Genomic DNA, 102,588 nt, shown 5'->3' with positions numbered 1-102,588 from the left:
TTAGAATTGGGCGAATTTGTCATTTTTTTATATCCCTGACAGTATATGGTCAGGCACTTGACAACAAGTCAAAGATAAAAAAAATAACGCCTCAGGTCATTTTTTAAATGAAATTGCCCTGGTGAAAAGGAAGGTTGTGGTACAATCTTCCTTTTTTTTGATTTGAGTTTTTGGAAATAAAATGATGAAAAAAGAAACAAGGAAAGGTTTGGGACAAAAAAATCCATAGTCGAAAATACGGCTATGGATTTTTTTTATGTTATTAAGGTGTATTTATGACTTGTTTTTTTCGGGTTTAAAGATGAAAGCGCCAGAAAATTCTTCTTGGATATCTCTTAGTGCTCTATCTGCTTCTATGCGTGTTCTATAGTTGCCAACCCATACCTTGTACTCTGGTGTTTCCCATTTGATAGAAGATTCCCATTTTGGAAAAAGATGGTTGAAAGATTTCATAATTTCATTGGCTTTGTTTAGGCTTCCGTTATATAATTGAATTTTATAACGATCACTAAACTCTCCGTCTTTTGACATTTTAGTTTTAATATCAAGAAGCATTTTTATTCTCGAATCTTGATGAATTGTGACAGATGCCTCTGGGGGAGTTGTAACAGCAGCGGCCACAAAATCAGACTGATTTGGGCTTTCGACTTGGGTATTTGTGCTATCTTGAGCATTTAAATTGGTAATAGTTACCAAGTAAAAGCCAAGTAGATAAAAGCAGTTTGTTTTATTTAACATTCTCATTACAAATTGATTTGATACAAAGGTATAGTTTAATAACTCATTATTATAAAAAAAAATTATTTAGAATTATTATAAATTAGTAGTTAACGGTTCTCTAACATTTCTAAAATCGACTTATTATAGTACTTTTGTCGTCGAATTAAAAGTGCCGGTTTTTATGTCTCTTTTTTATGAGTTAACCATAAAAACCATACCAAAAATAAGACGATAATTCTACTTGATAATATGAGACAGGTGAAACACCGAAATTCAGCCTCTAAAATCCTACTACTAGGAACTGTTTTTTTATTTACTTTTTTGAATCCTGTGTTTGCACAGGAAGAAGCAGCTGCTGTGGATAGCACTGCAGTAACCGAAGCTTCATCTGGAGGAGATGTGGCAAAAGGTGAAGAGTTGTTTAAGTCTCTTTGTGCTGCTTGTCATAAGCGATACAAAAAGATGACAGGTCCAGCTCTTTTTGGAGTAACAGATAAGCATAATAAAGAATGGCTGTATTCTTGGATTAAGAATAGTGCAGCAATGATTGAATCTGGAGATGCAAAAGCAGTTGCAATTTTTGAAGAGTACAACAAAACAGCAATGAACGCTTTCCCGCAGCTGTCTAATGCAGATATAGATAATATATTAGCATATGTGATGGTGCCTAAGGCAGAGCCGGTAAAGCCTGTGGTTACAGGTGGGGATGGAGCTTCTGGTAGCGGTTCTGGAGTTTCTAGTGATATTATTCTAGGGATACTGGCATTTGTGTTTTTGATGCTTGTGACGGTGTTGTACCTGGTGAATAAGACATTAAGAAGCTTTGCAGAAGCGAATAATGTTTCACTGCCAGAAGAAGAAAAAAGAACTCCATTATGGAGAGCATTTGTTCAAAATCAATTCCTGGTATTAGTAACTGCAATTTTATTGCTATTGGCAAGTGGATACTTTGTCTATGGTTACTTTATGCAAGTAGGAATTGATCAAGGGTATCAACCAATTCAACCAATTCATTTCTCTCATAAAATTCATGCAGGAGATAATAAGATAGAGTGTAAGTATTGTCATTCATCTGCTAGAGTAAGTAAGACTTCTGGTATTCCTTCTCTTAATGTATGTATGAATTGTCATAAGTCTATAAGTGAGGTAGCAGATGATACTGGTAATGCAGATTATTCTAAAGACTTTTATGATGGTGAAATACAAAAATTATATAAAGCGGCAGGATGGGATGCTAATTCGCAAGCATATACTGATAAAACAGAGCCAGTAAAATGGGTTCGTATACATAACCTTCCTGATTTTGCATATTTCAACCATTCTCAGCACGTAACAGTTGCAGGGGTAGAATGTCAAAAATGTCATGGTCCTGTAGAAGAAATGGAAATTATGTACCAGCATGCGCCACTTACTATGGGATGGTGTATCAATTGTCACAGAGAGACAAATGTTAATGTAGCTGATAATAAGTATTATGAGAAAATTCATGAAGAGCTTTCTAAAAAGTACGGAGTAGATCAGTTAACAGCAGCCCAAATGGGAGGGTTAGAATGTGGTAAGTGCCACTATTAATAATAAATTTTTGATTTCTGGAAACAGAAAAATAGTAAGAAGCTAATATCAATTATATATGTCATCAAACAAGAAATACTGGAAAAGTGTTGAAGAACTAGACCAAAATAGTTCTATTGTTGAGACGCTACAACAAAACGAATTCGTACAGGAGATTCCTACCGATGAGTTTTTAGGAGATAAGTCATCTTTAGAAAATTCTTCTACAACACGTCGTGATTTTCTTAAATATGTAGGTTTTAGTACTGCGGCAGCTACTATGGCTGCTTGTGAAGGGCCTGTGAAAAAAGCAATCCCTTATGTAGTGCAACCTGATAGAATTGTACCAGGAGTAGCGAATTATTATGCTACAACAATTGCAGATGGGTACGATTTTGCCAGTGTTTTGATAAAAACAAGAGAAGGTCGACCAATAAAAGTTGAAAATAACAATTTGGCAACTTCTAATGGAGACGCAAATGCACGTGTACATGCTTCCGTATTATCTTTATATGATAGCTCTCGATTACAAGGGCCTAAAAAAGGTGATGCGGCAATAACATGGGATGCTCTTGATAAAGAAGTGACTGCTAAACTAAATGGATTGGCAGGTAAGCAAATTGTGTTGCTAACACAAACATATGCAAGCCCTTCTACTTCAAAACTTATTTCAGAGTTTAAAGCAAAATATCAAAATGTAAAGCATGTAGTATATGATGCAGTTTCTAGTAGTGAAGCACTGGACGCTTATCAGATGATGTATGGAGAAAGAGCTCTTGCTGATTATGATTTTGAGAAAGTTAATACAATAGTAGGTATTGGTGCAGACTTTTTAGGAGATTGGCAAGGTGGAGGATATGATAGCGGTTATGCTAAAGGGCGTATTCCTAAAAAAGGAAAAATGTCAAAACACATTCAGTTCGAGGCAAATATGTCATTGACTGGAGCAAATGCAGATAAAAGAATACAGGCAACACCAACACAACAAAAGCAGGTGTTAGCTGCATTATATAAATATGTAACAGGTGCTGGGTCTAAAGGAGCATTAGATTCTAAGTTGGATGCCGAAGTTGTAAAAGCAGCCAAAGAAATCCAAAAGGCTGGAAGAAATGCTGTAGTTGTTACAGGATTACAAGACGTAGATGCGCAACTTGTCGTTTTAGAGATAAATAAGGCAATACGTAGTAAAGCATTTAGTGAGGATACACCACGTACTATTCGTAAAGGAAATGCCAAAGCTGTTGTGCAATTGGTTAAAGATATGAATGCAGGGCGTGTAGGAGGTCTTTTGATTGCAGGTGTGAACCCTATGTATTCACTACCTAATGCAAACGAATTTAAAACTGGTCTGGAGAAAGTGGACTTATCTGTTGCATTTACTATGCATGACGATGCCACTGCACAATTATGTAATTATGTAGCCACTACACCTCATTATTTAGAGTCATGGGGAGATGTAGAGCTTAAAAAAGGTAGTTATAGCTTAATGCAGCCAACAATTCGTCCATTGTTTGATACAAGACAGTTTCAAGAAACATTATTGAAATGGACGGGTAACACCAGTGAGTATAATGACTATATTAAAAGTGCATGGACTGGTATCTTAGGAGGTACTTCATGGAGCCAAGCTTTGCATGATGGTGTATTGGTAAAACCAGCTTTACCAAAACAAGAATTGGCAGCGGTACTAGAAGCAGGAGAAGGAGAAGAAGAAGCCACTGCATTAAACACACCTAATGTTGCTGCGGCGGCAAGAAGATTGTCTGTAGCAAAATCAAATGGATTAGAATTAACTTTATATACCAAAACTGCTTTAGGTGATGGTCAACAGGCTAATAACCCTTGGTTACAAGAGATGCCAGACCCTATTACCAGAGCTTCTTGGGATAACTATTTGACAGTTTCTAAAGCAGATGCAGAACAGTTGGGATTAACCAATGAAAATGTAGCTAATGGAGCATTAAATGGTAGTTATGCCAAAGTAAGTGCTAATGGAACAGATGTAGTTGTGCCAGTAATTATTCAACCTGGGCAAGCAAAAGGTTCTGTTGGGTTAGCGTTAGGATATGGTAAGTCTAAAGGACTTAGAGAAGACATGAATGTTGGAGTTAATGCGTATCCTTTATACAAAAACTTTAATGCAGTACAAGAAGTAACCATTAAACTTGCAGAAGGAACACATGAATTTGCATGTGTGCAGTTGCATAATACATTAATGGGACGTGGTGATATTGTAAAAGAAACCACCCTTGAGATATTCAATACCAAAGATAAACACGAATGGAATGCAATTCCTGAAGTAAGTAAGAATCATATCGAATATGAAGTTACTTCTCCAGAAGTTGATCTATGGGATGAGTTTGATCGTTCTGTAGGGCATCATTTTAATCTTTCTATAGATTTAAATGCATGTACAGGATGTGGTGCTTGTGTGATTGCTTGTCATGCAGAGAATAATGTTCCTGTGGTTGGTAAATCAGAAGTGCGTAGATCAAGAGATATGCACTGGTTGCGTATTGATCGTTATTATTCTTCTCAAGAAAGTTTTGAAGGTGATAATACTAAGAAAGATAATATTGCAGGGTTAGGGAGTTCTTTGTCAGAATTTGGAGAGATGGAAACCCCATCAGATAACCCGCAAGTAGTATTCCAGCCAGTAATGTGTCAGCACTGTAACCATGCACCTTGTGAAACTGTTTGTCCTGTTGCGGCAACATCACATGGTAGACAAGGGCAGAACCATATGGCATATAACAGATGTGTTGGTACGCGTTATTGTGCAAATAACTGTCCTTACAAAGTAAGAAGATTTAACTGGTTCTTGTATAATAACAATGATGAGTTTGATTATCATATGAACAATGATTTAGGTAGAATGGTACTTAATCCTGATGTAACTGTACGTTCTAGAGGGGTGATGGAGAAATGTTCTATGTGTATTCAAATGACGCAAAAAACTATACTTGATGCTAAACGCGACGGTAGAGCAATTAAGGATGGAGAATTCCAAACTGCTTGTTCAGCCGCTTGTTCATCAGGAGCAATGATATTTGGCGATGTAAATGATAAGGATAGTGAAGTAGCTAAACTTACAGAAGATGATCGTATGTATCATTTACTTGAACATGTAGGTACAAAACCAAATGTTATGTATCAAACTAAAGTAAGAAATACTACAGAAGCTTAATTAATTAAATAAAGAATCAATTCAATTATAAAGGATTATGTCTCATTACGAAGCACCTATAAGAAAGCCTTTAGTAACCGGCGATAAAACATATCACGATGTAACTGTGGATGTCGTTGCACCGGTTGAAGGAAAAGCAAATAAATCTTGGTGGATCGTGTTTTCGATCGCTCTTATTGCTTTCCTTTGGGGGATAGGTTGTATTATATATACAGTTTCAACAGGAATAGGAACCTGGGGTTTAAATAAAACGGTAGGATGGGCCTGGGATATCACCAACTTTGTTTGGTGGGTAGGTATCGGTCACGCAGGAACGTTAATTTCTGCAGTACTATTGCTATTCCGTCAGAAATGGAGAATGGCGATTAACAGATCTGCAGAAGCAATGACCATCTTTTCGGTTATTCAGGCAGGATTATTTCCAATTATACACATGGGACGTCCTTGGTTGGCATATTGGGTATTACCAATTCCAAACCAATTTGGATCACTTTGGGTAAACTTCAATTCACCATTACTTTGGGATGTATTTGCAATATCAACATATCTTTCTGTATCATTGGTTTTCTGGTGGACAGGATTGTTACCTGACTTTGCAATGATCAGAGATCGTGCAATAACACCTTTTAATAAAAAAATATACGGTATCCTTTCTTTTGGGTGGAGTGGTAGAGCAAAAGACTGGCAACGTTTCGAAGAAGTATCATTGGTACTTGCAGGTTTAGCAACACCATTGGTATTATCGGTACATACGATTGTATCGTTTGACTTTGCTACATCGGTGATACCGGGATGGCATACTACTATATTTCCGCCTTACTTTGTGGCAGGAGCTATTTTCTCTGGATTTGCAATGGTAAATACATTGTTGATTATTATGAGAAAAGTGTCTAGTCTAGAAGACTACATAACAATTCAACATATAGAATTAATGAACATAGTAATTATGATTACAGGTTCTATAGTTGGGGTGGCATATATTACCGAGCTTTTTGTGGCATGGTATTCTGGAGTAGAGTATGAACAATATGCATTCTTAAATAGAGCAACAGGACCTTACTGGTGGGCATATTGGGCGATGATGACATGTAATGTATTCTCACCACAATTTATGTGGTTCCCAAAACTAAGAAGAAGTATCATGTTCTCTTTTATAATATCGATTGTTGTAAACATAGGGATGTGGTTCGAACGTTTTGTAATTATTGTAACATCATTACATAGAGATTACTTACCATCATCATGGACAATGTTCTCTCCTACCTTTGTAGATATAGGAATATTTATAGGTACAATTGGATTCTTCTTTGTATTGTTCTTATTGTATGCCCGTACTTTCCCTGTAATAGCTCAGGCAGAGGTAAAAACAATTTTAAAGTCTTCAGGAGAGAAATATAAAAAACTAAGAGAAGCGGGTATAGATCATAGAGATCAACTTCCTAATGCAAAAGCAAAAATAACTTCAGAAGAAGTAAAGGAAACTGCAAAAGTAGAAGCGAGTGAAGAAGATATCAATAGCCTCTTAGGTAATCTAGGAACGTTTGATCCTGCTACTCAAAAGGCAGATGATCTTAAAAAAGTGAATGGAATCGGACCCGTGATGGAAAAGAAACTAAATGAGATCGGAATATTTACTTTTGATCAGGTTAGTAAAATGACTTCAAAAGAGTACGATTTATTAGATAGTATCACAGGATCTTTTCCAGGTAGAGCACAACGCGACGATTGGGCAGGTCAGGCAGAACAACTTAAAAATAACTAGAAGAGTATGGCATCAAAAGTTATACACGCATTATATATAGACGACGATATCCTAATGGATGCTGTTAAAAAGGTGCGATCAGAACATTATCATATCGAAGAGGTGTATACTCCTTTTCCTGTTCACGGATTAGATAAAGCTATGGGATTGCCTCATACAAGATTAGCAATTACAGCTTTTATGTATGGATGTGTAGGACTAACGGTAGCAATCACAATGATGAATTTCATTATGATCAAAGATTGGCCACAGGATATAGGTGGTAAACCAAGCTTTAGCTACTTAGAGAATTTGCCTGCTTTTGTTCCTATTATGTTTGAGCTTACCGTGTTTTTTGCGGCGCATTTAATGGTAATTACTTTTTATATGAGAAGTAAATTATGGCCCTTTAAAGAAGCAGAAAACCCTGATGTAAGAACTACAGATGATCATTTCTTGATGGAGGTAGATGCTACAAATAAAAATGTAGATCAACTTACAGAATTGTTAAGTGATACAGGAGCAGTAGAAATTAAAGTAATAGATAAGGAAGAAGATAACCATTAGTAATAATGAAGAATACTATAAAAATATTAGCAGCGGCAATAGTTCTAATTAGTGTTGTTTCTTGTCAAAAAGATACAAAACCTAATTACCAGTATATGCCTAATATGTATGAATCGGTAGGTTATGAAACTTATGGAGAGTATGAGGTTTTTCCTGGAAAACAGGAAGCTATGTTGCCTGTAGAAGGTTCGATCCCAAGAGGATGGATGCCGTATGATTTTGAAAACTCGACAGAGGGATATCAATTAGCAAAAGACACCTTAAAAAACCCTATTCGTTATACAAAAGAAAATGAAGAAGCTGGAAAAGCACTTTATGATATCTATTGTGCAATATGTCATGGTGGACAGGGTGACGGAAAAGGAACGTTGGTAAAAAGAGAAAAGATTTTAGGAGTACCTAGTTATGATGATATAGGAAGAGCCATTACAGAAGGTAGTATCTACCATGTAATGTACTACGGAATCAATTCTATGGGATCTTATGCTTCACAAACTACAGAACACGAACGTTGGCAAATAGTACAATATGTACAAAAGTTAAAGGCAGATCTAGAAGGGAAAACACCTAGAATAGATGCAGATGTAGTGGATGCAGTAGAGATTACCCCAGCAGTGGTAGCTGAAGAAGAAAAGCACGAAACAAAAGAAGATCATAGTAACGCACACTAGTGCATTAGTAAAAAAGTTAAGAATAACGATATTATAAAGATATGTATACGCTATCAAATAGATTAAGATTATTTTCTATCGTACTTATGGTTGTTGGTTTGGTAGGTCTAATTGTTGGATTTGGACAAAGACCAGGATCAATACAAGAGGTGAAAGAAATGATGGCAGCGCACGACGCTCATGGAGGAGGACATGGTGATTCACACGCTGTAAATGATGATCATGCAAAAAATACACATGGTACCGAAACGCATGGAGCGTCAGAAGATGCACATGGAGGCGATGCACATTACGAGCATGTGTTACACCAATTGCAGAACAAACCTTGGGCGGCTTTATACGTTGCAGCGTTTTTCTTCTTTATGATTGCTTTGGGTGTACTAGCGTTTTATGCAATACAATTTGCGGCTCAAGCAGGCTGGTCTCCAGTGTTGTTTAGAGTTATGGAAGCAATAACTGCCTATTTAGTGCCAGGAGGTATCATATTATTTGTAATTCTTGGATTATCAGGATTTCATATAAATCATTTGTTTGTATGGGCAGATCCAGAAGTTGTTGCTCATGATAAACTTATTCAGGGTAAAGCAGGATGGTTAAACGGTACTGGTTTTATTATCAGAGCAATCATCTTTTTAGGAGGATGGATGACGTATCGTCATTTTGCGGTTAAATATTCAAGATTACAAGATGAAGATGCAACTGGAAATAAATGGTACAAAAAGAGTTTTAAGATCTCAGCTGCCTTCCTAGTATTCTTTATTTATACCGAATCTATGGCATCTTGGGATTGGATCATGAGTTTTGACCCGCATTGGTTTAGTACATTGTTTGGATGGTATGTGTTTGCTAGTTTATTTGTATCTGGTATCACAACAATTGCATTGATAACGATATACTTAAAATCAAAAGGATATTTGGATTTTGTAAACAATAGTCATATTCATGATTTGGCAAAATTTATGTTCGGGATTAGTATTTTCTGGACGTATTTATGGTTCTCTCAGTTTATGTTAATATGGTATTCTAATATACCAGAAGAGGTAACCTATTTTATCACAAGAATAGAAGACTATAAACTTCCATTCTTTGGAATGTTAGCAATGAATTTCATATTCCCACTATTGGTTCTAATGAATAGTGATTTCAAAAGAGTAAATTGGTTTGTTGTGATGGCAGGAATTGTTATTCTTTGCGGTCATTATATTGATGTGTTTAATATGGTGATGCCTGCAACGGTAGGAACATCTTGGTTTATCGGGATTAGCGAGATAAGTGCGGTTTTATTATTCTTAGGATTGTTCTTGTTTGTTGTTTTTAGAGCATTAACCAAGGCACCTTTATTAGCAAAAGGAAACCCATATATAGAAGAAAGTAAACACTTTCATTATTAAATTTGAATTGTAAAAAAGAAGATAGATAAAAATGACTGTATTCTTAACCCTAGTAGTTATAGCACTTTTTGGAATCACATTGTGGCAAATGTCCAAGATTTTGAAATTGTCTCAATTAAAAAATGCTGATAATTCTCAAGTAGCCAATGATAAGGATAATGACTTACAAGGTAAGCTCATGCTTGGATTTGTAATATTTCTGTATGTATTAACAGTATACTGTTTTGTACAGTATAGAAGCTTTTTCTTACCAGAATCAGCGTCAGAACACGGTGTGGATTATGACCAATTGATGTTCATCTCTATGGTGCTAATTATGTTTGTTCAGATTATCACTCAAGGATTATTACATTACTTTGCTTATAAGTACAGAGGGAAAAAGGAAAACAAAGCATTGTTTTTTGCAGATAACGATAAGTTAGAATTTATCTGGACTATTATTCCGGTAATTGTATTAGCAGGATTAATCATTTACGGATTGTTTACTTGGACAGATATTATGAATATCGATGAAGAAGAAGGGGATCCTTTAATAGTTGAGTTATATGCATATCAATTTGATTGGAGAGCTAGATACGCTGGTGAGGATAATGAACTTGGAAAAGCAAATGTTAGATTCATAGAAGGACTAAATACATTGGGAATTGATGCTTCAGATACTTATGGTAACGATGATAAGATAACTACAGAATTGCATTTGCCTGTAAATCGAAAAGTGATTTTTAAAATGAGATCGCAAGATGTATTACACTCTGCATATATGCCTTTCTTTAGAGCACAAATGAATGTGGTACCAGGTATGATTACAGAATTTGCATATACACCTACACTGACTTCTGAAGAAATGAAGAATGACCCTTATATGATAGACAAAGTTGCTACCATAAATAAGATAAGGAGAGAGAAGAGTAAAAAATTAGTTGCAGCAGGAGAAGAACCACTAGATGTATATGAGTTTGAGTACTACTTGCTGTGTAATAAAATATGTGGAGTTTCACATTATAATATGCAGATGAAAATTGTTGTAGAATCAGAAGAAGATTATGAAGCTTGGTTAAAAACACAACCAACTTTTAAAGAACAATTATCAGCACAAGCAAGCAACTAAGAGAAAGAAAGAATTAATATAGTATATTAAAAAAGAAATAAGCGATATGTCAGCAATAGCACACGCAGAGGATCACGCTCACGATGATCACGGACATCATAAAGAGACTTTTATTACCAAATATATTTTTAGCCAAGATCATAAAATGATCTCTAAACAATATTTGATTACCGGTTTAATTATGGGGATCATTGGTATCGCAATGTCGATACTATTTAGAATGCAATTGGCATGGCCAGACCATAAATTTACTATTTATGAAGTGCTTTTAGGTAAGTTTGGAGAAGACGGAGTAATGGATCCTGGTATTTATCTTGCATTAGTTACAATCCATGGAACAATTATGGTATTCTTCGTACTTACTGCAGGATTAAGTGGTACATTTAGTAACCTTCTTATTCCGTTACAAATTGGAGCGCGTGATATGGCGTCAGGATTTCTAAATATGATATCATATTGGTTATTCTTTTTAAGTAGTATTATCATGGTGTTTTCTCTATTTGTTGAAGCTGGACCGGCATCTGCAGGATGGACTATCTATCCTCCGTTGAGTGCACTTCCACAAGCAATTGGAGGTTCTGGAGCAGGAATGACACTATGGTTGGTTTCTATGGCAATATTTATTGCTTCTTCATTACTAGGTTCATTAAACTATGTGGTTACAGTAATTAACCTTAGAACCAAAGGAATGTCAATGACAAGAATGCCATTAACTATTTGGGCATTTTTTGTAACAGCAATTATTGGTGTAGTTTCTTTCCCTGTATTATTATCAGCAGCATTACTACTGATTATGGATAGAAGTTTTGGAACCTCTTTCTATTTAAGTGATATCTATATTCAAGGAGAAGTATTACACAATCAAGGTGGTTCCCCTGTATTATTCGAACACTTATTTTGGTTCTTAGGACATCCAGAGGTATATATTGTATTATTACCTGCACTGGGGATAACCTCAGAAATTATAGCGACCAATGCTCGTAAACCGATATTTGGATATAGAGCGATGGTAGCCTCTATTTTAGCAATAGCATTTTTATCTACAATAGTTTGGGGTCACCATATGTTTATTTCAGGGATGAACCCATTCTTAGGATCTGTATTTACATTTACAACCTTATTAATTGCAATTCCATCTGCAGTAAAAGCGTTTAACTATATAACCACTTTGTGGAAAGGTAACTTACAGTTAAACCCTGCTATGTTGTTTTCTATTGGTTTGGTATCAACTTTTATTACAGGAGGACTTACAGGAATTATTTTAGGAGATAGTACATTAGATATTAACGTGCATGATACTTATTTTGTAGTAGCACACTTCCACTTGGTAATGGGTATTTCTGCTCTTTATGGATTGTTTGCAGGGGTATACCATTGGTTCCCTAAGATGTATGGTAAGATGATGAATAAAAACCTTGGATATATACATTTCTGGGTGACTGCAATAGGAGCATATGGAGTATTTTTCCCAATGCACTTTGTAGGAATGGCTGGACTACCACGTCGTTATTATACAAATTCTAATTTCCCATATTTCGATGACCTTGCAGATACCAATGTATTAATTACCGTGTTCGCACTTATTACTGCAGCAGCACAATTGGTGTTCTTGTATAACTTTATTAGTTCTATTTTCTACGGAAAAAAGGCTGTACAGAACCCATGGAAATCGAATACTTTAGAGTGGACAACACCTGTAGAACATATACATGGTAACTGGCCAGGAGAAATACCTAGTGTTCATAGATGGCCTTACGATTACAGTAAGACCAATGAGAATGGTGAATATGTGATTGCAGGACAAGATTATGTGTCACAAATTGTTCCTTTGCAAGAAGGAGAAGAAGAACTACATCACTAGAAGTTCTCTTATAAAAATATTAAAAAAGCCTCTTCATATCATGAAGAGGCTTTTTTGATTTTGAATGATTCTTTATAGGTTTTAACCAAGATCAAATAGACAATAAAATATCTATATAAGATATGTAAGTGTATTCTTTTAAAAGGTTTCATAATATTGAACCAAGATTAAAGAATAGAAAATCTACTATGTCTTCGATCTACTACAAACATAAATCATAGAATTGGTTTTTATTTAGCACAGCGATACTTTGCAAGAATAGATAAATAACGGTGATTACAGTGACTCAAAATCTGAGGGTAAAGTTTTTTACATAGTCTGAATTAAAGTCATTTTTTAAATAAAATGGTGTTGTTACTTGTTTGATATTGTGTATTTTATGAATAATTTAACATTGAAAAACGAATTCTATTTAAAATATTACGAATTCTAAATATAATATAGATATAGTGTATAAAAATATACTTTCGTCATAAAATGTAGCTTCTAATCATAAGTGAACCATTTGTTTTATCATATTACTCAAACCATTACTGTTATGACCACTAAAAAATATTTCAAGGGTTTTTCGATTAATAAAGGGATTACTTTATTAATGTGCTTATTATTTAACTCGTTGTTGATGGCACAAAATGATAATCAATATAAAATTGATGACGAAAAAAATTTTTCAGAAGCGTTATTCTTTTCCTCAAAAGGAGCTTCTCAGAACAAAGTAATAAAAATATCTTCAACAGAAGAGTTAGAGCTTAAAATACAAAAAAAAGAAGGCTCTACAGAAGAGTACTTTGTTTCTGGAACTGTTGTAAATACTAGTTTCAATATAATAAGACCGATTTTTACGATCCAAAAAAAGAATGGTAAGGTGTCAGGAAAAGTTGTTTTTAATGATGATAAACGAGCTCTTAAAATTTCTACGAATAGCTTAAATGAAGTGGTAATAAACGAATCAAGTATTCATGATTATATTTGCGTGATGCCAAAGATTCATAAAGATACCTCCTTAAAAAATGAAGCACCAGAAGAAAAGTTTTCTGGAAATATTATAGAACTACAAAGTCTGCCAGGTGCAGAGCATGTTATTTATTTGGATTTTGATGGAGAATATGTGGTGTTCGATGATCAAACTATAGACGCAAAATCATGGGGCTGGGATAATGATAAAATTGCCAAAATTTGGGAAACAGTAGCACAAGATTACGCTCCTTTCAAGATTAATGTAACCACTAGCAGAGCGGTTTATGATGCAACTCCTAAAAATAAAAGTACCATGGCTATTTTTACACCTACAGATACTATTGCTCCTGGTACAGGAGGATGGGCATGGTTAGGTTCATTTACCTACACAGATGCAATAAGTAATTGTTGGGTATTCAATTCGGATACTGCTGGTGCAGCAGCGAATGGTTCTCATGAAGTTGGCCACGTAATGGGATTAAAGCATGATGGTAAAGGATCATCTGTATATTATAATGGGCATAGTAATTGGGCTCCGATAATGGGGTTTAGTGGAACTAGAAATCGTATGGGACATTGGTCAAAAGGAGAATATGCCGATGCCAATAATCTAGAGGATGATTTGAAGATTATTACAAAACCAGAAAACGGTTTTGGATATAAAACAGATCAACATGGTGACGGTATGAATAATGCTACGCAAATCATATCCGATGCAGTTGGCAATGTAAGTGCTGATAAGAATAAAGGTCTTATAAGTACACCAACTGATAAAGATATGTTTTCTTTTACAACTACAGGAGGCGTTGTCGATCTTGATGTGAAACCTACATCAGAATATACCAACCTAAACATCAAAGCAAGACTTTTGAATGACAAGGGACAAGAAGTTCTTAATTTAAATACATCAGGAGAGATGAGTGCAAAAATCGACTTTCCACTTTATAAAGGGACGTATTACTTAGAGATTGATGGAGCAGGTGAAGGAGCGAATCCAAGTGTGGGATATTCGGATTACTCATCGCTAGGATACTTTACGATATCTGGAAAATATGCTAAGGGTAACGATATTAACGATACACAAGCGCCTTTACCACCAAAAGGACTTAGAGCTTTTAATATATCACAGACTACAATGTATCTTACATGGAATGCTGCACAAGATAATATCGGAGTTATTGGATATCAGCTTTATCAAGTTACTCCTAGTGGGGATAAATTACTTGCCAGGACTACAAGTTTATCATATTATTTATCAGATTTGAATCCTAATACTACGTATAGATATAAGATTAAGGCAATGGATACTCAAAATGTATCCGAGTTTAGTGATGTTTTATCAGTAAAAACATTAAGTGAAGATAGCCTTGATGGTTATTGTGATTCTAGAGGAGAGAGAAATTCAGATTTTAGTTTTATTAGCCGTGTACAACTGGGAGAAATAGACAATAAATCTGAAGGATCGTTGCCAGATACAGAGGATGGTTATTTTGATTATACTCCGTATCAGACTACCACATTGGTAATAGGAGAGACGAATACCATGAAGGTCTCTAGAAGAGGTTGGTCAGATGCGGGATATGGATTTATAGCTTGGATAGATTATAATCAGGATGGTGATTTTGAAGATAAAGGAGAAGAAATTTTTAGGTTGTGGAAAGAAGATTTTGAGATAAGTGCAAATTTTGTGGTGCCTGCTGATGCCAAAAAAGGAAATACGCGTATGCGAGTATCTGCGGATCAAGGTAGCTTTCCTGGACCTTGCTCTATTTTTGATGGAGGTGAGGTAGAGGATTATATGGTGGTTATTGGTACTAAAAATGATGTAGAGCCTACCTGTGATGATGGTATTCAAAATGGAGATGAAACAGGAATAGATTGTGGGGGATCTTGTAAACCTTGCGAGGTTGCAGTAGATGGCGGTGAAGTAACTACTAGTGATGATAAAACAGAAGTTACTACGATAACAGGAGATGGTATTGCAGATGTGATAGCGTTCAAAAATACCAGTACATCAAATGCTACATATCGTTATTTAATTACCGATGATACGGGTAAAATTTTGGCGACCGAAACAAGTTCACATGATTTTGAAGGTGCTTCGGCTGGAGTATGTAGGGTTTACGGAATTTCATTTAACGGAGAATTATCAGTTACGAATAAAAATATTTCAGATACCGCGCTTGCTACATCTGGTTTCGAGATTTCAAAGAATTACATTACAGTAATACGAGAAGAGGATACGCTAAACCCAACTTGTAATGATGGTATTCAAAATGGAGATGAAACAGGAATAGATTGTGGGGGATCTTGTAAACCTTGCGAGGTTGCACTAGATGGTGGTGAAGTAACTACTAGTGATGATAAAACAGAAGTTACTACGATAACAGGTGATGGCATTGCAGATGTGATAGCGTTCAAAAATACCAGTACATCAAATGCTACATATCGTTATTTAATTACCGATGATACGGGTAAAATTTTGGCGACCGAAACAAGTTCACATGATTTTGAAGGTGCTTCAGTTGGAATATGTAGGGTTTACGGAATTTCATTTAACGGAGAATTATCAGTTACGAATAAAAATATTTCAGATACAGGGCTTGCTACGTCTGGTTTTGAGATTTCAAAGAATTACATTACAGTAATACGAGAAGAGGATACGCCTGACCCTACCTGTGATGATGGTATTCAAAATGGAGATGAAACGGGTGTAGATTGTGGGGGATCTTGTAAACCTTGTACAACATTAGAATATTGCGAATCTGGAAGTGAAAATTCGGGAGAGGATTATATAAGTAACTTCTCTTTAGGAAGTATAAATAAAAATTCAGAAGGAAAGAGTTATAGTGATTTTACTTCAGAATCTACTAATCTTAACCTAGGAAGTAAAGCTTCTTTTATAATAACACCAACATGGTCGGGCACTATATATAATGAAGCATATGGGATATGGATCGATTACAATCAGGATGGGGATTTTGAAGATCCAGAAGAACAAGTGTTTAGTAAAGCGGCTTCTAGAGATACTTCTATTACAGGAGAATTTACAGTACCTTCTGATGCAAAAGATGGAGCAACAAGATTACGTGTGATTATGAGATATAATACAGTGCCATCTCCTTGTGGCAGTTTCAATTATGGAGAGGCAGAAGATTATACCGTAAATATTGGAGGAGTAGTTGATCCAGACCCAACTTGTGATGATGGTATTCAGAATGGAGATGAAACCGGTATAGATTGTGGTGGTTCATGTGCTCCTTGTGATACTAGTGGTACTATAGTATATGTTGATAATGATGATATCACGACATCTTCCTCTAGTACATGGAATTTCTTTAGGATAGAAAAGGGTGATGATAGAAGCTATGGGGCATGGTATAACGGAAATTCTATTTACTTGGTTACGTATAATAAAGGTATTGTAACGACCAATGGTAATGGTAATCAAATAGTATTATTAAGCGAAGGTGTAGAAGTTGGAGCTTCTAGTAATTTTAGTACTGACAGTAGTTCTAATGTAATAGCTTCAAACACTTATACCGATAATAAAGGTAAATCTGGATATATCGGAATCTCTTTCGAACTTGATGGAAATACCCACTACGGTTGGTTCTATATTGAAGTTTCAGAAGATGGTCTGTCATATACAATATTAGACTATGCTTACAATACAACTGCAGGCCAAGGTTTGATAACAACAAGAAATACTTCATTAAAGGGAGATGTAAATGCAATTAAAAAAGTTAAAATTTACCCTAATCCGTTTCAACAAGACACTACTCTTGATGTAAGTGATTTTGAACAAGAAACTTTTACCATAACCGTTTACAGTGTTTTAGGAAAAGAACTTTATAAAAAATATTACAATCAAAACCCTCAAAAGATTAAAATTGATCAAAGTATACTATCAGATGTAGGTTATTATTTAGTGAAATTCACATCTGAAAAGGCTACTCAAACGTACGCCATTATAAAAAAGTAGTTTAGAAGATACTTTTATCCAAATAGTTAAAATAGCTAACCACTCTTTACTTGGATTGGTTAGCTATTTTAATAAGACCGTATAACATATACAATGTAAGAGATGTGTATTCGTAATCCTATGATTAAAACGAACAACTTATTTTGTTGATTAAAAAGACTATGTTTTATGATTTTTTTTGACTAAAACGAATTCTAATTTAATGGTGGCGAATTCTAAATAAAATTTTCGAATAGTTTTTAAAAAGTTGTATTTTAGATGTTTAAAACTTAAAATTTGTAAAAAAGTTCTACTTTTTTATGATTAAATACTAACTCAACTTAAATACACATTATGACAACTAAAACCTCAGTACGTCATCTTAATACCCTATGTTGTAGCGGTATTAGCTTATTACAACTTTTAATGCTGTTTTTTAGCTTTAATAGTTATTCACAAAGTTCAAAGAATCCAAGAGATATTACCTCTATTCTTTCTAATCCTTTTTATAAAGAAGCTTCAGATTCTGAGAACTTGGCATCAAGGCAAACGAATCAGCGATTAACCTTTGCAGAAATTGTAGAAGAAGCAGATGCTTATTTCGAAAAAAAATACCCAGGTCTAAGTGCAAAAGAACTTACGTCTGGAGAATTTTATGATAGTAAATTTGTGAAATATCAAAGATGGAAAAGCTTTTGGAAAAACCATTTAAATGCCGATGGTACGTTAGCCGATTATACAAAACCGTGGGTTGCGCAATCCAGAAAATCGAAAAAAGGAAATGCTGCCAGTTGTTCCAATTCCGATTATGATGTAACTTGGTCAGGGGTTAATTATAATGGAAATTTTGGTTACCAAATAGATATGGGTAGGGTAAGCAGTTTAGGTTTTCACCCAACCGATCCAAATACTTTTCTTGTAGGGGCTGCATTTGGAGGACTATGGAAAACTACAGATGGTGGGCAGTCATACATAAACTTAAATGATGATTTGCCACATACAGCAGTAGCAGATATTATTATAGATGAAGCAAACCCAAACAGAATTTTTATTGCATTAAGTGATATTGTATGGTATGGTCCAGCAGGAATTGGGGTATATGAGTCCACCGATGGAGGGGTGAGTTTTAGTCCGACAAGTTTGACATTTAATATGTCTGATGGTGTTAGAATATTTGAGATGGATGTAAACCCTAATAACCCGGCAGAAATACTAGTAGCTACCTCAAATGGTCTTTATAAAACAACTAATCGTTTTGCAACCAATAGTAAGATTTTGAATCAAAGCGTAGCAGCCGTTAAGTATAATTTGAATAGGAATAATGTTGTACACGTAGGGGGTTCTAATGGGAGATATCATGTAAGTACCAATAATGGACAAAGTTTTAGTTCGCAAAACTTTGGTTCTGGACAATTGAGAATCGCTATCTCTAATAAAGCAAACTCTGGATATGTAGCAATAACCAATGGCAATAGATTAAATGTTTCTACCGATTTTGGACAAAATTTTAGTCAAAAAACATTACCAGAAAGTAATTGTGTAATTTCCTTTGCTAATAATTCTGATACAAATCTTGCTATAGGTAATTTTGAATGCTATCGTTCTACCAACTCAGGAAATAGTTTTAGGGCTACCACACAATGGTTAGGTCAAAGTGGTTTACCTTTTATTCATGTAGATCAGAGAAATATTTATACCAATCCATTACAAAATGACTATATCTACTATTGTAATGACGGAGGGGTTTTTAGATACTCGGTATCTGGAAGTAATTTCGCTAACTTATCATCTGATTTGCTGATTACCCAATATTATGATATAGCTGTTTCTCAAACCGATCCAAATATATTAGGAGCGGGATCACAAGATAATGGTAATGTTACTAGAAACTCGAATGGTCAGTGGCAAAGCTATATCCCTACCGCAGATGGGATGGGACAAGAAATTGACTTTAATGACCCAAGTACTAGATATTATTCTATTCAAAACGGAGGTTTAAACCGATGGGTAAATGGTAGTAAAAGAAATATATCTCCTCCTGGAGAAAACGGAAGGGGAGCTTGGGAAATGCCTTTTAAATTAGATCCAAATAACTCAAATAGAATAATAGCGGGTTATAATAGTGTGTATGCTTCTAATAACAAAGGAAATTCTTGGACTGTAATAGGTGATAATATTAGCCCATCAAGAGACTTGGAGCAAATTGCAATTGCCAAATCAAATTCAAATAAAATATATGCATCCCAATACAATAGGGTGTTTGCTAAAAATGCTTCCAATAATAATTGGACTACCTATACAACCCCGGTAAGTCAAACTATTACCGACCTCGAAGTACATCCAACCAACGAAAATATTGTATACATATCTTATGGAGGATTTACCAGCAATTCAAAAGTCTATAGATCTCTGGATGGTGGTAAAAACTGGCAGAATATCTCTTATAATTTACCCAACTTACCCATAATGTCTCTAGAAACATACGATAGTATTGCAGGTTCTATATTTGTGGGAAGCTATCGAGGTGTTTACTTTTTAGATGCTAATAGTAGTGAATGGAAAAAATATGGATGTTTACCTAATACCTCTGTAAATGATATAGAAATTCAATACCTTAACGGTGATAAAATATTCATAGGGACTCATGGTAGAGGGATTTATGAAGCTCCTCTTTCTCCGTTACAATGTAATACAGTGGTTACTCCTTATGTAAATGGAGGTAGTAATTGGGTGCAACAAAATACGTTGGAGACCTGTGCAGGAAAAGATATTTATTTAGGGATGCAAGGTGTAGGCACAGCAAATGTTAGAATACAATATCCTAATGGTACTGTTGATAACACTCCGGATATTGCCGATCCTTCAACTGCATGGCAGTTTAAAAATGTACAGGCTAGTGATGCAGGAGCATATACGGTATATTATAATAATGGAGGATGTGAAGGCAAGGCCGTGATTACCCTATCTGTTGAGCCTTGTGTAAGCACAGAGTATTGTGAAGCTAAAGCATCAAATTCTTCAGACGAATATATTAGTCGTTTTCAGTTAAGGTCTATCGATAATGCTTCTACTTCAGATGGAGGATATAGTGATTTTACCAGTTTATCTACTGGTCTTTCCAAGGATACTAGTCATAATTTTACGATCACCCCAACATGGTCAGGTACCGTATATAGTGAAGCATATGGTATATGGATAGATTATAACCAAGATGGAGATTTTGAAGATCCAGAAGAACAAGTGTTTAGTAAAGCGGCTTCTAGAGATACTTCTATTCCAGGAGAATTTACAGTGCCTTCTGATGCAAAAAATGGAGCTACAAGATTACGTGTGATTATGAGATATAATACAGTGCCATCTCCTTGTGGTACTTTTAATTATGGTGAGGCAGAAGATTATACCGTAAATATTGGAGGAGTAGTTGATCCAGACCCAACTTGTGATGATGGTATTCAGAATGGAGATGAAACTGGTATAGATTGTGGTGGTTCATGTGCTCCTTGTGATACTAGTGGTACTATAGTATATGTTGATAATGATGATATCACGACATCTTCCTCTAGTACATGGAATTTCTTTAGGATAGAAAAGGGTGATGATAGAAGTTATGGGGCATGGTATAACGGAAATTCTATTTACTTGGTTACGTATAATAAAGGTATTGTAACGACCAATGGTAATGGTAATCAAATAGTATTATTAAGCGAAGGTGTAGAAGTTGGAGCTTCTAGTAATTTTAGTACTGACAGTAGTTCTAATGTAATAGCTTCAAACACTTATACCGATAATAAAGGTAAATCTGGATATATTGGATTTTCTTTCGAACTTGATGGCAATACCCACTATGGATGGTTTTATGTAACAGTTGCTGCTGATGGAATGTCCTATAGCATTTTAGATTATGCATATAATACTACAGCAGGACAAAGTTTATTGACTACTAGAAACACGAATAAGTCACAAAGCGCTGGTAGAAAAACAAGCGTATCTCCTAATCCATTTAGTGATAACTTAACTGTTGATGTAAGTGGTTTGGGTAATGAGAATTTTACAATGACTATATATAGTGTTTTAGGAAAAGTAATATATCAAAAAGTATATACCGATAACCCTTATACAATTACACTTGGAGAAAAAGAGATTAGCCGTACCGGAAACTACTTTATTAAGTTTGTTTCTGGATCAAGGATAGAAGCTCATGCAGTTATAAAAGAGTAGTTGTAAGAAACTATTGAAAAAGAAAAAGAGACTGTCATTTTTGGCAGTCTCTTTTTCTTTTTTATTACTTTAGCAGCATTAACGATAGCGATTTGATAAGGTTGCTATATCATTAGTAAAGACGGGATACGATGAACGAAAACCTTAATCCATCAAACGAAAACTATTCGAACGAAGAGCTTGATGTCGAAAGAGCACTTAGACCACTTGCTTTTGAAGATTTTGCAGGTCAGGATCAAGTTCTCGAGAATCTAAAGGTTTTTGTACAAGCAGCTAATTTACGTGATGAAGCATTAGATCATACCTTGTTTCATGGACCACCGGGATTAGGAAAAACTACCCTGGCACATATTTTATCAAATGAATTAAATGTAGGTATCAAAGTAACATCTGGACCCGTACTGGATAAACCGGGTGATTTGGCTGGATTGTTAACCAATCTAGAAGATAGAGATGTATTGTTTATAGATGAGATTCATCGACTAAGCCCCATTGTAGAAGAGTATTTGTATTCGGCTATGGAGGATTATAAGATCGATATCATGATCGAGAGCGGTCCTAATGCCAGAACCGTTCAAATTAATCTTAATCCATTTACATTGGTAGGAGCGACGACAAGATCAGGACTGTTGACAGCTCCTATGCGAGCGCGTTTTGGGATACAATCCCGCTTACAATATTATACTACAGAATTATTGTCTACCATTGTAGAAAGAAGTGCACATATTTTAAATGTCCCCATTTCTATGGAAGCCGCGATCGAGATAGCAGGTAGAAGTAGAGGTACTCCCAGGATCGCAAACGCTTTATTGCGTAGGGTACGTGATTTTGCTCAAATAAAAGGAAACGGTAAGATTGATATAGAAATCTCAAAGTTTGCTCTTAAAGCTCTTAATGTAGATGCGCATGGTCTGGATGAGATGGATAATAAGATTTTATTGACCATGATCGATAAGTTTAAAGGAGGCCCCGTTGGATTAACGACGATAGCAACTGCAGTAAGTGAAAGCCCAGAGACGATAGAAGAAGTGTACGAACCATTTTTGATACAACAAGGATTTATTATGCGTACCCCACGAGGTAGAGAAGTTACAGAAGCAGCGTATAAACATTTAGGAAGAAATAAAGGTGGGATACAAGGTGGATTGTTTTAAAAAAATGATATAGTAAAAAATAAGGCATGTCTACAACAAATCTCCCCAAAGTATCTTTTTTAAAAGTATATAGAAACGCCAAACGTATCCTTAAAAACCCGTTACCTTTTCATCGAGAAAATTTTGAAAAACTAGGAGATGTCTTCGTGGTACGATTAGGATTAAAAAGCAGAGCTGTTTTTACACGTGATCCACTTCATGCAAAACATGTATTGCAAAAGCACCATAAAAAATATGATAAGTCCGCATTGCAAACAAAAGACTTAGGAAAGTATATAGGAGAAGGTTTGCTCACTGCTAATGGAGAAAAATGGTTAAAACAAAGACGCTTAATTCAGCCTGCGTTTCATAAAGAAAAGTTAGAAGCTATTGCGGCAACCATTCGAGAGGTGATTAAAGAAGAACTTTTACAGATCAAACCTGATCAAGAGATCGATGTGCATCCTATTATGGGAGATTTGGCGTTTAACGTAGTAGGAAAATCTCTGTTTAGTTACTCAGATGATGGAAGTACGATTTCAAGATTAAAAGAGATTACAGAAACCGTTCAGAAATCATTGATTAAAGAGATTAGACAACCCTACAAACGCTGGTGGTTCTTGTTTAGCGGAGCAATAAGAAATACTTTTAAGCAAACCGATGAGGCAAGAGCAATTTTAAATAAGATTATAGAAGAACGAAGACAGTCAGAAGAAAAATATGATGATTTGCTGGATATGCTCTTAGAGGCAAGATATGAAGATGGAGGAGGTATGGATAATGAGCAATTGATCGATGAAATTTTGATTTTGTTTATCGCTGGTCATGAGACTACTTCTAATGCGTTGTCTTTTACACTTCAGCTTTTGGCAATGCATCCAGAAATACAAGAAAAAATTTATAAAAATATACAGGCTATAGAAATAGAGAGCCTGTCTTTTGTAGAACAAAGTATAAAATGTCGATATGTAAAGCAATGTATAGAAGAGGCAATGCGTTTATATCCGCCGGCATATTTTGCAGATCGTGTAACCGTAGAAGAAGATGTGTATAATAATCTTGTGTTCCCAAAAGGGTCTATGTTGTTAATTTCATTTTACGAAATTCATAGGCATAAAGATTTTTGGAAAAACCCAACACAATTTGATCCTGATAGATTTCATCCAGATCGTAAAAAAGAATATTCAAACTGTTATTTTCCTTTTGGTGCAGGACCCAGGATGTGTATCGGAAACAATTTTGCGATGTACGAAATGATTTTTACAATTAGTGAACTTGTAAAAAAGTACCAGATAACTACCAATGAAAAAGAGGTGAGGATTAATCCGTTAATTACTTTGAAGCCCAAAAATGCAACGCTTGCTTTTAAGCAACGATGATTTTTATTTAGTATAAGAAAGCGTATTTTTGAAATTCGTTTCCGAAACAATTCATTTGAATCCAAAAGCTAAACACACCCAATTGATAAAAACCGAAGCAAAACGCCTTGGTTTTTTATCCTGTGGTATTAGCAAAGCCGAGTTTTTAGAAACTGAAGCTCCTAGATTAGAAAACTGGTTAAATCAAAATAGACATGGGCAAATGTCGTATATGGAAAACCACTTTGACAAACGTCTCGACCCAACCAAACTTGTAGATGGCGCAAAGAGTGTTGTTTCCTTACTTCTTAACTACTTTCCCTTAGAAGTCCAAAAAGATCAAGAAGCTCCCAAAATTTCTAAATATGCTTATGGGCAGGACTATCATCATGTGATTAAAGCCAAACTCAAACAATTACAAGAATTCATTACAGAAAATATAGGAGAAGTTGGTGGTAGAGCCTTTGTAGATTCTGCTCCCGTATTGGATAAAGCTTGGGCGGCAAAAAGTGGATTAGGATGGATTGGTAAAAACAGTAACTTACTAACTCAAAAAGTCGGGTCTTTTTATTTTATTGCAGAGTTAATCATAGATCTCGAATTAGAATATGATACTCCGGTAACCGATCATTGTGGCACATGTACAGCATGTATAGATGCATGTCCTACACAGGCGATAGTAGAACCTTATGTGGTAGATGGCAGTAAGTGTATCTCTTATTTTACTATAGAGCTAAAAGAAGAGATCCCCAATGATGTTAAAGGGCAGTTTGATAACTGGATGTTTGGTTGCGATGTATGCCAGGATATATGTCCCTGGAATCGTTTCTCGAAACCACACAATGAACCTCTTTTTAATCCTAAGCCAGAATTATTAGAGATGTCAAAAAAGGATTGGCATGAGATTACCCAAGAGGTGTTCTCAAAAGTATTTCAAAAATCTGCAGTAAAGCGAACTAAGTTTTCTGGGCTCACTCGTAATCTAGATTTTTTGAAAAATGATTAAAAATAGTAGTGATTGCTTGCCCAAAATAAAATATCATCATTTACAAACGACCAGATTGTAGATTAAAACAACCTTTTGTTTTCACGGCACGTTAAAGTTGTCGTATGAATAAGAATTGTGCTTATAATGCAAAAGGGTATATTCTCTATCAAATAAATATTTTTAATATATGGTAGGAATTCATGAATTTCGATACACTTCCTTTTTATTCCTACCATATAAAATTTACATTTGAGAAATACACAAATATCTTTGGAAGATAACAATCAGACCAAAGAAAAAGCCTTGTTAGATCGGTTTTATATAAAAGATGAATGGGTTTATAAGGCGTTTCTAGGAACGAACGTTTATTAGTAACTTAAATATGTATCAAATGAAAAACATTTTAAATTTAGATGGAGTAAAAAAGATTGGAAAGCAAGCGCAAAAACAAATACAAGGAGGTTGGAGAAGATTTAATTATTGTAAACCATCGAATCCAAGGCAATGTTGTTTTAGATTACCTAATGGTCAAGAAATTTGTGATGCTGGAAGGTGTTCAGGAACCCGATGTCTATATTGGGAATAGCATTAAAATTTGAACAAAGAAACTGGATTTTTTATGAGTCCAGTTTTTTTATGTTTTGTTAGTGACAAGCAGGCTTTTATAAAAGACCATATTCAAAAAACAAATAGGGTTTTTGGTTGGATTATTAGAAAAATCTAATAAAATCTTATAAAGGATATGGATTTCTCAAAAATTTTGAAATATAATTCATTTTTAATTTCTGAATCTCGTACATACTTGTACCTTTGTACTCTTATTTTTTACACATTTATCTTAACGTAGTATGAGTATCGAAAGTAAAAGAAGAGAAGCGTTAGTATATCACGCAAAGCCTACTCCAGGTAAAATTAAAGTGGTCCCCACCAAAAAATATGCAACCCAAAGAGATTTGTCATTAGCGTATTCTCCAGGAGTTGCAGAACCATGTTTGGAGATAGAAAAAAATAAAGCAGATGTTTATAAATATACTGCAAAAGGAAATCTTGTTGCTGTAATATCTAACGGAACAGCGGTTTTAGGTTTAGGAGATATTGGACCTGAAGCTTCTAAGCCAGTGATGGAAGGAAAAGGGTTGCTTTTTAAGATTTTTGCAGATATTGATGTTTTTGATATAGAGGTAGATACCAAAGATGTAGATGCATTTATAGAAACAGTAAAAAATATAGCACCTACTTTTGGAGGAATTAACCTTGAAGATATTAAAGCTCCCGAAGCATTTGAAATAGAAAGACGCTTAAAAGAAGAGCTTGATATTCCTGTAATGCACGATGATCAACATGGGACAGCTATTATTTCTGCTGCTGCATTGTTAAATGCATTAGAAATAGCAGAAAAGAAAATAGATGAGGTTAAGATTGTGGTGAGTGGTGCAGGTGCTGCTGCAGTGTCATGTACAAGATTGTATAAAGCTTTTGGAGCACGTTCTGAAAATATCGTAATGACCGATAGTAAAGGTGTGATTCGTAAGGATAGAGATAATCTTACCAAAGAAAAGGCAGAGTTTGCAACCGATCGAGATCTTAGTACATTAGAAGATGCGATGAAAGAGGCAGATGTATTTATTGGGTTGTCTATGGCAAATCTAGTATCAGAAAATATGTTGGTTTCTATGGCAGAAAACCCTATTGTTTTTGCGATGGCAAATCCAGATCCGGAAATAAAATATGATCTGGCTATAAAAGCTAGAAAAGATGTGATTATGGCTACTGGTCGAAGTGATCATCCTAATCAGGTAAATAACGTATTAGGATTTCCTTTTATTTTTAGAGGAGCATTAGATGTAAGAGCTACAGGAATCAATGAAGAAATGAAAATGGCGGCGGTAAAAGCATTGGCCGAATTGGCAAAAGAACCAGTTCCTGAACAGGTGAATATTGCTTATGGTGAAACCCGCCTTAATTTTGGACGTGAATATATTATTCCAAAACCATTTGATCCAAGACTAATAGCAAAGGTTCCTCCTGCGGTAGCTAAAGCGGCTATGGAAAGTGGAGTGGCAACAGAACCAATAAGCAATTGGGAGAAGTACGAAGATGAGCTTTTAGAGCGAATGGGTAATGATAATAAATTAGTAAGATTATTATTAGATAGAGCCAAAACGAACCCAAAACGTATCGTTTTTGCAGAAGCAGATCACCTAGATGTTCTTAAGGCAGCTCAAACGGTGATGGAAGAACGAATAGGGTTCCCTATTTTATTGGGACGCAAAGATGTGATTATTGAGCTGATGCAAGAGATTGATTTTGATCCAACTGGGATTGATATTATAGATCCAAAATCAGATGAAGAAAAAGAAAGAAAAAATCGTTACGGTAAAAAGTATTGGGAAACCCATAAACGAAAAGGAATCACCTTGTATGATGCAGAAAAATTAATGCGTGAGCGTAATTATTTTGCTGCAATGATGGTAAACGAAGGAGATGCAGATGCATTATTGTCAGGTTATTCTCGAAGTTATGCAACTGTAGTAAAACCAATGTTAGATCTTATTGGATTGGCTAAAGGAGCGGCTCGGGTTGCAACGATGAATGTAATGATGACAGATAAAGGCCCATTGTTTATCAGTGATACTTCAATAAATATTGAGCCTTCTTCAAAAGAGTTGGCAAAAATTGCCCAAATGACAGCAAGGACGGTAGAAATGTTTGGTATTAAACCAGTAGTAGCAATGGTGTCATATGCTAACTTTGGATCATCCAAACACCCGGCTGCAGATAAGGTAAAAGATGCCGTTTCTTATTTGCATAGGTATCATCCTAACTTAATTGTTGATGGAGGATTGCAGATTAATTTTGCGCTAAACAAGGAAAAAAGAAGCGATAAGTTTCCGTTTTCTAAATTAAACGGACAAAAGGTGAATACACTCGTGTTTCCTAATTTAGACTCTGCAAATAGTAATTATAAATTATTAGGAGAGATTAATAACTCAGAGTCTATTGGTCCTATTATGATGGGAATGAATAAACCCGTGCATATATTGCAATTAGGAGCAAGCGTAGAAGAGATTATAAATATGGCTGCAGTTGCAGTTATTGATGCTCAAGAAAAAGAAAAAAGAGAATTGTATTATATGTCATTGGCTCCAAAAGAGACGGTGTGATTTTAAGAAAGAACTAAAACAAAAGAAGTGCTTAGTCCTTTTGTTTTTTAGATATTGCCTAAATATGGTAATAAAAGAGACTGTTGCGAAGCGGTCTCTTTTTTTGTTTAAAAACATAGTTGCTGTATGAGGCTAGTATATCGATTCAGTAATATTTGCTATATATAATAGAAACCTAATTTATGTAGGATAATTTTCTTACTTTTGGATGCTTAATAAATTAGAACTCTTTTAATGATCACACATATCAAAGGAAGGCTTGTAGAAAAAAATCCAACCAACGTTGTTATAGAATGTGGAGGTGTAGGATATTTTTTACATATCTCATTGCATACTTATTCTTTGATTTCAGAAGGAGAAGCTCTTCAGTTATATACACATTTACAAGTTAAAGAAGATTCTCATACGTTGTTTGGTTTTGTAGAAAAGTCTGAAAGAGAGATTTTTAGGTTGTTGATTTCTGTTTCAGGAATTGGAGCCAGTATTGCCAGAACAATGTTGTCATCTTTACATCCTGATCAAATCAAAGAAGCGATCGCTTCTAGTGATGTTGCTACCATTCAATCTATTAAAGGTATTGGTGCCAAAACAGCACAACGGGTCATTATTGACCTAAAAGATAAAATATTAAAAGTGTATAATCTGGATGAAGTTTCAGTAGTAGAAAACAATACTAATAAAAATGAAGCGTTATCTGCATTAGAAACACTTGGCTTTAATCGAAAAATTGCAGAAAAAGCAGTGGATCGTGTTTTAAAAACTAACCCCAAAGAAACAGTTGAAAATATTATTAAACAGGCACTAAAAAATTTATAAAAACTTGGGTTCATCAAATTATTTACACTTTAATTTTTTTAGAATAATAGTATGTTTAGTAACGCTTTATAGTGGGGTGTTATATGGTCAGGATAAGGAGACAGTAAAAGACTCTACCAGTACTTCTTTTTCTATGGGTGAACTTTCATTACCAGACCCAAGCAGTATTGTTGCTAAATATGAGTATGACCCTATAACAGATAGATATATTTATCGCCAAACATTGGGTGATTTTAATGTCAGGTATCCATTGTTTTTAACACCAGCAGAATATCTAGAGCTGGTAGAGGCAGAGCAAAGACGGTCTTATTTTAAGGAAAAAATTGACGCTTTTAGCGGTAAAACAGAAGAGGCAGAAGGAAAAAGAAAGAATTTGCTGCCAATTTTTTATGTAAACTCTAATTTTTTTCAATCTGTTTTTGGTGGAAATGAGATAGAAGTGATTCCTCAAGGATCTGTAGAGATGGATCTAGGATTATTATATACCAAGCAAGATAATCCTGCGCTTTCACCGCGAAACAGGAGTAATTTTACATTCGATTTTGATCAAAGAATTAGTCTTAGTTTATTGGGTAAAATAGGTACAAGACTTCAGGTTACCGCAAATTATGATACAGAGTCTACTTTTGATTTCCAGAACCAATTAAAGTTAGAATATACTCCAACAGAGGATGATATTATACAAAGTATAGAGGTTGGTAATGTGAGCATGCCATTAAATAGCTCATTGATTCAGGGAGCACAAAGTCTTTTTGGAGTAAAAGTTGGTTTGCAGTTTGGACGTACCACCATAACTGGTGTGTATTCAGAACAGCGTTCAGAAACCAAAACTGTTAACGTTGAAGGAGGAGGGACTATAGAAAACTTTGAATTATTTGCATTAGATTATGATGAGAATAGGCATTTTTTCTTATCACATTATTTTAGAGATACTTACGATAAATCGTTAGCAAACTACCCCTTTATCAATAGTAATATTAAAATTACAAGGGTAGAGGTTTGGATAACAAACCGAGCTACCAGTGCACAAACACTTACTAACGCTCGTAATATAGTGGCGCTTCAGGATGTTGGAGAAGGACCTGGAGATGGCAATTTTGATATCCCGGTTTCTTTGTTTAATACGGCTAATACTGATGCATTACCAGATAACGGTAATAATGATTTGGATCCTACAACAATCGGTCAGGCGGGTAGCCCGATAACCGAAGCTGTAAGACAAATTGCTACACTACAACAAGGTTTTACAGGAGCTATTGCTACTTTTAATGAAGGCTTTGATTATGCGGTGTTAGAAAATGCAAGAAAGTTAAATACTACAGAGTATACGTTGAATGATCAACTGGGATACATTTCTTTAAATCAACGACTCAATAATGATGAAGTCTTAGCGGTGGCATTTCAATACACCAAAGATAATGAGGTATATCAAGTAGGAGAATTTGCAAATGACGGGGTAGATGCTACTGTAAGTTCGGGAGATACGACAGATCCTAATAACAATGTTGAAATTGGTTCAAGTCAGAGTTTGGTGGTTAAAATGCTTAAAAGCCCGATCGTTAATGTGACAAGACCAATATGGGACTTGATGATGAAAAACATATACAGTACGGGAGCGTTTAGACTGGAGCAAAATGATTTTAGGCTAAATATAGTGTACTCAAACCCTTCTCCTATTAACTATATTACAGCGGTAGACGAAACCTCATTGGCATTACCCGGTGATGTAGAACAAACCACCTTATTAAAGGTATTTAATTTGGATAGATTAAATCCGAATGGGGATCCGGTACAAGGAGGAGATGGTTTTTTTGATTATGTAGATGGATTAACCATTGATTCTCAAAATGGTCGAATCATATTTACTAGTGTAGAACCTTTTGGAGAATATCTTTTCGATAGATTAGATAATGGACCGGTTGGTGCTGATTATACAAGCCCAGGTTCATATAATGCGAATCAGGATAAATACGTATTTAGAGATTTATATACGCAAACAAAGGTAGTAGCCGAACAACAATCTGCTGATAAGAACTTCTTTCAGTTAAAAGGTAGGTATAAATCTTCAGGTCAGGACGGGATACCTTTGGGGGCATTTAATGTGCCACAAGGTTCGGTAACGGTGACAGCGGGAGGTAGAGTTTTACAAGAAGGTGTTGATTATACGGTTAACTATCAATTAGGACGTGTAATCATATTAGATGAGGCGTTAAAATCTTCTAATACACCTATACAGGTTTCTACAGAAAATAATGCGGTGTTTGGGCAACAAACCAAACGTTTTACAGGACTTAATATAGAACATAAGTTTAGCGATGATTTTATTATAGGAGGTACATTTTTAAACCTAAATGAACGACCTATAACTCAAAAGTCAAATTATGATTTTGAGCCTATTAATAATACCATTTTAGGATTCAATGCGGCGTATGCAACAGAGGTTCCTTTTTTAACAAGAATGGTAAATAAATTGCCTAATATCGATACTGATGTGCCATCGAATGTGTCCGTAAGAGCAGAAGGAGCCTATTTGATTGCAGGAGCACCCAAAGGGGCAGATTTTGATGGTAAAGTAACAACGTATATAGATGATTTTGAAGGAGCACAAACACGAATAGATGTGAGTTCTCCCCAGTCATGGGAACTGTCAAGTGCGCCACTTGGTTTTGGAGGTGAGATAGAAAATGATAATCTCGAATCTGGATATAAAAGAGCAAAGCTATCCTGGTACTCTATTGATCCAATTTTTTATGGTAATAATAGACCAAGCGGAATTACAGAACAAGATTTAGCAACAAACCGATCAAGAAGAGTATTTATAGATGAGGTGTTTCCTGATACCGATATCGTACAGGGACAAACATTAGCGTTATTTACGTTTGATCTTAACTATGATCCTACACAAAGAGGACCTTATAACTATAATCCAGATTACGCACCTAATAATACTCCGGTGTCAGATCCAAGAGATAATTTTGGGGGAATTACCAGGCAATTAACGACGACCAATTTTGAGCAGTCTAATGTCGAATTTATGGAGTTTTGGTTAATGGATCCTTTTGAGTATGATGATTTGAACAATCCAGGAGGTACTATTGTATTTAACCTAGGTAATATAAGTGAAGATGTCTTAAAAGATGGAAGAAAGCAGTATGAAAATGGACTGCCAGCTGTTGGGCAAACGGGTAATGTGGTGAATACTAATTATGCAAGCGTACCTGTAAATCAATCCTTAATTTATGCATTTGATACGCAAGATCAGGATAGAGCGGCGCAAGATGTTGGTTTTGATGGTTTGGGCGATGCCGACGAGCAACAAAAGGTAGAGTTTGGCCCATTTACATCATTGCCAGATCCATCTGCAGATAATTATACTTATTTTCTTCAGGCAACGGGAGATGTGGTGCAGCGATATGATAGTTATAATGGTACAGAGGGTAATTCGCCAACTGATTTGTCTAACGAAGATAGAGGGAGTACTACTTTTCCCACAGCAGAAGATGTGAATAGAGATAATACCATGAATACCATTAATAGTTACTATCAGTATAGGGTTCCTATTTTTAAAGGGATGGATGTGGGTAATGACGGTGATACAGGGTATATATCTGATACAAGAGAAGTGATTACAGAAATTGCTGGTCAGCAAATCAATACACGATGGGTACGATTCAAAGTGCCGATTTATGAGCCTACCAGTGCAGAAAATATCAGCGATTTTAGATCTATACGATTTATGAGAATGTATCTTACAGAGTTTTCACAACCTACATTATTGCGATTCGCAAATATGGATTTGGTACGTGGAGATTATAGAAGATATGTTCAGGTAGGAGATCAAGTAAATGATCCAACAGATGGGCTGAATGTTTTTGGCGAGACAGAAGTGATTATTACTTCGGTAAGTGCAGAAGAAACGCCTAATTATGTTACACCACCTGGTGTAATAAGAGAGCAAGTCAACAATAATAACAATATCATTCGAGAAGATGAAAGATCTTTGGCATTAACAGTAAATGATCTTAAGTCTGGAGATGCAAGAGGGGTGTATAAGAATTTTAATGTAGACATGCGCCAATACGAGAACCTTGAAATGTTTTTGCATGCAGAGCCAATTCCGGGAGGAACTTTGGGCAACAATAATGTAAAAGCATTCATAAGAATGGGAAGCGATTTTACGAATAATTTTTATCAGATAGAAATACCGTTAGCGGTATCTGATAGAACTAGTAGCGACCAGGAAAGTGTTTGGCCTACAGCAAATCGTTTTAATCTACCATTAGAGTTTTTAAGGACAGTTAAGTCAGAAGTGTTAGGAGATAATAGTTTAGTTGCAAATGAGCTTAACTTTTTATCTGAGCAACCTAATAATCTAAAAATAGGAGTTAAAGGAAATCCTAATTTTGGAGATATAAGGGTGATGATGATTGGTATTAAGAACGAAAGTGGTAGTGATCAATCGGCTACAGTTTGGTTTAATGAAATGCGCCTTAGTGATTTAAAAAATAGGGGTGGATGGGCTGCAGTTGCAAGTATGGATGCTAATATTGCCGATTTTGCAAATGTAAGTGCTTCTGGTAGAATTACAACAATTGGTTTTGGAGGCATCGAGCAAGGTCCTAATGAAAGAAGCCAGGAAGATGTAAAGCAATATGATGTTACTACCAATGTTAATTTAGGGCAGTTGCTTCCAAAAAAATGGGGAGTGCAATTACCATTTAATTATAGTAGAGGAGAAGAGCTTATTACTCCGCAATATGATCCCGAATTTTTGGATTTGGAGCTTCAAGATAGGTTAGATAATACAACAGATCCAGAAAGGAAAAAACAAATAGAAGAGCAATCTACTGATTATACGCTAAGACAAAGTTTTAATGTAATCGGATTGCGAAAAGAAAGAACAGGTGATAGTAAGCCAATGCCTTATGATATTGAGAATTTCACTTTTTCAGGCACATATAATCAAACCGATCATCGTGATTTTGAAATAGAAGAATCTCTAGATCAACAAGTGAAATTGGGAGGCACCTATGATTTTGGATTTAGACCCAAAGAAATAGAGCCCTTTAAAAAAGTGAAGCTTTTGGGTAAAAGTAAATATTTTGATTTGATTAAAGATTTCAACTTTAATCTTTTGCCAACAAGTATCTCGGTAAGTTCTAACATAACCAGACAATATAATAAGCAGATTTTTAGAGATATTACCCTAGGACCAAATGATATTAAGTTGCCAGCATTGTACCAACGTAACTTTTTGTATGATTGGCAATATGGGGTTAATTACAATTTGTCAAAATCACTTAATTTTACTTTTACATCTGCCAACAAAAGGATTATTAAGAATTTTATCGACGAAGAAAATAATGTAGATAACACTGTCGATGTATGGACAGGCTTTTTTGACATAGGAGATCCTAACTCACATAGTCAGCAACTTCAGGTTAATTATGAGGTGCCGTTCAAAAAAATACCAGCACTTAAGTTTTTGCGTACAACGTATTCTTATAGCGCCGATTTTCAGTGGATAAAGGGTAGTGAAGCGTTAAAATCACTAGAAGGAATTCCTGATTTGGGGCATACGGTACAAAATGCCAATGTGCATACAGTCAATGGATCTTTAGATATGAATACATTGTATAAGTATGTGGGGCTTACCAAAAAGAAAGCAGGAAGGAGAGGTGCTAAAGATCGAGACCGGAAAAAAGATTCAAAAGAAAAACCTGATGATAGAGATAGTAGAGAGTCTCCGCCAGAACCAGAAAGCAGATCACGAAGGCCAGAACGAGGACGTAGTAAGTTAAGTACGGGTGACAAGGCATTTAATACACTTATTGGTTTGGTAACCGCTGTAAAAAAAGTAAATATAAATTATAATCAAGATAGTGGTATTTTTCTTCCAGGATATACAAGAACACCTGGGTTTGTAGGAACACTAAAACCAACTGTTGGGTTTACTTTTGGTAGTCAATCAGATATTAGGGGCCTTGCTGCCCGTAATGGATGGCTTACCCTGTATGATGAGTTTAACCAACAATACCAAGAAGTAGAAGGAAAGCAGCTTAATATTCAGGCTTCTTTAGACTTGCTTAGAGATTTTAAGATTGATATTAGTGGTAGTAGAAATTATTCAGAAACGTTTAACGAAAACTATAAAGTTAATCTTATACAAGATGATGTGTTTAGCATTGAAAATATTAATGTAGAAGATCCTTATGAATCTCTGACCGCTAATACGTTTGGTAATTTTACCATTTCGACGATGTTGGTTAAAACCGCTTTTAAAAAGAGTGATGAGTTTAACTCAGAAACGTTTGATGAGTTTAGAAAAAATAGAAGGATTATAGCAGAGCGCTTGGGTACTGAAAATGGCATAACAACCGTTGATGATGATGGTTTCCCATCTGGATATGGTAAAACCAATCAAGCAGTCCTATTGCCGGCATTTTTAGCGGCATATACGGGTACTAGTGCAGATAAAATTCAGACAGGTGCATTTAGAGATATACCATTGCCAAACTGGGATGTAAAATACACAGGATTAATGCGTCTAAAATGGTTTAAAAAACGTTTTAAAAGGTTTTCTGTAGCACATGGGTATCGAGCTAATTATACGATAAATCAATTCCAGACCAATTTACAGTTTGGAGTACAACAAGTCGATACAGGGGGAGATGGTGATGTAAATCGTGCTGATAATTCTAGAAATCCAATATTGTTTTCTAATATAAACCTTACTGAGCAGTTTAGTCCTTTGGTAAAGTTAGATATGGAAATGAATAACTCTATCAAAATCTTGGCTGAATGGAAAAAGGACAGAGCACTTTCGTTAAGTTTTGATAATAACTTACTGACAGAAATTCAAGGAAATGAATATATTATTGGTTTGGGTTACAGATTAAAAGATTTGATGTTTACAACTAGAATATCGGGTAAAAAACGAGTTATTAAAAGTGACCTTAACCTTAGAGCAGATCTATCGCTTAGACAAAATGAAACTCTGATTAGATACTTGGATATAGAGAATACCCAAATAACAGCCGGGCAAGATATTTATGGTTTTAAATTTACTGCAGATTATGCACTAAGTAAAAACTTGACAGCATTGTTGTTTTATGATCATACCTTTTCAGAGTATTCAATATCAACTGCATTTCCGCAGACTACAATTCGAGGCGGTTTTACGCTTAGATATAATTTCGGAAACTAGAAATATGATGATTTGTTAACCTCTAATTGTTAAAAATTGTTTTTTCAATATTTTTTTGTCTCGTTTCCTTAAAATTTAATAAAATAGATTTATTTTCGTCATCAAAATATTAACAACAAATAAATTTTTTTCGGATGAACATTCCTGCAGATTTAAAATATACCAAAGATCACGAATGGATCAAGATTGATGGTGATGTTGCGACTATCGGTATTACTGATTTTGCGCAAAGTGAATTAGGAGACATTGTATACGTAGAAGTAGAAACAGTAGATGAAGAACTTGATAGAGAAGAAGTTTTTGGAACTGTAGAAGCTGTTAAAACGGTATCTGATTTGTTTTTACCATTAGCTGGTGAAATTATCGAATTTAATGAGACACTAGAAGGTGATCCAGAATTGGTGAATAGCGATCCTTATGGAGATGGCTGGATGGTTAAAGTTAAAATAGCAGAAGCTTCTCAAGTAGAAGATTTACTATCAGCAGATGATTATAAAGAAATTATTGGGGCATAATCCCATTTTTTTTCTGGCAATTATATCTACAGGGTTGCTTACTTGGGCCTCTTTGGCCAAAATAAGCAACCCTGTTGGGGTTAAAATACATATGAGTGATAAGCTGGCGCACTTTATAGCTTATTTTGTCTTGACTACTGTTTGGTTCTCTTTTTTGTTTTTTTCTGAAAGACAGAATAGAAGTTTAAAACAAAGTTTATGGATAGCTTCTGTAATGTGTGTTTTGTATGGAATTTTAATGGAAATACTGCAAGCCCTATTGACTACATATCGAAGTTCTGAGTGGTACGATGTAATTGCGAATACAAGTGGTACAATTTTTGCTGTTTTATTAATTGTGCTCGCAAGAAGAATAATTTTGAAAATTAAGTTAAGTAGTTAGAATATCAGTTAACTATATGTTGTTTTTAACTTTATTAGAGGTCTTGTAAAAGTTAAAAATTAATTTTTTTGATTTACATTTTTATCTTTAGTTGGAAATTACAAAAGAATTTAGCTATTTTAGCAATCCTATAACGATTATAATATTATGGAACCAAAGAAAAATCCAAAAGCAGATTTAACTAAAAGAAGTATCTTATTCCTTCAATTAGGGCTTATTTTAGTTCTCTTTTTAACATGGCGAGGTATTGAGTGGAAGACGTATGATAAAAGTAATATAGATATTGGTCAGGTTAATCTTGATGAATTAGAAGAAGAAGATATCCCTATTACTCAAAATCTAAATACACCACCTCCACCTCCTCCACCGCCACCAGCTCCAGAGGTTATTGATGTTGTAGAAGATGAAGAAGAAGTAGAAGAAACAATTATCGAATCTACAGAATCTAATCAAGAAGAAGAGATTGTAGAAGTAGAAGAGGTAGAAGATGTTGATGAAGACGAAGAAGTTGCAGATGTTCCTTTTGCAGTAATCGAAAATGTGCCTATTTTTCCTGGATGCGAAAAAGCAGGTGGTAATGCTGCAAAAAAGAAATGTATGAGTGATAAGGTTAAAAAATTCGTTAACCGTAAGTTTAATACAGAATTAGGAAGTGAACTTGGATTGTCAGGCGTTAACCGTATCTATGTAAGATTTAAAATTGATAGAAAAGGTAATATTGTTGGAGTACAGGCTAGAGGGCCACACCCTAGATTAGAAAAAGAAGCGCAGCGAGTAGTTGGTTTATTACCAAAAATGACTCCTGGTAAACAAAGAGGAAAAGCAGTAGGGGTGTTATACTCACTACCAATCGTATTCCAAGTACAGGAATAAGAATAAAATATATTTAATATCAGAATCCCGTTACATTTATGTAACGGGATTCTTTTTTTGGTATGCTTGTTGATTTAGAATCAATTGTAACGTTAAAACTAAATAGTATGAGTAACAAGCATGATGCTAATGTACAAAAAAGTACATTAGTGAACTTTCAGATTGGACTTATAGCAAGTCTTTTATTTACCTATGTAATGTTTGAGGTGTACACGAGCTCTCAAATAATTGTCCCTAATTCTCCTGTAGAAAATCCGTATACTATTACCGAGTATACCATGGGAGATTTTATCATCGAAAAAGTTCCAGAAAAGCCATTAGAGAGTAAGCCGAAACCTCAAAAGGTTATGGATATCTCTGAAGCTAAAATAGTTGATGATAATACTAAGATAAAAAGTTTTGAAAAAGAGTTTGAAAGCTCACCTCCCGTAGAAACTGCTCCTGTTAATCCAGATGATATTGAAAATATCGAACCTGTAGATGATCCGGTTTCTGTTCCTTTTAGTGTGGTAGAAGATGTGCCTGTTTTTCCTGGGTGTGAGCATTTGACTTCTAACAAAGAAAAGGCAGAGTGTTTTTCTGCAAAAATTAGAAAGATTGTTTCTAGAAGGTTTAATACCGAGGTGGGTGAAAGGTATGGATTAAGTGGGATGCAACGTATTTTTACCTTGTTCGAGGTTTCTCCAAATGGAGTTATTCAAAATATTCAAATTAGAGCACCGCATCCCGGATTAGAAAAAGAGGCAAGAAGGGTGATAGGTCTTTTTCCTGATGTAACACCAGGTAAGCAAAGAGGTAGAGCAGTTACTGTAAAATATCAGCTACCGATCACTTTTAGAGTGCAAGAATAATAAAATATACATGCCGGGATGTGTTTCCTGGCATGTGTTTTTATTTTGTAAGACTAAGGTAAATTGTGTTGCGAATACCTTCAGAATTAATAAAGCCATCACCATAGCCTTTTTGGTTGTATTCTTTGGTTAGTAAGGAGTTTTTTAAGATTTTAGTAGCTGATGTTCCCTGGTCAATTTCTTCCTGAATACGAGAGGTGATAGTTTCAAGCATTTCTAAGAAAGTTTCAAGATCTTTTTTAGTTGCTAATTTTCCATGCCCAGGGATAATGCTGGTGTCATCATTGGTAATGAGTAGTGCTTTTTTAGCAGCACTTATGTATCCGTGAATACTTCCTCCCGATTTTAAATCAATATAGGGGTAGCGTTCATTAAAAAAGGTATCCCCCATATGTAATACATTTCCTTGTGTAAAATAAATAATGGCATCTCCATCAGTATGCGCATTGTGTACATGAAAGGCTTTTATGTTTTCATCTTTAAAATAAAATTGCAACCCCTCGTCAAAAGTAATTACAGGAAGTGATAGTAGATTGATATTACCCTTTTTTTGTTGTTTCGACTTCATTCTATGTCGTACATTTTTTTGTGCGTAAATGATAGCCCCACTTTTTGCTATGTTTTCATTACCTCCTGTGTGGTCTCCATGAAAATGAGTGTTAACAACCGTAGTAATTGGTTGGTTGCTGATTGTTTTTAAAGTAGCAAACAATTGCTCAGATACATTTGCGAATTGATCATCAATAATAAACAGCCCTTTTTCGTTTTTAAAAACACCGATATTACCTCCTTTTCCAGTAAGCATATAAATGTTTTCTGATAGAGGTTCTACCGTGATCGATGTTTTTTTGTTTTGTGCATTGGAGTTTAGAAATAACAGAAAAATTCCAAAAATATATAGGTTTTTCATGATTATGTGTTTTGTGTATCAACTTTGTCTGATGTGTGACTTGAAAATTACAATCGTTATAGTTTTGATAGTCAAAATGTTGTGTTAAAAATTAAGAATAAGAATTGTTGTTGTTGAATTTAAAAGTGGGAAAGCTTGTTAAAAGTTGAATTATAAATAGTTATAAGTTGTCTAAAACGCATATAAGATATATCTTTGCACGACTTTTATAAAAAGTAATTAAGAAAAACGTGGAAAATTTGAGTGTTGCCCAAATCGATACTATAAAAACATCTGTTGTTCAGGATTTTAAGGAAATTACAAAAATGCGATTGGCATTAAGTGTAGTTTTTTCGTCGGTTGCGGGTTATTTGTTGGGAGTTGAGACGGTTTCCTGGAGTACACTTTTGCTCCTTGCAATAGGGGGGTATTTTATGGTTGGTGCTTCAAATGCTTTTAATCAGATTATAGAAAGAGATCTTGATAAACTGATGGATCGAACCAAAAATAGACCAATTCCGTCTGGTAGAATGTCTGTTAATACAGCTTTTGCTATTGCAACATTATTTACAATTGCCGGAATTTCTGTTTTATACAATATCAATCCTAAAACAGCCATGTTTGGCGCAATCTCTATATTTATTTATGTGAGTCTGTATACGCCTTTAAAAACAAAAACTCCATTATCGGTTTTTGTGGGAGCTATACCGGGCGCTATTCCTTTTATGTTGGGTTGGGTAGCAGCAACCAATGATTTTGGTATCGAACCAGGGACATTGTTTATGATACAATTTTTCTGGCAATTCCCACACTTCTGGGCAATTGGCTGGTTTTTGTTTGATGATTATAAAAAAGGAGGCTTTTTTATGCTTCCAACAGGTAAAAAAGATCAGGGAACCGCTGTACAGGTAATTATTTATACAGTATGGACAATTGTGACCTCTTTGGTTCCTGTTTTTGGAGTAACAGGAGAATTATACCTTACACCTGTTGCAGGAGGAATTATTTTGATATTAGGATTGGTTTTAGGAAGGTCTGCAATGCTTTTGTATAAAAGGAGAGATGCTAAAACGGCCAAACAATTAATGCTCATGAGTGTTTTGTATATTACCCTATTGCAAATCATTTATGTAGTTGATAAACTTATAAGAGCATGGATTTAACGCAAGGAACAACAAAAGAAAAAATAGATAGGTCCAAGAAGACGATGATGTGGTTTGCTATGATTAGTATGGCAATGGTTTTTGCTGGTCTTACCAGTGCTTATGTTGTTAGTAAATCCAGAAAAGACTGGGCTACAGATCTTATTTTTCCAAATGCGTTTATATATAGCATTATCGTTATTATTGCAAGTAGTATAACTTTTCACTTTGTGAAGAAAGCAATAGATAACGAAAACAGAAGTTTAGCATCTTTATTATTACTCGCTACGATAGTTTTAGGTGGGATATTCGTATTTTTGCAATTCGAAGGTTTTAATGATATGATTCGTCAAGGGTATCATTTTACAGGCCCAACTTCAAATATTGTAACTACCTTTATGTTTATAATCGTAGTTACGCATTTAGTGCACATAATTGGCGGAGTTATAGTGCTTTTAGTTGTAATTTATAATCATTTTAAACAAAAGTATAAAAGAGGGCAAACCCTTGGTTTAGAACTAGGTGCTATGTATTGGCATTTTGTGGACTTTTTGTGGGTTTATCTCTTTTTGTTTTTATATTTCGTTAGATAATAAAATTGCTTACTTTTGTGGAAAATTTAACAATACCAAATTCTTTATATGGAAACAGCTGTTACTAAAACAGGGACAGAAGATAAAACTTGGGGAGGTGGAAACCAACCGCTCAAGGTAAGTTATGGTAAGATGATGATGTGGTTTTTTATCCTTTCGGATGCACTTACATTTTCAGGTTTTCTTGCCGCATATGGTTTTTCAAGATTTAAATTTATTGATTCTTGGCCAATAGCAGATGAAGTGTTTAATCACTTCCCATTTTTACACGGTGTAGACGCACCAATGTATTATGTGGCATTAATGACTTTTATTCTTATCTTTTCTTCTGTTACAATGGTATTGGCGGTAGATGCAGGACATCATATGAAGCAGAAAAAGGTAATCCTTTATATGTTCTTGACTATTATAGGAGGAGCAATCTTCGTAGGATCTCAGGCTTGGGAGTGGAAAAACTTTATCAAAGGAGAATACGGTGCGGTAGAAACAAGAGGAGGTCAGATACTGCAATTTGTAGATGCAGAAGGCCATAGAGTTGGTTTAAAAGAGATCGCTATCGTAGATGCGCATAATGAAAGAGCACGACATGAGCGTAAAAACGGAATATGGTTTCAGAAAGAAGCAACACTTCCTACCTATACCATAGACGAAATAAGAGCTGGATTTGAGAAAAGAAGTGATCTATTAATAAGAACACAGATTTTGAATGAAGAGGGAGAAAAAACAATTTTATCTAGAAAAGAATCCTTAAGAAGATTACAAGCTGATGCTATCGGTACTGTCGAGGGAGCTAATTTGCAACACAATGAGTACGGAACTCCGTTATTTGCAAACTTTTTCTTCTTTATAACAGGATTTCACGGGTTTCACGTATTTTCTGGAGTGATCATTAATATCATTATCTTCATTAATGTGATCTTAGGAACATATGAGAGAAGAAAGAATTATGAAATGGTAGAGAAAGTTGGTTTATATTGGCACTTTGTAGATTTGGTATGGGTGTTTGTATTTACATTCTTTTATCTGGTTTAATAAAAAATATAGCATTTATATAAAATGGCACACGATACAGCACATCACGAATCGAATATAGCAAGAATCTGGAAAGTATTTATTATTCTTTCTGTAATTACAATAGTTGAAGTAATATTAGGTATTATCAAACCTACTTTTATGATAGAGACTACTGTGATTAGTATGAAATTATTAAACTGGATATTTATTATTCTTACTGTTTGGAAAGCATATTATATTACATGGGCATTTATGCACATGGAGGGTGAGACTAAAGGGTTGAGAAGATCTGTAGTTTGGACAGGGATCTTTTTGATATGTTACTTGATATTTATTCTTCTTACAGAAGGAGATTATGTTTATGAAGTATTTAAAGCAGGTCATAAAAGCTGGGATTTTTAATTCTAACTCTTATAGTTAAAAGCATTGAAAAAAGACGGTTTTATGAACCGTCTTTTTTATTTTTGCACTTAATCTTGTGAACCATATTTAGCATAGGCGTATTCAAGGTAAATCAGTCGATTATATTATGAAAAAATTTATTGTTTTAGGTGTTTTGTTTATACTGCCGCTTGTCGCATATTTATTTTTTGCATCCGGAGTGCATAATTTTGCTAAACTCCCAGTGCTGAATAAAGCGGTGGGCAATTTGGAGAATTTTGAGAGCTTGTCAAAAGAGCAAATATCTTTTGATAAAAAAGTAACTATTCTAGGTTTCTTAGGTAAAGAAATCTACAACAAGCAAGGAAATGCTTTTAACTTAAATCAAAAAATTTACAAGAAAAATCATGGATTTAAAGACTTTCAGTTTGTAATGATACTTCCCTTTGGGAGTGAGAATGCAGCAAAAGATCTTTTGAATGAATTAGATAATATAACAGATGTCTCTGGATGGAAATTTCTTTTTGGCACCACAGAACAAATCACGGCCTTGTTTACTAGTTTGAAAACGCCACATCGATTAGATTCAAATCTGGCTTCAGACTATGTCTATATCATTGATAAAGATGCTAGTTTAAGAGGAAGAGATGGAAGTATAGGAAAAGAGAAAGATGTAGTGCATGGATATGATGCAAGTTCGGTTGCTGATTTATCTAATGTAATGGAAGATGATGTAAAAGTGATTTTGGCAGAATATCGTTTGGCTCTTAAAAAATATAAGGCTGATCGTAAAGAGAAATAAAGTTAGCTATGAAAAAGTATTCGTACGTTGGGATATCATTTATTATACTTGTTTTTGGGATAATTTTCATTCCCAAGATTGTAAATCGAGTAAAGAAAACTTCTGTCGTAAAGAATGATAGAATGAGTGCCGATAACCCCGTTGCAAATGAAAAGTTGGCATATATAAAAATAAACGGAACGCCAAAAAAAGTTCCTGACTTTGCTTTTCTAAATCAAGATAGTATCACAGTCACAAATCACGATTACAAAGGTAAAGTGTACGTAGCAGAGTTTTTCTTTACAAGTTGTCCTACTATTTGTCCAAAAATGACAAGAAACCTGGTGTATTTGCAAAATGAGTTAAAAGGAATGGATAATTTTGGTGTGGCATCCTTTACAATTAATCCCAGATTTGATACTCCTAGAAGACTAAAGACGTATGCAGATAATTATGGTGTGACTAATCAGGATTGGCATATGCTTACTGGGGATAGAGAAGATATTTATGAGCTCGCAAATGCTGGGTTTAATATTTATGCTGCAGAAAATCCAAATGTGCCAGGTGGGTTTGAGCATAATGGTTATTTTGCTTTAATAGATCAGGATGGTTATATACGGTCAAGATATGATGCGTCGGGAAACCCAATAATTTATTACAGAGGAACCATTGGGGTAGAAGAAAAAAAAGATCAGAACGGAGAAGAAGAACAAATAACAATCTTATTAAAAGATATTAAAAAATTGATGAATAAAGATGAGTAGTAATCTATCGCCGACAGAAAAAAAATACAAAAATTGGATTATAATACTGTCGATTGGTATTCCTTTGGCAGTAGCAGTGTTGTTTGGTGTTAATCTTAGAAAGTTAGGTTTCGATGTTGAGCCTCTTACCTTTTTACCACCAATTTATGCGACAATAAATGGTGTTACAGCAATTATATTGGTAGCTGCATTATGGGCGGTGAAAAACGGAAAAGTTACACTGCATGAAAGATTGATGAAAACTGCAATTGCTTGTTCTGTTTTATTTTTGCTTATGTATATTGCATATCATATGACAAGTGACTCTACGCGTTTTGGTGGAGAAGGAACAATACGTTATGTGTATTATTTTATTTTAATTACCCATATAGTTTTATCTATAGCAGTAATTCCGTTTGTGCTAATTACATATGTTAGAGCTTTATCCAAAAAGTTTGAATCGCATAAGAAAATAGCCAGAATTACATTTCCTATATGGTTGTACGTAGCAATAACCGGGGTTGTGGTTTATTTAATGATATCACCTTATTACTAAAGTTAATAATCTTTTTATGATCATTGTATTGCTTGATTTGATAAGAAGAAATAAGATGTTTCATTTTTTTTAATACATATTGAAAGTGTTATAGTAAAAAGCTTTATGTAACATCCGAAAGAATACGTTAAGTGTATGGTACAAGTAACAAAGTTTTTAATACGATTGTTTGGCGAGTTCGATCTGACATCTACAACAATATTATAAACAGATGAAAAATTATATAGCATATATCTTACTTCTATTTTTATTGTTTGCGATTCCTGCAGAAGCACAATGTTCTATGTGTAGGGCTGTTTTAGAAAGCGAAGAAGGACAGAAAACGGCCAAAGGAATAAACAATGGAATTGTTTACCTGATGATTATCCCATATGTGTTGATAGGAGGAGTAGGATACCTTATTTATAGAAATAAAAAGAAATCAAATACTTCGAAAAAGCCCTTGTAAAAGGGCTTTTGCTTTTTTAACATTTTCCTAACAAAGGGAGATGTAACAAACATATGTATGGTGTAGTCTAATGTTTCAGGACTACTTCAGTTGATAATAGGTCTTTGTTTAAAAGTAAGAACTGTTAGTGTGTCTTTTTTGTTTAGGTATACTTTATACCTTTTATATCTTAAACCGATAGTATGATTGAAATAAATAACTTACATAAATCGTATAGAATGGGAAGTAATTCTCTTCATGTACTCAAGGGAATAGATTTTAATGTAAAAGAAGGTGAGTTGGTTGCTATTATGGGGCCTTCGGGTTCTGGTAAATCAACATTACTAAATATTTTAGGAATGTTGGATGAAGCCGATAAAGGTGATTACGTTTTGGATAATGTTCCTATTAAAAATTTGAACGAAACAAAAGCCGCTCAATACCGAAATAAATTTCTAGGATTTGTTTTTCAGTCATTTAATTTGATTAACTATAAAACAGCCATAGAAAATGTAGCCTTACCATTATATTATCAGCGAAAAGGTAGAAAGGAGAGAACAGAAAAGGCTCTTAACTATTTGGGAAAAGTAGGATTGGCAGAATGGGCAACACACTTACCTAGCGAACTATCAGGAGGGCAGAAACAAAGAGTTGCAATTGCAAGAGCTCTTGCCGCAGATCCCAAAGTATTATTAGCAGATGAGCCAACAGGTGCTTTGGATAGTAAAACATCTCATGAAGTTATGGATATCATTCAGGGTATTAATGATGAAGGAAAGACGATACTAGTGGTAACGCATGAAGAAGATATTGCAAATATGTGCAAACGTATCGTGCGCCTTAAGGATGGAGTTATTGTAGAAGATGTACAAGTAGAACAAGTTAGAGCTTCACAATATGTTTGATAGAGATAGGTGGCGAGAAATATTTGAAGCAATTAGCAAAAACAAGTTGCGTACTTTCCTTTCAGGATTTACGGTTGCACTTGGGATTTTAATTTTTACCATCCTTTTTGGTTTTGGAAATGGACTAAAAAATACATTTCAAGAGTTTTTTGTTGATGATGCTACAAATACCATATGGTTGTTTCCTGGTAGAACTTCAAAACCCTATAAAGGATTTGCAATCAATCGTGTTGTAGAATTTAGAAATGATGATATAGAAGATATTAAAAAAGATTTTGCGCTCTATGTAGATTATATAACTCCTAGAATTAGTAGATCTGGCCTTACCAAATATAAAGGAGAATCTAATACTTATGTAACCAGAGCGGTTGGTCCTGCACATCTACTTTGCGAAAAGACCATTATCATGAAAGGACGTTATGTAAATGATAATGATATTAAAGAAAAGTCTAAAAGTGTTGTAATAGGTAGATTAGTAGAGCAAGACCTTTTTGGGAAAAAAGAAAATGCGATTGGTAAATTTATAGAAATCGACGGTATTACATATAAAGTAATCGGGGTTTTTCAGGATGATGGAGGTGATAATGAAGAGCGATATATATATATGCCGTATACAACAAGGCAACTTGTAGAAAAAAACACAGATAAGATTGATCAGATAATCGTAGGGTTTAAACTGGGTATTGGTTATTCTGGAGCAAAAGCTTTAGAGATAAGCCTGGATAAATACATGCGCGATAAGCATGTGATTCATCCCGAAGATCAAAACGGTCTCTTTATTAGAAATGTCGCAGAAAACGTTAAGCAAACGTTGCAATTTGCAAACATATTACAGATTGTGGTTGCCTTTGTAGGTATTGGAACATTGTTAGCAGGTATCATAGGAATCAGTAATATTATGGTGTTTGTAGTAAAAGAACGTACTAAAGAACTTGGGATTAGAAAGGCATTGGGAGCATCACCTAAGTCGATAGTGAGTATGATTTTACAAGAATCTGTTTTTATAACGACGATTGCGGGAATCATTGGTTTATTTATAGGAATGACCATTTTAAAATTTACAGGAACTTCACTTAAGGATTATTTTATTACCAATCCATATGTAGAGATAGGTACAGTAATAGGAGCGACTATAGTATTGATATTTTTTGGAGCCTTAGCAGGATATATTCCTGCAAGAAGAGCCGCTCGAATAAAACCAATTGTAGCACTTAGAGACGAATAATATGAGGTTTATTTTTGATAAAGATACGTGGCAAGAAATTTATGGTTCTATAAGTAAGAATAAACTTAGAACTGTGATCACCGTTATTGGGGTACTTTGGGGGATTTTTGTTTATATAGCACTATCTGGAGCTGCCAAAGGGATGGATAATGGATTCGAAAAAGAGTTCAAAGATATTGCTCAGAATAGTATGTTTGTTTGGGCTCAAAGAACCAGTATTCCTCATGAAGGTTATAAAATAGGAAGAAGTATTCAATTAAAACTGGGAGATGCAGAAGCATTAGAAAATTTACACCCTGATATTCAATTTATTGCTCCTAGAAATGTAAAAGGTGTTTTTGGTGATGAACCAGTAAACGTAGTAAGAGAATTAAAAACAGGAAGCTATAAAGTATTTGGAGACTATCCTGTGATCGATAAAATTGCAAAAAAGAAAATATTTGATAAAGGTCGGTTTTTGAACGATTCTGATGTAGAAAAAGAGCGTAAGGTCTGTGTGATTGGAGAACGCGTGCGTAAAGAATTATTCGAAAAAGATGAGAATCCCGTTGGGCAGTTTATCAAATTAAGCAATATCTATTTTCAGATAGTAGGAGTATATAAGTTAGAGGGAGATGGTGGTTTTGAACAAGATGATTCTATCTTCATTCCTTTTTCAACTTTTAGAAGAACTTATAATATGGCTGATAATGTTTCGTGGTTTGCAATAGCTGCGTACGACGATGCCGATATTATTGCTCTAGAAGATAATATTAAAAGCTCTTTAAAAAGAATTCATCAGGTACATCCAGATGATGAAAGAGCTTTTGGTTCTTTTAATTTGGGAGAAGCTTTTGGTAAAATTATGGGATTCTCGAATGGTTTGAACTTTTTATCATTGATAGTTGGTATCGCTACTATCCTGGCAGGAGTAATTGCTATTGGTAATATTCTTCTGATATCAGTAAAAGAACGAACAAAAGAACTAGGAGTACGTCGGGCATTAGGTGCTACCCCATCAGAAGTAAGAGGGCAAATAATTTTGGAATCAGTTTTTTTAACAATTATTGCTGGGATTATAGGAATTATCTGTGGAGCAGGAGTACTCGCTATTATCAATGTAATGACGGCAAATCAAGATACATTTCCGTATACCAATCCAACAGTTCCCATTCCATTTGTTTTAGGAGCTTTAGGAATCATGGTAGTGCTGGGGACCTTAATTGGTTTAATTCCAGCTCAGAGAGCCGTAAGTATTAAACCAATTGACGCATTAAGAGAAGAATAACCAAGTAAACATAAATAGTAACAAATGAAAATTTTAAAATACCTTTTTATAGCTTTTCTAATTCTAGGAGGATTATTTGCAGCTGGATATTTTATAAAATCTAATAGTAAGTCTCCGGTAACTTATAAAACAGAAAAAGCATTTATTGCTTCTATCGAAGATAAAACGGTAGCTACAGGAAAAGTAGTTCCCGAAGAAGAAGTAGAAGTAAAACCCCAGGTTTCTGGAATAATTGAAAAAATTTATGTAGAAGAAGGAGACGATATAAAGACAGGAGATTTAATTGCCAAGGTAAAAGTGGTTCCTAATGAACAGTCTTTAAATAGCGCAAGAGGTCGTGTTCAAAATGCAAAAATAAGCCTTGCAAATGCAGAACAAGATTATGATCGTAACAAAGCTCTTTTTGATAAGGGAGTGATCTCTACCAAAGATTTTCAGGCGGTGAAACTAGCTTATGACCAAGGGCAACAAGAGGTTAAAAATGCCCTTAATGATTTACAAATTATTAGACAAGGTTCTACAGGAGGAGCACAGGCGATAACAAATATTAGAGCCTCTGTTTCGGGAACTGTTTTAGAGATACCAGTAGAAGAAGGAGATCAGGTAATACAAAGTAATAATTTTAATGATGGTACTACAGTAGCTACTATAGCAGATCTTAATAAAATGATCTTTGAAGGAAAGGTCGATGAATCTGAAGTAGGGAAACTTAAAGTAGGAATGCCATTAGCAGTTAGTCTGGGAGCAATACAAGGCAAAGAGTTTGACGCAAAGCTAAAATTTATAGCTCCAAAAGGAAATGAAGAGCAAGGAGCGGTACAGTTTAAAATTGAAGGAGATGTGTATTTGGATAAGGACTTTTTTGTAAGAGCAGGATATAGTGCAAATGCTTCTATAGTTTTAGAAAAAAAGGATAGTATTCTGGTAATTAAAGAAGCTTTGTTGCAATTTGATAAAGAAACTGAACAACCCTATGTAGAAATTAAAACCGGAGATCAAAAATTCGAAAAAAAGGATATTAAAATAGGATTGTCAGACGGTATTAACGTAGAAATTGTATCGGGTATAACAGAGCAAGATGAAATCAAGGTATGGAACAAGACAGAACCTGTGAAAAAGAAAAGTAAAGAAGAGGAAGAGGAGTAATTAATACGGTTATTATAAAGCAGATCACATTATATATTTGGGAGTATGAAATTAGTAAAGAAGGTAGAGAGTTTTTCCTCTTTAGAAAAAGAAGCTTTAAATTTTAGATTTATGAAAATAAGTTTTGTAGCTATTTTGGCATTGTTTTTTGGATTACCATTCGGGGTGCAGGCTCAAGAAAAGAAATGGACACTTAGAGAGTGTGTAACACATGCTCTGGAGAATAATATTTCTATAAAACAATCTGCATTAGACGTAGAAACTTCAGAAATAGATAGATTGGATGCAATAGGTAATTTTTTGCCAACTCTAAACGCATCTGCATCCAATTTTTGGAGCTCAGGTTTGTCAACAGACCCTATTACCAATGAAAACAAAACACAAACATTTAGAAGCTCTAATTATAGTGTAAGTGCTAATGTAACTTTATTTGGAGGGTTAAGAAATATAAAGCAATTTCAAAGGGCAAAATTAAATAGATTATTGAATCAATATAACTTAGGAAAATCTAAGGATGATATTGCATTATTTGTTACTAATAGTTACTTACAGGTATTGTTAAACAAAGAATCTCTAAAAGTAATAGAAAAGCAACACGAAATTACGTTAGAGCAATTACAAAGAACAAAAGATCTTGTAGATGCAGGAGTGTTGCCTCAAGGAGATCTTTTAGAAATTGAAGCAACCTCTGCCGATGAATTAACAAGAATTGTACAGGCAGAAAATGCTGTGCAAATAGCATTGATAGGGTTAGCGCAAAGGTTACTGATTAAGAATTATGAGAGCTTTGATATTGCAGAAAAAGATTATTTGGTTCCAGGATCAGAAATCCTTAATAGACCTATAGATCAGGTAATAGCAAAAGCAAGAGAATCTAGATACGAAGTGCAGATCGCAGAGCAGAATAAACTGATTGCCGAAAAAGATCTGGAGATCGCCAGAGGTGCTTATTATCCTACACTAAGTGGGGCTTTTAATTATAACACCAGAGAATCGGGAGCCAAAGGATTTACGCAAACGGTAGATCCCGATAATCCGGTTTTAACACAGAGTATCGGTAGTGTAGAAGCGACCGGGCAGAATGTTATTGGACAATTTCCTAATACACTGCTTGTCGAGCAGGATCCAGCTCCTTTTGTGGACCAGTTGTATACCAATGATGGAATTTCTTATGGGTTATCTTTGCAAGTTCCGATATTTAATGGATTTTCGGCCAGAAATGCTGTGAAAAGAAATAAGATAAATGTTAAGAGAACTGCTTTTCAGCTAGAGCAAACTGAATTGGACTTAGATAGTAATGTATATCAAGCTTATCTAGATGCCAGAGGAGCTGCAGAAGCATATGAAGCTTCTTTAGTTTCTGTAAAAGCACAAGAACGAGCTTATGAATACGCAAAAGATCGTTATGATGTTGGATTAACGAACGCCTTTGATTTTAGCCAATCAAAATTTAGATTAGAAGATGCACAGAGTAAAGAAGTACAAAATAAATTTGATTATATTTTTAAACTGAAGGTTTTAGAATTGTATTTCGGCTTAAAGATTGCCGATATTAAGTTGTAATATAATTATTTGTAATTCTATTTGATGGTGTAAAAAAGATTGTAATATAAAAGCTACCTTTGCGCAAATTTTAATACATGTCCTATATTCTTTGTATAGAAACGTCAACTACAAATTGTTCTGTTGCTTTAGTAAAAAATAAAGAAGTAATTGTTTTAAAAGAAGATTATAGTGCTTCCTATTCTCATGCAGAACGATTACATAATTTTATTGATACGGTGATTAGTGATGCAGCCATATCTTATAAAGATTTGGAAGCTATTTCTGTTAGTAAAGGGCCTGGATCTTATACAGGTTTAAGAATAGGAGTTTCTGCGGCCAAGGGGTTATGTTATGCATTGGGTATTCCTTTACTTTCTGTGCCAACTTTACAAGTGTTATCTCTACAAGTTTCAGATAAAAAAGATGTATATATTGTGCCGATGATTGATGCGAGAAGAATGGAAGTGTACGCCGCGGTTTTTTCGGATGCGGGAGAACAGGTTAGAGAAACAAAAGCAGAGATTTTAACTACCACGTCGTTTAAAGAGTTTCTAGATGAAAAAGAGGTATATTTTATAGGTAATGGGGTAGCAAAGTTTTCTGAAATATCTACTGAAAAAAACGCAGTTTTTATTTTAGATAAATTACCTTCTGCAAATGAAATGGCCTTGCCTTCATATACTAAATTTTTAAAAGAAGAGTTTGAGGATGTCGGGTATTTTGAACCATATTATTTAAAGGATTTTGTTGCAGGATAAAGTTTTTTTTGATAAAAAAAATATTTCAAATAATAAAATGCTTTCTGTATTTTACAGAAGGCATTTTCTATATGGTATAAAAAACTTAGTTTTTCTAATTTCTATTTAAGATGTTTCCTAAAAGACTTGCAGGAATCGAATCAGAGCTTTTTAGGGCATTATATCTCGCTACAAACCTAATAAGATCTTCTTCTTTACCAAAACGAATTTTCTCTTTCTTAAGGTACTTCTTTAGCTCAATTTCTTTGTCACTAAAAGTAGCAAGCACGTTCTTTTTGTTTTTAGGTAACTCAACAATCACACCAGCTTCCTCAAGATAATAGGTGGTGATTACCTTTAGGCTTCCTGGTTTTGGTGGCACACTACTAGCACTTATGGTAGATTTTTCCTGAGGATGATTAATTTCAAGAGTTAGTTTTTTATAAATGCTATATTTATGTGTTAGTTCTACTAAAATATAGTACCCGTTTCTAGGAGTGCCATATTGATCCTTAAAATTGCAATAGTAAAAATAACTGTCATTAATTCTGGCATGAACCGTAGTCTGTTTTCTAATTTCAAATGTTTCAGAATCAGAACTATGTTCTAAGGCATCATTATGAATATTGTATTTAAGTTTTGCCGTGTACGTTCCAGATTGTTCGTCTATTACACTAGACTCTTTATAGTTTATTTTAGAATAAATGGATCCTTTATAATCATCAAATTCTGTGACCTTAGTAACAGGCGCAAGTAAACTTTTTGGTAATTGAGCTAAAAGTGTAGACGATATAGTCAAGAATAAAATAAGTAAAAGTTTTTTCATATAGAAGCATTTAGATTAAAATAAGTTGAATAAAAACATGATGTTACGCAAACAATTTGAAAGTCAATTGAGATTACTGTGAATAATCTATTTTCTTGCAAAGAACGAAAAAAGTTCATTGTAAACAGGTGATTTTTATATGGTATATACATAAATTAATTACTGTTTTACTATGTATTTTATTCAGTGTAACAATGAAATTTTCTTTTTATTCTGATTTTAAGAGGAGTATGTGTAATGTTAACACTTTTGTATTGTTTCATCTTTTTGTTTGCTAAGTATTTTCTACGTAAATATTCTTTTTTTGGATGTTAATCTATAATTCCTCAAGGCTCAGCCTCGAGTGTCGCTTTTAGATATTCTTATCTTTGTTTATATGGAGTGATCATATCCATAAAAGTCATAATAAGAGTTTGCTATTATATCATTTCGTTTGTCCTATCAAGTATAGTAGAAAAGTATTACCAGAAAGTGTTTCAAAAACGTTTATGGATCTATGTTTAGAAATAGAAGAGCGTTATGAAATAAGTTTTGTCGAGATCGGTTTAGATCAGAATCATGTTCATTTTTTGATACAGAGTGTTCCTGTGGATTCTCCTAAAAAATAATAGGATCCTTAAAGAGTATTACCGCAAAAGAGATTTTTCGTCTTCACCCAGAAGTCAAGCGTTTACTTTGGGGTGGAAAATTTTGGACAAGTGGTTATTATGTTAATACGGTTGGTCAATATGCGAATGAAGAAGTTATAAAGAAATACCTTCAAAATCAAGGGGAATCAAAATACGAAAAACTACATCTAAATCAACTAAAATTATTTTGATACCCTGATAGCTCTGCCTCGGGGTAGTTCATTGGTAAAAAAATATGAATATTTCTCTTAGAACTATTGTAAAAAATACTATTCTATTATAAATTTATTGATGTTGCTTTTAATTAATTACTCTAAAAATATATTATAAAACCTCAAATCCCTTGATCAACGAATTTGAGGTTTTATAGTATGTTTTTATAAGAATCTATAAGTTTCCTGAGTTACTTAAAAGACTTTTTGAGGATAAAGAGTCAGAACTTTTAAGTGCGTTATATCTGGCGACCAAACGTATTAAATCTTCTTCTTTACCTAACCTAATTTTTTCTTTTTTGAGATATTTTTTTAACTCATCTTCTTTATCACTAAAAAGAGCAAGCATACTTTTTTTATTCTTAGGTAATTCCATGATTACTTGGTCTTCTTCTATGTAGTACTTAGTATTAATTTTTACAATACCAGGGACTTCTACAGATGTAGCGGTTCTTTCTTGAGGTTTGATTATTTTCGTAGTTAACCTTTTGTAGATACGATAACGATCTGTCAATTCTACTAATATATAATAACCATTTCTAGAAGTACCGTATCTATCTTCAAAATTACAGTAATATAAGTAACTGTCATCTATCCTTACGTGAGTGGTTACATTTTTTTTAATTTCATAAACTTGGCCCTTACTGTTGAATTCTATTGCATCAGTGTGTATATTATATTTAAGTTCGGCATCATATGTTCTTGATTTTTCATGGATAACGGTAGATTGCTCATAGTTATAGTTCATATAGATAGAACCTTTATAATTGGAAAAATCAGAAGTTTTACTAAGAGGTGTAATTAAACTTTTAGGTAATTGAGCAAACAATGTTGAAGATACAGAAATGTATAAAATTATAGTAAAAATTTTCATAAGCTTAAGGGTTGAATTATGATAAATTTACCGAAAGTTTGAATTGTTTGCAAATTCATTTGCTTTTTTGATTGTATTTTTGAGAATATTTCAATGATATTTTTTGTTTTATGAATTATTAGGATTAAAACAGATATTTTAACAAATTATCCACATACTTTTTTTACGTTAAAACCATAAAATTAATATTTTTTTTTGTGTATTTGTCTGAAATTTAATTGGTTGTGCGTGTTTTTTATTCTGTTTTTTTAACAGAATAAAATAAATCATACCATGTATATTATTGAAGAATAAATACTCTTGTTTTTTAATATAGTATGATTTTAGTTTGTAATCAATTTCACGGCTTCTGTTGTGTTTTCTACAGGGTATTTGCAAGTACTGTTTTGGCATACGTAGATAAGTGTTTTGTTAGAAACAAATCTATTTTTAATAAGAGGGGTGTCTGAGTCAAACTTACTGCCTGCAATAAGCATATTAGGAATATAGCGCTTATTAACTTCTTCTATCTTTGTGCGCATGTCGGGACCAACTACAACGAACTCATAAAAATCAAATGTAAAATTGAGCATGAGTTCTAACCAATTAGAATATCCAGAGGCATATTGTTCTATTTGCGGTTGAATAGTATGAAGCATGTTTTTGCTTATTTCTAGATAGCCTGAACGGTTAAAATAATGTGATAACAAGAACAGGTTTTTGGCCATAATAGAATTGGAAGCCGGAATTACATTGTCTTGATATTCCATGGTTCTGGTAATGAGGTCGGGATCCTGATCTGAAGTAAAATAAAATACGTTTTTATTTTTATCAAAAAAATGAAGTAAAGTATACTCTGTAAGTTGTTTTGAAATGTCTAACCATTGCTGGTCAAATGTATTTTGATACAATGCGATAAATGCCTCGGTAACTAATGCATAATCTTCTAGATATCCGTTAATTGTACTTTTACCATCTTTATAGTTGTGAAATAAAGAATAATCTTCTTTTAACTGTGTGTTTTTTATGAAGGTTGCATTTTTTATAGCAGCATTAAGAAATTTCTCATCTCCAAAGACTCGATAAGCATCTACGTACCCTTTTAGCATTAATGCATTCCATGATGTTAATGTTTTGTCATCTAACCTGGGTTTGGGTCTTTTATTTCGCTCGGTAAGTAGTATTTTTTTCCATTTCGTAATTTTTTCAGAAAGTTCTACAGCTCCTATCGAATGATCTATAGCAAACTCTTTGTTGCTTTTATTTTTTATTAGCACATAATTTCCTTTTTCCCATAAACCAAAAGAGTTTATGTTGTAGTATTCTTTAAACAAATCATAATCATTTGCCAGTATTTTTTTTAACTCTTCTTTAGTCCATATATAAAATGCACCTTCTTCTAATTCACCTTGAGGTGTTTTGCTATCAGCATCTAATGAAGAATAGAAAGCTCCTTCTTTATTAGTAAGTTCTGTAGTAACAAAATTAAGGGTTTCATAGACTACTTCTTTATACCAAGTGTCTCCCGTAGCCAAATATGCATCGGCATATAAACTAACCAATTGCGCATTGTCATATAGCATTTTTTCGAAGTGAGGGACATGCCATTTTCCATCGGTAGCATATCTGGAGAATCCTCCTCCTATATGATCATAGACCCCTCCAAACGAAATTTTTGTTAAGGTGGTTTTTACAAAATCAAGTAATTCTTTGTCATTGTTTTGGTGCGCATATCTTAGTAAGAAATTATAATTGCTTGGCATCATAAACTTTGGGACTCTGGTAGTCCCTCCTTTTTGATGGTCAAAGTGTTTACTCCATTGTTTAACAGCACTGTCTATAAAGTCCAGGTTAAAATTGATTGCATTAGTGTTTTTTTCAATTAAATCAACTTCTTTTATCCCCAGAGCTAATTTATCGGCATATTCAACAAGTTTTTCAGGTTGATTTTTATATAAATCTGAAATTTGGTTTAAAGCTTCTATCCAATCTCCTTTAGGAAAATAAGTTCCTCCCCAAACTGGTCTCCCGTCGGGTAAGGTAACCGTATTAAGAGGCCAACCACCACTACCTGTCATTAATTGTACAGCACTCATATATACTTGATCGATATCTGGCCTTTCTTCGCGATCAACTTTAATATTGATGTAATTTGCATTCATTATTTCTGCAACCTTAGGGTCTTCAAAACTTTCGTGCTCCATTACATGACACCAATGGCATGCCGCGTACCCTATACTTACAATAATAAGTTTATTTTCCTTTTTTGCTTGATCTAAAGCTTTTTGTCCCCAGGGTCTCCAATTTACAGGATTATGCGCATGTTGTAATAAATATGGACTGGTTTCATGAATCAAGTCGTTGGTATAAGAGTGTTTCATTGATGATTTGTTTTGACTGGTACAAGAGACAGTTATAATAATAATGATAAGAAGCCAGGAATAGTTCACAGTAATTGTTTTAAAAAAATCTTCTAAAAATATAAAAAGCATTCTGTAATGACCAGAATGCTTCTCAAAAAAAAAACTAGATTTTTTTATTTGATCTCAAAAGAGATTTTAAGGTTTACTCTAAACTCTGTTACTTCATTATCCTTTATTGCAACACTTTGATCAGCTACCCATGCAGAACGAATATTTTTTACCGTTTTTCCCGCATGCTTTATTGCTTGTTTGGTTGCATCCTCCCAGCTTTTTTCAGAATTTGCCAGTACTTCAATAACTTTAATAATTGCCATTTTTGTTAGATTTTAAGTTAAAATTTAAAGAATATCTCTAAGATACGGCTTATGTTGCTTCTTTTTTGAAAAAGCAATCAATATTTTAACAAAATCCTCGATATGAGTGCTGTTTTTTCGTTGTACTACCCATTAATGGCTTCTACATGTGCAACTTTATCTTTAAGCATTTCTTTTAGCATGTTCTCGATTCCGTTTTTTAAAGTAAACGAAGATGAAGGACATCCGCTGCAAGCTCCTTGTAATATTACTTTTACAACCTTGCTTTTAGGATCATAAGAATCGAATAGTATATTTCCTCCATCACTTGCTACGGCAGGTTTGATATATTCTTCAATAATATTAACAATATTCTTAGAAACGTCATCAAGCTTTTCAAAATCAGTATCAGCTTGTTTTTCTACATCACTTTTTGCAATGGTAGCATTTTCAGATAGTACTTCTTTACCCATTTCTAAGTAACCGCGAAGAAACTCTCGTACCTCTTGTGTGACATCATTCCAATCTGCCATGTCATATTTACTTATAGAAATATAATTCTCATCAATATATACTTCTTTAACAAATGGAAAATGAAATAATTCCTGAGCCAAAGGAGCATGCGTCGCATCGTCTATATTTTTAAATTCATGTCCAGAGGTAACCAGTTTTTTATTAGCTACAAACTTAAGTACTGCGGGATTGGGAGTACTCTCGGCATAAATAGTAACCGGAACTTTCTTTTTGGCATCAGTTTCAGTTGCGTTTACGACAGGTTTTCCAGTGGATAAGTAGTTTTGGATTTGTACCGCTACTTCTTCCTGAACATCAGACCATTCTACAATGTCATATTTATCTATGGCAATAAAATTCTGAGCAACAAAAACTCTTTTTACAAAAGGTAAATAAAATAATTGTTGTACAAGAGGTGCATTTTTTGCTTGATCTATATTCTCAAACTCATAACTGGTATGTTGTGTTAAAAAGTAATTTGCTTCAAATTTAACAATACCTGGGTTAGAAGTTGTTTCTATTTTTACTTCAAAATTCTTTTCCATGTGCTTATTTTGAGCAAATTTACAAAAAAGCAATACGATATTGATCCTACGATATAGGATACTGATACTTTTTAACTATTTCGCTTTAAAATGTATAAGCTGTGAGGGTTCTTATAAAAATTTATATCTTTGCTGCACTATTTAGCAATAGTATAACATAAAAAAGTAAGGTTTGTAAATGTATGCTGCTTGAATAGTTTAGATTCACTAAATTCTATGCGCCCCATAATTAATAGAAATCAAATGAACTTGAAAACATATTACGTAACATTGTTATTGGTAATTTCTCAATTTGTATCTTCTCAAGAAGGAATACCTATATATGCAGATTACCTTTCTGATAATTTATACTTAGTACACCCTGCAATGGCGGGAGCATCTAATGCTAATAAAATAAGATTAACTGCCAGAAAACAATGGTTTGATGTCGATAATGCACCTAATCTGCAAACTTTTAATATAAACTTTAGGGCTGGAGAAAAATCTGGTCTGGGAGGTATTATTTATAAGGATGAAAACGGTAGGTTTGAACAAACAGGTTTTTATGTAACCTATGCATACCATTTATTATTTTCTAGGGATAGAACAGATCTAAATATGTTGTCTTTTGGTATGAGCGGTGGTTTTGTACAATCTAATGTGGATCTTAGAGGGTTGGATGACCCTTCTGATCCTGATCCTGTTATTTTAGATAGAGTTCAGAAAGATGCTTATTATAATATAGACGTTGGGATGTCATATCATTTTCTAGAATGGTATGTTCATTTTACAGCCAAAAATATCTTACCTGTCAATCGTGATATTTTTACTAATAATACTCCTATACAAGAGTCTAATAACTTACGTAGATATGTATTTTCTGTTGGGCGATTATTTGGTATAGGTAGTACCAGATGGAGTTTAGAACCTTCTATTTTGTATCAAGCTACAGATGAGACAAAAGAACGTTCTATAGATGGTAACTTAAAAGTGTATAGAGATGTTGGTTTCGGGTCAGTTTGGGGAGGTATATCATACAGACGTAGTTTAGATGGAGCAGAGTTTTCTCAAAACGGTACTGAAATCGAAAGTCAACAATTGCAATATATAACTCCTTTTTTAGGAGTTAATTACAAGAAATGGATGGTAGGGTATACATTTAGCTACCAATCCAATTCTGTAGTATTAAGTGACGGTGGTTTTCATCAACTTACGTTAGGATATGATTTTGGAAAACGTAAAGAAAGATGGGATTGTAATTGTCCAGCTGTAAATTCAAAATAGAAGCCATTTATTTATAATTTGGGATATTGTGCCCTAAGATAAGATCACGGTGTATGGTTGATATACCATCGATCATAATGGGCTTCTTTATCCCAGAACCACCTCTGTTTTTTAATTTTGCTATTTTTTCTTTGGTGAGGATAGGGTCATCCGAAAAAACAAAATCATCCAGATAATATTCTGTTTTGTTTGGTTCTTTGACCGTAATATGGATGTGTTCGGGTGCATTTCGCCCGGGATATGCTCCTGGCCTAAAAGTATAAAATGTATATTGACCATTTTTTTCTGTTTTTACCCATCCACGAATATAACCATGTCTTTTTGCCCATCCTTTCTCATTTCCTTTGGTAGGATAAATTCCAGCTTGATTAGTGTGATAAATATATAAGATAACATCTTTTGCAGGTGTTTTTTTGTCTTTGTGATATACCGTACCTGTAATTTTGAGTTGTTGTCGACTGTTTTCGAATAATGGTAATGTATCGATAGGAGACAATGGTGTATTGCCGTATTCTAATAATGCCTCACAACCATCACAGATTCCTCCTAGTACTTTATTTGATTGTGACGAACTAACTATGGTTATCATGAATATAGTTAGTATTAGTAAAGGGTTTTGTGTGTTTTTAATTTTCATACGTTAATTGTTTTTTAATAATTTAGGATAAAAGTAATCCTGCGACAATTGGTGTGAAAATTAAATAGTCTAACCCGATGACTTTATTAAGTGACCTGATGACTTAACTCAAAATGTTTTTTGAAATTCTTAGCATAGGTTCTGCTTAACCTTGTTTTGGTACCATTTGTTAATAGAAGATCATAATCTCCATTTAACCTCGATTTAAAAGAAACTACTTTGTGAAGATTAACAATTGTTGATTTATGAATACGAATAAAACTTTTGTCATCTAATTTAGCAGCGATAGATTTTAAACTCTCAGAATGTAAATGCTTTTTAGTCGCTACATGAATATTGATATAAGGCGTGGTTGCTGTTATCTGGAGAATATCAGCTATTTTAATAATAGTATTATTAGTTCTATTAGTAACGATGATAAATTGATCATGATTTTTTTTATTTGTGGTTAACAAACTTGCTTTGAAGCCTAACCAATATTTATAACCTATTATAAAAGTACAGTAATATAGAATGAGGATAAATAAATCATTGGCAAGCGTATAACTTAATATTTTATAGAGGCCATACCTGCTATCATAAAATAAAAGGGATAAGCAACAAAAAACAATAGCCAGAACGAAAATATGAATTGTAATAGCAATGACAATACATAAAAATACGCTGGTTAACGTAGCTAAGTTTTGTTTGTTTAGAACTTTATATAGTACTATCGATATAGGAATAAATACTACCCATATTGTTTTAAATAAAATAGATTCGCTAAAATAGAAAGAACCATTTCTTCTGACTGCATCCAAAAAATCCTGAAAAACAGTTATTCCTATTATAGAAACAATTATAAATCCAATCATGCCAATTACACGAATTGTATGGATTGGATTACTATAAGAACCGTTATTTTGAAATAACCTAAACACGATATTTTAACTGGTTAAAAGATTATTTATAATATGCGGCACGTGTTATCTATATTGCATATTTTTAGTTGTTTGCAAAGTTAGTATTTGTTTTTTACTTCTTTGATTTAATGTTGTTTTAAAACAGTTCAATGCCTTATGAATTTTGGTATTTCATTAGTGATAACATTTAGTAAGAGGTTTTTAGATCTGTTTTTTGCCGATCATATTACTTGCGATAACCAAGCTTTCGAGTTGTTTTTTCTCCTACAAAATGCTGAAGTTGTTGGTTGTAAGAGGTAATGATTAAATTGAAAAGAAAATCAAAAAAGAGTTGATATGAAGATGAATCTCCTTTTTTTACTTCGAATTCTTCTTCGCTATTAGCGTATTTAACAAAATACTTATTTTCCTCATTTTTTCTAAACATTAAGTGAATCAATATTAACTCTTCTGGTAAGGTTTCTGGTGCTTTGCAAACGGTTAAACCAACTCCAAAATGCCAATAAAGATCTTGTTCTAGTGAAATCGCATGAATTAACGCATCGGGCACAAGCTCGAAACCTTTTTGTTCACTTATTTTAAAAAGAGAAAATTGACTTTCTGGGATATTATAATATGCTTTTAATTCTCGAACAATTTCTATAGAAAATAAATGACAATCCTTTTTATACTCTTCAAAATTATTTTGAGCATTATCATAAGCAGCACATAGTTGATGAAATTTTGTGATTTCCATAAGACAAGGTTAGTAGTTTATATGTTACTTGGACGCAGAAGATGTATATAGCTTACTTGTGTTACTTTAATTTGTTAAAAAACATGGTTACTTCATTAATGAAAAGAATAATTTCGGATATTATTTGTTCTTTTAATGAGTGTAAATTACTAAAATCTGGATGTTGAGCCAGAGTTCCTTCTATAATAGAATAACGTCCAACAATTGTTGAGGGAATAGAATAAGTATTCCAATCATTTTTTTTAAACACTTCCCAATACTTTTTTTGAATCTTTTTGTTTTGCGCGGCTAACCATATTTCAAAATTGAATGTTTCATGGTTAAACAAAATAATTGTTTTTAATTGATTGCCTTTTAATAACTTGTTGGTAAAGGAGAAATATGTAATATCCATATACCCCTGATGAGTAGTAGCTGATAATTTATACTGTGGACAAGTATGCTGTAAATCGTTTTTAAGATTTACCATAAATTCCATTAGCCCTCGATATGCATATTTAATATCGCCTTTTTGTAATTGTGTTTTATATTCGTGTATATATTCATTAAGTGTTTTTTTCATTTTTGTAATCTATATCAAAGTGTTTAATTAGGGAGTGTATTACCAGCAAATAAAAAACTCTTACATGATGTAAAAGATACTTAATTTTTGATATTAAAAACTTAATGTTTTGTTACAAAAACTACCTGGAAATAAAGTTTCCAGGTAGTTTTTTGACTACTCCCAGTTAAATGACTTTTTTTCTCCTTGTTTTTTAATTGCTTTTACCAAAGCCGCTTCTAGATTACCGCCTTCTTTTTTACTACTATTCTTAATAAATGCAATTCTTTTTTTGTTTAATTCTTGTATTTTTTGCTGAATTTTTTTGCGATCAGAACTTTTTTTGGCAACGTATTGCTTGAGTTCTTTTTTAGATTTTCCTTTAAGCTCTTTAGGTAATTGTTCTTTTGCTACTTCTTCAATTTCAAAAGATTCATCTTCTGCCGCATCGATCAAATCCCAGCTTTTGTTTTTATAAAAACCCGAACTTTTACTAATTGTTCTACTTACAGCATTCGCAGCTCCATATGAACTCGCATTTTTGTCTTGTTCTGCTTGTAAGCTTCTTTTTTGAGCACCATGATGTCCATAGTAAATATATGTGTCATTTAGTTGATTATTAAGTTGAAGTATGATATCATCGTATGGAGTAACAATATGTACCGTTTCTCGGTTGTGATCTATAGCACTATATTCTCCATTCGTGATATCTGCACCATGTTTCCATTTTGTTTGAATACCTTGTTGAAAATTACCACAGAAAATTGTGTTGATGGTGATGTCTTTTTCCATAGCATCTGTTGCTGCATCTTTATAATCAACCGGCCCCTGACTAAAAGGCTCATTTCCTGCAATAAATATTAGTTTTAAATGATCGTTATTCTTTTTCCATCCAAGTTGATTAATAGATGTATTAATGACCTTACCACAATATTCATTTCCACCATTTGTGGTAAGTGCAAAAAGTTGTTTTGATATTTCATCTAGATCATCGGAAAAGGGAAGGACTTGTCTTATAAACCCTTCTTGTGATGGTAAACCATCGTTACCATACTCATACAATGCAATTTCTAGTTTGATAGCATAATGCCCACATTTGGCATAAGAAAGCTCATTAACAATTTCCCAAAGTTGTGCTTTGGCTTGATCAATTAACCCATCCATACTATTACTAGTATCGAGAAGTAGGGCTACCTGTATGTTTCGGGTATCAGGATCAGTTTTGGTGGTATATAATAAATGACTTTGCTTTTTAGTAAGGTTTAATTCTGTATTAGAGGTATTGTTTGCATTACATGAGATGGTGATCAACAAACAAGCAATACCAAGTTTTAATAATGTTTTCATAATCTTTCCTTTTTTATTTGCCATAAAACTAGCCCCAACTTTCTTTGTGCCCAAGCATGAGTTAGGGATAAAATGATATAAATGAGTAAACGTATCTTTTGAATTAGGGAACTCTATTTTTGAAGAGTAAAAGAGGGTAATTTGAGAGGGAACTTGTCTTTCTCCAATTTTATTATCCCGTATAAATGCTTAAGTTTACTTCGCTATATAGAGATAAAATGAAAAAGATAGGTTTATTATTGGTGTTAATTTGCATGCTCCCCTTGGTAGGTTTTGCTCAAGAGGGAGCGAGGAGAGCAGCACCACAACCATTATTGATTAAAGGATCCGTAAAAGAAAAGAGTACTCAAAAAGCAATTAAGAATGTAGAGATTACTGTACCAGGATTGAGTACAACTACCTCTAATATATTTGGTGATTTTAAAATAAAAGCGAGAGTGGGCGATGAGCTGATTATTACTCACGATAGTTTTAAAACGATTTACTATACGATCAAAGATGGACAAAGGATCGATATTTTGGTTGAAGATCATCCCAATGAATCTAATAGACGATCTAGTTCGAATAGGAAAAATGAAGATACCTATAAAGAATATCTACAAGAGGCAAAAGGTGCGTTAAGGAAAGATGCTGCGACCGGAATAGAGTATATTACCAAGGCTTTAGAAACAGTAAGAGATGACGATCGATCGTCTGATAAAAAGAAGGCAGAACTTTTTGAAACGTTGGCAGATATCTATAAGCATTGGAAACAGCCAGACCTGGCAGAAAGTAATTACCTAACCAGTCTTAAACATCAATATAGCACCGCTGTAAAAATTAAACTGGGAGAAGTGCAATTAGAGAGTAAAAAATATGACGAGGCACTTAATACTTTTTCGCGATTATTAAAATCCAGGTTAAATAACAACCAAAGAGTAGCTGTATATATAGGGTTGGGAGATAGTAACAAAGGGTTAAATAAATATTCTGAAGCAATTTTGAATTATAACAAAGCACTTTCTATAAGTCAGAGAAAAGGATTAGATGATGAAGTGATTTTACTAAATTCGAAATTAGCGGTGATATTACAACAAGAAGGTAAGGTGACGGATGCAGAAGGGTATTTGGATAATTCGGTACAACTTGCCAAGAGAAAAGATAAAAAAACGTCGGCAAGACAAAATACGGTAGCTGCAGATTTTTATAATAAGAGTAATAGTTACGATAAAGAAATACAATTAAGGAAAGAAGCTCTTGAAGATATAGAAGAGATGGAGCAAGAAAGTAATGTAACCCCAGCCTCTGTTGATGATAATATTTTAAGCGCTCAGGTTCAGAATTATAAAATTGCCAAAGCATTTGCTGCTCAGGATGAATATGACGAAGCAATACCTTATTTAAAAGAGAGTATTAAAGAAGCTGCTTCAAAGAATGACTTGATAGTACAAAAGGATGCTACACGAAAACTTGGAGAATTATATAGAGAGAAAGGCGAGCTGAAAAAAGCTTCTGAGACTTTTAAAGCTTATGAAGTAATTATCGATAGGTTATACGTTCAAAAAGAACAAGAGATTTCTCAAGCAGAAAGGTTTAGAAGAGAATTGGCCCAAAGAGCAAACCGTATCACGACATTAGAAAAGGATAGAGAGTTAAATGAAGCTCGATACGAATTGGCGTTTGCATCTCAGAAATTGGCAGACCAACAAAGCCTGCGTCAACAAATAGTTATATATTTTTTGATAGGGTTGACAGTTCTATTGCTTTTTGCAGCATATTTAATGTTCAGAAACATGAAGCAACAACGATATGCAAACAATATTCTGGCATTAAAATCATTGCGCTCACAAATGAATCCTCATTTCATTTTTAATGCTTTAAATTCTGTAAATACTTTTATAGCGACTAGTGATGAAAGAACTGCAAACAGATATCTAACAGATTTTTCTTTGTTAATGAGAGCAGTTTTAGAAAATAGTGAAGAAGATTTTATTCCGTTAGATAAAGAAATAGAATTATTAAGGTTATATGTACAATTAGAGCATTTTAGATTTAAAGATAAATTTGATTTTACGATTGATGTAGATGAAGCTATTAATATAGATGAGTATGTAATTCCTCCTATGTTATTACAACCCTATGTAGAAAATGCTGTTTGGCATGGGCTACGTTATAAAACAGAAAAGGGGCTGTTGACTATAAGTTTTAAAAAGAAAACAAATGATAGCTTAGAAATTATCATTCAGGATGATGGCATTGGACGCAAGAAGTCTAAAGATCTGAAAACCCTTAATCAGAAAGCGCAAAAATCAAAGGGTATGGGAAATATTCAAAAAAGAATAGCAATACTTAACAGAATGTACAAAGATAAGGTAGATGTTTTGGTGTCTGATCTTACTAATGATACAGAGGGAACACAAGTAAAATTAACTCTTAAAAAAGACTAATGAATATAACGGCAATAATTGTAGATGACGAAAAGAATAATAGAGATATATTAAGTAATTATGTGGGCAAATACTGTCCATCTGTTACAATTCTGGGAGAAGCTGCCAGTGTTCAGGAAACTATGGATTTGTTGCAAACTCATACGCCAGATATGTTGTTTCTAGATGTTGAAATGCCTTATGGAAATGCCTTTGACCTGTTAGAAAAGGTTCCAGATCGTACTTTTGAAATTGTTTTCGTTACTGCATACGATCATTATGCCGTTGATGCATTAAATGCACAAGCCACTTATTATTTGTTAAAGCCAATTGCCATTGATAATCTCATCAAAGCGGTCGAACATGTAACACATATAAAACAACGAGAAGCTGTATTGCAAGACACTATTTTACAGCCGAAAATAACCGCTGCAGAAGGTAAAATTACGATTCCGAAGCAAGATGGTTTTGAGGTGTTGCAAATCGCCGATATTTTATATTGTGAAGCAGACGATAACTATACCAAAATCTTTCTTGATAAAGGGCAAAAGTTAGTAAGTAAGACACTTAAGTATTTTGAAGAATCTTTGCAGTCTCATGGTTTTGTCAGAATCCATAAAAGTTATTTGGTGAATGTTAGCAAAATAACCCGTTATAGAAAAGGGAAGGGTGGGAGTATAGTCCTTTCTTCTGGTAAAGAGTTGGCTGTCTCCTCTTCTAAAAAAGGAACCTTGTTGGATTACTTTAAATAAAAAAATGTTACTCTAAATAAACCATTGTTTTTTGTTTGGTAAGTAAAGGAGCATCTTCAAATAAAATTTTTATTTGATTGTCCCAATCTCTAACAATTTCGAAATAACTAGAATTTACAACAGACATAATTTTGCCACAATCATCACAAACGTGTTTATCGTACTCTAAGAAGTAGTGAGCAAACTCATGAAAAGCCACTACTTTAAGAATCTCTTGGTCTAACATAGCTACCCAACTAATAATAATATTTTCTATTTCGTTGTTTTTGTTACGGGTAACCATACCTAGTGTAGAAGCTTTGGGACTTACATGAAGTGTGTCTACAATATCTATTGTTTTGAGCTTAAAAAGCTTGTCGTGGTAGTCTATTTTATATTTTTTACAGTATTCAAAAAATTGATCGAGATGAGGTTTTAGTCTTCCATCGATCTGAACTCTGTTTTGAGCAGTTATTGATGTGGTAAAAAGAAAGGCAATTAGTACATAAAGACAACTTTTCATGATGATCGTTTTAGGGGTAATTTGAGGATCAATTCATATTCGTAAAAGGCTTATAGCTAAATACTTATATGATCATGTTAAAATAGGAAAAAAATACTTAAATAAACGTTGAAAAGTGTTAAAGTTCGATAAAGTGTATTTTTTAACAAAAAAATAACTATACAAGAAGGTTTTTTCTTTCTTTTTGGCCTGATTTTAAGAAGTTAAATTAAATTTTGTTGTTTTAAAATTAATATAAATAAGTAGAGGATTTATGAGGAGGTAATATAAGAGTTGATTTGCAGAGTTTTTTGTAGTTCGAGTAAAATGGTATAACAAAAGCAGAATTAGAAATCTAAGGTTGTCACTTTTGTGGTTAAATTGTTTTGAGGAGTAATCACACTTTTTAATGCACTAATGTTACTATTAGTATAAAGTAGGTGTTTGCCTATTTCTGGTCCTTTGTTAAGTAAGCTATTGTTTGTTAATACTGTTTTGGTGTGCTTGGCTACCGCTGCGCCAGAATCGATAATTTTGACCGTATCAGGAAGTATTTTCTTTAATTCTGGTATAAGATAAGGGTAATGTGTGCATCCTAAGACAAGATAATCAATGTCTTGATGAACCATTGGTAAAACGTAAGAGTGCAGTAATTCCCGCATTTCATCAGAATCGATTTTACCCGTTTCTATGAGTTCTACTAAACCTGTACCAATAATTTCTATTACCTCTATGTCATGAGCGTATAAGCTAGATGTTGTGTTAAACAATGAGCTGGATAAAGTCCCTTTAGTTGCGAGTATACCAACTCTTTTCGTACGGGTGGCTATGGCAGCCGGTTTGATTGCTGGTTCTATGCCTATTATCGGTATATCGTACATAGAACGTAACGTTTTAATGGCATTCGTAGTTGCTGTATTACATGCTACGACTATTGCTTTACAGTTTAGCTCTAAAAGCTTATTTACGTTTTTAATACTTAATGAGAGAATTTCATCTTTGCTGCGTTTTCCATATGGGGCATTTTTACTATCTGCCAGATAAATTGTATTTTCATAAGGTAGTAATGATACAATTTCTCGCCAAACTGAAGTACCTCCAATTCCAGAATCAAATATGCCTATTGGCTTATTTTGCATAGTATTAGTTAGAATTATGTTTCAAAAATAAAAAAACAGCGAGATGTTCTCCCGCTGTCTAATATATTTTTTATAAAAAGGTATTTTTAGATACCTAAATCTTTCTTCACATCCGCCATAAGATCTTTACCATCTGCCATAATCACTCCTGTTCCTGTAGTAGAGTCTAATACATATTGAAATCCTTGAGCTCTTGCAACTTTTTGTATAGAAGTACGTGCTTTTTCGTAAATAGGCTTCATTAGCTCTATTTCTTTTTTCTGAAGATCCTGCAGTGCATTTGTTCTATAATCGTTTATGCTTTTTTCTGTTGTTTGTATTTCTTGCTGTCTTTTTAAGTTTTCTTCGTCGGTTTTGGTTTCTACTTCCTGAGAATACTTTTTGATAGTATTTTGTAATTCTAGTACCATGTTTCTGATTTCAGCATCATAGGTTTTGTTCAGCTTTTCGATTTCTCCTTTAGCTGCTTTAAAAGCTGGCATAGCTTCTACAAGTTCTTGAGATGCGATATGCCCCACTTTTGACTGAGCATTTACAAAACTTGAAGTTCCTATGATAAGTGCTATAGCTACTAGTAATGTTCTAAATTGTTTCATTTTGTAATCAATGTTAAATTAAATGGTGTTATAAATTCTTAAAAATTAATTTTCAGGTTCGTCTTCTTTTAAATCGTCTTTCTTTTCTTTAAGTGCGTTGATAGAATCTCTTTTTCTTTTTTGTAGCGCAAGTAATTTTGCTCTTCTTTCTTCAAATTCTTTCTTTTTTGCAGCTCGTATAGAGTCTCTTTCTGCTTTTCTAACAGCCAGAAGTTCTTCTCTGTCTGATAATCTTTTAATTGCTTCTTTTTCTCTTTCTGTTACTTCCTTTTCTTGATCTACAGACCTGTCTTCACTTCGTTCTAAAGCTTTTTTCTCTTTTTTGCTATTTAATTGTTTTCTTTTTGAAGCTCTATTTAATCTTAGTAATACTTGATCACTAATGTCAAATCTATCAGCAGAATACAACATCACCATATCTGCAGATTTGTCAAAAACAAAATCATATTTTTTGTTTTTAGCAATTTCTTGTACAGCTACAAAAACTTGATCCTGGACCGGTTGTACCAGTCTTCTTTTCTGAATGAACAAGTCGCCATTTGGACCAAATCGTTTTTGTTGATATTCTAATACTTCTTTTTCTTTGAAAAAAATATCTTCTTCTCTTTCTTCTATTAGCTCTTTTGTTAATAATACTCTTTCATTATTAAGAGCTTTACGCATTTCTTCAACCTCTTTTAATTTGGCTTCTATCTCAACTTTCCATTTTTGTACTTTGGTTTCAAGTTCGCTTGATGCCTCTTTGTACTCGGGAACGTTTTCAAGAATATACGCCATATCGATATAACCAATGCGAATACCTTTTTGAGCTTGTAGTACATTTGTTAATAATAGCCAACTGGCTGCTGCAACTAGAAAAAGACCCTTTGTTTTCATGATTTATTGTATGTATTGAAATAATCGTGCCAAAACTAAAATTGTTGTCCTATAATAAAATGGGTTTGCCATCCATGAGGGTTATTTGTACCAGGAATAGGGTCAAAACCATATCCAAAATCAATACCTAATAATCCAAATGCTGGCATAAATATACGTAAACCTGCTCCAGTAGAACGATTTAATTGAAAAGGATTGAACTTTTTGAAACTATCATAAGATGCTCCACCTTCTAAAAATCCTAACATATATATCGATGCTGCTGGTTTTAATGTTATAGGGTAACGAAGCTCTAACGAATATTTATTATAAATTGTTGCCCCATCGGCATCAAATCCTGATTGATTTGATCTACTTTGTGGGACAATTGATTGATCTGGATATCCTCTTAAAGGGATAATCTCACGTCCATCAAGGTTATTTGCACCAGGGGAAGTACCTCCTAAGAAAAATCGTTCGAATGGGATATTTCCTCGGCTATTGTTGTAAGCTCCTAGAAAACCGTATTCTGCTTTAGTTCGTAAAACAAGGGAGTGTTTACCTAATTTTGCTAAACTTGTATACCAGGTACCATCAAACTTAATTTTATAGTACTCTAACCATTTAAAACGTTCCTGATCAATTTCTCCTATTTCTCTTCCGATTTCAGCATTTCTCGCTAAATCAATCGTGTTATTTCGATCCAAATTACTCGCTTCTTCTTCTAGTGCAGCTTTATTGTCTGCAAGTTCTTTGTAATCCACACCATCAAAAAGTGAATATGGTAATGAGAATTTTGCAACGATGTTAAATTCTGATCCTCCAATAGGGAAAATAGGATTTACCGTTGTATTATTTCTATTGATTCCAATAGTGTATGCAATATCATTAGATTCACCGTTACCAAATGTAAATAGTCTAGTGTTGTAGTTTTTAAGGTTGTAGTGTCTTATACTTACTGCTTGGGATAATGTAAAGTAGTTATCAGGCCAATTAAGTCGTTTAGCAATACCGATAGACCCTCCTGTGATTAAAAACTTACTATCTCTATTTACATCACGGGTTCTGTTATTGAATAAAAATTGTACAGTATGAGAAAAAGAAGTTGATAATTGATAGGGTCTTTTTCCTCCTAACCAAGGTTCTACAAATGAAAGGCTATAGGTTCTAAAGAATCTACTGGCCTGAGCTCTTACACGAAGTGTTTGGCCATCACCCATCGGTAAAGGGCTATATGATTCTTTATTAAAAATGTTGCGTATAGAGAAGTTGCTAAAAGCTAGTCCCAGTGTTCCTACAAAACCACCACCACCAAAACCTCCTTGAAGTTCTATCTGGCTAGATCCTTTTTCTACTACCGGGTAATTGATGTCAATTGTACCTTCTTGAGGATTTGCGTTTTGAAATTGTGGCTCTAATGATTCAGGATCAAAAAAACCTAATTGTCCTATTTCTCGAACCGTTCTAACTACCAGGTCTTTACTGTATCTTTGCCCTGGTTTTGTTCTTAATGTTCTATATATTACATGGTCATTTGTTTTATCATTTCCTGTTACTGTAATATGGTCGAAATAGGTAAGTTTCCCTTCTCGAACTCTTATTTCAAAATCTATAGTATCATTATATACTCTTGTTTCTACAGGATCAATAGATGAAAATAGGTATCCATTGTTTTGATATAGATTGGTAAGGTCATTGGCATCTGGTTTAGTGTTGTCTGCAATTTGTTTTTCTAAGAGAACACTATTGTATACATCTCCTTTTTTAATAACTAGTTGTCTTGCCAATTGTCGATCGGTATATACACTGTTTCCTAAAAAAGTGATGTTACCAAAGTAATGTTTATTACCTTCTTCTACCGTCAAGTTTAAAGATACACTTTTATCATCCTCAACAATTAATGTGTCAGAGATGACACGCGCATCTCGATATCCTTTTTCTTTATATTTTGTAACAATGCTCTCTTTATCTTCTAGATAAGCTGATTTGATATATTTTGATCTTTTCCAGAATCTTAAAGGCTTTTTTTGCTTCGTGTTTTTCATGGCTTTGCGAACCTTCGCATCAGAAAGCTGTTCATTTCCTTCAATATTAATTCTGTCAACCTTTACTTTTTCTCCTTTATCTATTAGAATAACCATGTTTACTTTGTTAGTAACCACAGTATCTTTTACAGGAGTAGCATTAATTACCACCTTGGTGTTAAGAAAGCCATCTTTTTTGTATTTGTTCGTAATAAAGTTACGAGTTGTAGTAGTAAGGTTCTCAGTTACTTTTACACCTTTGGTAAGACCATTGTCCTTAATTAATTCTTCAGCCTTACGTTTTTTTACACCTTCTATCCGTATTTCGTTCAATTCTGAAACCTCCTGAATGTTGATCTCTATGTCAGCAACCTCTCCTTCTATATTGGTAATGTAAAAATTAATATCGCTAAATAATTCCAGGTCCCATAATTTCTTGATGACTTTACTTATTTTGTCACCAGGCAGAAAAATACGTTCCCCTTTTCGTAATCCGGTAAAAGTAATTACAGTATTCTCATTATAAGTAGTGGTACCGGTTACTTTGATGTCTCCAATAATGTATTCTTTCCCGTTAGTACCTGGTAAGTTCTGTGCAGAAATTGATGATGCTATTAATAAGGCGAATATCGTAATGTACGAGGTAAGTAATTGTTTTGTCATTTCTTTAACTGAGCTGCTCACTAGTTTTTCCAAATCTTCTTTCTCTTTTTTGATAATTGTATATGGCTTCGAATAAATCATTTCTTTTAAAGTCGGGCCATAAAATTTCTGTAAAATATAATTCTGCATACGCAATCTGCCATAATAAGAAATTACTAATACGTTGTTCTCCACTGGTACGTATCAATAAATCTACATCAGGCATATCTTTTGTATACAAATGCTCATTAATGACTGATTCATTTATAAGGTGTGGCGAAATTACACCATTTTTAACTTTAATACTTATTTCTTGAACAGTTTTTGCAATCTCTTCTCTACTACCATAGCTAAGAGCTAAGGTTAGTGTCATTTGAGTATTGGTTTTGGTTTTGTCAATAACCTCTGTTAATTCTTCTCTGGCTTTTGAAGGAAGGGATTGTAAGTTACCTATGGCATTTAGCTTAATGTCATTGTCCTGAAGTGTTTTGATTTCTTTTTTTAAAGAGCTTACCAGGAGTTTCATCAAAGTATCTACCTCTAGTTTTGGTCGATTCCAGTTTTCTGTAGAAAAAGCATAGAGTGTTAAGTATTTCACACCTATTTCTACACTGCCTTCTACGGTTTCACGAACAGATTTTGTCCCGTTTTCATGACCTGCAGCTCTAAATAAACCTTTTTTTTTGGCCCATCGTCCATTACCGTCCATGATAATGGCAATATGTTGGGGGATATTAGAATTTAGTTGTTCTTTATCAATCATTGTTTAAAAAGTACAATAACACGGAGTTCTTCCCCATGTGTACGAAAATGTTATTCCTGTGAAAAAATACCAGTCGTTATTATTTAAATTACCAAACCCTGTACCAACTCTTGGGTCTGGGTCACTACCATCCAGATTATCTGTAAATGTATACCTGGCACCAATTTCTGCACCAAGAACAAATTTTCTTCCTACTGTTTTTTTGATACCTAAAACCATCGGGATCGCAAAACTCCATTTATCTGCATATGAGTTTATCTCATTATTAGCGTCAATTGCTTGTGCTCCATAGTTTAAAGTAGTAAAACCAGTATATAAATATGGGGTAAATTGTGGTTTTCCGTCGTAAAGATACCAATCCCAGAAATTAAATTCCATTCCTACAGATACTTCTTTTACAGAATTTTTAAAACTTAAGCCTCTGGATGTGCGTCGCTCATCACCCCAGGCATCATCTGCATTAAGATTTGCGAATAAAAAAGAAGCTCTAAATGCATGGCGTTTGCTTCGGTTCCATTTTCCTATGGCTCCAAATGCAAAAGCATTAGGTGAAATGTATTGGGTAGATCCAACATCTCCTACATAATTTGACCCTCCCAACATCAAACCGACTTCATACGTTTGTGAAGTGATTGACTGAGTAAAAAATAGTACAATTAAAAATGATGCTAAGTATCTCATAGATTTTCAAAAGTTTGCAAATATAACAATTAACTTTAGTACACAAGAATTTGAGTAAAATAGTATGAATAAAAAACACTTTTTAGCATGTTTTATTGTTCAATTACGTTTATCTTCTCCCCAAAGCATCTTTTTTCTAAGGGTTTTTAGAAAGCTATTATCCTGTAAAATGACCATATTAATTTTAAAAGAAGCCTTTTTTATTACTACGGTAGTTTCATTAGGTAGTGTGTGTATTCGTGAATCCAATGATACCAAATAAGAATTCTCCCTACCAGAGACTTTTAATTCTATTTTTTGGTTGTCTGATATCACAAGAGGTCGTACATTGAGGTTGTGAGGAGCAATAGGAGTAAGAATCATATTTTGTGAATCAGGCATCATTACTGGTCCACCACAACTTAAAGAATATCCTGTAGAGCCTGTAGGAGTGGATACAATTAATCCATCGGCCCAATAAGTGGTAAGAAACTCGTCATTAAGATTGGTGTCTACAGAAATCATAGAAGTTGTATTTCTTCTACTTACTGCTACTTCGTTTAATGCAAAGTTTAGTACTCCAAACTCTCCCGTTGGTGGTGCCGTCTCGACAGTAATCAAACTTCTGGATGAGATGTAATATTTTTTATTTAATATTAGCGATATGCTATCTTTTATTTCTTCCTTTTGAATGGTTGCTAAAAAACCAAGCCTTCCTGTATTGATTCCAGCAATTGGGATTCCTAAATCTCTTACATAAGTAATTGTTTTTAGAATGGTACCATCTCCTCCAATACTGAAAAAAAGATCATAGGATGTGTCTAGTTCTTCAAAAGTGCTAAAGTGTGAATAAATCTTATCAATTTGATCATGTAAATGAATCAACTCTAAAAATTTCTTTTCAATGACAACTTCAACACCATTTTCGTCTAGTGTCTCTAGAAGTTGTTGGATATAAACTTCTGAGTTTTTGTGATAAAATTGGCCATATATACCTATTTTCATTAGTTGCTTGTGTTAAGTGAATCGTGGTTTATGTGCGCTATATGTTTAGGTATTTTGCTAGGTATTGTGATCTTTCTTTTAAATTTGTCAAGAAGGAGTCATCATGATGTTTAGAAACAATATTATAGCTATATCTTCTAAATGTTTGAACTATATTATTGATGTCACTATCATTTATTTTTAAAGTGATTTGAGCTACATCATTCTCCATGTTTGATATGAATAATCCTAGTACTTTGGCATTGTTAGATTCTACAATTTGAGATATTTCACTAAAAGAATAATCCTGAATGCCTTTTTCTACAATTAGAATATTACCAGGTTCACTTAAGAAAGGAGTTTCATTAAAAAGGGTAATAATATCGCCAAGCTCGAAAAAACCTAAATAATTGTTATTATCATCTAGTACGGGCATGATGTTAGAATTGTTTTTTGCAAAAGATTCAAGAATATCTAGCCAATTCGTATCTTTTCTAACAAAAAAACCTTCTAATGAATATTGGTATTCACCCAATAACTTATCAGCTTCAAAGCATCTAATATCGGTTTCGGATATACATCCTAAAAAAACATTTTCCTTGATAACCGGGAAATGAGTGTAAGTCAATTCATTAAACAGCAATTGAGCTTCCGAAACTTTAACGGATACATCAAAAGGTTCTATTTCATTAACAATATATAAACTTGTTTTCATAACTTTATAGGGACTATCTTATGCAAAATAATCAAAAAATATACAATCGAGGCGTTCTCAACTTCGTATTTTTGCTTTTTTAGTTAAAGACATCAAAAACTATGACAAAATTAAGTGTTAATGTTAATAAAATAGCAACATTACGTAATTCAAGAGGAGGAAATACTCCTAATTTGATTCAAGTAGTCAAAGATATACAGCGTTTTGGTGGTCAGGGAATCACAATTCACCCAAGGCCAGATGAAAGACATATACGATACCAGGATGCTCACGATCTTAAACCTATTGTTAATACAGAGTATAATATAGAAGGAAATCCAATTCCAAAGTTTATAGAGTTGGTTTTGGAGGTAAAGCCTACGCAAGTCACTTTGGTGCCCGATGCAGAAGATGCAATTACTAGTAACGCTGGATGGGATACTAAGAAGCATACCGATTTTCTGAAAGATGTAATTGCCGAGTTTAAGCGTAATGATATTAGGACTTCTATATTTGTTGATCCCGTCCCCGAAATGATAGAAGGAGCAGCTTTGACAGGAACTGATAGGATAGAGTTGTATACCGAGGACTTTGCATCAGAATTTGCAAAAGGAAATAAAGAAGCTGTAAAACCATACGCATCTTGTGCTCAAATTGCTAACGAATTGAACTTAGGGGTGAATGCTGGACATGACCTGTCTCTGGATAATATTGCTTTTTTTAAAGAAAATATTCCGGATTTACTAGAAGTGTCTATTGGACATGCTTTGATTAGCGAATCTCTGTATCTAGGTATAGAAAATGTGGTGAATATGTATCTACACAGACTTAAATAATTTGTTTTTATGAAGTTGTATGCAAATGTTTTTGGACAAGGGAAATCTTTTTTAATTCTTCATGGCTTTCTAGGGATGGGAGATAACTGGAAAACATTAGGAAAAAAAATTGCAGAAAAGGGTTTTCAGGTGCATTTGATAGATCAGAGAAATCATGGTAGAAGCCCACATAATGATGAGTTTAGCTACGAATTGATGGCTAAGGATCTAAAGATTTATTGTGAAGAAAATAATTTAAACAATGTCATTTTATTAGGGCATTCGATGGGAGGTAAGACAGCAATGCTTTTTGCAGTAAAATTTCCAGAGTTACTGGATAAACTATTAGTTGCTGATATAGGTCCCAAATATTATCCACTGCACCATCAGGATATTTTAGATGGTTTAGGATCATTAGATTTTGAAACTCTTGATTCTAGAGGTGCTGTGGACAAAGAACTGGAGAAATACGTGCCGGATTCTGGAGTACGAATGTTTCTTCTGAAAAATTTGTATTGGAAAAACAAAGGAGCACTCGGATTAAGGCTTAATCTTAAATCCCTGGTAGAAAATGCACATGAAATAGGAGTCGCATTGCCAGAAGCATATAGTTATCAAGGAACGACTCTTTTTCTGAAAGGAGAACGCTCTAATTATATTGAGGAAGATGATATAGTAAAGGTAAAAAAACAGTTTGTGAATTCGACGTTTAGGGAAATTTCTGGAGCCGGACATTGGCTACATGCAGAAAACCCAACAGACTTTTTAACCGAGGTATTAGGATTTGTGAAAAATTAAACAAAATGCTATGTGTGCATAATATTTTACTCATTTAGGTTGGATAATTCGTATTTTCCATTATTTTTGGTAAAACAATCTTTTCATAAACCCTAAAATAATAAAAATCAATTCTAAATATATTATGAGAAAACTATTATTATTAGTTGTATTCATCTCTGTGGCGACAGTCACTTATGCAGGTGGATATAGAGTAAGTATTCAAGGACAAAGAGCATTGGCAATGGGGCATACAGGTGTTGCCGTAGTTGACAATGCAGAGCTGGTATTTTTTAATCCGGCTGGTCTTGTTTACTTAGAAAATAAATTAAACGTAAGTGTTGGTGTAAGTGCTGTTTTTACAGATGTGATTTATCAAAATGAAACATTTGGTACTTCTGCTCAAACGGATAGTTCTGTAGGAACTCCTCTTAATTTATATGGATCTTATAAAGTAAATGATTGGATGTCTGTTGGATTGGGTGTGTATACTCCTTACGGAAGTGAAGTGGCTTGGCCAACAGATTGGGCAGGGTCACATTTGGTAAATAGTATTGAATTAGCGGCTATATATGTACAGCCTGTGGTATCTTTTAAGCTCTCTGAATTTTTTAGTATTGGTGGAGGACCAATTTATGCAACTGGTTCTGTGAAATTTAATCGTAATGCAAGTAGAACAACAACAGATATAGAAGGAAATAGATCAAATGTGGCAATTGAAGATTCTGGAGTAAGTAATTGGGGGTGGAGTATTGGTGCCATGCTTAATCCAACCAAAGATTTGCATATAGGGTTTAATTATAGAAGTAAAATTCTTATTGAATCAGAAGACGGAGAGGCAACTTTTACAAACTTTTCAGATTCTCCAGCAGTTCCTGCAAATGGAACAGATGGCTTTAGAGCAGAATTACCTTTACCAGCAGAGTTAACGTTGGGAGCCTCGTATACCTATAAAAAATGGGTGTTTGCATTTGATTTTAATAGACAGTTCTGGGATGTGTACGAATCTTTAGATATTGATTTTTCTAGCCCAAGAAATACTGATTCTAACAATCCTCGTAATTATAAAAACTCTACTGTATATCGTTTAGGATTGCAGTATCAAGTGGCAGATAAGGTTACGTTGAGAGCAGGATATTATCGTGATGAAACTCCGGTTCAAGCTGGGTACTTTGCTCCAGAAACCCCAAGAAACGATTCAGACGGTTTTACAGGAGGACTTAGTTATGCGATTACATCAAAATTAGCAGTCGATGCTTCATTTATATATGTGAGGTTTAACGAAATTAATGCTTCGTATGATTTTGGAACAAATGCAACAGGAGGTACAGAAGTATTCGGAGGAACATATAAATCAAGCGCATTTGCGCCGGGACTAGGTTTAACTTATAAAATGTAATAGCGATGATGAAGAAAAATATAAAATATTTAGCAGTACTAGCATTAGGATTAATAGCATGTGAACCAGAATTTGATAATCCAATTGACGAATCCGGAGTATATAAAAGTGGAGAAGCCGATTTTAGTAAATATATTGCTTTAGGAAACTCTCTAACTGCAGGGTTTGCAGATGGGGCATTATATATTACAGGTCAGGAAAATTCGTATCCAAATATCTTATCTAAACAATTTGCATTTGCAGGTGGGGGAGATTTTACCCAGCCATTGATGGCAGATAATGCGGGAGGTTTGTTGTTAAATGGAAATGCAATTACTGATTTAGCAGGGGTTAATCAATTTCCTAATAGGCGTGTATTAGTATTTAATGAAGATGGAACACCGTTAGGACCCGAAATTTATACAGGAGCAAGTGCAACTACAGAAGTTTCAAACAATATAGGAAGCTCTTTTAATAATATGGGAGTGCCGGGAGCCAAGAGTTATCATTTAGTAGCTCCTGGTTATGGTAATGTTGCTGGTATTGCAACCGGAGCAGCTAATCCTTATTTTGCTAGGTTTGCGTCTTCTGCAACTGCTAATGTTCTAAACGATGCGGTCGTTCAAAACCCAACATTTTTTAGTCTGTGGATTGGGAATAACGATATTTTGAGTTATGCAACTTCTGGAGGAGTAGGAGAGGATCGTAATACAGCTGCTGATATGGGTATTGAGGCGCATGGCTCAAATGATATTACCAATTCCAATGTTTTTGCAGGAGTTTATACTCAATTGGTCGACGGGTTAATGGCTAATGGTGCCAAAGGGGTTTTATTAAGTTTACCAAGCGTAACTTCTATACCGTTTTTTACAACAGTGCCTTATGCTCCATTAAGCCCTTTGGATGCTAGTTTTGGACCTCAAATCCCTACATTGAATGAAACGTACGCCGGATTAAATTTAGCATTTGCAGGGATTGGTGTGCCAGAAAGAGCTATAGAGTTTTCTACAACAGGAGCAAGTGCAGTAGTGATAAAAGATGAATCGTTAGAAGATAAAACAGCCCAATTAACGGCGGCGTTAACACCACTTTTGGGAGCTGTGCAAGCAGGTCTTTTTGGTGCTCAATATGGTCAGGCTAGACAAGCGACCGCAGAAGATTTGCTAGTATTAACGAGTTCAAGTATTATAGGTCAGATAAACGAAGAAAGATTTGCCGAATTGGTAGGTTTGGGATTGTCGCAAGAAGATGCTGGAGAGTTATCTGTTAATGGAGTAACATTTCCTTTAGAAGATAAGTGGGTGTTGACTCCAGATGAGCAAACCGCTATAGAGAATGCTCGTACGGCTTATAATGAAACAATTAAAGGATTGACGATAGCAAATGGCCTTGCGTATTACGACGCTGCAGCTGGTTTGGCACAAGCAGCAAATGGTGGTATTCCTATAGATGGAGGGATTGTGACTTCAGAATTTGTGAGTGGAGGAGGATTTTCTTTAGATGGAGTGCATCCAACACCGCGTGGACATGCGATTATTACAAATGGAGTAATCGAGGCAATAGAAAAAACTTATGGAGCTAGTTTGCCAAGTGTTAATCCAAGTTCATTTGGAACAGTGACCCTTAGTAACGACGTAAATTAATATGAAGTCGCAAATAAAAATTAATTCGACTAGATTAATGGATATAGTATAAATGTAAACCTGCTGTTTTTTTTCAGCAGGTTTTTTTTAATTCAATAATTATGAATTTTTTAATTAAACTTATTTTAAGTGCTCTGGCAGTACTCGTATTGTCAAAAATTCTTCCTGGGGTAGGGGTAGATAATTATGTAAGTGCTATTGTAGTAGCTGTTGTTTTGGCAATTCTAAACGGAATCGTTAAACCTTTATTAGTGATTTTGACGTTTCCTGTAACCGTGGTTACTTTAGGATTGTTTCTTCTGGTTATTAATGCAGCTATTATTTTATTGGCCGATTATTTTGTGGCAGGATTTAGTGTGAATGGTTGGTTATGGGCACTGATTTTTAGTGTTTTGTTGTCCGTATTTCAGTCGATACTATATTCAATTTTAAAGAAAGATAAGGCATAATGTAATGGTTGCTGTTTTTCAGAGAGTTAAAAATTTGTTGTGATGTAAAAAAGTGTTACTTTTGCAACCCAATTTTTAGTAGTAAACGTAGAGATAATGAATATTTCAAAAGAGCAATTAGACGAATTAAATGCAGTAGTAACCGTAGATATCACTAAAGACGATTATAGTGATAAGGTGGAAAAAATCCTTAAAGACTACCGTAAAAATGCTAATATTCCTGGTTTTAGAAAAGGCCACGTTCCTATGGGACTTGTCAAAAAACAGTATGGAAAAGCAGTTTTGGTAGATGAGGTAAATAAACTATTGCAAGATGCATTGAATAAATATCTCACAGAAGAGAAACTTGACGTTTTAGGGAATCCTTTGCCTAAGGAAAAAGAAGATTTTGACTGGGATGCAGAAAATTATTCTTTCGAGTTTGAATTAGGTCTTGCTCCAAAATTTGAAGTAAATCTTAGCGGTAAAAAAGCAATTACACATTATAAGATAGTTGCTACAGAAGAAATGATAGAGAATCAAGTAAAAACTATACAAAAGCAGTATGGTAAATTGATCTCTAAAGAGGTTGCAGAAAAAGGTGATTTAGTGGCTGGTACTTTTACTAGTGAAGAAAAAGAAATTGATAATGCTTTTACCCTTGAATTAGATAAAATAAAAGGGAAGAGGAATCTTGATAAGTTCGTTGGAGCAAAAGTAGGAGATGCGATCAAGTTAAAATCAAAAGGATTGTTTAATGAAGACCAAGATTTGGTTAGTGCATTAAAGATAGAAAACGAGGAAGCTCAGAATTTGGATATCGAACTTACTTTTACTGTTTCAGAAATAAATACACAAGAACTTGCGGATTTAGATCAGGAGTTGTTTGATAAGTTATATGGTCCTGGTGTTATTAAAACGGTTAGCGAGCTAAAAGAAAAAATAAAGACAGATGCAGAGCGTCAATTCGAGCAACAATCAGAACAGCAGTTGCTTAATGATATTACAGAAAGTTTGTTGGAGAATACAAAGTTTGATCTTCCGATAGAGTTTTTGAAAAGATGGATTCGCGCTACAGGTGAACAACCTATAACAGAAGATGAAGCAAAAGATGAATTTGAAAAGAGTGAAAAAGGATTGCGTTATCAATTAATTGAAGGAAAGATAATTAATGATAATAATCTTCAGGTAACTTTTGAAGAATTAAAAGAGTTTGCTAAAGAACTAATTAAGGGGCAAATGGCTCAATTTGGTCAAAACTCGCCAGAAGATAAGGAGTTAGAGGATATTGCGGCTAGAATTTTGTCGAATCAAGATGAGGTAAAAAGAATTTCTGAGCAATTGATGAGCAAGAAATTGCTAGGTTATTATAAAGAAAATGCCAAGTTAAAGGAGAAAGAAGTTAATTTCGAAGATTTTATAAAAGAGGTTTACAAATAAGAAATGTAATATTCTACTAAGGAATTTATACTTATATTTAGGGCGTTAAACTATTTTTAGATTAACGCCTTTTTTATCAATAAAAATTCAGAAAATAGAAATAATGGATTACACAAAAGAATTCGAAAAATACGCTACAAAACATCACGGTATTAATAGCAATTATTATAATCAAATAATAAGCAGTATGTATCCCGTGGGGATGACTCCTAATATTATTGAGGAACGCCAGATGAATATTGCTATTTTTGATGTTTTTTCTCGACTGATGATGGATCGTATCATCTTTTTAGGGACAGGAATTAATGATCAGGTAGCAAATATTGTTCAGGCACAATTATTATTTTTAGAAAGTGTAGATTCGTCAAAAGATATTCAGATATATATTAACTCACCAGGAGGTAGTGTATACGCAGGACTTGGTATATATGATACCATGCAGTTTATAAAGCCTGAAGTTGCGACAATTTGTACAGGAATGGCAGCATCTATGGGAGCTGTTTTGTTATGTGCTGGACAGAGCGGAAAACGTTCTGGTTTGCCACATAGCCGTGTGATGATTCACCAACCATTAGGAGGTGCTCAAGGACAAGCAAGTGATATAGAGATTACAGCTAGAGAAATTCTTATCTTGAAAGAAGAATTGTACAAAATCATTGCAAAACATTCTGGACAAACCTATGATAAGGTTTATGAAGATAGTGATAGAGATTATTGGATGAAGGCAGATAAAGCATTAGAGTACGGGATGATTGATGAGATTTTAACCAGAGAATAAGAAAGTAATTTCTGGAGTACTGGTTTTATTTTTATGTAAAACTAGATGAATACAAGAACATGATAATAAATAATAAATATTCGTTTTATTTTTGCTAAAATGAATACTAGTGATTTTGCCAGCTTATAAAAAGTAAAATTTAGGCGAAATTGAAATTTAATAACTATGGCCAAGGAAGATTTAGAATGCTCTTTTTGTGGGAGAAAAAAGCCTGAAACCAATTTGCTTATTGCTGGATTGGATGCTCATATTTGTGATAGATGTATTGTTCAGGCACATGGAATTGTGGTTGAAGAAGCCAGGGAAGAGGAAAATGGTGAGCTAAGTAGCGAATTGATGTTACGAAAGCCAAAAGCAATTAAAGGTTTTTTAGATGAATATGTGATAGGACAGGAGTTTACTAAAAAAGTAATGTCTGTTGCTGTATATAATCATTATAAACGTTTGTTGCAACCGCATACAGATGATGATATTGAGATACAGAAAAGTAATATCATTATGGTTGGACAAACGGGAACCGGTAAAACCTTAATGGCAAAAACTATAGCCAAAATGCTTAATGTACCATTAGCAATCGTAGATGCTACTGTACTTACCGAGGCAGGGTATGTTGGTGAAGATGTAGAAAGCATTCTTACTAGATTGTTACAAGCAGCTGATTATAATTTGGAAAAAGCACAACGAGGGATTGTATTTATTGATGAAATAGATAAAATTGCTCGTAAAAGTGATAATCCGAGTATTACCAGAGACGTTTCTGGAGAAGGTGTACAACAAGCATTACTTAAACTATTAGAAGGTACTGTGGTAAATGTTCCGCCAAAAGGAGGTAGAAAACACCCCGACCAGAAATTTATTGAAGTAAATACAGAAAATATACTTTTTATTGCTGGAGGTGCTTTTGATGGTATAGAAAAGAACATCCAAAAAAGGCTGAATATGCAAGCTGTTGGATATAGTGCTTCTAAAAGTGAAGATGCGATCGAAAAGGATAATTTACTTCAGTATATAATTCCAAAAGATTTAAAAGATTTTGGATTGATCCCAGAGATTATCGGTAGATTACCTGTTTTGTCCTATATGAACCCGTTGGATAAAGAAACGCTTAGATCTATTTTGACAGCTCCAAAGAATGCGATTATAAAGCAATATAAAAAGCTTTTCGAAATGGATAATATTAGTTTTTCGATTACCGATGGAGCTCTTGATTATATCGTAGAGAAAGCTATGCAATATAAACTTGGTGCTAGAGGTCTTAGGTCTCTTTGTGAAGCTATTTTGACAGACGCGATGTATGAACTTCCAGAAAGTGATGAAAAAGAGTTTAAAGTGACGAAAGATTACGCAGAAAAGAAACTAAATAAATCTACCATAAAGAAACTAAAAGCTGTTTCTTAGTAAGTGGGTAAATATAGTTTCTTAGAAATAATTAAAAACACCTTTATAGAAATATAAGGGTGTTTTTATTTGTGTGAATTTAGTTGAGTGTGTGTTCTTATTTGGAATAAGAGATACGATTTTTGTTACCATTGATCATGTCTTCTGTCGTTTTGATAACAAGTTTACTGTTAGTGTTGGTATTTGGATTTATCTTTAAGTTGTTCTGACGAATTAATGCTTCGTAGAATGCTTGTTTAGATAGTTCTCCATAACATACATCTTTTTCTATAGTATTAGTAACTCTTGATAAAGAAGTATCGTTATTGGTAGTTATTTTTGATTCAGTGTTATTTGTGTGTGAGGTGTGATTTGTTGTGATTTCTTGTGCGCTAATTCCTGCAAAGAAGAATGTTAAAAGAAGGCAAGATATCGTCGTTTTCATAGCTTGGGGCTTTAGTTTATTTGTAACTCACTGATAGCAAATTTAATATGAAAATGAGTAGCTAAAAAATGATTTCATAACTTTTAGATTAAACGCTTTTTTTAAACGATGAAATACTCGTTTTTTTGTTAAATTTTATAATTCGTACGTATAAAAATTGAGGTAAAACCGTAGTTTTTAGCTTTTAATATGCGTTTTTTTGATAAAAATCTACCAGAAAAGACAGGTTTTGTGCGCTCGGTGATACTGGTTTTTTGTCTGTAGTGTTGTAAAAGACCTGACATTTCTTGTGGCAAGAATGTATCAATAGTAGGTGCTTTTTAGCTTGAAGTACTTGTTTTATGGCTTGTTGAGGTGATTTTTTAGATTATTTTGTATAACCTTGATCTATATTAACCTATAGCTTTTAGTCTTGTAAATAGAAGGATAGGGTGTATTTTGGTTGCTATAGTATAATTTAAAAGTTTTATACCTCTTATATGTTGCGAATAATTCTGGAGACCTAAAGTGTTTTTATAGAAAGATGCGTTATGATGTACACGAATTGACTTTGTTTAGTATTAAGAGCTCATCTATGTAGGTTCTTTTATTGGACAATCTAGGGATTTTATGTTGCCCCCCTAATTTGTTATTTTGCTTTAACCAATCATAAAATAGGTTATGTCTTGCAATAACTATTCTGGGAGGATTAAGAGTTGTGTTGTTGTATCTTTTAGCCTCATAATCACTATTTACTAATTGCAAATTTAAATCAAGTGCTTTGCTAAACTCTTCTATGTTTTTAGGAGGTGTTTTAAACTCAATTACCCATTCATGTGCGCCTTTCTCCTTTCCTATCATAAATATGGGGGCAACTGTATAATCTATTATTTCACTTTGTGTTATATGAATGGTTTTTCTTAAGGCTTCTTCTGCGTTTTCTATAATAAGCTCTTCTCCAAAAACATTAATATGATGTTTTGTTCTACCCGAAACTTTAATTCTATATGGATCAATAGAAGTAAATCTTACGGTATCACCAATTTTATAACGCCATAGACCTGCATTTGTAGTAATAATAACAGCATAGTTCTTTCCTATCTCTACATCACTTAACGGAATAATGGTTTCGTTTTTGGTGTTATAGGTGTCCATTGGGATAAATTCATAAAAAATCCCATAATCTAACATTAACAATAACTCTGAGGTGTCATTTTGATCTTGTATGGCAAAAAAACCTTCTGATGCATTATAGATTTCATAATACTTAAAAGAGCCGCCAGGTAACAATTTTTTATATTGATCTTTATAAGGTTCGAAACTTACACCTCCATGAAAATACACTTCAAGATTGTTCCATATTTCAAATAAGTTTTCATTACCTGTCGTCTGTAATACTTGATTTAATAAAACAAGCATCCACGAGGGGACACCTGCTAGGCTTGTTACATTTTCCTGAATTGTTTCATTTACGATTGCCTGCATTTTATATTCCCAGTCACTCATCAATGATACTTCGCTACTAGGGGTCGAGCTAAAATCTGCCCAAAAAGGCATATTGTCAATGATAATAGCAGACAAGTCTCCAAAAGAAGTTCCGTTCTCTTTATAGAGTTCTTTACTTCCTCCTAGTCTCAGGCTTTTTCCTGTAAAAAGCTTGGCATTCTCATTATTATTAAGATACATGCATAAAAGATCTTTACCTGCGGCAAAGTGGCAATCTTCCAAAGACTCTTGACTTACAGGTATAAACTTACTTTTTGCATTTGTAGTACCGCTGGATTTAGCAAACCATCTAATTGGGGTGGGCCAAAAAATATTATGCTCTCCCAAACGACTTCTTTCTATCATGGGCTCATAATCTTCATAAGACCTTATAGGAACTCGCTCTTTAAAAGTTTCATAATTCGAAATGGTAGCAAAATCATAGTGTTTACCGATTTCTGTGTTTTTTGCTGACTCCAAAAGTGTATGTAGTAATTCTAGTTGAACCTCGTTGGGATACTTAAGAAAAAGTTCCATTTGATGGAATCGCTTTTTTAGAAACCAGCTTGCAATAGAGTTTACTAATGGTATTGGCATATTTTGATGTATATTTAAACAGAAATTAGAATTAATTTGATATAGTCATCGTATATAGCATTCCTCTTTTTATTTTTACGGTTTAAAAACCATTTTAAAATAAATGTTCTAAAAACAACGCGATACTTTTTAACTATAAACGTTATCAATATAGAATACTTAATTAATTTCTATGATAATAAGTTAACTAAAATAATAAAAATAATCACATTCTTCATATTAGATTGTTAACAACACTTTTTATGCAATACAAAGGAGTACTTACAAAGATGCAAACAGAAATGGATAACCCAGTTCAATATTACTTAATTTTTGAATCTGATTTTATCCACGTTAATCAATTATTAGATAAGAAAATTCAAATTAAGTTCGAAGGGTATCAGTGTTTGGCGTGTAAAGAAAATAAAAAAATATTTAGACAGGGGTACTGTTATGACGATTTCTATAATCAACCACAAGTGGGGGATTGGGTCATGAGACCAGAATTAAGTACAGCACATTTGGGGATAGAAGATAGAGATTTGGAGTTTGAAAAAAAAGCACAATTGCAACCTCACATAGTATACTTGGCTAATTCGAGTAATGTTAAGGTGGGAGTAACGCGAAAATCGCAAATACCTACAAGATGGATAGATCAAGGTGCGCATGAAGCGATAGAAGTGGTAGAAGTGCCTAACAGGTATTTGGCAGGTATTACAGAAGTGGCGCTTAAAGAAACGTTTGCAGATAAAACCAATTGGCGTACCATGCTTAAAAATGAAATTGTAGATGAAGATTTGATAGAACATAAAAATGCTTTGAAAACACTATTGCCGGATGAGGTGAAGGAGTATTTTGTAGAAAATGGATCAGAAACAAAAGTGCAGTTCCCTGTGTTGCGTTATCCTGACAAATTGAAAAGCTTAAACCTAGAAAAGACTCCAGAATATACGGGAGTGTTAAAAGGTATTAAAGGTCAATATCTTATTTTTGAAGATAATACAGTTTTTAATGTTAGAAATAACGAAGGTTACGTGATTAGTATGGTGATTTCTTAAATAAAAATTGATCATGTTGCGTTGTCGATTACTATAGAAATATACTATTCAATAATAAGTTTCATGCCTTGAAGAAAGGCTATAATTAGCAATGCAATCCCTATAATTTTAGAAAGTTTTGAATCAGAACTTTTTTGACGCTGAGCTATTTTGTTTCCCCATTTACCATATAGGTATAGGGTTCCGGTTTTACCTAGATAGATTCCTGTAAAAAAGAATAAAAGCGAAGTTATCGAGTTTTGAGTTGTTAGCTCAAATAGATATTTGTTAATTAAAGATATGGCCAAGATCCAATAAATGATAACGGGTGGGTTAAGTACTGCTAATGAAAAACCTGTAATAAACTTTGAATTGAAGATTTTCGATTTACCATATTGACGATTAGTACGTTTCTCTTTTTTTAACAAAAGAAAATACGTGCCAACGATAACGAAAAGCACAATAAAGAGGATTTGTATCCATTGATTTTCATGAAAGAAATAAGATAATTCTAATCCAAAGTATAAAGCAAAAACAGCAAGTAATACTTCACCTATTCCTGCAGAAAGTGTTATTCGAGATGCCTTTTTAGTATTTTCTTTTACAGAGGTGGTGATTACAGCAAGATTAACTGCTCCAAGAGGTATTGCACCAACTATTGCTGTAAATATGCCGAGTAATAAATAGGATAGCTGTAAACTCATATAGCATTAGTTGTTAGAAATAGAATTATCTTACAAATATGATTTGAATATAGAGGCATTCCATTTTCATATCTTTGTACACTCATAAGACAAACTTAAAAAAAAAGAGCGGCTATAGCCACTCTTAATTTTAAATATTTTATTCTAATGCGCTTTTGGTTATGTGTTTATAAATTTCCGTTAGTGCCTATTCTCATTTTTTTTATTACATCCTCATAAAATAGAACCGTCCAAATTATTTTCTCGGTATCTGCATAAGGTACTAATTCTTCAATTGTCTCTTTAGATACCTCAATATGGTCGTTGGTAGATTCTGAGCTATTTTTTAAAACCTTAAGGTGTTTAGAATCTTCTTTTATACCGATATCGCTAAGTCTTATATTAGCTTCATTGGTTAATGAAAGGTACGGAAGTATGGTTAATATTTCTGTAACACGATCTTGATAGAGTGCTATCAACTCTCCTTTTTTTAATACCTCAAGATCACTAATTGTATGAAATTTATCTACTTGATCTTTTTGACTGAAAAAGGTAGCGTCTTTCGCGTTTTGTGCGAAAAAAAACGTGGGGAGTAGTAGAAAGGATAATGTAATTATTTTCTGTGACATAGTGTTTGTAATATATATTCTTATGATTTTTCTGTTCTTGTTTTTTTAAGCTACATAATGAAGCCCTGGTCGTGAGCTTCATTATATATAGGTAAGAACATTTATTCTTTTGTTATTGCATAACCATGTATGCGTTTAGAGATTGTTTTAACTGAAACTTTGGAATAATGGTATTTTTTGGATCGTTAAACAATTCGTTTACCGGTACGAAACTTTTTGTGAATCGATTATATTTTAAAATATCAGAAGTTCCATCGATTTTTTTGTTACTAGAACTCACGCCATCACCATGGATATTAAAAAAACTATTGTCCATCATAAATGCATCTCGCATAAGTGCTATCGAAGTGTAAGATCTGTCGAATTTTACTACATCAGAGAATCCAGATATTTTTGAATTGTGGATATAAGTTTTTGCAAAATTAGATGAGAAAATTGCAGCGCTGGTATGTTGGTAATTGTTCTTGTCAGAAAGGTTTACAATGGTGGCATTGGTAATGGTGATATCTGTAACACTTTCAGGTTTTATATATCCAGTGTCTTTATTATAGCCATTAACTTTTATGGCATACGATCCCTGAGAAGAAGTGATAAATGGATGACGTATTGCCAATACATTTTTTAAGATACCAGAAAAACCTTCAGAAAACTGATAATCATTTCCTTGTGCTTTATGCGAAATTAGATTTTGAATATTATTTTTTCCTCCATGAATATTAAAAGAATCTTGTCCGGCATAACTTACCATAATGTCTTTTACAATAGAAGAAGTACCAAGACCATATAAAGATAAACCATTAGCTCCATTTTTTCTTTTTGTAGAATTTCCCGCAAACTCAATTCTTATGTATCGCAATATAGTAGTTTCTTCATCTTCCATATTCCCTCCATATACAGAATATTGAGGATTGAAATTTCCTTCAATTATACCGTTCCCTGTAACCGTATTAATTTTTCCAGAACCAGAAATACTTATTCCTCCCCAATCACCACTATTACGTGATTTAGAGCCTTTGTTAGAGGTAAATACAATTGGATATGCTTGTGAGCCTACAGCAATTAATTTAGCTCCCTTGGTAATCACCAAGTTGGCAGGGTTAGTATGATCGCATCTAATTATAGTGCCTTCTTGAATTGTTAAAGAAGCTCCACTAGTAACGTAAACATCTCCAGAAAGAAGATAAACTTTATCATTTCCTAAATAAAGGTGATCAGAGATGATGTTTGGTAGCTTTTCATCAGCCTCTGGGTAATCAGTCTTATTAGGAGTAAAGTTAGTCCAACCTTTTGCCCATTTTTCACTATTCTCATTAAAATCTTGTGCAATTGCCACAGAAAAAAATAAAAGAGCAATAACTGTAGGTGTAAAACATCTTTTCATAATTTGGGTTATTTTGGGATTGTTAGGGGTTTTTTTAAAAAACTGGAAGAAAATTCTTTCTGTCAGTTTTCTAGCACTAAGATACAGGACTTTAACGAAAAACGGTTACGTGTTTACCGTAATATTTGTACGCTTAACTGTAATTTATGGATTTTTAGCATTATGTTAATACGTATTTTCTTACAAAAATATAAATGTAATATGTTGATTTTTAGTATTTTGATTTTTTGGTGTTTATTTTTTAACTAGTTGAAGTGTTCTGTTTGTTTTTTTACGGTTTTTCGTAAAAAAGGGGGTTTTGCCCCTATTTTTCAATGCCGTTTAAGTATGGTTAGTATGTTAAAATTACGATTAAGTGGATAAAAACACGTTGTAGTGCAATGTTTTACGGTTGGGGTTTACAAGGGATTACCTTATCTAAAATTAACTTATAGTAGTAAAGCAATATATTTTATACAAAAAAACACATAACTATTAATTAATAGTTATGTGTTAATACTTACTGTTAGTCTCTAAATGACTTAAAAAAAATTAGAAATTTCCGTTAGCTCCAATTCTTATTTTTTTGATTACTTCTTCGAAATATAAAATTGCCCAAACGATTTTTTCGGTATCTGCATAAGGTATAAACTCTGTAATTAAATTATTGGTTGATTCTAGTGAATCATTATTCGATATATGATGTTTATCCAGAGATTTTAAATGATTAGAGTCTTCTTTAATACCTATATCTGATAAGGTAACACCTGCTTCGTTGGTTAAGGCAAGATAAGGGATAACTGTTGTTATCTCTTTTACACGAGCTGCATACAACTTAATTAACTCTCCTTTTTTCAATCCCTCTAATTCATCAATAGTATGAAATTTATTGACTAAGGAATTTTGTTCGAAGAAAACATTTTTTCTTACTTGAGCATGAGAAAAGTTTAGTATACAAATAGTGAATAGAATTGTGCTAAATATTTTCATTATGATAATAATTTTATGTGTAGATATCCAAATTTACTGCATTACGGTATAACTTTCAGATTCTTTTAGCGTAAATTTTGGGTTTTTTTCATTGAGAGGGTCGGTGAATATATCTTTTACACCTCTAAACTGATTGGTATACATATTGTACTTAAGAAGCTTATCTATACTTGTTTGCAATTTGTTTTTGGTAAGTAATGAGTTGCTATGTACATTAAAAATACCATTTTCGAATGAAAAATGTTTTTGCAAGTCGGCATATGTATTATATGTTTCATCAAACTTTGCAACGTTAGCAAATCCAGAAATTTTTGAATCAATAATTGTAAGTCTTCCCAAATTTTTTGATGAGATGGCCGAGGTTGTATGCTGGTAGTTGTTTTTATCAGCCAAATTTACAAAAGTGCCGTTTTTAATTCGAATATTGGACAATGAAGTAGTGTTAGAAAATCCATCAGATTGGTCATAACCATCTATTTCAATTGCATAAGAACCGCTTATATCACTTATATATGGGTGGCGTATTGCCATAACATTATAAAGTACTCCTTGATACCCAAGAGTAAAATCAAAGTCATCGTCCTTTGCTTTGTACGAGATAAGATTGTACATTTCTGTTTGTCCTCCATAACATTCGAAAGAATCATCTGCAGAATAACTTACCATTACATTGTTTATGATAGAATTACTCCCAAGGGCATATAATGATAATCCGTTAAGTTCTTTAGACTGATTGATTTTTTTTCCTGCATATTCTATCCTTACAAATGATAAAATGACAGTTTGTTCATCTGTTTGTGTACCTGCATATAGAGAGTGCTGAGGTAAAAAGTTACCTTCTATTGTTTTAGAAACCGAAGGAGAATTAATGACTCCGGACCCTGCTATTATAATTCCTCCCCAATCTCCAGGTTTTCTGGTTTTTTGAGGCTTGTTAGAGGTGAAAACTATGGGAGCTCCTTTTGCTCCGCTTGCGATAAGTTTTGATCCTTTAGTAACAATAAGACTGGTTGGATTATCAGCATCACATCTTATAATCGTTCCTTCCTCTATAGTGAGTGTAGCGTTATTGATAATATAAAGGTTTCCTGACATAAGGTATGTTACATCATTCGATAAATAAATATCGTTGTTTATGATATTAGAAAGTACTTCTTCGTGCTCTGGATATTCTGTTGTATTGGGAGCAAAATTAGTCCATCCTTTGGTCCATTTCATTTGATGATCTGTAAAGTCTGTTTGTGAAAATGTGATTAATGAAAGCAAACAGAAAAAAAATAATGGGGTGTTATTCAATTTCATTGTTGAGTGGGGATTTTAGTTTGTGTTTAAAATTATGACTTTAATATGTTCTAGTTACATTATTAATATTATTAAACTATTAACATAATTTTATGAAAATTATTGTGAGAGTAAAAACATTGGATTGATTTTTATACTACCAGTAGGGTTTTTCTTTTTTTTTAAACTAAAGTAATGTTAGTGAGAGTGGGTGCTAAGTTGATAATCTATAAAAAAGAAAAAGATTGAAAAAAAAATATTTTTTTTTCAATCTTTTAAAACCTGATCTATTTTAAAGTTAATTTTAATTTACTTTAGTAGTATCCTTTTTCTTTTTTTTGCCTAAAAAGCCACCAAGAATATCTTTTGCTGTATTTTTTATTGTTTCTTCTGTTGAAGATTTTTTGGTTTTAGAAGAGTCTGATTGTGTTTTAGAGCCTCCTAATAAATTTGATAATACTTTCTCCCCTTCACCAACAAGCTGTCCTTTTACTTTTTCTTTTTGTTTGCTTACAATTTGTTGTGTGAGTTGTTTTACTGCATCTTTTGTATTCAGATTAACCTTTGGGTTTTTAAAGTTTCCTGATACTCCTACAGGAATCCCTACCGTCATGGTATTGGCTTCTTTTTGATCTAGTTGTGAGAGTAGGCTACCTACTTCATTACCCAGATATTTGGCAGGTACATCAAGTTTGATATTATAATCCATGTTTTGCTCAAAACTATGGCTTCCTCCCGCTGTAATTTTAATACCTTGAATATCAAAATCAAAAGGCTTGACGTTGATTTTTCCGTCATCAAAACTTAGATTTGTCTTAATGTTCTTTAAATTCATTTGATCAATATCAATAAAACCTAACTGGTTATCTAAAGAAGATAAAAACGGAGTCCTTGTGGTGGCTACTTTTGCATTTAGTATTTCTGCGAGTGCTTTACCTTTTAAAGATGTTAGTATAGGGATAAGATTTTCATTAAGATTTCCTTTTAGATTAATTTTGGTAGTTAAGTTACCAGCAAGTGCACTTGCAATAGGAGCAAGACCTTTTATAAGTTCTAGATTGGTAAAAGATTTGGCAATGTCTATTTTGGTCAAATCTAATGCCATGTCAAACGTTGGTGTTTGAGATTTGGTAGATACATTTCCATTAAAAGCCAAACCTCCATCAAAAATATTAGAAGTTACATTTTGAAGATAGGCAGTTTCCTCTTTTATTTTTACGCTTCCTTTGGTGTTTTTAAGTTCTAAATTGTCATAAAACACTTTTTTTGTATCGAAGTTTAAAGTTGCATCCAGGAACGAAGGAATTCTCATAGTCTCATCGACTACTGCATTTTTTGCTTCTCCTTTCTCTGTTTTTTTAACCGATGTGTTGTCATTTTCTTGCTCGCTAATCATAAAATCATCTACAGCAAAAACTTCAGAATTAACATCAAAGTTTCCTTTTAGATCTTGTTTTGCAAATAAAAAGCCCATTAGGTTTGTTATGGTTCCTGTTGCTTTTAGATCAGACCTTCCTGTAGAGACATCCATTTTATCTAAGGAAATCTTTTCTGGATTAAAACTAACCTCGGCTTCTTCTATTTTTATATCGTTAGGAACATCTGATGATTGGTATACGAATTGTGAAATGCTTGCATTACCCGAACTTTTAATATTTTGATAGTTCTCTTTTTCTAACGATTGCATATCAAAATAAGTTTTTACATCTGCTTTGACAATACCATTAAGTTGTTGTTCTAATTCTAAAGGGTATGCTTGATTAAGGTTAGCCAAATTAAGAGTACCGTTTAATGCCATGTCAACGATCATGTTTTTGGTAAGATTTTTTAAGCTACCTTTTGCAGCAAAAGTATCTTCGTCTATTCTAAAAGTGAGGTTATTTATATTTACATAAGTGTCATCAACGAGTCCGGTTTCATTTTTGATTGAGGTATCAATATTAATATTTTTGATACCCTTGGGTAGATCTGGATATCTAAAAGAGGCATTGTTAGAAGCAATCTTTATATCCATCTTGGGTATATAAGTGTCGTCAGATTTTCCTTTGATCATTCCCTCTAAAGAAAAATCACCACTAGTTTGTACTCCATCTAGGTTTTTTGAATAAGCTTCAGGAATTACTGCCAGGAAATTTTTAAAATCTGAAGATGGTGTTTTGAAACTTATATCTACATCGGTATATTTTTCAAATAATTGAACATACCCCTTAAACTCAAGAGGTAGTTGATTGATCAACGCTTTGTTTTCTTTGAAGGAATATTTTTGATTTTCTAAATCCAGCTCTATTTGTGCATCGAGTTGTAGCTTGTTTTTGTTTAAATAGTTGGTGTCATCCAGGCTAAAAGATGCTTCGGTTTGTGTTTGTGTATCTAATATAATTTTTTCGCCAGAGATCGACCCATCCCCACTGTGGTTAAGTTGGGTCATGGATAGTATCGTTTTACTAACATCGTCTTTAAACAAAATTTTACTATCATTAATTTCATAGTGATCCAGTGCAAAAGTGAAAGAAGAACCTTCTTCTTCACTGGCTTGCTTGACTTCTTCTTTTTGCTTGGTGATGTCTACATTCGAGTTTCCTAAGGAGTCTGTTTTAATAGCAATAGTGGCTTCATCAATTATTATTTTTTGCACACTTATTGCCGAAGAAGTACTTTTCAATAGTTCTTTAACAGACATGTCTAAAGCTATTTTTTTTGAATAAGCCAACGTGTCTCCATCAAAAGGAGCATAATTAATCACAGAAAGTTCATCTATTACTACAGAAGCATGAGGAAAACTTCTGATAAGACTAATGTCGATATTGGCAAAATCTACTTTTGCATTTACATGTTCATTTATGAGATAACGAACTTTGTCCTGTATAGTGCCCTTAAAAAGAAAAGGAATAGATATAATACCTATAATAAGTACCACTAGTGTAATAAGAAGAATTTTCAGAACTTTTTTCATCTGTTAGTTTTTTTGTTGTATTCAGTTGTAAGATAAAATATAGATCATATAATTTGCACCCATATTCATTCAATTTGGTAGGTGTATTTTATGTCGAAATAACTTTTGTATAAAATAACGGTATACAAAGGTAGGAAGTTACATTTTTTAAGTTAACTATTTGTTAGATTTTCTAAAGGATAACTCGCGGTTCATTCACAAGATAGGGGCTCTTGTTTAAATTTCCATTTCTAATTCTTCGCCCTGCTCTAGTTTAAATCGTTTTCTTACAATATAAACGCAAGTGTATAGTATAGGGGTGTCTAATGCGGCTATTAGCACTTTGAATAAGAATCCATTAAGTAACAATGCTCCAAAACGATCCCAAGCTATAATACCACTAGAACATAATAATAATAATACGGTAAGTGTATCTATAAATTGAGAAGAGAAGGTAGAAAAGTTATTGCGTAGCCAAAGATGTTTTCCTTTGGTTAGTTTTTTCCAGAAATGGAAAACATGTATGTCTATATACTGTGCAAAAAGGTAAGCGGCCATTGAAGCAAAGACAGCAATTGCGGTAGCTCCAAATACTTTGTTAAACAATTCATCATTAATAGGAGACCAAATGGTAGCAGGAACCATGTTGGCAGCGGTTATAATGAGTAAAGAAAAGAAAGAGGCAAAAATACCTGCTGTTACAATTTGGTTGGCTTTACGTTTGCCAAAAACTTCGCTAATAATATCTGTGATTAGAAACGTAATTGGATATGGGAGTATTCCAACAGAAACCTCGAACGTATAGACACCTAAAAAATCCCAATAAAAGAATTTCTGAAAAATAAGGTTAGAAGCGACCAGTGAGGAGATAAAAAGAGCACCTAGTATGAGGTATATTCGATAAGCAACACGTTTGTCTTTTATGCTAAGGGATGTTTCTTTCAAAATAGTAATTTAGTTTATAATAGTGTTCGCAAAAATAAGGTGAAGTGATTAAGTTTTGTTTAATTTGCTTCTAAAATTAAGAGTTCTTACCTAAAACATAAATAATATACCTTGAAAACACCACATGTTCTACATATCTCCTTAGGAAGCAATATAGGAAATAGACTCGATTTTTTGCAAAAAGCGGTTTATAGTGTATATGAAAAAATAGGAGATGTGTCAAAAATTTCTGGAGTATATCAAACTCCGGCTTGGGGGTTTAATAGTGATGACTTTTATAATATATGTATAGAAGTTCGTACATTTCTTTCGGGAGAAAAAGTATTGGAGATACTTCTTGAGATTGAGGATTTTTTAGGAAGAAATAGAACGGGGGATGTAGGGTATGAAGCAAGAACGATCGATTTAGATATTATTTTTTCTTCTGAAGGTGTTTTAGAAACAAAGGAATTAACGGTTCCGCATCCAGCCATGCAAGATAGGAAGTTTGTTTTAGAACCGTTGGCAGAGATTGATGCAGCCCATATGCACCCTAAACTAAAACAAACGGTGTCGCAGTTGTTACAAAATACCTCTGATATTTCTGTTATTACCAGACTGGATGTAATGGTGCGTAATCCAAAAGAAAATTACAATTTGTCAAGGTTTCAGTACCTAACTATAGAAGGAAATATTGGAGCGGGAAAAACAAGTTTGACACATATGATTGCAAAAGAGTTTAATGCCAAACTTATTTTAGAGCGTTTTGCTGATAATCCTTTCTTGCCAAAGTTTTATGAAGATATGGAGCGGTACGCATTTCCGTTAGAAATGTCGTTTTTGGCAGATCGCTATCAATGTTTGCAAGATGAAATTGCACAATTCGATTTGTTTAAAGATTTTGTAGTTAGTGATTATGATGTTTATAAATCAATGATTTTTGCAAAAATCACCCTTTCTACCGACGAGTTTAGATTGTATAAAAAAGTATTTGACCTAATGTATCGCACTATTATTAAGCCAAAGAAATATGTGTATTTGTATCAAAATACAGAACGTCTTAAAGAAAATATAAAGAAAAGAGGGCGTGAGTATGAACAAAATATTCCTGTTACTTACCTCGAATCTATTAATAAGGGCTATTTACAGTTTATTAAATCATTACCAGAAAATACTACAAAGATTATTGATCTTTCTGATATCGATTTTATAGAGCATCGCTCTGATTATATCTTTATTCTAAAAGAGATTTTAAAAATATAATATAGACGGTTCTACATCATTCAAATTTTATTAAACAGGTCCCAAATCACTACCCCCGCACTTACAGAAATATTTAAAGAATGTTTGCTTCCGTATTGAGGAATTTCTAATGTTATGTCACTATTCGAAACTACTTCTTGTTGTACACCTTTCACTTCGTTTCCGAATATAATGGCATAGGTTTGATCTCTTTCTGGAGAAAAATCATTAAGCATTACTGCATTTTCTGCTTGTTCTATAGAAAGAATTTTTACATTTTTTGATTTTAATGAATGGATGAGTGATAAGGTGTTTTCCTGATATTCCCAATCAACAGTATCGGTTGCTCCTAAGGCAGTTTTTTGTATGTCTTTATGAGGAGGTGTAGCAGTGATACCACAGAGGTAAATTTTCTTAATTAAAAAAGCATCAGCGGTTCTAAATACTGATCCAATATTGTTTAAACTTCTAATATTATCTAGGATGATAATGAGTGGTGTTTTTTTAGAAGCTTTAAATTCTTCGATGCTTTTACGGTCAAGCTCACTGTTCTTAAGTTTCCTATTCTTTTCCATTGCTGCAAAAGTAGCATTTTTTAGAAATTTTAAACTTTGTTATTTTAATATTACAAGCAAGTTACACTACATAAAAAAATGATTGTGAATAAAAATGAATAACTACCGAAACTGATATTTCAATAACGGAAAGAGAATAATTACTTTAGCAGGATTGATAAAAGTATAGATCATTGGCAGCAAAAAAAGGTAAAAAGGTAACTCCTTTAATGAAACAGTATAATGCGATTAAGGCAAAATATCCTGATGCATTACTATTATTTAGAGTGGGGGATTTTTATGAAACATTTGGAACCGATGCCATTAGAGCAGCGGCTATATTAAACATTGTTTTAACCAAACGAGGAAATGGTAGTGAACAAGAAACCGCTTTGGCAGGTTTTCCACATCATTCACTTAATACATATTTACCTAAATTGGTAAAAGCAGGAGAACGTGTCGCTATATGTGATCAACTAGAAGACCCTAAGCAAACTAAAACTATTGTAAAGCGAGGAGTTACAGAGTTAGTAACCCCGGGAGTAGCTCTTAATGATGAGGTACTGCAGAGTAAAACCAATAACTTTTTGTGTGCGGTGCATTATGGTAAGAAAGAATTAGGAATTGCTTTTTTAGATGTTTCTACCGGTGAGTTTTTAACTGCTCAGGGTGATGTAGATCATATGGATAAGCTAATGCAAAACTTTAATCCAAGTGAAGTTTTAATTTCAAAACCCAAAAAGAAAAATTTTCAAGAAAACTTTGGAAATGATTTTCATACATTCTTTTTAGAAGATTGGGTGTTTAAAACTGATTATACACAAGAAACCCTTAATGAACATTTTGGTACTAAAACACTCAAAGGATTTGGAGTAGATCATTTGGCAGAAGGTGTTATTGCTGCTGGTGTTATTCTTCATTACCTAGGAGAAACGCAACATAGCAAATTACAACATATTACTGCGATACAGCGTATAGCTGAAGATCAATATATATGGATGGACCGTTTTACTATCCGTAATCTTGAGCTTTATCACTCTACTGCGGCAAATGCAGTTACTCTTTTGGATATTATAGATAAAACGATTTCGCCTATGGGCGGGCGTACTCTAAAACGATGGTTAGCATTACCGCTTAAGAATATTGCAGCCATAGAAAAAAGACATGAGGTGGTGCAGTATTTTCTTAACGAATCTGCATTTCATCAAAAAATACAATACCAAATTAAACAAATTGGTGATATAGAACGATTGATATCCAAAGTGGCTACAGGAAAGGTATGCCCGAGAGAAGTAATACAGCTTAAAAATTCTTTAGAGGCTATTGTGCCTATAAAAGCACAAGCTTCTAATAGTGGTAATGAAGCATTAAAAATTATAGGAGATACCCTTAATGATTGTGAATTACTTCGGGCCAAGATCAAAGAAACACTTAATGAAGAAGCTCCTGTTAATATCTTAAAGGGCAATACTATAGCAGATGGTTATCTGGATGAGTTGGATGAACTAAGGACCATTGCATTTTCTGGAAAAGATTATCTGGATAAAATGCTCGAACGAGAAACAGAAGCTACAGGTATTACTTCCTTGAAAATTGCTTCTAATAATGTTTTTGGGTATTATATTGAAGTTAGAAATACACATAAAGATAAAGTTCCTGATACCTGGATACGTAAACAAACATTAGTAAGTGCCGAACGCTATATTACAGAAGAGTTAAAAGAGTATGAAGCTAAAATTCTGGGAGCAGAAGAAAAAATATTGGCATTAGAACAGCAGCTATTTGCAGATCTGGTACTTTGGATGAATGAATATATCAAACCAGTACAGTTAAATGCAATATTGATCGGTCAATTAGATTGTTTGTGCTCTTTTAGTCAATTGGCAACAGAAAATGAATATGTAAGACCTCTTATAGATGAATCACATGACTTAGAAATAAAGAATGGTCGACATCCTGTTATCGAAAAACAATTGCCGATAGGAGAATCCTATATTGCAAATGATGTATTGCTAAATAGAGACCAGCAACAGATGATCATGATTACAGGGCCAAATATGAGTGGTAAATCGGCAATATTAAGACAAACAGCACTTATTGTCCTGCTAGCACAGATGGGGTGTTTTGTTCCTGCAGAAGAGGCAAAAATAGGAGTGGTAGATAAAATATTTACCAGAGTAGGAGCCAGTGATAATATCTCGATGGGCGAATCTACTTTTATGGTAGAAATGAATGAAACAGCTAGTATACTTAATAATATCTCTGATCGAAGTCTTGTGTTGCTGGATGAGATAGGTCGTGGAACCAGTACTTATGATGGGATTTCTATTGCATGGGCCATTAGTGAGTTTTTACATGAGCATCCGGCAAGGCCCAAAACGCTGTTTGCAACGCATTATCATGAGTTAAATGAAATGTGCGAAACGTTTACCCGTATAAAGAACTACAACGTTTCTGTAAAAGAATTAAAGGATACGGTGCTATTCTTACGTAAATTGGTTCCTGGGGGTAGCGAACATAGTTTTGGAATTCATGTAGCCAAAATGGCTGGGATGCCGCAACAAGTGCTTCATAGAGCAAATAAAATGCTTAAAAAACTGGAAAAGTCTCATAGTAGCGAAGAACTTACCGATAAGATTAATGGAGTGCAAGATGATGATGAATTACAGTTAAGCTTCTTTAATCTGGATGATCCTTTACTAGAAGATATTAAAGAGGAGATTTTGGATATTGATATCGATACATTAACCCCTGTAGAGGCATTAATGAAACTGAATGAAATCAAACGAATGCTAACAGGAAAAAAAGCTTCTCAGGCTTGAATTAAATGATTTTCGATGATGCTGGCTAACCTCTTAGGGATTTGAAAAGAAGGATGGATTAAAATGTAAATTTTTAATCATTGAAATACTGAGAGTTATCATAAATTTCAATTCTTTTTGTAAAAAAGGTTTTGGTATTTATAGAATTGTATTAAATTTGCATCCGCAATCAGGTATTGCACGAGTTCATAACATATTGCGAAAGTAGCTCAGGGGTAGAGCATCACCTTGCCAAGGTGAGGGTCGCGGGTTCAAATCCCGTCTTTCGCTCTGAGATACTATACCAAGCTGAAGTGGTGGAATTGGTAGACACGTTGGACTTAAAATCCAATGTCCATTAGGACGTACGGGTTCAAGTCCCGTCTTCAGTACAAACGAAACCCCTTGATTTATCAAGGGGTTTTTTGATTTTTAATTGTAAAAGGGAATACTTTAAACTAATCAAAAAAATAATGACAAATTGTTTTCAATATCTGCTTTTCTATTCTTTTATGTCCATACTGTTTGTTTCTTGTGATTCAAACGAAGATGAGCAGGTAGAAACAGATCTTCCTGAGCCAAAACTTATAGACAACTATTATTTCAAAGGAGATCTTGATGGAGATGCTTTGGATATGGAAATTAAATTCTACGATATATCTTCAGAAGATAATCAAAATCTTCTGTCATTAGATTTTGGAGGGAGTCAAACTAGCGACATTGAGGTTCTTGGAGAACCGGGGAC

Annotated in this window: 81 protein-coding genes, 2 tRNA genes and 1 pseudogene (1 of these 84 running past the window's edge); 53 read left to right on the top strand and 31 right to left on the bottom strand. The window is 33.7% G+C overall.

What is annotated here, in order from left to right:
- Nucleotides 1-273: 273 nt before the first annotated feature.
- Nucleotides 274-744: an SPOR domain-containing protein gene (locus tag ABW636_RS02040; RefSeq protein WP_367588283.1), complete on the bottom strand. Its 471-nt coding sequence runs from the start codon at nucleotides 742-744 to the stop codon at nucleotides 274-276.
- Nucleotides 745-969: 225 nt separating this feature from the next.
- Between ABW636_RS02040 and ABW636_RS02035 the strand changes: the two genes are divergently transcribed.
- The 21 genes from ABW636_RS02035 to ABW636_RS01935 all read left to right on the top strand — a co-directional run bounded on the left by ABW636_RS02035 (nucleotide 970) and on the right by ABW636_RS01935 (nucleotide 39,223).
- Entirely contained in the window at nucleotides 970-2,292 is a 1,323-nt protein-coding gene (locus ABW636_RS02035) for a c-type cytochrome (protein WP_367588282.1), read from the top strand.
- 58 nt (nucleotides 2,293-2,350) lie between these two features.
- Complete coding sequence (locus ABW636_RS02030; RefSeq protein WP_367588281.1) at nucleotides 2,351-5,458, top strand: TAT-variant-translocated molybdopterin oxidoreductase; 3,108 nt, start codon at nucleotides 2,351-2,353, stop codon at nucleotides 5,456-5,458.
- A gap of 34 nt (nucleotides 5,459-5,492) precedes the next feature.
- Complete coding sequence (locus tag ABW636_RS02025) at nucleotides 5,493-7,220, top strand: helix-hairpin-helix domain-containing protein (protein WP_367588288.1); 1,728 nt, start codon at nucleotides 5,493-5,495, stop codon at nucleotides 7,218-7,220.
- Nucleotides 7,221-7,226: 6 nt separating this feature from the next.
- A complete protein-coding gene (locus ABW636_RS02020; RefSeq protein WP_367588280.1) occupies nucleotides 7,227-7,766 on the top strand; it encodes a DUF3341 domain-containing protein in 540 nt (179 codons plus the stop codon).
- 5 nt (nucleotides 7,767-7,771) lie between these two features.
- The gene (locus ABW636_RS02015; RefSeq protein ID WP_367588279.1) at nucleotides 7,772-8,437 is read left to right on the top strand and encodes a c-type cytochrome; all 666 of its coding nucleotides are present in this window, start codon (nucleotides 7,772-7,774) and stop codon (nucleotides 8,435-8,437) included.
- A 41-nt stretch (nucleotides 8,438-8,478) separates the two neighbouring features.
- Nucleotides 8,479-9,828 carry a quinol:cytochrome C oxidoreductase gene (locus ABW636_RS02010; RefSeq protein WP_367588278.1) on the top strand — a complete coding sequence of 450 codons (1,350 nt, stop codon included), beginning with the start codon at nucleotides 8,479-8,481 and terminating at the stop codon, nucleotides 9,826-9,828.
- A gap of 31 nt (nucleotides 9,829-9,859) precedes the next feature.
- A complete protein-coding gene (locus ABW636_RS02005; RefSeq protein ID WP_367588277.1) occupies nucleotides 9,860-10,936 on the top strand; it encodes a cytochrome c oxidase subunit II in 1,077 nt (358 codons plus the stop codon).
- 46 nt (nucleotides 10,937-10,982) lie between these two features.
- The gene (locus ABW636_RS02000) at nucleotides 10,983-12,797 is read left to right on the top strand and encodes a cytochrome c oxidase subunit I (protein WP_367588276.1); all 1,815 of its coding nucleotides are present in this window, start codon (nucleotides 10,983-10,985) and stop codon (nucleotides 12,795-12,797) included.
- 538 nt (nucleotides 12,798-13,335) lie between these two features.
- A complete protein-coding gene (locus tag ABW636_RS01995) occupies nucleotides 13,336-17,739 on the top strand; it encodes a GEVED domain-containing protein (protein ID WP_367588275.1) in 4,404 nt (1,467 codons plus the stop codon).
- A gap of 333 nt (nucleotides 17,740-18,072) precedes the next feature.
- A complete protein-coding gene (locus ABW636_RS01990; protein WP_367588274.1) occupies nucleotides 18,073-21,936 on the top strand; it encodes a VPS10 domain-containing protein in 3,864 nt (1,287 codons plus the stop codon).
- Nucleotides 21,937-22,067: 131 nt separating this feature from the next.
- A complete protein-coding gene (ruvB, locus tag ABW636_RS01985; protein ID WP_367588273.1) occupies nucleotides 22,068-23,090 on the top strand; it encodes a Holliday junction branch migration DNA helicase RuvB in 1,023 nt (340 codons plus the stop codon).
- A 26-nt stretch (nucleotides 23,091-23,116) separates the two neighbouring features.
- Entirely contained in the window at nucleotides 23,117-24,448 is a 1,332-nt protein-coding gene (locus tag ABW636_RS01980; RefSeq protein ID WP_367588272.1) for a cytochrome P450, read from the top strand.
- A 55-nt stretch (nucleotides 24,449-24,503) separates the two neighbouring features.
- On the top strand, nucleotides 24,504-25,433 hold the full coding sequence (queG, locus tag ABW636_RS01975; protein WP_367588287.1) for a tRNA epoxyqueuosine(34) reductase QueG: 930 nt from the start codon (nucleotides 24,504-24,506) through the stop codon (nucleotides 25,431-25,433).
- A 373-nt stretch (nucleotides 25,434-25,806) separates the two neighbouring features.
- Nucleotides 25,807-26,001: a hypothetical protein gene (locus ABW636_RS01970; protein ID WP_367588271.1), complete on the top strand. Its 195-nt coding sequence runs from the start codon at nucleotides 25,807-25,809 to the stop codon at nucleotides 25,999-26,001.
- A gap of 262 nt (nucleotides 26,002-26,263) precedes the next feature.
- Entirely contained in the window at nucleotides 26,264-28,579 is a 2,316-nt protein-coding gene (locus tag ABW636_RS01965; protein WP_367588270.1) for an NADP-dependent malic enzyme, read from the top strand.
- Between the two features lie 234 nt (nucleotides 28,580-28,813).
- Nucleotides 28,814-29,395: a Holliday junction branch migration protein RuvA gene (gene ruvA, locus ABW636_RS01960; protein WP_367588269.1), complete on the top strand. Its 582-nt coding sequence runs from the start codon at nucleotides 28,814-28,816 to the stop codon at nucleotides 29,393-29,395.
- A 4-nt stretch (nucleotides 29,396-29,399) separates the two neighbouring features.
- On the top strand, nucleotides 29,400-36,602 hold the full coding sequence (gene sov, locus ABW636_RS01955; protein ID WP_367588268.1) for a T9SS outer membrane translocon Sov/SprA: 7,203 nt from the start codon (nucleotides 29,400-29,402) through the stop codon (nucleotides 36,600-36,602).
- Between the two features lie 134 nt (nucleotides 36,603-36,736).
- Nucleotides 36,737-37,117 (top strand): glycine cleavage system protein GcvH, encoded by a 381-nt coding sequence (gcvH, locus tag ABW636_RS01950; protein WP_367588267.1) that lies wholly within the window; start codon nucleotides 36,737-36,739, stop codon nucleotides 37,115-37,117.
- Entirely contained in the window at nucleotides 37,089-37,499 is a 411-nt protein-coding gene (locus ABW636_RS01945) for a VanZ family protein (protein WP_367588266.1), read from the top strand. Before gcvH ends, ABW636_RS01945 begins: the two co-directional genes overlap by 29 nt.
- Nucleotides 37,500-37,646: 147 nt before the next feature.
- Complete coding sequence (locus ABW636_RS01940) at nucleotides 37,647-38,372, top strand: energy transducer TonB (RefSeq protein ID WP_367588265.1); 726 nt, start codon at nucleotides 37,647-37,649, stop codon at nucleotides 38,370-38,372.
- 107 nt (nucleotides 38,373-38,479) lie between these two features.
- Nucleotides 38,480-39,223 carry an energy transducer TonB gene (locus ABW636_RS01935; RefSeq protein WP_367588264.1) on the top strand — a complete coding sequence of 248 codons (744 nt, stop codon included), beginning with the start codon at nucleotides 38,480-38,482 and terminating at the stop codon, nucleotides 39,221-39,223.
- A 40-nt stretch (nucleotides 39,224-39,263) separates the two neighbouring features.
- On the opposite strand, the gene ABW636_RS01930 is transcribed toward ABW636_RS01935, so the two are convergent.
- A complete protein-coding gene (locus ABW636_RS01930) occupies nucleotides 39,264-40,133 on the bottom strand; it encodes an MBL fold metallo-hydrolase (RefSeq protein WP_367588263.1) in 870 nt (289 codons plus the stop codon).
- A 239-nt stretch (nucleotides 40,134-40,372) separates the two neighbouring features.
- On the opposite strand from ABW636_RS01930, the gene cyoE reads away from it, so the two are divergent.
- The 14 genes from cyoE to tsaB all read left to right on the top strand — a co-directional run bounded on the left by cyoE (nucleotide 40,373) and on the right by tsaB (nucleotide 52,595).
- The gene (gene cyoE, locus ABW636_RS01925; protein WP_367588262.1) at nucleotides 40,373-41,275 is read left to right on the top strand and encodes a heme o synthase; all 903 of its coding nucleotides are present in this window, start codon (nucleotides 40,373-40,375) and stop codon (nucleotides 41,273-41,275) included.
- Entirely contained in the window at nucleotides 41,266-41,847 is a 582-nt protein-coding gene (locus ABW636_RS01920) for a cytochrome c oxidase subunit 3 (protein WP_367588261.1), read from the top strand. Before cyoE ends, ABW636_RS01920 begins: the two co-directional genes overlap by 10 nt.
- Nucleotides 41,848-41,895: 48 nt before the next feature.
- Nucleotides 41,896-42,879 carry a cytochrome c oxidase subunit 3 gene (locus tag ABW636_RS01915; protein WP_367588260.1) on the top strand — a complete coding sequence of 328 codons (984 nt, stop codon included), beginning with the start codon at nucleotides 41,896-41,898 and terminating at the stop codon, nucleotides 42,877-42,879.
- A 24-nt stretch (nucleotides 42,880-42,903) separates the two neighbouring features.
- Nucleotides 42,904-43,263 carry a cytochrome C oxidase subunit IV family protein gene (locus ABW636_RS01910; RefSeq protein ID WP_367588259.1) on the top strand — a complete coding sequence of 120 codons (360 nt, stop codon included), beginning with the start codon at nucleotides 42,904-42,906 and terminating at the stop codon, nucleotides 43,261-43,263.
- Between the two features lie 127 nt (nucleotides 43,264-43,390).
- On the top strand, nucleotides 43,391-44,044 hold the full coding sequence (locus ABW636_RS01905) for a hypothetical protein (protein ID WP_367588258.1): 654 nt from the start codon (nucleotides 43,391-43,393) through the stop codon (nucleotides 44,042-44,044).
- An 8-nt stretch (nucleotides 44,045-44,052) separates the two neighbouring features.
- Complete coding sequence (locus ABW636_RS01900; RefSeq protein WP_367588257.1) at nucleotides 44,053-44,787, top strand: SCO family protein; 735 nt, start codon at nucleotides 44,053-44,055, stop codon at nucleotides 44,785-44,787.
- Nucleotides 44,780-45,322: a DUF420 domain-containing protein gene (locus ABW636_RS01895; RefSeq protein ID WP_367588256.1), complete on the top strand. Its 543-nt coding sequence runs from the start codon at nucleotides 44,780-44,782 to the stop codon at nucleotides 45,320-45,322. Before ABW636_RS01900 ends, ABW636_RS01895 begins: the two co-directional genes overlap by 8 nt.
- 211 nt (nucleotides 45,323-45,533) lie before the next feature.
- Nucleotides 45,534-45,770, top strand: a complete 237-nt coding sequence (locus tag ABW636_RS01890) for a CAMCR motif-containing small membrane protein (RefSeq protein WP_367588255.1) — start codon at nucleotides 45,534-45,536, stop codon at nucleotides 45,768-45,770.
- Nucleotides 45,771-45,952: 182 nt separating this feature from the next.
- Complete coding sequence (locus tag ABW636_RS01885; protein ID WP_367588254.1) at nucleotides 45,953-46,654, top strand: ABC transporter ATP-binding protein; 702 nt, start codon at nucleotides 45,953-45,955, stop codon at nucleotides 46,652-46,654.
- Entirely contained in the window at nucleotides 46,647-47,879 is a 1,233-nt protein-coding gene (locus tag ABW636_RS01880; RefSeq protein ID WP_367588253.1) for an ABC transporter permease, read from the top strand. Before ABW636_RS01885 ends, ABW636_RS01880 begins: the two co-directional genes overlap by 8 nt.
- A 1-nt stretch (nucleotide 47,880) precedes the next feature.
- On the top strand, nucleotides 47,881-49,146 hold the full coding sequence (locus tag ABW636_RS01875; RefSeq protein WP_367588252.1) for an ABC transporter permease: 1,266 nt from the start codon (nucleotides 47,881-47,883) through the stop codon (nucleotides 49,144-49,146).
- Nucleotides 49,147-49,170: 24 nt separating this feature from the next.
- Nucleotides 49,171-50,292: an efflux RND transporter periplasmic adaptor subunit gene (locus ABW636_RS01870; RefSeq protein WP_367588251.1), complete on the top strand. Its 1,122-nt coding sequence runs from the start codon at nucleotides 49,171-49,173 to the stop codon at nucleotides 50,290-50,292.
- A 45-nt stretch (nucleotides 50,293-50,337) separates the two neighbouring features.
- The gene (locus tag ABW636_RS01865; protein ID WP_367588250.1) at nucleotides 50,338-51,855 is read left to right on the top strand and encodes a TolC family protein; all 1,518 of its coding nucleotides are present in this window, start codon (nucleotides 50,338-50,340) and stop codon (nucleotides 51,853-51,855) included.
- 77 nt (nucleotides 51,856-51,932) lie between these two features.
- Complete coding sequence (gene tsaB / locus ABW636_RS01860) at nucleotides 51,933-52,595, top strand: tRNA (adenosine(37)-N6)-threonylcarbamoyltransferase complex dimerization subunit type 1 TsaB (RefSeq protein ID WP_367588249.1); 663 nt, start codon at nucleotides 51,933-51,935, stop codon at nucleotides 52,593-52,595.
- A 94-nt stretch (nucleotides 52,596-52,689) separates the two neighbouring features.
- On the opposite strand, the gene ABW636_RS01855 is transcribed toward tsaB, so the two are convergent.
- Nucleotides 52,690-53,400: a hypothetical protein gene (locus ABW636_RS01855; RefSeq protein ID WP_367588248.1), complete on the bottom strand. Its 711-nt coding sequence runs from the start codon at nucleotides 53,398-53,400 to the stop codon at nucleotides 52,690-52,692.
- Between the two features lie 374 nt (nucleotides 53,401-53,774).
- On the opposite strand from ABW636_RS01855, the pseudogene tnpA reads away from it, so the two are divergent.
- Nucleotides 53,775-54,220 (top strand): annotated as a pseudogene (tnpA, locus tag ABW636_RS01850) (IS200/IS605 family transposase).
- A gap of 196 nt (nucleotides 54,221-54,416) precedes the next feature.
- On the opposite strand, the gene ABW636_RS01845 reads toward tnpA, so the two are convergent.
- The 4 genes from ABW636_RS01845 to ABW636_RS01830 form a co-directional block, all read right to left on the bottom strand.
- A complete protein-coding gene (locus ABW636_RS01845) occupies nucleotides 54,417-55,115 on the bottom strand; it encodes a hypothetical protein (protein WP_367588247.1) in 699 nt (232 codons plus the stop codon).
- Nucleotides 55,116-55,438: 323 nt separating this feature from the next.
- Nucleotides 55,439-57,475, bottom strand: a complete 2,037-nt coding sequence (locus ABW636_RS01840; RefSeq protein WP_367588246.1) for a thioredoxin domain-containing protein — start codon at nucleotides 57,473-57,475, stop codon at nucleotides 55,439-55,441.
- A 155-nt stretch (nucleotides 57,476-57,630) separates the two neighbouring features.
- A complete protein-coding gene (locus ABW636_RS01835; protein ID WP_367588245.1) occupies nucleotides 57,631-57,831 on the bottom strand; it encodes a dodecin family protein in 201 nt (66 codons plus the stop codon).
- A gap of 125 nt (nucleotides 57,832-57,956) precedes the next feature.
- Nucleotides 57,957-58,868 (bottom strand): NifU family protein, encoded by a 912-nt coding sequence (locus ABW636_RS01830; RefSeq protein ID WP_367588244.1) that lies wholly within the window; start codon nucleotides 58,866-58,868, stop codon nucleotides 57,957-57,959.
- Nucleotides 58,869-59,111: 243 nt separating this feature from the next.
- Between ABW636_RS01830 and ABW636_RS01825 the strand changes: the two genes are divergently transcribed.
- A complete protein-coding gene (locus ABW636_RS01825) occupies nucleotides 59,112-60,131 on the top strand; it encodes a PorP/SprF family type IX secretion system membrane protein (RefSeq protein WP_367588243.1) in 1,020 nt (339 codons plus the stop codon).
- A 7-nt stretch (nucleotides 60,132-60,138) separates the two neighbouring features.
- Here the strand turns inward: ABW636_RS01825 and ABW636_RS01820 are convergent, their stop codons facing one another.
- The 5 genes from ABW636_RS01820 to ABW636_RS01800 form a co-directional block, all read right to left on the bottom strand.
- Nucleotides 60,139-60,768 carry an intradiol ring-cleavage dioxygenase gene (locus tag ABW636_RS01820; protein WP_367588242.1) on the bottom strand — a complete coding sequence of 210 codons (630 nt, stop codon included), beginning with the start codon at nucleotides 60,766-60,768 and terminating at the stop codon, nucleotides 60,139-60,141.
- A gap of 86 nt (nucleotides 60,769-60,854) precedes the next feature.
- Nucleotides 60,855-61,622 (bottom strand): LytTR family DNA-binding domain-containing protein, encoded by a 768-nt coding sequence (locus ABW636_RS01815; protein WP_367588241.1) that lies wholly within the window; start codon nucleotides 61,620-61,622, stop codon nucleotides 60,855-60,857.
- A 274-nt stretch (nucleotides 61,623-61,896) separates the two neighbouring features.
- Nucleotides 61,897-62,406 (bottom strand): hypothetical protein, encoded by a 510-nt coding sequence (locus ABW636_RS01810; protein ID WP_367588240.1) that lies wholly within the window; start codon nucleotides 62,404-62,406, stop codon nucleotides 61,897-61,899.
- Nucleotides 62,407-62,467: 61 nt separating this feature from the next.
- Entirely contained in the window at nucleotides 62,468-62,968 is a 501-nt protein-coding gene (locus ABW636_RS01805; RefSeq protein ID WP_367588239.1) for a DUF7000 family protein, read from the bottom strand.
- Nucleotides 62,969-63,124: 156 nt separating this feature from the next.
- Nucleotides 63,125-64,294 (bottom strand): vWA domain-containing protein, encoded by a 1,170-nt coding sequence (locus ABW636_RS01800; RefSeq protein ID WP_367588238.1) that lies wholly within the window; start codon nucleotides 64,292-64,294, stop codon nucleotides 63,125-63,127.
- A 218-nt stretch (nucleotides 64,295-64,512) separates the two neighbouring features.
- Between ABW636_RS01800 and ABW636_RS01795 the strand changes: the two genes are divergently transcribed.
- Both ABW636_RS01795 and ABW636_RS01790 read left to right on the top strand, forming a co-directional pair.
- Nucleotides 64,513-66,720 carry a histidine kinase gene (locus ABW636_RS01795; RefSeq protein WP_367588237.1) on the top strand — a complete coding sequence of 736 codons (2,208 nt, stop codon included), beginning with the start codon at nucleotides 64,513-64,515 and terminating at the stop codon, nucleotides 66,718-66,720.
- Nucleotides 66,720-67,451, top strand: coding sequence for a LytR/AlgR family response regulator transcription factor (locus ABW636_RS01790; protein ID WP_367588236.1), 732 nt, complete (start codon nucleotides 66,720-66,722; stop codon nucleotides 67,449-67,451). The genes ABW636_RS01795 and ABW636_RS01790 overlap by 1 nt, the downstream gene beginning before the upstream one ends.
- 7 nt (nucleotides 67,452-67,458) lie before the next feature.
- On the opposite strand, the gene ABW636_RS01785 is transcribed toward ABW636_RS01790, so the two are convergent.
- The 9 genes from ABW636_RS01785 to ABW636_RS01745 form a co-directional block, all read right to left on the bottom strand.
- On the bottom strand, nucleotides 67,459-67,953 hold the full coding sequence (locus tag ABW636_RS01785) for a hypothetical protein (RefSeq protein ID WP_367588235.1): 495 nt from the start codon (nucleotides 67,951-67,953) through the stop codon (nucleotides 67,459-67,461).
- Between the two features lie 326 nt (nucleotides 67,954-68,279).
- Nucleotides 68,280-69,071 carry a glutamate racemase gene (gene murI / locus ABW636_RS01780; protein WP_367588234.1) on the bottom strand — a complete coding sequence of 264 codons (792 nt, stop codon included), beginning with the start codon at nucleotides 69,069-69,071 and terminating at the stop codon, nucleotides 68,280-68,282.
- Nucleotides 69,072-69,157: 86 nt separating this feature from the next.
- Nucleotides 69,158-69,667: an OmpH/Skp family outer membrane protein gene (locus ABW636_RS01775; protein WP_367588233.1), complete on the bottom strand. Its 510-nt coding sequence runs from the start codon at nucleotides 69,665-69,667 to the stop codon at nucleotides 69,158-69,160.
- 45 nt (nucleotides 69,668-69,712) lie between these two features.
- Entirely contained in the window at nucleotides 69,713-70,543 is an 831-nt protein-coding gene (locus tag ABW636_RS01770; RefSeq protein ID WP_367588232.1) for an OmpH/Skp family outer membrane protein, read from the bottom strand.
- Nucleotides 70,544-70,578: 35 nt separating this feature from the next.
- Nucleotides 70,579-73,209, bottom strand: coding sequence for a BamA/OMP85 family outer membrane protein (locus ABW636_RS01765; protein WP_367588231.1), 2,631 nt, complete (start codon nucleotides 73,207-73,209; stop codon nucleotides 70,579-70,581).
- Between the two features lie 4 nt (nucleotides 73,210-73,213).
- Nucleotides 73,214-73,951: an undecaprenyl pyrophosphate synthase gene (uppS, locus tag ABW636_RS01760; protein ID WP_367588230.1), complete on the bottom strand. Its 738-nt coding sequence runs from the start codon at nucleotides 73,949-73,951 to the stop codon at nucleotides 73,214-73,216.
- Between the two features lie 3 nt (nucleotides 73,952-73,954).
- A complete protein-coding gene (porG, locus tag ABW636_RS01755; RefSeq protein WP_367588229.1) occupies nucleotides 73,955-74,632 on the bottom strand; it encodes a type IX secretion system protein PorG in 678 nt (225 codons plus the stop codon).
- Nucleotides 74,633-74,731: 99 nt separating this feature from the next.
- The gene (locus ABW636_RS01750; RefSeq protein WP_367588228.1) at nucleotides 74,732-75,616 is read right to left on the bottom strand and encodes an NAD kinase; all 885 of its coding nucleotides are present in this window, start codon (nucleotides 75,614-75,616) and stop codon (nucleotides 74,732-74,734) included.
- Nucleotides 75,617-75,653: 37 nt separating this feature from the next.
- A complete protein-coding gene (locus ABW636_RS01745; protein WP_367588227.1) occupies nucleotides 75,654-76,310 on the bottom strand; it encodes a CBS domain-containing protein in 657 nt (218 codons plus the stop codon).
- Nucleotides 76,311-76,411: 101 nt separating this feature from the next.
- On the opposite strand from ABW636_RS01745, the gene ABW636_RS01740 reads away from it, so the two are divergent.
- From ABW636_RS01740 to clpX, 8 genes are all read left to right on the top strand, one after another.
- On the top strand, nucleotides 76,412-77,125 hold the full coding sequence (locus ABW636_RS01740) for a pyridoxine 5'-phosphate synthase (RefSeq protein ID WP_367588226.1): 714 nt from the start codon (nucleotides 76,412-76,414) through the stop codon (nucleotides 77,123-77,125).
- Nucleotides 77,126-77,134: 9 nt separating this feature from the next.
- Nucleotides 77,135-77,902 (top strand): alpha/beta fold hydrolase, encoded by a 768-nt coding sequence (locus ABW636_RS01735; RefSeq protein WP_367588225.1) that lies wholly within the window; start codon nucleotides 77,135-77,137, stop codon nucleotides 77,900-77,902.
- Nucleotides 77,903-78,026: 124 nt separating this feature from the next.
- The gene (locus tag ABW636_RS01730; RefSeq protein ID WP_367588224.1) at nucleotides 78,027-79,280 is read left to right on the top strand and encodes an OmpP1/FadL family transporter; all 1,254 of its coding nucleotides are present in this window, start codon (nucleotides 78,027-78,029) and stop codon (nucleotides 79,278-79,280) included.
- A 5-nt stretch (nucleotides 79,281-79,285) separates the two neighbouring features.
- Nucleotides 79,286-80,902, top strand: a complete 1,617-nt coding sequence (locus ABW636_RS01725) for a G-D-S-L family lipolytic protein (protein ID WP_367588223.1) — start codon at nucleotides 79,286-79,288, stop codon at nucleotides 80,900-80,902.
- Between the two features lie 101 nt (nucleotides 80,903-81,003).
- Nucleotides 81,004-81,351 (top strand): phage holin family protein, encoded by a 348-nt coding sequence (locus tag ABW636_RS01720; RefSeq protein ID WP_367588222.1) that lies wholly within the window; start codon nucleotides 81,004-81,006, stop codon nucleotides 81,349-81,351.
- 96 nt (nucleotides 81,352-81,447) lie between these two features.
- On the top strand, nucleotides 81,448-82,770 hold the full coding sequence (gene tig / locus ABW636_RS01715; protein WP_367588221.1) for a trigger factor: 1,323 nt from the start codon (nucleotides 81,448-81,450) through the stop codon (nucleotides 82,768-82,770).
- Nucleotides 82,771-82,873: 103 nt separating this feature from the next.
- A complete protein-coding gene (clpP, locus tag ABW636_RS01710; protein ID WP_367588220.1) occupies nucleotides 82,874-83,548 on the top strand; it encodes an ATP-dependent Clp endopeptidase proteolytic subunit ClpP in 675 nt (224 codons plus the stop codon).
- A gap of 165 nt (nucleotides 83,549-83,713) precedes the next feature.
- Nucleotides 83,714-84,946, top strand: a complete 1,233-nt coding sequence (gene clpX, locus ABW636_RS01705) for an ATP-dependent Clp protease ATP-binding subunit ClpX (protein ID WP_367588219.1) — start codon at nucleotides 83,714-83,716, stop codon at nucleotides 84,944-84,946.
- A 97-nt stretch (nucleotides 84,947-85,043) separates the two neighbouring features.
- Here clpX and ABW636_RS01700 read toward each other — a convergent pair whose 3' ends face one another.
- The gene (locus ABW636_RS01700; protein WP_367588218.1) at nucleotides 85,044-85,370 is read right to left on the bottom strand and encodes a hypothetical protein; all 327 of its coding nucleotides are present in this window, start codon (nucleotides 85,368-85,370) and stop codon (nucleotides 85,044-85,046) included.
- A 528-nt stretch (nucleotides 85,371-85,898) separates the two neighbouring features.
- Nucleotides 85,899-87,431: a GH3 auxin-responsive promoter family protein gene (locus tag ABW636_RS01695; RefSeq protein ID WP_367588217.1), complete on the bottom strand. Its 1,533-nt coding sequence runs from the start codon at nucleotides 87,429-87,431 to the stop codon at nucleotides 85,899-85,901.
- 242 nt (nucleotides 87,432-87,673) lie between these two features.
- Between ABW636_RS01695 and ABW636_RS01690 the strand changes: the two genes are divergently transcribed.
- Nucleotides 87,674-88,468: a DUF2797 domain-containing protein gene (locus ABW636_RS01690; RefSeq protein WP_367588216.1), complete on the top strand. Its 795-nt coding sequence runs from the start codon at nucleotides 87,674-87,676 to the stop codon at nucleotides 88,466-88,468.
- 44 nt (nucleotides 88,469-88,512) lie between these two features.
- On the opposite strand, the gene ABW636_RS01685 is transcribed toward ABW636_RS01690, so the two are convergent.
- From ABW636_RS01685 to ABW636_RS01655, 7 genes are all read right to left on the bottom strand, one after another.
- On the bottom strand, nucleotides 88,513-89,151 hold the full coding sequence (locus ABW636_RS01685) for a LysE family transporter (protein WP_367588215.1): 639 nt from the start codon (nucleotides 89,149-89,151) through the stop codon (nucleotides 88,513-88,515).
- 167 nt (nucleotides 89,152-89,318) lie between these two features.
- Nucleotides 89,319-89,759 carry a hypothetical protein gene (locus tag ABW636_RS01680; RefSeq protein ID WP_367588214.1) on the bottom strand — a complete coding sequence of 147 codons (441 nt, stop codon included), beginning with the start codon at nucleotides 89,757-89,759 and terminating at the stop codon, nucleotides 89,319-89,321.
- A 112-nt stretch (nucleotides 89,760-89,871) separates the two neighbouring features.
- Complete coding sequence (locus tag ABW636_RS01675; protein ID WP_367588213.1) at nucleotides 89,872-91,140, bottom strand: beta-helix domain-containing protein; 1,269 nt, start codon at nucleotides 91,138-91,140, stop codon at nucleotides 89,872-89,874.
- Between the two features lie 531 nt (nucleotides 91,141-91,671).
- Complete coding sequence (locus tag ABW636_RS01670; protein WP_367588212.1) at nucleotides 91,672-92,109, bottom strand: hypothetical protein; 438 nt, start codon at nucleotides 92,107-92,109, stop codon at nucleotides 91,672-91,674.
- Nucleotides 92,110-92,142: 33 nt separating this feature from the next.
- Nucleotides 92,143-93,411: a beta-helix domain-containing protein gene (locus tag ABW636_RS01665; protein WP_367588211.1), complete on the bottom strand. Its 1,269-nt coding sequence runs from the start codon at nucleotides 93,409-93,411 to the stop codon at nucleotides 92,143-92,145.
- Nucleotides 93,412-93,694: 283 nt separating this feature from the next.
- Nucleotides 93,695-96,343 (bottom strand): AsmA-like C-terminal region-containing protein, encoded by a 2,649-nt coding sequence (locus ABW636_RS01660; protein WP_367588210.1) that lies wholly within the window; start codon nucleotides 96,341-96,343, stop codon nucleotides 93,695-93,697.
- A 216-nt stretch (nucleotides 96,344-96,559) separates the two neighbouring features.
- A complete protein-coding gene (locus ABW636_RS01655; protein ID WP_367588209.1) occupies nucleotides 96,560-97,267 on the bottom strand; it encodes a queuosine precursor transporter in 708 nt (235 codons plus the stop codon).
- 111 nt (nucleotides 97,268-97,378) lie between these two features.
- Here ABW636_RS01655 and folK point away from each other — a divergent pair, with 111 nt between their 5' ends.
- On the top strand, nucleotides 97,379-98,509 hold the full coding sequence (folK, locus tag ABW636_RS01650) for a 2-amino-4-hydroxy-6-hydroxymethyldihydropteridine diphosphokinase (RefSeq protein WP_367588208.1): 1,131 nt from the start codon (nucleotides 97,379-97,381) through the stop codon (nucleotides 98,507-98,509).
- Nucleotides 98,510-98,529: 20 nt separating this feature from the next.
- Here folK and ABW636_RS01645 read toward each other — a convergent pair whose 3' ends face one another.
- Nucleotides 98,530-99,063 (bottom strand): RNA methyltransferase, encoded by a 534-nt coding sequence (locus ABW636_RS01645; RefSeq protein ID WP_367588207.1) that lies wholly within the window; start codon nucleotides 99,061-99,063, stop codon nucleotides 98,530-98,532.
- Nucleotides 99,064-99,272: 209 nt separating this feature from the next.
- On the opposite strand from ABW636_RS01645, the gene mutS reads away from it, so the two are divergent.
- The 4 genes from mutS to ABW636_RS01625 all read left to right on the top strand — a co-directional run.
- A complete protein-coding gene (gene mutS / locus ABW636_RS01640; RefSeq protein WP_367588286.1) occupies nucleotides 99,273-101,864 on the top strand; it encodes a DNA mismatch repair protein MutS in 2,592 nt (863 codons plus the stop codon).
- A 198-nt stretch (nucleotides 101,865-102,062) separates the two neighbouring features.
- Nucleotides 102,063-102,134, top strand: a tRNA-Gly gene (locus tag ABW636_RS01635).
- A 17-nt stretch (nucleotides 102,135-102,151) separates the two neighbouring features.
- Nucleotides 102,152-102,235 (top strand) — tRNA-Leu (locus ABW636_RS01630).
- Between the two features lie 120 nt (nucleotides 102,236-102,355).
- A protein-coding gene (locus tag ABW636_RS01625) for a hypothetical protein (RefSeq protein ID WP_367588206.1) crosses the window boundary here: on the top strand, nucleotides 102,356-102,588 show its 5' end (the start). 448 nt of this gene lie beyond the right edge of the window; the window shows 233 of its 681 coding nt (coding positions 1-233); it begins with the start codon at nucleotides 102,356-102,358; its stop codon lies beyond the right edge, outside the window.

This window comes from Aquimarina discodermiae (assembly GCF_040786235.1).
In the GTDB taxonomy this organism is placed as follows: Bacteria; Bacteroidota; Bacteroidia; order Flavobacteriales; family Flavobacteriaceae; genus Aquimarina.
This window is presented reverse-complemented; position numbering and strand designations above follow the sequence as displayed.

Coding starts and splice junctions, on each gene's coding strand:
- ABW636_RS02040 (WP_367588283.1), bottom strand. CDS start 744: ATGAGAATGTTAAATAAAACAAACTGCTTTTATCTACTTGGCTTTTAC.
- ABW636_RS02035 (WP_367588282.1), top strand. CDS start 970: ATGAGACAGGTGAAACACCGAAATTCAGCCTCTAAAATCCTACTACTA.
- ABW636_RS02030 (WP_367588281.1), top strand. CDS start 2,351: ATGTCATCAAACAAGAAATACTGGAAAAGTGTTGAAGAACTAGACCAA.
- ABW636_RS02020 (WP_367588280.1), top strand. CDS start 7,227: ATGGCATCAAAAGTTATACACGCATTATATATAGACGACGATATCCTA.
- ABW636_RS02015 (WP_367588279.1), top strand. CDS start 7,772: ATGAAGAATACTATAAAAATATTAGCAGCGGCAATAGTTCTAATTAGT.
- ABW636_RS02010 (WP_367588278.1), top strand. CDS start 8,479: ATGTATACGCTATCAAATAGATTAAGATTATTTTCTATCGTACTTATG.
- ABW636_RS02005 (WP_367588277.1), top strand. CDS start 9,860: ATGACTGTATTCTTAACCCTAGTAGTTATAGCACTTTTTGGAATCACA.
- ABW636_RS02000 (WP_367588276.1), top strand. CDS start 10,983: ATGTCAGCAATAGCACACGCAGAGGATCACGCTCACGATGATCACGGA.
- ABW636_RS01995 (WP_367588275.1), top strand. CDS start 13,336: ATGACCACTAAAAAATATTTCAAGGGTTTTTCGATTAATAAAGGGATT.
- ABW636_RS01990 (WP_367588274.1), top strand. CDS start 18,073: ATGACAACTAAAACCTCAGTACGTCATCTTAATACCCTATGTTGTAGC.
- ruvB (WP_367588273.1), top strand. CDS start 22,068: ATGAACGAAAACCTTAATCCATCAAACGAAAACTATTCGAACGAAGAG.
- ABW636_RS01980 (WP_367588272.1), top strand. CDS start 23,117: ATGTCTACAACAAATCTCCCCAAAGTATCTTTTTTAAAAGTATATAGA.
- ABW636_RS01970 (WP_367588271.1), top strand. CDS start 25,807: ATGAAAAACATTTTAAATTTAGATGGAGTAAAAAAGATTGGAAAGCAA.
- ABW636_RS01965 (WP_367588270.1), top strand. CDS start 26,264: ATGAGTATCGAAAGTAAAAGAAGAGAAGCGTTAGTATATCACGCAAAG.
- ruvA (WP_367588269.1), top strand. CDS start 28,814: ATGATCACACATATCAAAGGAAGGCTTGTAGAAAAAAATCCAACCAAC.
- gcvH (WP_367588267.1), top strand. CDS start 36,737: ATGAACATTCCTGCAGATTTAAAATATACCAAAGATCACGAATGGATC.
- ABW636_RS01945 (WP_367588266.1), top strand. CDS start 37,089: ATGATTATAAAGAAATTATTGGGGCATAATCCCATTTTTTTTCTGGCA.
- ABW636_RS01940 (WP_367588265.1), top strand. CDS start 37,647: ATGGAACCAAAGAAAAATCCAAAAGCAGATTTAACTAAAAGAAGTATC.
- ABW636_RS01935 (WP_367588264.1), top strand. CDS start 38,480: ATGAGTAACAAGCATGATGCTAATGTACAAAAAAGTACATTAGTGAAC.
- ABW636_RS01930 (WP_367588263.1), bottom strand. CDS start 40,133: ATGAAAAACCTATATATTTTTGGAATTTTTCTGTTATTTCTAAACTCC.
- ABW636_RS01920 (WP_367588261.1), top strand. CDS start 41,266: ATGGATTTAACGCAAGGAACAACAAAAGAAAAAATAGATAGGTCCAAG.
- ABW636_RS01915 (WP_367588260.1), top strand. CDS start 41,896: ATGGAAACAGCTGTTACTAAAACAGGGACAGAAGATAAAACTTGGGGA.
- ABW636_RS01910 (WP_367588259.1), top strand. CDS start 42,904: ATGGCACACGATACAGCACATCACGAATCGAATATAGCAAGAATCTGG.
- ABW636_RS01905 (WP_367588258.1), top strand. CDS start 43,391: ATGAAAAAATTTATTGTTTTAGGTGTTTTGTTTATACTGCCGCTTGTC.
- ABW636_RS01900 (WP_367588257.1), top strand. CDS start 44,053: ATGAAAAAGTATTCGTACGTTGGGATATCATTTATTATACTTGTTTTT.
- ABW636_RS01895 (WP_367588256.1), top strand. CDS start 44,780: ATGAGTAGTAATCTATCGCCGACAGAAAAAAAATACAAAAATTGGATT.
- ABW636_RS01890 (WP_367588255.1), top strand. CDS start 45,534: ATGAAAAATTATATAGCATATATCTTACTTCTATTTTTATTGTTTGCG.
- ABW636_RS01885 (WP_367588254.1), top strand. CDS start 45,953: ATGATTGAAATAAATAACTTACATAAATCGTATAGAATGGGAAGTAAT.
- ABW636_RS01880 (WP_367588253.1), top strand. CDS start 46,647: ATGTTTGATAGAGATAGGTGGCGAGAAATATTTGAAGCAATTAGCAAA.
- ABW636_RS01875 (WP_367588252.1), top strand. CDS start 47,881: ATGAGGTTTATTTTTGATAAAGATACGTGGCAAGAAATTTATGGTTCT.
- ABW636_RS01870 (WP_367588251.1), top strand. CDS start 49,171: ATGAAAATTTTAAAATACCTTTTTATAGCTTTTCTAATTCTAGGAGGA.
- ABW636_RS01865 (WP_367588250.1), top strand. CDS start 50,338: ATGAAATTAGTAAAGAAGGTAGAGAGTTTTTCCTCTTTAGAAAAAGAA.
- tsaB (WP_367588249.1), top strand. CDS start 51,933: ATGTCCTATATTCTTTGTATAGAAACGTCAACTACAAATTGTTCTGTT.
- ABW636_RS01855 (WP_367588248.1), bottom strand. CDS start 53,400: ATGAAAAAACTTTTACTTATTTTATTCTTGACTATATCGTCTACACTT.
- ABW636_RS01845 (WP_367588247.1), bottom strand. CDS start 55,115: ATGAAAATTTTTACTATAATTTTATACATTTCTGTATCTTCAACATTG.
- ABW636_RS01840 (WP_367588246.1), bottom strand. CDS start 57,475: ATGAAACACTCTTATACCAACGACTTGATTCATGAAACCAGTCCATAT.
- ABW636_RS01835 (WP_367588245.1), bottom strand. CDS start 57,831: ATGGCAATTATTAAAGTTATTGAAGTACTGGCAAATTCTGAAAAAAGC.
- ABW636_RS01830 (WP_367588244.1), bottom strand. CDS start 58,868: ATGGAAAAGAATTTTGAAGTAAAAATAGAAACAACTTCTAACCCAGGT.
- ABW636_RS01825 (WP_367588243.1), top strand. CDS start 59,112: ATGAACTTGAAAACATATTACGTAACATTGTTATTGGTAATTTCTCAA.
- ABW636_RS01820 (WP_367588242.1), bottom strand. CDS start 60,768: ATGAAAATTAAAAACACACAAAACCCTTTACTAATACTAACTATATTC.
- ABW636_RS01815 (WP_367588241.1), bottom strand. CDS start 61,622: ATGATTGGATTTATAATTGTTTCTATAATAGGAATAACTGTTTTTCAG.
- ABW636_RS01810 (WP_367588240.1), bottom strand. CDS start 62,406: ATGGAAATCACAAAATTTCATCAACTATGTGCTGCTTATGATAATGCT.
- ABW636_RS01805 (WP_367588239.1), bottom strand. CDS start 62,968: ATGAAAAAAACACTTAATGAATATATACACGAATATAAAACACAATTA.
- ABW636_RS01800 (WP_367588238.1), bottom strand. CDS start 64,294: ATGAAAACATTATTAAAACTTGGTATTGCTTGTTTGTTGATCACCATC.
- ABW636_RS01795 (WP_367588237.1), top strand. CDS start 64,513: ATGAAAAAGATAGGTTTATTATTGGTGTTAATTTGCATGCTCCCCTTG.
- ABW636_RS01790 (WP_367588236.1), top strand. CDS start 66,720: ATGAATATAACGGCAATAATTGTAGATGACGAAAAGAATAATAGAGAT.
- ABW636_RS01785 (WP_367588235.1), bottom strand. CDS start 67,953: ATGAAAAGTTGTCTTTATGTACTAATTGCCTTTCTTTTTACCACATCA.
- murI (WP_367588234.1), bottom strand. CDS start 69,071: ATGCAAAATAAGCCAATAGGCATATTTGATTCTGGAATTGGAGGTACT.
- ABW636_RS01775 (WP_367588233.1), bottom strand. CDS start 69,667: ATGAAACAATTTAGAACATTACTAGTAGCTATAGCACTTATCATAGGA.
- ABW636_RS01770 (WP_367588232.1), bottom strand. CDS start 70,543: ATGAAAACAAAGGGTCTTTTTCTAGTTGCAGCAGCCAGTTGGCTATTA.
- ABW636_RS01765 (WP_367588231.1), bottom strand. CDS start 73,209: ATGACAAAACAATTACTTACCTCGTACATTACGATATTCGCCTTATTA.
- uppS (WP_367588230.1), bottom strand. CDS start 73,951: ATGATTGATAAAGAACAACTAAATTCTAATATCCCCCAACATATTGCC.
- porG (WP_367588229.1), bottom strand. CDS start 74,632: ATGAGATACTTAGCATCATTTTTAATTGTACTATTTTTTACTCAGTCA.
- ABW636_RS01750 (WP_367588228.1), bottom strand. CDS start 75,616: ATGAAAATAGGTATATATGGCCAATTTTATCACAAAAACTCAGAAGTT.
- ABW636_RS01745 (WP_367588227.1), bottom strand. CDS start 76,310: ATGAAAACAAGTTTATATATTGTTAATGAAATAGAACCTTTTGATGTA.
- ABW636_RS01740 (WP_367588226.1), top strand. CDS start 76,412: ATGACAAAATTAAGTGTTAATGTTAATAAAATAGCAACATTACGTAAT.
- ABW636_RS01735 (WP_367588225.1), top strand. CDS start 77,135: ATGAAGTTGTATGCAAATGTTTTTGGACAAGGGAAATCTTTTTTAATT.
- ABW636_RS01730 (WP_367588224.1), top strand. CDS start 78,027: ATGAGAAAACTATTATTATTAGTTGTATTCATCTCTGTGGCGACAGTC.
- ABW636_RS01725 (WP_367588223.1), top strand. CDS start 79,286: ATGATGAAGAAAAATATAAAATATTTAGCAGTACTAGCATTAGGATTA.
- ABW636_RS01720 (WP_367588222.1), top strand. CDS start 81,004: ATGAATTTTTTAATTAAACTTATTTTAAGTGCTCTGGCAGTACTCGTA.
- tig (WP_367588221.1), top strand. CDS start 81,448: ATGAATATTTCAAAAGAGCAATTAGACGAATTAAATGCAGTAGTAACC.
- clpP (WP_367588220.1), top strand. CDS start 82,874: ATGGATTACACAAAAGAATTCGAAAAATACGCTACAAAACATCACGGT.
- clpX (WP_367588219.1), top strand. CDS start 83,714: ATGGCCAAGGAAGATTTAGAATGCTCTTTTTGTGGGAGAAAAAAGCCT.
- ABW636_RS01700 (WP_367588218.1), bottom strand. CDS start 85,370: ATGAAAACGACGATATCTTGCCTTCTTTTAACATTCTTCTTTGCAGGA.
- ABW636_RS01695 (WP_367588217.1), bottom strand. CDS start 87,431: ATGCCAATACCATTAGTAAACTCTATTGCAAGCTGGTTTCTAAAAAAG.
- ABW636_RS01690 (WP_367588216.1), top strand. CDS start 87,674: ATGCAATACAAAGGAGTACTTACAAAGATGCAAACAGAAATGGATAAC.
- ABW636_RS01685 (WP_367588215.1), bottom strand. CDS start 89,151: ATGAGTTTACAGCTATCCTATTTATTACTCGGCATATTTACAGCAATA.
- ABW636_RS01680 (WP_367588214.1), bottom strand. CDS start 89,759: ATGTCACAGAAAATAATTACATTATCCTTTCTACTACTCCCCACGTTT.
- ABW636_RS01675 (WP_367588213.1), bottom strand. CDS start 91,140: ATGAAAAGATGTTTTACACCTACAGTTATTGCTCTTTTATTTTTTTCT.
- ABW636_RS01670 (WP_367588212.1), bottom strand. CDS start 92,109: ATGAAAATATTTAGCACAATTCTATTCACTATTTGTATACTAAACTTT.
- ABW636_RS01665 (WP_367588211.1), bottom strand. CDS start 93,411: ATGAAATTGAATAACACCCCATTATTTTTTTTCTGTTTGCTTTCATTA.
- ABW636_RS01660 (WP_367588210.1), bottom strand. CDS start 96,343: ATGAAAAAAGTTCTGAAAATTCTTCTTATTACACTAGTGGTACTTATT.
- ABW636_RS01645 (WP_367588207.1), bottom strand. CDS start 99,063: ATGGAAAAGAATAGGAAACTTAAGAACAGTGAGCTTGACCGTAAAAGC.
- mutS (WP_367588286.1), top strand. CDS start 99,273: ATGAAACAGTATAATGCGATTAAGGCAAAATATCCTGATGCATTACTA.